Raw genomic sequence first — 113029 nt, 5'->3', positions numbered from 1 at the left:
GTGCGGTTGGCGATGCCCTCGAGCTCACCCCACTCGCTGCCCGGGAAGTTGAACCGGTACTCGATGTCGACGGTGCGCTTGGAGTAGTGGCTCAGCTTCTCCTGGGCGTGCTCGTAGTGGCGCAGGTTGTCGGGGTTGATGCCGAGGTCGGTGTACCACCGGGTGCGCTCGTCGATCCAGTACTGGTGCCACTCCTCGTCCTCACCCGGCTTGACGAAGAACTCCATCTCCATCTGCTCGAACTCGCGGGTGCGGAAGATGAAGTTGCCCGGCGTGATCTCGTTGCGGAAGCTCTTACCGGTCTGCGCGATGCCGAACGGGGGCTTCTGACGGGTCGAGGTGACCACGTTGGCGAAGTTGACGAAGATGCCCTGCGCGGTCTCGGGACGCAGGTAGTGGAGGCCGCTCTCGTCCTCGAGGACACCGAGGTGCGTCTTGAGCATGCCGGAGAACTCGCGCGGCTCGGTCCAGGCGCCGCGGGTGCCGCAGTTGGGGCAGGCGACGACCTCGTTGATGTCGACCGAGTCGGGGTCCGCGATGCCCTTCTTCTCCGCGTACTCCTCCTGGAGGTGGTCGAAGCGGTAGCGCTTGTGGCACGACTGGCACTCGACCAGCGGGTCGTTGAAGGTCTCGACGTGGCCCGAGGCGACCCAGGTCTGGCGCGGCAGGATGATGCTGGAGTCGAGGCCGACGACGTCGTCGCGCTGCTGCACCATCGCCTTCCACCACTGGCGCTTGATGTTCTCCTTGAGCTCGACACCGAGGGGGCCGTAGTCCCAGGCACTCCGGGTGCCGCCGTAGATCTCGCCGCTGGGGAAGACGAATCCGCGCCGCTTGGCGAGGGAGACGACGAGGTCAAGGGTCGATGCTGGCGGCTTTGCCACGATGAATGCTCTCTGCTCGAGGTGAGCCCGGCCGGCTGCCGGGCCCCGGTGTTGAGGGGGATGAGGAAATCGTATCCGTGGCGTCATCTTGTTATGTACGCCGCCCGGTGGGCCAATTCGCCGGAGCAAATCGCTCGGAGTCTCGAGCCGGTGCCGATACCGTCGTCAGCCATGGAACCGAACGCGCGTCGCCTGTGGAAGCTGCTCGAGCCGATCCATGCGGTGGGTTACTTCTCACCCGAGCCGATCGCCCTGCTCAAGGAAGCCGGCTACCGCGGCTACTGGATGGGCTACTTCGCGGCTCGGTCCGCCCCGCTCGGGCCGGTTCCGGCCGAGGTGGTTCATGCGGTGTTCTACAACTTCGCCTTCTCCCACGTCTCCCGCGCGCTGCCCGACGCGTGGGGGTTCGCGCCGCCCGAGGCCGCGCACGAGGCCCGGCGCGTCGGCGCCGTCGCCGCGCTCCGCCGTCAGCTCGGCCCGCTCGCCGACTCCGACGACGTCGCGCGGGCCGCTTCGCTCGCCTCGCGGGCCGCACTCTCGGCCCCACTGGAAGGCCGGCCGCTGTACGCCGCGCTGCGCTCGCTCCCTGTCGCCGAGGACCCGCTGACCCTCCTCTGGGACGCGGCCACGCTGCTCCGGGAGCACCGGGGCGACGGTCACGTCTCCGCCCTGCTCTCGGCCGGAATCGGTGGCCGCGAGTCCCACGTGTTCCACGCCCTCGCCACCGGCCTCTCCCCGTCGGTCTACGCCACCTCCCGCAACATCCACGAGACGGAGTGGACCTCCCTCGTCTCCGGGCTGCGCTCCCGCGGTCTCGTCACCGACGACGGCCGCTCCCTCACCGATGTCGGGCGGGAGACCAAGGCGGGGATCGAGTCGACGACCGATGAGCTCGCTGCCGCTGCGTACGCGTCGTTGGAGGGGGCCGAGGTCGAGGAGCTCATCGGTCTGCTGCGCCCGCTGACCAAGGCCGTCGTCGCCTCCGGCGAGATCCCCGGCCAGTCGCCGATGGGCCTCAACCTCGACGACCTCGACTAACCCCGTTGCCGACCGGAATCCGGGGGATCATGCTGGGCACCATGGCGATGCAAGACCTCGATCCCCGGCTCGCACCGATCCTCGAGTTGGCCGGCGTCGCAGCGGCACGCCCCGAGGTCGACGTCGACGAGGAAACCCTGCGCGAGATCTTCGAGGAGGCCGCGATGCTGCTCGACCTCGGCAACGTCCTCGACGAGCTCGACGACCACGACTCCGCCAGCGTGGTCGCCGGCCTCTGCGCCGACCTGATCGCCGCCGACCCTGCCGAGAGCATCCGCGCCCACGCCGAGGTGGCCCTCGTCGACGATTCGCTGCACGACCCCGAGGCAGCCGCCGTCGCCTACCGGATGGCTGCCCATGCCCTTCGCCTCTGACTGCACACGGTCATGTCGCCGTGCGGGTCGCAGGGGCGTCAGCGGCTCGGGTCGTTGAGGGAGAGGATCTGGCGGCGTTCGGCGTCGGTCAGGTCGGAGACGGCCAGGATCTTCTGGAGGACGTCGGACTTGCGGGCGAGGTAGGTGTCGATGTCCATGTCCGGGTCGGCGGCCAGGGCGAGCTTCACCGCGGCGTACTCGTCGCGGAGATCGTCTCGGCTGCGCAGGACCTCACGGACGGCGAGGTGGTTGCGTACGTTGAGCGTGCCCGCGGCGCAGACGTAGACGTGGCGCACCGGGTCGTCGTCGGGCGCGAAGAAGGCCTCGCGGCCGACGACGCCGAGATCGCCCCGGTGCCGGTAGCCGATGCGTACGAGCGCCTTGACCGCTGCGGGGACGTCCTCCGGCGCGACGATCACGTCGATGTCGAGGATGGGTTTGGCCGCGAGGCCGGGGACCGATGTCGAGCCGACGTGCTCGACCCTCGCCTCCGGTCCGTCGGTCAGGGCCCTCCTCAGGGTCTCGGCGACCTCCTCGAACCGGATCGGCCAACCGGGGTCGTACGCCGTCACCTCGATGCCCACGGACAAGAGTCTGACAGGTCCGGCTCAGGCGTGACCGGCAGAGGCCGGGGTCCGTGCGGGTAGGCGCGTGACCCGGCCGGCGACGGTGTCGGAGAGCGCGAGGATCAGGGCGGCCGGCGCGGAGGCCGCGATCAGGGCGGCGGCGACGGCCCACGGCCGGCCCGCCAGGTCGAACACCAACCACGCGAGCCAGGTGGCGCCTCCTGCGAGAGCGATCAGGACGGCGGCCCCCGCGAGGACGCCCCTGCCGCCGCCCAGGACCCGGGCGGCGATCGCGGCAGGCGCTCCGATCGCGACGCAGACGACGCCGGCGAGCGCACCGAGCAGCACCAGCACCGGACCGGCCAGCGGGCCACCGAGCCCGAGGTCGCCGACCGCGGAGGCGACCAGGAGGCCGACGTAGGCCAACGCGGCGAGCAGCGGATAGGCGAGAGCGCCGAGCGCCATGGTGAGCGCGAAAGACGTGGTGCGGATGACCGCCACAGGAAGGTTCATGGCGGTCAGACCCGCCCGCGGACCATGCCGATGAGGCGGTCCAGGACCTCGTCGGGGGCGACCTGGACGCCGTTGTGGAGATGGGCGTTGGTGATCCACGGGCGCAGGGTGGGGACCAGCTCGGCGGTGGCCAGCGAGTGCTCGCGCAGGACGTAGGGGTCGTCGTAGTAGACCGCCGCGGCGCACGGGACATCGACGGCGGCGAGCGCGCTCGGGTCGTAGAGGCTCGGCCACTCCCGCTCGGCGAGGAGATCCGCCGCCTCGGCGAACGGCGCCAGGAGCGGGTCCTCGGTGAGATGCCACGGGAAGAGGTGCTCGGCGGTGAACAGGGTCGGGTCCTCCTCGTACGCCGCGGGCTGGACCCGCGCGGAGGCCCAGCGGGTCGCCTGGCCGTCGGCGTAGCACGCCTCGTGGATGAGTACGTAGAGCGGCGAGTGGCCGCTGAACGGCAGCAGGGAGGCGACCTCGTGCCCGAACCCCAGGCCCGCCGGGTCGCGCTCGAGGAGGTAGTGGATCTGCTCGGAGCCGCCGGTCATGCCGAGCCGGTTGCCGAGGGACCGCGCCTGGCGGGAGGAGAGCGGGCCACCGTGCGGGAGCCGGATCTCGCCGGCGTCGCAGCGCTCGACCAGCGCGCGCATCCGGTCGCGGTCCCGAGGAAACCTGGCGTAGTGGCGCTCGGTGAGCTCGATCGTGCGGGCGAAGGTCGCCGCGTAGATCTCGTCGACGGGCAGGCCGACCGGCGGCACTCCCCCGGTGAACAGCACCTCGCGCAGCGACTCGGGGTGGGCCGAGAGGTAGCGCAGAGAGCAGAAGCCACCGAAGGACTGTCCCAGCAGCGACCACCGGGAGATGCCCAGGTGGTGCCGGAGGAGCTCGGCGTCCTCGACGATCGAGTCGGCGCGGAAGTGGGACAGGTAGTCAGCCTGCGACTGCGGGCTCATCCCGGTCATCGCGGTGAGGGGCGTAGACCGCCCGGTCCCCCGCTGGTCGAGCAGGATCAGCCGGTAGTCCTTGAGCGCCCGCTCCAGCCATCCCGGCACCATCGGAAGGTCGATCGGGCGCGGGCTCTCCCCGCCCGGGCCGCCCTGGAGGAAGAGCAGCGCGTCGCGGTCGTCGCGATCGCCCGGACGACGCACCTCGCGGGCGAAGAGGGTCAGCGTCTCGGACCCGCCACCGAGATGGTCCAACGGCACCTCGATCTCGTGCTCGATCAGGACCAGTCCGGGGATCGTCTCGATGTGCACGCGCCGATCCTAGACAACGCGCCGCAAGACCCGATCCGGGCACTGGTCTCGACAAGCCCGACCACCGGATCTAACCTGAACACCGTTCAACTGAACGACGTTCAGGTAGCCATCCCGAGGAGACGCCCCGCATGACGACAGCCTTCGACCAGCTAGCCGACCGGATCCTGTCCGGCGGGGCCGCGACCGCCGACGACGCGCTGGCGGTGCTGCGTACGTCCGACACGGAGCTGATGAGCGTCGTCGCCGCGGCGGGGCGACTGCGGCGCGAGCACTTCGGCAACACCGTGAAGGTGAACTACCTGGTCAACCTCAAGTCCGGCCTCTGCCCGGAGAACTGCAACTACTGCAGCCAGGCGCTCGGGTCGCAGGCGCCGGTGCTGAAGTACTCCTGGCTGTCCAAGGACGAGACCCTCGAGCAGGCCGGCGCCGGGCTGCGCGGCGGCGCCACCCGGGTCTGCATGGTCTCCTCGGGCCGCGGGCCCTCGGACCGCGACATCGACAAGGTCGTCGAGATGACCTCGGCCCTGAAGGACGCTCACGAGGGCGTCGAGGTGTGCGCCTGCCTCGGGCTGCTCAAGGGCGGGCAGGCCGAGCGGCTCAAGGCAGCTGGGGTGGATGCGTACAACCACAACATCAACACCGCCGAGTCCAACCACGACAACATCGTCCAGACCCACACCTACGAGGACCGCGTCGACACCATCGGCAAGGCCAAGGAGGCCGGCCTCTCGCCGTGCTCGGGCCTGATCGCGGGTCTGGGCGAGACCGACGAGCAGCTCGTCGAGGCGCTCTTCGCGCTCAAGGAGCTCGACGCAGACTCGATTCCGGTGAACTTCCTGATGCCGTTCGACGGGACGCCGTACGAGAACACCTGGGAGCTCTCCCCCACGCGCTGCGTGAAGATCCTGGCGATGGCGCGGTTCGTCTGCCCGGACAAGGAGATCCGGATCGCCGGCGGCCGCGAGATGCACCTGCGCTCGCTTCAGGCCACCGCACTGCAGGTCGCCAACTCGATCTTCCTCGGCGACTACCTGACCTCCGAGGGTCAGGACGCACTGGCCGACCTGGAGATGCTGCGTGACAACGGCTTCATCATCCTCGGCATGGACGAGACCGCCTTCGGCGAGCTGATCGAGGAGCACCGCGCCAAGGCGGCCGGTCGGGTGTTGACCGGTGGCTGCGGCAGCAGCTGCGGCGACGGCTGCGGCTCGGCCGGGGCCTGCGGCGGTCACGACGAGCAGGACGGCCCGGTGATCCGGCGTCGTGGAGCGGGAACCGATGTCGCTGCCAACGCTTGATCGGAACCTCGGGAGCGCGTCCGACCTGCTCGCGTTCGACCGCGAGCATCTCTGGCACCCGTACACCTCGATGACCGACCCGGCGCCGGTGCGGCTCGTCACCGGCGCCGAGGGGGTACGTCTCCACCTCTCCGACCACGACGGCGAGCGCCTCGAGATCGTCGACGCGATGTCGTCGTGGTGGTCGGCGATCCACGGCTACCGGGTGCCCGAGCTGGACGCCGCGCTCTCCGACCAGGCCGGCCGGATGGCGCACGTGATGTTCGGCGGCCTGACCCACGCCCCCGCGATCGACCTCGCCCGGCGGCTCGTGGAGATCACCCCCGAGCCGCTGCAGCACGTCTTCCTGGCCGACTCGGGCTCGGTGAGCGTCGAGGTCGCGATCAAGATGGCGCTGCAGTCCCAGCGCGGCCGCGGGCGCCCGGACCGTACCCGGCTGTTGACCGTGCGCGGCGGCTACCACGGCGACACCTTCGGCTGCATGAGCACGTGCGACCCGGTCGGCGGGATGCACTCGATGTTCACCGAGGTCCTGGCACCGCAGGTCTTCGCCGAGCGTCCCCCGGCCCCGGGCGGGGACGTGGAAGCGTGGGCAGAAGGCGTACGCCGCCTGGCGGCCGACCATGCCGACGAGCTCGCCGGGATCATCCTCGAGCCACGCCTCCAGGGCGCCGGCGGGATGTGGGTCTACGACGACCGCTGCCTGGTCGTGCTCCGCGAGATCGCCGACGAGCACGGGCTGGTGCTGATCTTCGACGAGATCGCCACCGGATTCGGCCGCACCGGCGATCTCTTCGTGTCCTCGCAGGTCACGCCCGACATCCTCTGCCTCGGCAAGGCGCTGACGGGCGGCTACATGACCCTGGCCGCGGTGGTGACCACCTCCGAGGTCGCGCACGCCATCTCGCGCAGCGAGTCGGGCGTGCTGATGCACGGGCCGACCTTCATGGGCAACCCGCTCGCCTGCTCGGTGGCTCTGGCCTCGCTCGACCTGCTGACCGCACGGGGCTGGCAGCAGGACGTGGCCCGGGTCTCCGGCGCACTCTCGACCGGCCTCTCCCCACTCTCTGACCTGCCGGGTGTGAGCGACGTACGCGTCCTCGGCGCCATCGGCGTGGTCCAGCTCGACCACCCCGTCGATGTCGCGAAGGCGACCGACGCCGCGCTGCGCGAAGGTGTCTGGATCCGGCCGTTCCGCGACCTGATCTACACCATGCCGCCCTACGTCACCGGTGCGGACGACCTCGCCCACATCTGCCGAGCCGTCGCAGCGGCCGCGGAGGTGGCCTGAGATGGGCTGGCAGAGCTGGCTGGACGAGGCGGCCGCCGCTCGGGAGGAGGCCGGGCTGACCCGGCGGCTACGGCCGCGCGGGCCTGACGACAGCGTCGTCGACCTGGCCGGCAACGACTACCTGGGCCTGTCGAGACACCCGGACGTACGTCGCGCCGCGGCCGACGCGGCGATGCTCTGGGGCGGCGGCGCGGGGGCGTCCCGGCTGGTCACGGGCACCTTGACGCTGCACGGAGAGCTCGAGGACGAGCTCGCCGACTGGCTCGGGCAGCCGGGCGCGCTGACCTTCTCGACCGGCTACCACGCCAACCTCTCCGTCGTCGGCGCCCTGGCCGACCGGAACGCCCATGTCGTCTCCGACGCACACATCCACGCCTCGCTGATCGACGCGGTCAGGCTCTCCCGGGCCCAGCTCACGGTCGTGCCGCACAACAACGTGGCCGCGGTACAGGCGGCGCTGGCCGCTCGGCCCGGTGTCCGCAGCCTCGTGCTCGCCGAGTCGGTCTACTCGGTGCTCGGCGACGAGGCACCGCTGGCCGAGCTCGCCGACGTGTGCGCGGCGTACGACGCGCTGCTGGTCGTCGACGAGGCCCACGGGGTCGGCGTGCACGGGCCCGGCCTGGTCCACCGCCACGGTCTCGCCGGTCGCCCCGAGGTGCTGGTCACCGCGACGCTCTCCAAGAGCCTGGGCAGCCAGGGCGGGGCGGTGCTCGGACCACGAGCCGTCCTCGACCACCTGGTCAACACCGCCCGGCCGTTCATCTTCGACACCGGCCTGGCTCCCGCCGCCGCGGCCGCGGCGCTGGCCGCGGCTCGGGTCGCCAGGTTGCGCTTCGACCTGGCCGAGACCATCCGCGCCCGCGTCGCCGGGCTGGCGGCGACGCTCGGCGTGCCGGCGCCCGCCGGCGCGGTGCTGTCGGTGCCGATGCCCTCGCCCGAGGCGGCGGTCGCCGCACAGGCGGACCTGCTCACCGAGGGCGTACGCGTCGGCTGCTTCCGTCCACCGTCGGTCCCCGACGGGGTCTCCCGGCTGCGGGTCACCGCGGGAGCGGGTGTCACCGACGAGGACTGGGACCGGGCGGTCAAGGCCATCGACACGATCGTGGGTGAGGCACGATGACCGAATCGAGCGGCCGGGTCGTGATCGTCACCGGCACCAACACCGGCGTGGGCAAGACGGTCGCGACCGCGACCCTGGCCTCCCGGGCGCGCACGAACGGCGAGAAGGTCACGGTCGTCAAGCCGGTCCAGACCGGCACCGACGACGGCGACTGCGACGCCGCCGAGGTCCACCGGCTCACCGGGATCGAGGTCCACGAGCTGACCCGGCTCGGGGAGCCGCTGGCGCCGGACACCGCGGCCCGCAGGGCCGGGGTCGAGATCCCGGCGGTCGCTGCGTACGCTCCCACGATCGCGGGCCTGACCAGGGAGAACGATCTCGTCCTCGTCGAAGGCGCGGGCGGTCTGCTGGTGCGCCTCGACACCGACGGCGGCACCCTCCTGGACCTGGCCGACGCACTCCTCGCCGAGGGCGTCGCCACCTCGTTCGTGGTCGTCACCGCGGCCGGCCTGGGCACCCTCAACCACACCGAGCTGACCGTGGCCGCAATGCGCGCCCGCGGGCACGAGCCCGACGGGCTGATCATCGGCTCCTGGCCGGACGACCCAGGGCTGGCCGAACGGTGCAACCGCATCGACCTGCCCCGGATGACCGGCGTACCCCTGCTCTTCGGCATCCCGGAAGGAATTGACAACCATTCTCAACTGAGCTGAGAATGGTTCTCATGCCCCCCACTACCCGCTCCGCCGGCCTGCTTGCTGCCGGCGCGCTCCTGCTCACCTCCGGCTGTGCCGCTCTCTCCGACGACTCCGGTTCCTCCGCCTCCGGCTCCGACTCGGGGAAGGTCCAGGTCGCGGCCGCGTTCTACCCGCTGGAGTTCGTCGCGGAGCGGGTGGGGGGTGACCTCGCCGAGGTCAGCGGCCTCACCAAGCCGGGCGTCGAGCCCCACGACCTCGAGCTGAGCATCAACCAGACCGCGGCGCTGCAGAGTGCCGACGTGATCCTCACCGAGCACGGCTTCCAGCCCGCCGTCGACGACGCCATCGAGCAGGACGTCAAGGGCGCCGTGGTCGACGTCGAGAAGACCGTCGACCTCCGTCCCGCCGAGGAGGGCGAGGACGAGCACGGCCACGAGGAGGAGGACGCCCACGCCGAGGAGAGCGCGGACGCCCACGCCGAGGAGGGCGAGGACGCCCACGACCACGGCGAGCTCGACCCCCACTTCTGGCACGACCCGGCGCTCATGGCCGACTACGCCGAGGCCGTACGCGCCGCCCTGGCCAAGGCCGATCCCGACAACGCCGAGACCTACGCGGCCAACGCCAAGGCCCTGACCGAGGACCTCACCAAGGTCGACGAGGAGTTCAAGACCGGCCTGGCGCAGTGCAAGATCAAGGAGGTCGTGGTCTCCCACGACGCCTTCGGCTACCTGGACAAGTACGGTCTGGAGTTCGAGCCGATCGCCGGCCTGACCCCTGACGCCGAGCCCAACCCGGCCCAGCTCGCCGAGATCGGCGAGCACGCCAAGGAGCACGGCGTGACCACGATCTTCTCCGAGCGACTGGTCAGCACCGCGCTCGCCGACACCCTCGCCGACGACCTCGGTCTGAAGAGCGCCGTGCTCGACCCGATCGAGGGTCTCTCGGCAGACACCGAGGGAGAGGACTACCTTTCCCTCATGCGCCAGAACCTCGACGCCCTGAAGGCGGCCAACGGTTGTCAGTGACCAAGTCCGGGACCGGCTCAGGAAACAGCACAGTCCCCGCCGATGTCCCCGTGCAGCTCCTGCGCGGGGATGTCGCGCTGTCCGGACGCCCCGTCCTGCGCGAGGTGGACCTCACCGTCAGGCGCGGTGAGTTCGTCGCGCTGATGGGTGCCAACGGCTCCGGCAAGTCCACGCTCGTACGCACCCTGGTCGGGCTCAACCCGCTCTCGGCCGGTCGCCTGGAGCTGTTCGGCCGCGCCCTGGCCGGCTTCCACGACTGGTCACGGGTCGGCTACGTGCCGCAGCGGAGCACGGCCACCGGCGGCGTACCCGCCTCGGTGTGGGAGGTCGTCGCCTCCGGCAGGCTCACCCACCGCAAGCTGCTGCGCCCGCTGCGCAGCGCCGACCGGGCCGCGATCCGGGCGGCCCTCGAGGTGGTCGGGATGGATGCGTACGCCCAACGCGGAGTCGCCCAGCTCTCCGGCGGCCAGCACCAGCGGGTGCTGATCGCGCGTGCCCTCGCCGGGCGCCCCGAGCTGCTGCTGCTCGACGAGCCCACCGCCGGGGTCGATCTGCCCAACCAGCACGCCCTGGCCGAGGCGCTCGGCCGGCTCAAGGCCGACGGAGCCACGATCGTGCTGGTCGCCCACGAGCTCGGGCCGCTGGCCCCGCTGGTCGACCGCGCCGTCGTCATGCGTGACGGGCGCAAGGCCTACGACGGCCCTCCCCTCTCCGACGCCGACGTCCACGCCCAGGGATTCGACGCCGGGCACGTCCACTGCGACGACGCCTCGGCTCCCAAGCCCAACGCCGCCGTCCCGACCCCGCTGAAGGAGCTCTAGGCCATGACCCTCCTCGAGCTCTTCTCGGTGCCGTTCATGCAGCGGGCGCTGATCGCGGCGTTCCTCGTCGGGATCGCGGCTCCCGCGGTCGGCACCTACATCGTGCAGCGCCGCCTCGCGCTGATGGGCGACGGCATCGGTCACGTCGCCGTCACCGGCGTCGCGATCGGCCTGTGGACCCAGACCTCACCGACCTGGACCGCGGTCGTCGTCGCCATCGCCGGGGCCGTGACCATCGAGGTCGTACGCGAGCGCGGCCACGCCGAAGGTGACGTCGCCCTGGCGATGCTCTTCTACGGCGGGCTCGCCGGCGGCGTCTTCGTCACCGGGCTGGCCGGCACCGGTGCCTCCCGGCTCCAGGAGTTCCTCTTCGGCTCGATCCTGACGATCTCGGTCGACGACCTGTTCGTGACGATGGCGCTCGCGGTCGTCCTGATCGTGATCTGCGTCGGCCTCTCGCCGCAGCTGTTCGCGGTCTCCCAGGACGCCGACTACGCCAAGGTCGCCGGGTTGCCCGTGCGGTTCTACTCGATCCTGGTCGCGGTGCTCGCCGCGCTGAGCGTCGTGATCGCGATGCGCACCGTCGGGCTGCTGCTCGTCTCCGCGCTCATGGTCGTACCGGTGGCGATCGTGCAGCAGCTGACCCGGTCGTTCCGGATGACACTGCTCGGCGCGATGGGCGCCGGGCTGGCCGCCTCGGTCGGCGGCCTGGTGCTGGCGGCCGTGCTGTCGCGCACCGGCGCCAACGTCCAGCCCGGTCCCAGCATCGTGCTGGTCGCGCTGGCCGGGTTCTTCCTGGTGTGGCCGGTCGGCGCCTGGCTGCGCCGCCGCCGGGCGCTCGTGGCTCCGTTCCCGGAGACCTCCCCCGAGGAGAAGCCGGTCGACGAGGCGCACCCGCACCATCACGGCGAGAAGTGCGGCCACGTCGCGGTCGAGCACGGCGACCACGTCGACTACATCCACGACGGGCACCGGCACGCGGCGCACGTCGGCGCGGAGGGAGAGCACTATGACGAACACTGACCCTGTGGCGACTGATCCCCCGAACACCTTGCGCCCCACCAAGCAGCGGCTCGCGGTGGCCGAGGCCCTGGAGACGTACGACGGCTTCCACTCCGCCCAGGAGATCCACTCCCGTCTCGACGGCGCCGTCGGCCTCGCCACCGTCTACCGCACCCTGACCGCGCTGGCCGAGGCCGGTGCGGTCGACGCGATGCGCTCGGAGGACGGCGAGACCATCTACCGCCGCTGCTCCGACACCCACCACCATCACCTGGTCTGCCGCGGGTGCGGCCGCACCGTCGAGGTCGAGGGCCCCGCCGTCGAGCGCTGGACCAAGACCATGGCCGAGGAGAACGGCTTCACCGAGGTCTCTCACACCCTGGAGATCTTCGGCACCTGCACCGACTGCCGCTGATCCCGCGAGTCTGTAGTTCTGGTCGCCGAGTCGGTAGTTGTGACGAACGATTCGGCACTTTCGTCACCCACAACTACCGATTCGGCCCCCTCTTCTACCGTCTCGGCTAGACGGGATTGGGGAGGGCGCCGCCGTAGCGGCGGTCCCGGGAGGCGTACGTCTCGATGGCATGCCACAGGTGGCGGCGGTCGACGTCGGGCCAGAGCACGTCGGTGAAGACGAACTCGGAGTAGGCGGCCTGCCAGAGCATGTAGTTGGACAGCCGCTGCTCGCCGGAGGTGCGCCAGATGAGGTCGGCGTCGGGGAGCTCGGGGACGTAGAGGTACTTCTCGATCGTCTTCTCGGTGATCTTGTCCGCGCGCAGGCGGCCGGCGGCGACGTCCTCCCCCATCCGGCGCATCGCGTCGGTGAGCTCGGCGCGGCCGCCGTAGTTGACGCACATCGTCAGGGTGCACACCGTGTTGTGGCGCGTCATCTCCTCGGCGATCTTGAGCTCGTTGATGACGGACTTCCACAGCCGCGGGGCGCGGCCGGCCCAGCGGACCCGGACCCCGAGCTCGTTCATCTCGTCGCGTCGGCGGCGGATGACGTCGCGGTTGAAGCCCATCAGGAACTTCACCTCGTCGGGCGAGCGCGACCAGTTCTCGGTGGAGAACGCGTAGGCCGAGATGGCCTTCACGCCGATCTCGATGGCCCCCTCGACGACGTCGAAGAGCGAGGACTCACCCTCTTCGTGGCCCCTGGTCCGGGGGAGGCCACGCTCCTTGGCCCATCGGCCGTTGCCGTCCATGATGATCGCCACGTGCTCCGGGACGAGGTCCTTGGGGACCGGGGGCGGGGTAGCCCCGGACGGGTGGGGTGTTGGGGTACGGACCGGCTTGCTCACGAGGTGCAACCCTAGTCGGGCGATACCCAGGAGGCGGCTGCGGCCCGGGCTGGGGCGGCCTGGGCGGGACCATCGGGCGCCGGGGCGCGTCGTACTCCATCTCCGCAGGGTCCCCGGCGGGGCCGGGGACCGTCAGCGCGCCGATGATCGTGGTGATCGGCATGGCGAGCACCACCCCGATGCCCGCGGCCATCGTGGAGACGATCTCACCGGCCATCTGCTCGGTGGTGAGCAGCGAGAGGAACGTGCGGTCGTAGAGCTGGATCACCAGCAGCAGGGTCAGCGCGGTGCCGACGTAGGCGAACACGATCGTGTAGATCGTCGAGGCGACGTGGTCGCGGCCGATCCGCATCGCGCCGCGGAAGATGTCCCACCTCGAGGTCGTCGGCCCCGCGGCGCGCAGCTCCCACACCGCGGACGCCTGGGTGATGGTGACGTCGTTGAGCGCACCCAGGCCGGCGATGATCACCGCGGCGACCAGGAGACTCTGCAGGTCGAGCGCGGCGTCGAGCGAGGAGAGCGTCTGACCGCTCTCCGAGCCCAGACCGCTCAGCCGGCTCCCGCCGATCGCGACGGTGCCGATCAGCGCGGTCACCGCGACCCCGGCCAGTGTGCCGGCGAGCGCCACCGACGTACGCACCGAGAGGCCGTGGGTGGTGTAGAGCACGACGTAGAGGATCAGCACCGAGGAGACCAGCGCGACCCAGGCCGCGGGCTCGCCGGAGAGCAGCGCCGGCAGCAGGAACAGCCACACCACCGCGCCCGCGAAGCCCAGGCCGAGCACGGCCATCAGCCCGCGCAGCCGGGCGACGGCGATGACGCACACGACGAAGAGACCGACGAGGAGGAGCAGCGGCGGTCCGCGCTTGACGTCGAAGAAGGCGTACGTCGCCTCCCCCTCCTTCTCCGTGCGCGAGAGCTCCACCTCGTCACCGGTCTCCAGCCCGGAGCGGGCCATCGGCGTCGATATCTCGACCGCCACCTCGGCGCCGGTGTCGGGTCCACTGGTCAGCTTCACCGAGGCCTTGTTGCAGCCCTCGGGCGTGCCTTCGGCGGTGCACGGCTCGGCGACCGCGGTCACCTCGGCCGTCTCGAAGACGACACCGTCGGCGACGAACTCCTGCGATCCCTGGAGCTTCTCGACCGCGGCCCGGTCGGGCCACCAGACGGCCACACCGACGACGGTGACCACGGCGACGAGCACCAGCGAGACGGTCAGCACCATCCGCGGCAGCGCCTCGACCTCCACCTCGGCGGCGTGCCCGCCGTGGGAGTGGCCGTGGGAGTGGGCCATCGTTTCCTCAGCTCTCGACGTATTCGAGCGAGCGCAGGTTGCGGTCCAGATGCCAGGAGAGGTACGCAGCGACCAGCCCGCTCGCCTGCCTGCTGGTCCGGTCCTCGGCGCGGCCGACGGTATCCCAGTCACCTGAGAGCAGCGCGCCGAGGTGGGTGAGCGTCTCCGGCGAGGGCGTCGCCGAGCCCGGCACCCGGCAGGTCGTGCACAGCGCGCCACCCATGGAGACGTTGAACCACCGGTGCGGACCCTCCAGCCCGCAGCGCGCGCACGCCTCGAAGCTCGGCGCGTAGCCGGCCACGGCCAGGGAGCGGAGCAGGTAGGAGTCGAGCACGTGCCGGGGCAGCCGGTCGCCCTGGGCGAGCACCCGCAACCCACCGACGAGCAGCAGGTACTGCTGCGGCGCCGGCTCGCGCTCCTCGTGCACCAGCCGGTCGGCGGTCTCGAGCATCGCGGTGCCGGCGGTGTAGCGGTCGTAGTCGAGCCCGATGCCGGCGTGGAACAGGGTCAGCGTCTCGGCCTGGGTGATCGTGTCGAGGTTGCGTCCCTCGGCGAACTGCAGATCGACGTGGGTGAACGGCTCCAGCCGCGAACCCCACCGCGAGGTGGTGCGCCGCACGCCCTTCGCCACCGCGCGCACCCGTCCGTGATGGCGGGTGAGCATGGTGATGATCCGATCGGCCTCACCGAGCTTGTGAGTGCGAAGCACGATCGCTTCGTCTCGGTAGAGCGGCATTACTCACCTCCATGCACAGATACAGATGGTGATGACCCGAACGACCCACATGACCCAGCTTGTGGGTGCGAAGCACGATGGCCTCGTCGCGGTAGAGGGGCACGGCACCATTCTGCCGCGCCGCACCGACAACCGTGGCAGCGACAGACCCACATCATGTCAACGACGCGTGTGGCTGACCGGCTCCGGTGGACACGTCTCCTATCGTGCCCACCATGAGCACCACAGGCATCGACCGCCGCCACGACGACCGCCAGCCGGGTGCCTTGCGGACGCCGCCGGTCACGGTGGTCGACTGGCTGATGCTGGCGCTCGCGATCGTCTCGGTCGCCCTGCTGGTGTGGATCACCTTCTGGGACGTACCGCAGGTCTGGGAACGCCGGGTGATCGTCGCCGACTACGTGATCTGCGGGATCTTCTTCGTCGAGTTCTGCGTCCGCTGGGCCAGGTCCGGTCTCGGCTGGAAGTTCCTGGCGCTCTACTGGTACGAGATCCTCGGCATGATCCCGCTCTCGGACCCGGCCTTCCGCGCCTTCCGGCTGCTGCGGGTGGTCGTCATCTTCCTGCGGCTGATGCGTGCGGCCGACCGTGCCTTCGGCGACCGCGTCTCGGCGTACGTGGTGGGGAGGTTCTCCGGGGCGATCGTCAACGCGATCCGCAAGCCGATCACGGTCGCGGTGCTCGACGAGGTGATCGCGGTGATCCAGACCGGCAACTACACCCGGCACATCTCCAGCGCGATCGAGGAGAACCGGGCTGAGATCGACACGCTCATCATCGACCTGATCCGCCAGGACCAGGCGACCGGAAAGCTGAGGTACCTCCCCTTCCACGACGACGTCGTCCGTCTCGTGGCCGACACGGTGCTGCGCCTGGTCGACGAGGGCCTGGCCGACCCACGGGTCCACGAGATCATCTCCGACGCGATCCGGGAGTCCGCCAAGGAGCTGCGGGAGAACATCGGCTCGGACGAGTACGCCGCGGTGAAGCGCGACCAGGAGCGGTTCGGGAAGTAGGTCTCGTTTTCTTTGCGAAACGACCCGAAATAGGTGTCACCGCAGGCCCTCCCCGCGGTTTCAGGGCATGATTCGGGCATGACTGACCGGCACGGCTCTCGGGGACGGGAGCGATGAGCGCGACCTTCCCGACGCATCTCGGGCGGCTGCAGCAGGTCCGCCACATCGGCGCCGGTGCGTTCGCCTCCGTCTGGCTCTACTACGACCCCGATCTCGACTCCCACGTCGCGGTCAAGGCGCTCTCCCCCGGCTGGGTGTCGGACCCGGAGATCCACCAGCGGTTCCTCCAGGAGGCCCGGCTGCTCCGCTCGGTCGACTCACCCCATGTCGTACGTGTCTACGACATCGGCCAGACGTCGACCGGCATCCCCTTCTTCGTGATGTCGTACGCCGACGGCGGCTCGGTCGCCGACCTGCTCAAGGGCTCTCCGGCCGGTCTGGAGGTGCGCGAGGTCGCCGACATCGTCTCGCAGGCCGCCGACGGCCTGATGGCCCTGAAGGCTCGCGGGGTGATCCACCGCGACATCAAGCCCGCCAACCTCCTGCTCACCTCCGAGACCTCCGGCGGCACCGCCGGGGCTCGCCGGGTGATGATCGCCGACCTCGGCGTCGCCCGCTCGCTCGACTCGCTCAACGAGGTCACCCGCGACATCGGCACCCCGTCCTACATGGCGCCCGAGCAGCTCGACCCCGACCTGCCGATCGACCACCGGGCCGACGTACGCGCCCTCGGCGCGGTCGCCTGGGCCCTGCTCGCCGGCCGCTCCCCCGCGCCCGCGCTCGGTCTCACCTCCCGGGTGCCGGAGGCGGGAACCGTACGTCCCCTCCCGGCCTCGATCAGCCAGGCCATCGCCCGGGCGCTGGAGCCGCGGGCCGAGGACCGCTGGCCCGATGCCCGCTCCTTCGGCGACGCCCTTCGCGCCGCCGCCCAGGGCGCTGGTGTCACCGGCGCGCCGCGGGCTCGTGCCGCAGCTCAGCCTCCGCCGCCCAGCTCTCCGTGGCAGAAGTCGGCGGCTCACGTGCCGCCCGTCGGCCCGCCCAGCGGTCCGCCACCCAGCGGGCCGCCCAGCGGGCCACCCACCGGATCACCGTTCGACCAGCCGACCACCGTTCCGACGAGCCCCGGGTCCCAGCAGCGGCCGAAGAGACGTACCGGCCTGCTCGTCGGCGGCGCGATCGCCGCGGTCGTGGTCATCGGCCTGATCGGCGGCCTCATCTATCTCGTGAGCACCGGCGGCAGCGACATCCCCGAGGCCGGCCAGTGCCGTGACCTGGACTTCGACGAGGGCAACACCTTCGTGGACGAGACCGCTCCGGTCGACTGCGCCGACCCGCACACCCTCTACACCTTCCACGTCGCCACCGACGTCAAGGACTACAACGACAACGAGGCCGCCGGCGCCGCCTGCTACAGCCGCATCGAGACCGGTCTCGGGCTTCGCCCCGAGATGATGGCCCGCACGGCCTACCTGGTGAACTGGTACTGGCCCAAGGAGTCGACCTGGAACGACGGCGACCGCTACGTCAGGTGCGACATCGTCGTGACGGTCCTGAAGGCCCCGCTGATCGACCTGCCCGAGGACCCGATCCCGGCCCCGGCGGACCTGCGCGCATGCATCGACAGCACCGTCGACAAGATCGTCCGCTGCGGGACCACCCACGACTACGTCGTCGTCGACACCTTCGAGATGACCGGCGACAGCTACCCCGACCAGGCCGAGACCAACGTCCAGGGTCTGGCGGGCTGCCCGTCGGACGCGACCATGTTCAGGCCGCCGTTCGAGTCGGCCTGGAACTCCGGCAGCCGGATCGGCCTCTGCGCGAAGTACGACGTCGGCTCCTAGAGATCCCTGGGAGACCGTCAGGAGATCAGTGGCGCGAGCCGCCGGACGGCCTCCCGGAGGCGGTCTGGGGTCGTCGCCGCATAGCCGATCACCAGTCCCGGCGACCCCTCCCCCTGACGGTGCCGGGACAGCGGATGGACCGCGATACCGGCCGTGAGCGCGGCCTCGGCGACCGCCGCGTCGTCGACACCGTCGGGAAGGGTCGCCAGTACGTGCAGCCCGGCCGCGACGCCCCCGACCCGAACCGTCGGCAGATGCTCGGCGAGCGCCTCGAGCAGGGCGTCGCGCCTGACCTTGTGTCGCTGCCGCACCAGCCTCAGGTGCCGCTCGAAGGCACCCGAGGTGAGCATCCGCGCCAAGGTGATCTGGGGCAGCGCCGGGCTGGCCAGGTCGAGCCAGTAGCGGGACTCGACCAGCTCCTCGTGCATGCCGGGTGGCGCGATCAGCCAGCCGATCCGCATCGCCGGCGCCAGCGTCTTGGACACGCTGCCGAGATGGACGACCCGGTCGGGAGCGAGCACCTTCACCGCCGAGACCGGCGGCCGGTCGTAGCGGTGCTCCGCGTCGTAGTCGTCCTCGATCACCAGCCGCTCCGGCGCCGCCCGGACCCATTCGACCAGCTCCCGCCGCCGCTGCGGGGAGAGCACGACACCGGTCGGGAACTGGTGGGCGGGCGTGACGACCACAGCATCGGCTTCGCCGGCGTCGAGCGCCGCCACGTCCAGGCCGTCGTCGTCCACCGGCACCGGCACCGTCGTCATCCCCCACCGCTGCAGGTGCACCCGGCCGCCGTAGGACCCCGGCTCCTCGAAGCCGATCCTGGTCCGGCCGCGCTCCTCCAGCCAGCGCGCCATCAGCACGAGACCCTGGGCGACACCGTTGACCACCAGGATCTCGTCGGGCGAGACGGTGATGCCACGCGTACGCCCCAGCCAGACCGCGAGCGCCTCCCGGAGCGCCGGCACGCCGCGCGGATCGCCATAGCCGAGCTCGGCGCTGCCGACCTCGGCGAGCACCTCCCGCGAAGCCTTCGCCCAGGCGGCCCGTGGGAAGGCGGACAGGTCCGGAACTCCCGGGGAGAGGTCCAGCTCGGGCGTCGGCAGGCGCGTGGCGGCACCGAGGCGGCGTACGGCTCCCGGGACCGCGCTCACCCGCGTGCCGCCGCCGCTGCGGGCCGAGAGCAGTCCCTCGTCGGTGAGCCGCTGGTACGCCTCGACGACGACCCCGCGCGAGACGCCGAGCTGCGTGGCGAGGGTGCGCGATGCCGGAACCCGGGCGCCGACCGCGAGCCGGCCGTCGGCCACCGCGTCGCGCAGGGCGCCGGTGAGCCAGGCCGCCAGCCCACCCGGCGGCACCCCGGCCGGATCGAGCTGGAGGAAGTCCGCGCCGGTCACTTGGTCCACTCTGCCATGTCGATCTTGGATCTGTCTGCCAGACCAAGTCAGGGGCGAACCTCGTAGTCATGACCACCGATGCCCTCCCGCGTCCTGAGACCCCCGACATCCCCGCCACCGACCCCGGCGGAGCATCACCCCACCGCGGTGCCCTGCTCGGCATCGCGTTCGCCGCGGCCGGCATGGTCTGCGTGGGCAGCAGCGTCGCGGTCTCGGCGGCGATCACCGATGCCCCGCTCTTCACCCTCCAGTCCGTCCGCTACGCCCTCGCCGCCGTGCTCCTGCTCGTGGTCGCGCGCGTCACCGGCTGGCGGGTGCCGCGTCCACGTGGCCGCGAGTGGCTCTGGCTGGCCGGGGTGGCGACCGTGGGGCTGGTGCTCTTCAACGTCGGGGTCGTCCGGGGCGTCGCCCATGCCGAACCGGCGGTGATCGGGGTGGCCGTCGCCGCGGTCCCGATGCTGCTGGCGGTCGTCCCGGCGATCGCCGCCCGCACCGTCCCGGCGCGGGCGGTGATCATCGGGGCGATGATCGTGACGACGGGAGCGATCCTGGTCCAGGGATTCGGACGGACCGATGCGGTCGGCATCGGCTACGCGCTCCTCGTGCTCGTCTGCGAGGCGGGCTTCACGCTGCTGGCGGTGCCGGTCCTCGCGCGGCTGGGCGCCTTCGGCGTCTCGTTCCACTCGGTGTGGATGGCGGCCGCCGGCATGGCCGTCGTCGGGGTCGCGACGGAGGGGCCGGCCGCCGTCACCACGCTCGACGCCGTCGACCTGCTCGCGGCGCTCCATCTGGCCGTGGTCGTCACCACGCTCGCGTTCCTGCTCTGGTTCACCGCGGTCGGACGCCTCGGTGCCGGGCGCGCCGGCCTGCTGACCGGTGTCGTGCCGGTGGCGGCGGCCGGCCTCGGCGTACCTCTCAACGGGATCGTGCCCGGTCCGATGGTCTGGCTGGGCACGGCCGTCGTCGCGCTGGGCCTGGTGATCGGCCTGCGCGGCGGCGCCGCTGCGGGTGACCCCGCAGCGGCGCCCGGCGTCAGCGCTGCGGGATCGTGATCGCCTGGGCGCGGTTGGCCGCACAGACGACGGCCCGCAGGGAGGCGGTGACGATGTTCTCGTGGATGCCGATGCCCCACACGATCTCGCCGGCGATCTCACACTCGACGTACGCAGCCGCGGCCGCGTCGCCACCGGCTGAGAGAGCGTGCTCGGCGTAGTCGAGGACCCGGATCTCGGCCCCGGCCTCCTTGAGCGCGTCGACGAAGGCGGCCACCGGGCCGTTGCCGACACCCTTGTAGGTGCGCTCCTCGCCGCGTACGCGGAGGGTGACCTGCTGCTCGTCGCCGCCCTCGGCGTCGGTCACCGAGGACCAGCTCTCCAGGGCGTACGGCTCCTCGCGCTCGAGGTACTCCGCCGAGAAGATCGACCAGATCTCCTCGGGGCTGACCTCGCCGCCCTCGGTGTCGGTGTGCTGCTGGACCACGCGCGAGAACTCGATCTGCGCGCGACGCGGCAGGTCCAGGGAGTGCTCGGTCTTGAGCAGGTAGGCGACGCCGCCCTTGCCGGACTGGCTGTTGACCCGGATGACGGCCTCGTAGGTGCGGCCGACGTCCTTGGGGTCGATGGGCAGGTAGGGCGCCTCCCACGGGATCTCGCTGGTCGCCTTGCCGGCCTCGGCGGCGATCCGGTCGAGGTCCTCCAGGCCCTTCTTGATGGCGTCCTGGTGGGAGCCGGAGAAGGCGGTGTAGACCAGGTCGCCGGCGTAGGGGTGGCGCGGGTGGACGTTGATGTTGGTGACGTACTCGACGGTGCGGCGGATCTCGTCGATGCCGCCGCCGACGGTGAAGTCGATCTGCGGGTCGATGCCCTGGGAGAAGAGGTTCATGCCCAGGGTGACCAGGTCGACGTTGCCGGTGCGCTCGCCGTGCCCGAACAGGCAGCCCTCGACGCGGTCGGCGCCGGCCATCAGGCCCAGCTCGGTGGCCGCGACCGCGGTGCCGCGGTCGTTGTGCGGGTGCAGCGAGATGGCGGAGTGCTCGCGGCGGGTCAGGCCGCGGCCGAAGTACTCGATCTGGTCGGCGTAGGTGTTCGGGGTGGACATCTCCACCGTGGCGGGCAGGTTGAGGATGATCTCCCGGCCGGCCTCCGGCTGCCACACGTCGCTCACCCGCTCGCAGACCTCCAGCGCGTAGTCGGTGTCGGTCTGGGTGAAGATCTCCGGGCTGTACTGGTAGCCGAAGTCCTCGGTGCCGATCAGCTCGGGGACGTGCTCCTCGGCGTACTTCATCACCATCTCGGTGCCGCGCACCGCGATCCCGATGCACTCGGCCGGGGTCACGTTGAACACGACCCGGCGGAACAGCTCGGCGGTGGCGTTGTAGAGGTGGATCGTGGCGCGCGGGGCGCCGGCGATCGACTCGGCGGTGCGCGCGATGAGATCCTCGCGCGCCTGGGTCAGGACCGAGATCTGTACGTCATCGGGGATCCGGTCCTCCTCGATCAGCTTGCGCACGAAGTCGAAGTCGGTCTGGCTCGCGCTCGGGAAGCCGACCTCGATCTCCTTGTAGCCCATCGCGACCAGCAGCTCGAACATCCGCAGCTTGCGGGCCGGCGTCATCGGGTCGATCAGGGCCTGGTTGCCGTCACGCAGGTCGGTGGAGAGCCAGCGCGGAGCCTTGGTGATCTTCTTGGCCGGCCAGGTGCGGTCGGGTACGTCGACCGGCACGAACGCACGGTAGCGCTCGAACGGCATCCCCGACGGCTTCTGCTGATTGCGGGAGTTGCTCAGGTTGGTCATGCGGATTCCTCATCAGGTGGGAGCGAGTGCCGGCGCACGTCGAACCTCCGCAGCGAGGGAGTCCGGCTTCTCAGACCCCGCTGCGGCAGCTAAGGAGGAGGCTGCGCATCATGACTCGGTAACAATAACAGAACAGAACTGGCAGACTGGCACCGAACCACTGACACCGACGTGATGGCGAAGAGAGGAACGGGCGTGGCCCAACTGGAAGAGCTCACGGTCGAGGAGTCCTGGCGGCTCGCGACGGACACCCAGATCTCCCGGATCGGCTGGAACGGGCCACGCGGCCCGGTGGTGCTGCCCGTGAACCACGTGGTGCACGAGAAGTCGGTCTGGATCCGCACCTCGGCCCACTCCTCGATGGCCGAGCAGGTCGACGAGAGTGCGGTCGCCCTGCTGGTCGACGACCTCGACCCGGACACCCACGTGGGCTGGTCGGTGCAGTTCAAGGGCCGCGCGGAGATCCTCTACCGCGAGGACCAGATCCCCGACGTCGTCAAGAACCTCCACGCCTGGCCCGCCGGACCTCGTCCGTTGTGGGTGCGGCTGCACCCCAAGGAGGTCACCGGCCGCCGTCTGGCTGCCGGCTGATGCCGCGCCTGCTCGTCGTCCACCACTCCCCCACCCGGTCGCTGCAGCGGCTCACCGACGCGGTGGTCTCCGGCGCCAACGATCCCGAGATCGAGGGCGTCGAGGTCGTCGTACGTCCTGCGCTGGAGGCGACGGCCGAGGACGTCCTGGCCGCCGACGGCTACGTGCTCGGCACGAGCGCCAACTTCGGCTACATGTCGGGTGCCCTCAAGCACTTCTTCGACTCGACCTTCCTGGCCGTCGGTGGCGCGCTCGATCCCTCCGGTGCAGCCGGGGAGTCCGCCGGAGAGACCGCGAAGCGGCCCTACGGCCTCTACGTCCACGGCCGCTACGACACCACCGGCGCGATCCGCTCGGTGCAGTCCATCGTCGGCGCGCTCGGCTGGGCCCAGTCCTTCGACATCCTCGACGTCCTGGGAGACGTCGAGGACGCGCATGTCGAGGCGGCGTACGAGCTCGGAGCGACGCTGGCCGCCGTCCTGGACTGAATCTCTCCTTTCGGCCCGCTCATGGGTTCGCAAGTAGAGTCGATCCCCGTGATCGGCCATACCCCCAGACGTACGACCTCCTTGTCCTTCGTCATCGTGGTGCTCGCCGCCCTCGCGCTCAGCGGGTGCGGCGGGGATCGAGCGGCCGCCAAGGGCGAGGACCCGAAGCAGGTGGACTCGACGGCGCTGCCCGAGGTCGGCAAGTGCCGCAACCTCTCCCACGAGGACGTCGCCGAGGCCTACAACTTCGACAAGTACGTGGCCTGCGACGAGCCGCACAACGCCGAGACCTTCGGCGCCGGACCGCTCCCGGACGAGTTCAAGGACGCCGAGTACGGTGACGAGAAGGTCAACGAGTGGGCCTTCAGCCAGTGCCGCAAGCTGCTGGAGAAGTACGTCGGCACCAACCAGAGCGTGCTGATGCGCTCGATGCTCTCCCACGTCTACTTCGGCCCCTCGGAGAAGGCCTGGGAGGAGGGCGCGCGCTGGATCCGCTGCGACGTGGTCGGCGGCGGACAGCAGGGCGCCGAGTACGTCGACCTGCCGACCACCACTCGCAACCTCCTCAAGGTCAAGAACATCGAGGACATCGAGGACCGTTGGATGGTGTGCGCGCAGGGTAAGTCGGTCACCTCCGCGAAGGTGCCCTGCTCCGACCCGCACCAGATGCGAGCGGTGACGACCATCAAGCTGGGCGAGGACAAGACCCCGTTCCTGGGTGTGGCGGAGTCCAAGAAGAAGGCCGCGCAGTACTGCAAGGGCTCGGTCCAGGCCTGGTTGGGTTACCCGGAAAGCTTCGACTACGGGTACACATGGTTCGGAGAGAAGGAGTGGAAGGCCGGCAACCGCTGGGCCGTCTGCTGGGCGGTGACAGAGGAGTGAGCATGCGACACAAGCTTTGGGGGGCTCTCGTCGTCGTCGGAGCCATGGCTCTGGCCGGATGTGGCGGAGACGAGCCGGAGGCCGCGCCATCGGCACCCTCGGCCCCGCCGTCCCCGTCCGCATCTGCTGCGCCGTCCCCCAAGGAGGGCGCCTGCTACAATCTCAGCTACGAGGAGGCGCTGGCCCCGACCGCCGGTGGCACCGCGGTGTCCTGCAAGGGCAAGCACACCACCCAGACCTACGCCGTGGGCCGGCTGAAGAACGTCGTCGACGGCCACCTGGTCGCGGTGGACTCGGAGCAGGTCGCGGCCCAGGTCGCGGAGGCGTGCCCCAACAAGGTCACCAAGTACCTCGGTGGCAACGCCGACGACCTGCGTCTCTCGATGCTGCGCCCGGTCTGGTTCACGCCGACGATCAAGGAGTCCGAGGCGGGCGCCAACTGGTTCCGCTGCGACGTCATCGGCATCGCCGGCCCGAAGGCCCTGATGACGCTCAAGGGCAACATGAAGGGCGTCCTGGGCGACTCCGACACCGCCGAGCCGTTCCGGATGTGCGGCACCGCCTCGCCGAAGTCCGACTCCTTCAAGCGCGTCCCGTGCTCCCTCAAGCACACCTGGCGCGCGCTGTCGGTCATCGACCTCGGCTCCGGCAAGTACCCCGGCGAGTCGAAGGTCAACAGCGCCGGCGCCGAGGACTGCAAGGCCGCTGCCGCCGAGGTCGCCGACGACCCGCTCAAGTACGAGTGGTCCTGGGAGTTCCCCAGCGCCGAGCAGTGGCAGGGCGGGCAGTCGTACGGGATCTGTTGGGCGCCTAGCTGATCAGGCCGTTGGGATACCCGGTCAACCGGGTATTCCTGCACTTCTCAGGCATTGCAACACCCGAGAAGTGCAGGAAACACCTGAGCGCTGTGACAGGTGAGGCCCCTGGGAGCTAGAACCCCAGCTTGCGCAGCTGACGCGGGTCGCGCTGCCAGTCCTTGGCGATCTTGACGTGCAGGTCGAGGTAGACCGGCATCCCGAGCAGCTCCTTGATCTGCAGGCGGGCGCGCTGGCCGACGTCCTTGAGCCGGGAGCCCTTGTGGCCGATCACGATGCCCTTCTGGGAGTCGCGCTCGACGTAGAGAAAGGCGTGGATGTCCATCAGCGGCTTGTTCTCAGGACGGTCCTCGCGCAGGCGCATCTCCTCGACGACGACGGCGATGGAGTGCGGGAGCTCGTCGCGTACGCCCTCGAGGGCTGCCTCGCGGATGAGCTCGGCGACGATGATCTCCTCGGGAGAGTCGGTGAGCTCGCCGTCGGGGTAGAGCGGCGGTCCCTCGGGGAGCAGCTTGATGAGCAGCTCGGCGAGGAGATCGACCTGGTCGCCGCCGACGCTGGAGACCGGCACGATCTCGGCCCACTCGATGCCCAGCTCCTGGCCCAGCGCCTGAATCGACATCAGGTGCTCGCCGATCTGCTCGGGGGTGGCGAGGTCGGTCTTGGTGGCGACCGCGACCCGCTTGATGCCCTTCTTGAGCTTGTTGGCGTTCTCGGCGATCCGGCGGTCACCGGGGCCGATCTTCTCGTTGCACGGGAAGCAGATCGCGACCACGTCGACCTCGGTCCAGGTCGCCTCGACCAGGTCGTTGAGCCGCTCGCCGAGCAGCGTACGCGGCCGGTGGATGCCGGGGGTGTCGACCAGGATCAGCTGGCCGTCGGGGCGGTGGACGATGCCCTTGACCACGGTGCGGGTCGTCTGCGGCTTGTCGGAGGTGATCGCCACCTTGGTGCCGACCAGTGCGTTGGTCAGGGTCGACTTGCCCGCGTTGGGACGTCCGACGAACGACACGAAGCCGCTCCGGAAAGCTGGCTCGGTCACTGCTGCTCCTGTTGCTCGTCGTATCGCTGCCAGATCTGCTCGTCGGTGAGCCCCTGGGCCTTGCCCTCGCGCCACACCGGTCCGGGATCGACCGCTCGCGGCTGCCGCTTCACGCCGCCTCCGCGCCAGTAGCCCATCACGTCGTAGGCGTGCGAGTCGAGCTTGCGCTCCCGCATCAGATGCTTGCGGATCGCCCGCATCTGGCTCGACTCACCCGCCATCCAGAAGTAGCCGTCGCCGGCCGGCCACTCGATCTTCTCCACGGCCGCGGCCAGGTCGGAGGAGGTCTCCGAGGGCGGCGCCGACCAGGTGACCTCGGCGGAGTCGGGGAGGTAGCCGGGCAGGTCGTCGGGCACCTCGGCCCAGATCCGCGTCGGCAGCGTGGTGGTCTCGGCGATCCGCGCCATCGCCGGCATCGCGGTCAGGTCGCCGACCAGCAGCAGCCATTCGGCGGCCTCCGGCGCGGCGTAGGACCCCTTGGGCTCGGTGATGGTGACGGTCTGTCCCACCGGGTCGAGACGGGTGGCCCACTCGGTCACCAGACCGACGTCGTGGACGACGACGTCGAGGGTCAGCTCGCCCTCCTGCCACGACCGCACCGTGTAGTAGCGCGACTGGAACTGTCCCGGCACGATCAGTCCGACCCACTCGTCCGGGATCCCGGTGGACTCGAACCCGGCCAACCCGGGACCGCCGAGCACCAGGCGTACGAGGTGGGGCGTGATCTGCTCGCGCCGCAGCACCTCCGCGGCGTACTGCTGGGCCTTGACACTCATCACCTCAAGGTTATCCGCGCGGGGCGCCCCCGCCCGCATCAGCGCACTGTCGAATAGGGCGTGACTCGTTCGTGGAGCAGGTGAATAGTCCTGTCCAGTCGAAGGAGACAGCTCATGGAGACCTACAACCTTGCCGAGATGTACGACGCAGCGCCGATGTCCTGGGAGGAGGTGACCAGGCGGCTGGAGGCCGGGTTCAACCAGGGTCCCGGGTCCCAGGAGGGCGAGCCGGGGCGCTACACGACCTGGGTCAGCACCATCAACGCCGACGGTGGCCCGCACGTGAACGCCGTCGGCGCGATCTGGTTCGACGGCTCCTTCCACCTCGTCACCGGACCGAGGACGCGGCGCGGCCGCAACCTGGCTCGCGACCCGCGCGGTGCCATCTCGCTCTCGGTGCGCGAGTTCGACCTGGTGGTCGAGGGCCACGCCATCCGCGTGCTGGGCGAGGAGCTCGCCCGGGTGGCGAAGCGCTACCACGACCACGAGGGCTGGCCGGCCGAGGTCGACGAGTCCGGGGAGGCCCTGACCGCGCCCTTCAACGCGCAGAGCGCCGGCGCCGCGCCGTGGCACGTGCACCGGCTCGAGGCGACCTCGGCGCACGCGGTCCAGTGTGTGGAGCCGTACGGCGCGACCCGGTGGAGGTTCTGACATGGTCGACCTCTTCGCGGGCATCCCGGTGACCAGCATCGCTGCCGCCGTGCCCTGGTACGAGAAGCTGCTCGACGAGGTCGCGTTCCGGCCGAACGAGGTCGAGGCCGTCTTCGAGGCGGCCGAGCACCGCTACGTCTACGTCGAGCAGAAGCCCGAGATCGCCGGCCACGGCTTCGTCACCCTCTTCGTCGACGACCTCGACGCCCGCCTCACCGCGATCGCCGACCGCGGGCTGCGCCCGGAGTCGGAGGAGACGTACGAGAACGGGGTGCGCAAGACCATCTTCCGCGACCCCGACGGCAACGAGATCGGCATCGGCGGCGGCCCCGCGGTCGCCTGAGATGCCGCGGCGGAGCCGGCGGGAGCGACTCACCGCTCCCGCCCGCTCGGCTCGTCAGAAGGTGTGCCGCAGCGGGTAGCCGGAGGCCCCGTCGACGGTCTTGGTGGCGAGCACGTGGTGGAGCTGGATGTTGTTGCGCTCGAAGCCGATCCGGGAACCGGCCATGTAGATCCCCCAGACCTTCGCGGTGCCGAGGCCGACCTCGTCGACGCAGGCGTCCCAGTTGTCGCGGAGGTTGTCGTTCCACGCGGTGAGCGTCTTGGCGTAGTGGACCCGGATGTTCTCGTGGTGCTGCACCTCGAGGCCGGTGTTCTCGATCGCGGAGACGATCGTCCCCGAGCCGATCAGCTCGCCGTCGGGGAAGACGTAGCGGTCGATGAACGCCCCCGCGTTCGCCTTCGAGACGTTGTCCGGACGGGTGATGCAGTGGTTGAGCAGCCGGCCCCCGTCGCGCAGCTTGCCCTTGATGAATCCGAAGTAGGACGGGTAGTTGGCCACGCCGATGTGCTCGGTGAGCCCGATGGAGCTGACCGCGTCGAAGTCCCCCTCGACCACGTCGCGGTAGTCGGAGTAGCGCACCTCGGCGACGTCGTCGAGGCCGTCGGCCTTGATCGCCTGCTGGGCCCAGTTGGCCTGCTCGCGCGACAGGGTGACGCCGAGCGCCTTCACCCCGTAGTGCTTGGCGGCGTGGCGCACCATCCCACCCCAGCCGCAGCCGATGTCGAGCAGCCGCATCCCGGGCTCGAGTCCGAGCTTGCGGCAGATCAGGTCGTACTTGGCCGCCTGCGCCTCCTCGAGGGTGGCGTCGTCGGTCGGATAGAGAGCGCAGGTGTAGGTCATCGACGGGCCGAGGACGTACTCGTAGAAGGTGTTGGAGACGTCGTAGTGGTGGTGGATCGCGTCGGCATCACGCTCCGGCGAGTGCCGCGTCCACGGCAGCGCGCTGAGCGCGCGACCGGAGAGGTGGCGTACGTTCTCGGCCCGCTGCCGCCACGCGGGCAGGTGCTCCTGCGGTGGCGGCTTCGGCGGGACGAAGTTCGTCACGCCGAGGGCGCGGACCAGGTCGATCGTCTCGCGAGGGCTGGGCCGCTTGAAGTCGGTCTTGTCCAGGATCAGGTCCAGGAGCGGGTAGGGGTCGCCCGGATGGATGCCGTGGAGGGCCATGTCGCCGCTGACGTAGGCGCGGGCCAGGCCGAGGTCGCCCGGCGCGGTCAGCAGGAACGCGAGCCCACGTGGGTTGAGGATCTCCATGCCGAACTCGGAGTCCCTGTCGCCGGCCACGCTGCCGTCGTACGCGGTGAGCTTGATCGGCAGCCCACCGTCGAAGAGTTCGTTGATGGTCTCTGCAATGTCGTTCACAGTCTCTTCACCGCCTTGCTGTACAGATCGGTCAACCGGTTGCCAGGGTCATACCTCGCCTTCACGGCCGCGAGGTTGTCCCCGTCGTAGAGAGCGTCGAAGACATCCTTGTCATAGAACGCCTCGGAGTAGAGCGATTTATGCCCGCCGAGCTCGTGCACCTGCGTCTCGATCGCCCGGTTCTTGGGAGCGTTGACGGCGCTGGGGCCGACGTGGACCGTGCCCCAGAAACCGACGTTGACGTACGTCCGGCCCGCCTCGAGCGGGTAGGTCGGCCATTTCCCGCCCGTGCTCGTCCCCGTGGAGACCAACGGGCACAGCCACACCGGCCGCATCCCGATCTCGGCGTCGAACCACTCCAGGAAGGCGGGCAGGTTCTCGACCGGGACCTCGATGTCCTGGATCACCCGCTCCCGCAGCAGCCGTCCGGCGCGCGCGTCGAGCTTGTCGGCGATGCCGAACTTCCGGTCCAGGCCGACCAGCTTCATGTAGACGTCGGAGCGGCGCAGCCGGCGGGGCCACACGCGGCGCAGGTACTTGTTCTGCGCGCCGAAGGCGCCCGAGCACCAGAACCAGTCGGTGTCCCAGCGCCACAGGTAGTCATAGGTGGTCAGGAGGTCGGTGTCTCGCTGCTGGATCGACCGGTAGTAGATCTGCTGGCCGCCGTAGTCGCTGGGCGTCTGCGTCGCACTCTCGGTCCAGGTCGCGAGGGTCAGGTAGTACTCCCCCGGCTCGAAGGCGACACCGTCGAGCCCGTCGACCCGCTCGCCCTCGTACGTCCTGGTCTCGGTGATCTGCGCGATGGTCTTCGTCAGCAGGCCGAGGTCGTCGAAACGTACGTGCCGCAGCGCGACGTATCCCGGCACCTTCTCCAGCTTGATCTTGAGCCGGGTGGCGTAGCCGAGGGAGCCGTAGGAGTTGGGGAAGGTGTCGAAGAGGTCCTCACCGGGACGGGTGGTGACGATCTCCCCCGAGCCGGTGAGGATGTCCATCTCCAGCACCGACTCGTGGGGCATCCCGTTGCGGAAGCTCGTCGACTCGATGCCCATGCCCGTCACCGCGCCGCCCAGCGTGATCGTGCGCAGCTGCGGGACTACGTAGGGGATCATCCCGTGCGCCAGGGTGGCGTCGACGAGGCCCTCGTAGGTGCACATGCCCTGTACGTCGGCGGTGCCCGCCGCGGCGTCGACCTCGATCACGCCGCTCAGGCCGGAGACGTCGAGGCCCGGGGCGCTGGACGCGGCCCGGGCCCGGAAGAGGTTGGTGGTGCGCTTCGACAGCCTGACCGGAGCCCCCTCCGGAATCGCTGCGTAGGAGGTCGTCAGCCGCTCGACGGCTTCGTTGTGTCGTTCCCAGCCAGTCTCACCCGTCACTCGACGCACTTTACTCCCGCGTTCGGATCTCGGGTTTCGATTTCTCGGTTAGTTCGCTTACAGTCGCCAAGCGTCGACTGCTCCCGTCGACTCCCCCATCTCGCGCACCCTGGAGGGTCCCATGTCCAGTGCTGCCCACCGTGACGCTGTGGCAACGCTCGCCGAGAAGGCAACCCCCTACTTCACCGAGAACCAGGTCAAGTGGCGCAACAAGTCCGTGTCCCAGGCACGGCTCGCGCTGGCGATCGACCAGATCGTGGTGCACATGCGCGAGAAGGGCGTCGACATGGCCACGATGAACGGCCTCACCGCCTACCGTGACGAGGACGGGATCCACGTCACGATCGAGCTCGGCACCCTCCCGCTCCTCGCCGAGTCCGGCGGGGCCGGCGGAACGGGCGGGCACCGAGCCGCTCGCTAGGACCTATCGACCGATCGCCGCGGCGACGACGGCTCCGGCCGCGTCCATGCCGCTCTGGTTAGGGTGGTACGGCGCCGCAGCGCTGGTGGGGATGAGGCCCTCGACCCACTTGCTCGCGTAGGGGGCGCAGACGCCGCGGCCGGTGCTCGGCGTGGCGATGTCGATGTAGGTCGCCCCGCTCTCCGCAGCGGCCCGCCGGATCATCGCGTTGGTCCGGTCGAAGACGGACTGCAGCCACTGGGCGTCGACGGTCCAGATCGGGTCGGTCGGATAGCAGCCGGTCGCGTCCCAGTAGCGCAGGTAGCCGACCAGGTGGACGGTGGCCCCGGGCGCCCTGGTGTGGATCCGGTTGACGGCATCGACGATCTTCGGCTGGACGGCCGCGAGCTGGGCGTCGGTGGTGTCCCCGCCTGCCGTCATCCACGACTTGCACGAGACGCCGAACGGCTCGGGCAGCGGCTGGGTGCAGCCGACCACGGTGCCGCCCATGTTGATGTCGTTGGCGCCGATCGCCAGCGTGACGATGTCGGTGTCGGCGGTGACCGCGTCGAGCTGCGGCGCGATGTAGCCGAACCGCCGCCCGGTCAGGTCGGCGGTCGTCGCACCCGAGCAGGTCACGTCGGTGAGCTGTGCGCCGAGGGCCCGGGCGGCGACGGTCGGCCAGTTCGAGGCCGAGCGCAGGCAGTCCAGGCTGTTCTGGGTCCCCACCAGCGGGCCCGCGGCCGAGGAGTCACCGAGGGCGACCATCTTCACCGAACCGGCCGCCGAGGCCGGCGCCGCTCCGCCCGGCCCGATCGCCAGGGCGACCGTCGCCGCAACCGTTCCCAGCAGGGCCGCACCACGCCGTACGTACCGTCTCATGTCTTCCTCCCAGATCGTCGTTGCGGCCGAAGAGCCGTCCTCACGATGCTGGGGCACGATGCCGGTTCTCGGAGATGGGACCGGAGCCAGAGTTTCTCGACGGGGTCTGTGACAGATCACAGCCAGGAGGCCGAGCGCGGTGGGCGTCTGCCACGATGACCTTGTGACAGGTCCCAGCAGCTGGCTCATCGGTGGCCACGAGGTCACCCAGATCCTCTCGACCCGGATCCCCGAGCTGACCGACGAGGTGCTCCGTGTGCTCATGGCGGAGCTGCCCGTCTATGCCCGTCTGCCCACGGACCTGCTCCAAGGAGACGTACGCCGGGTCGTGGTGCGTGCCATCCGGCTCTTCGTGGCGGCGCTCGACACCGGCGGACGGCCTGACGACGCGGCGCTGGCGGACCTGGCCGAGTCGGCCGCACGCCGTGCCGAGGAGGGCGTCCCGTTCGAGATGGTGATCGCCGCCTACCACCGCGGAGTGCAGGTCTGCGCGGACACGGCGCTCTCCGGGGCGCGACCCGAGGAGGTAGAGGCGGTGCACGCCGTGCTGCGCACCGCGATGAGCTTCCTCGAGCACATCGCGGTCGCGGTGGCGGCCGGGTACGCCCAGCACACCAGGACCGCGCTGGCCGAGCAGGCGGCCTCACGGACGCTCCTGGTCAACACCCTGGTGGAGGGTGGGGACATCCACGAGGCAGCCGGACGTGCCGGGATGACGCTGCCCGCCTCCTACCTGGTCGCCACCTTGGCGGCCGGCCCCCATCCCGACGAGTCCGACCCCGGCATCGACCCGCTCGTGGCCGCTCGCTGGAAGCTGCGGCGCATCCACGAGGAGCTGAGCAGGCACTACCGGGAGACGGTGCTCTGGATCCCGGCCACCGACGGTGGTCAGGCTCTGGTCCCGCTCTCGGCGGCCGCCGACGAGAGCTCCTCGACGGACATCGTGCGCCTGGAGCGGATCCTGGCCGACGTACGCCGCGTCGCGGGGGCGGACATCCACGTCGGCGTCACCGTCGCGACACCGTCCGAGGTCCCGGAGGCGGCACGTCTCTCGCGCGAGGTCCTCGAGGTCGCGCTGCGGCTGGGCAAGCCGCCTGGCCTCTACCGGCTGGTCGATGTGGTGCTCGAGCACCAGCTGTCCCGGGCCGGCGCCGGCCGGGACCTGCTCGAGACGTTGCTCGACCCTCTCGACGGCCACGACGACCTCGGCGAGACCTTGCAGATCTTCCTGACGAGCGGGCTCAACCGCCGCCGGACCGCCTCGGCGCTGCACGTCCATCCCAACACCGTCGACAACCGGATCCGGCGGGTGACCGAGCTGACCGGCCTGGACGCGACCCGCGCCGAGGACCTGCCGCTGCTGCACGCAGCCCTCACCGCGCGCCGCACCGGCTCGGGCCTATGACCGCGCGGAGGTGACCAGCGTGCCGCGCGGGTCGCCGAGGAGGACCGGGACGTCCTCACCGGCGAACTCCTTCACGGCCGCCAGGTCGTTCGCGGCCGGCGCCTCGGCCTCGCCGAGCACGACGACGGCCTCGAGGCCCTTGGAGCCGGAGGCCACCGCCATCGCCACGCACACGCCGATCGCGGAGACCTGGAGCGAGGGCAGGTCCACGGTGGCGGCGGCGTAGGTGCGGCCGTCGAGGTCGCGTACGGCTGCTCCTTCGGCCGCGCCGGTGCGGGCACGCGTCGCGCGGGCCAGGGTCACCAGCTTGCGGTCCTCCGCCGACAGCTCACTCTGCTCAGGCATGGGCCTCTTTCGTCCTGTCCGTCTTCACCCGGTCCGCCTTGGACCGGTCCGTCCTGGACCGCTCCGGCTTCGCGCGGTCCGTCTTCTCGCGCTGCTCGTCCTCGTCGTCGGCCTCGGGCTCGTCCGGGACGACGGCGCTGATGCGTACGGTACCGATCCGGTTGCGCCGGCCGGCAGCCTCCTCGGCCACGAAGCGGAGTCCGTGCGCCTCGACCTCGGTGCCGGGGATCGGCACGAGCCCGAGATGCTTGGCCATCAGGCCGCGCACGGAGTCGACGTCGTCCTCCTCGACGGGGAACCCGATGAGCTCCTCGAGGTCGCTGACCAGGAAGCGGGAGGGCACCCGCCAGGAGCCGTCGCCGAGGTGGAGGGGCTCGCGGTCCTCGATGTCGTACTCGTCGGTGATCTCGCCGACGATCTCCTCCAGGATGTCCTCGATGGTGATCAGGCCGGCGGTGCCGCCGTACTCGTCGACGACGACCGCGATGTGCTGCCGGTGCTGCTGCATCTCGGCGAGCAGCTCGTCGACCGGCTTGGAGTCGGGCACCCAGGTCGGCTGCCGCATCAGCGACTCGACCCGCTGCGTGGTCTCCACCTCGGGCGCCTCGAAGTCCCGGGCGACGACGTCCTTGAGATAGACCATCCCGATGATGTCGTCGAGGCTCTCGTCGATCACCGGTATCCGGGAGTAGCCCGAGCGCAGGAAGAGCGACAGCGCCTGGCGCAGGGTCTTGCGGCGCTCCAGGAAGACGATGTCGCCGCGGGGCACCATCACCTCGCGGGCACGGGTGTCGCCGAGCTCGAAGACCGAGTGGATCATCCGGCGCTCGTCGGCCTCGATCAGGTCGCTGGCCTCGGCGATGTCGACCAGCTCGCGCAGCTCGGTCTCCGTCGAGAACGGACCCTTGCGGAAGCCCTTGCCGGGGGTGAGGGCGTTACCGAGCATGATCAGCAGGCTCGGGATCGGGCCGAGGACGGTGGCGATGACGCCGATCGGGCCGGCGACCGCCAGCGCGATGCCCTCGTGGTGCTGGCGTCCGAGCGTACGCGGCCCGACGCCGATGACGACGAAGGAGACCACGGTCATCGTCGCGGTCGTGGTGAGCACCGTCGGCCACCAGCGGCCCTGGTAGAGGTCGTAGGCCCACAGCGCGGCCAGCACGGTGGCACCGATCTCGCACAGCAGCCGCAGCAGCAGCACCGTGTTGAGGTAGCGGGCGGGGTCGCCGACCACCGCCACCAGGCGCTTCGCGCCGGCGCGGCCCTCGGAGACGAGCTCGGCGGCCCGGGCGCGGGAGAAGGCGCTGAGCGCCGCGTCGGCGGCGGAGAAGAGGCCGGCGATCAGGACCAGAACTGCGGCTGCGATCAGCAGCCTCGCATCGTCCATGGGTGTTGGTTCGTGCTCCTACTCGGGTGCTGTGGCCGTCGAGCCCCAGGCCTTGAGCAGCTTGGCCTGCAGCCCGAACATCTCGGCGTGCTCGTCGGGGTCGACATGGTCGTAACCGAGCAGGTGGAGGATGCCGTGGGTGGTCAGCAGCTCGATCTCCGCCACGGTGCCGTGGCCGGCTGCCTCGCCCTGCTTGGCCGCGATCGTCGGGGCGATGATGATATCGCCCAGGTCGCCCTCCTCCGGCTCCTCGTCGAGACGGCCCGGAAGGAGCTCGTCACCGGGGAAGGAGAGCACGTCGGTCGGTCCCTCGGTGTCGAAGTAGCGCTCGTTGAGCTCGGTGATCGTGGCCTCGTCGCCGAACTTGATCCGGAGGTCGGCCTGCGGGTGCACCCGCAGCTGCTCGAGCAGGAACCGGGCGAGCTTGGCGACGTGCTCGACGTCGATCTCCTGCTCGGACTCGTTGATGATCTCGGTGCTCATGCCGCCGCCTCCGTAGCGCAAGCGCCATCATACGGACGCGGCGGCCTGAGTCCTGTGGTCGCTCGCTGCCGCTCGCTCATCGCGGGTCTCCCGAGGCCCGCTCGCGCTTGGCCTGAGTCTGCACGTCGTGCTCCTCGTAGGCGGCCACGATCTTGGCGACCAGTCGGTGGCGTACGACATCGTGGCTGGTCAGGTTGTTGAAGCTGATGTCCTTGACGTCCTCGAGGATGCCCTCGACGACCCGAAGGCCCGACTTCTGCCCCGAGGGCAGGTCGGTCTGGGTGGCGTCACCGGTGACCACGATCTTGGAGCCGAAGCCGAGCCGGGTCAGGAACATCTTCATCTGCTCGGGCGTGGTGTTCTGCGCCTCGTCGAGGATGATGAAGGAGTCGTTGAGGCTGCGTCCGCGGAGGAAGGCGAGCGGGGCCACCTCGATGGTCCCCGAGGCCATCAGCTTGGGGATCATCTCCGGGTCCATCATGTCGTGCAGCGCGTCGTAGAGCGGGCGCAGGTAGGGGTCGATCTTCTCGGTCAGGGTGCCGGGCAGGAAGCCCAGCTTCTCCCCGGCCTCGACCGCCGGCCGGCTCAGGATGATCCGGTTGACCTGCTTGGACTGCAGCGCCTGGACCGCCTTGGCGACCGCGAGATAGGTCTTGCCGGTGCCTGCCGGGCCGATGCCGAAGGTGATCGTGTGCTTGTCGATCGCGTCGACGTAGCGCTTCTGGTTGAGCGTCTTGGGACGGATGCTGCGGCCACGGTTGGAGAGGATGTTGAGGCTCAGCACGTCGGCCGGCTTCTCCGTGGTGTCGGCCTGGAGCATGCTGATCACGCGCTCGACGGTCTCGCCGCTCACGCCCTGGCCGGTGCGGATGATCTGGACCAGCTCCTCCAGGACCCGCTCGATCATCGCGATCTCGCTCGGGGCGCCGTGAAGGGTGATCCGGTTGCCGCGCACGTGCACGTCGGCGTCGAAGTGGGCCTCGATGATCCCGAGGTGCTCATCGGCCGGGCCGAGGACGGTCACCATGTCGACGCTGTTCGGAACGACCACGGTGTGTTTGGTCGTAGCGGTGTCGATCGGTTGCGGACTTGGGTGTCGATCGGTCATGGATGCCCGGAGCGGGCCCTTTCTCGTCACGAGGCTGATGCCTCCATGCTACGCGGGCCGTCCGCCCCGTTCCTACTGGATAGTTCCGGCGTCAGGTCGCGAGCAGCGACTCGACGCGCACGGTCTCCTCGGCGAGCTCGTCACGCTCGTCGGGGGTGAGGTCGCGCAGCAGCTTGAGGACCTCCACCTTGCCGTCGACCGGCTTCCACAGACCGATGAGGTGGCCGCCGGCGATGATGACCGAGCCGCCACCACCGAAGGCCCACTCCTTCCGGGTCCCCTCGGCGGTGATCCGCTCCCGGTTGGCGTGCGAGAGCCAGACGTTGTCGAACTTCCCCAGCAGCCGAACCGGAGCATGCTCCTCGCCAGTGGCGAGCGGCGCGTCCGGCACGTCGTAGAGGGTCTTGCCGGCCTCGTCGCGGTAGGTCACCAGGCCCTCGATCCGCTTGACCACCGGGCCCAGTCGCGTCAACGAGGACCACGCGGTGATGTCGGCGGCGGTCGCGGGCCCGAAGGCGAGCAGGTAGCGGCGTACGATCTCGGGGGCCAGGTCCGGGACGACGTCGTCGGCGACCACCGGGGGCACACCGGTCCAGCGCGGCAGCAGGTCGTAGACCAGCCCGCCCGAGCCCTTCCACAGGCCTCGCGGCGGCAGCTGGACCAGCGGCAGCTCGTTGCGCGCCCGCAGGCCCAGGGCCTTGGCCGGGATGCCCGGGAAGTGCTCGACCAGTCCGGCCTCGAGGGAGGCGTTGGGCAGCGCGCCGAGAGCGAGTACGTCCTCGACCGCCGCCGCGAAGCCCTCCAGCTGCGCCGCCGGCCGCACGATCTCGATCCGCTGGGTGTAGAAGTCGTGGACAGGCTGGGCCCACGCCCTGATCAGCGCGGCGTCGGCGGCGGTGTGCATGTGGATCGTCGAGCGCAGCGTGGAGAGCCGGACCAGCGCGCTCGACTCGAGCTGGGCGCTGACCGCGTACGGATCGAACGACTCCAGGCGGGCGGCCAGCGCCATGAAGGGCGGTAGCTGGTCCTGCGCCTGCAGGCCGATCAGGTGCTCGATCATCTCGGCCGGGGTGAGCGAGACCCGCGAGAGCAGGTGCTGGCGGAGCAGGAGGGTCCGGTTGAGCTGCCGTTCGGTGAGGATCACGGTAGCGATGATGTCCTATTCGACGGTGATCCGGGCACCAACTTCCTCCGAAGGCTTCCCCTCGCCGTCGGAGGTGTCGTCGGTGCGGGCGATGAAGAGGTACGTCCCGGGCTCGAGCTCGGAGACGTCGACCGTCGTCGTCCACGGGTAGAGCTTGTCCATCCAGCCCTCCGCGGTCGCGTGACCCTCGAGCACGGTCTCGCCGGATCCGTCACGGATCTCCCACGGCACGTTCGCCTCGACAGAGTTGGCCTTGCCGGAGGCCTCGAAGCTGCCCGACACCGTCGCGCCCTCGGCGGGCGTCACGAGCGTGATCAGCTCGGCGGTGCGTGGCAGCGCCGACGGCTCCTCGGACGGCTGGGCCGAGGTCGCCGGGTCCTCGGCGACCGCGTCGTCGTCGCCGCACCCGCCGGCCAGCACGGCGCAGAGCGCGAGAGCGATGACGAGACCCACCGGACGAGTGCGTGTGCTCCTCATGTCTCCATACTCACTCGCCACCCCCGAACGAGGAACCCACCACGCCGAGGAGTCGGTGGTCAGTCCCAGCGACGGGTGCGGGCCAGCAGGGCGGCGCAGGCCGCCACGCCGGCGGTGGAGGTGCGCAGGACCTCGCCGCCGAGGCGGATGGTGGTGGCACCGGCCTTCTCGAACAGCGCGATCTCGTCGACCGTCAGGCCGCCCTCGGGGCCGACCACGACGAGAATGCTGCCCTTGTCGATGACCGGAACCGCACCCAGCGGGAGGGTGCCCTCCTCGTGGAGGACGACGGCGACGTCGGCGGCCTCGATCATCGAGACGACGGCATCGGTGGTGGCCAACGGCGCCACCTCGGGATGCCACAGCCGGCGGGACTGCTTGGCGGCCTCGCGGGCGGTGGCCCGCCAGCGGGCGAGCGACTTGACCGCACGCTCGCCCTTCCAGACGGCGACCGAGCGGGCCGCGGCCCACGGGACGATGCGGGCAGCGCCGATCTCGGTGACCATCTCGACGGCGAGCTCGCCGCGGTCGCCCTTGGGCAACGCCTGGACCACCGTCAGCGAGGGCTCGGGCGGTGCGTCGCCGAGGATGATCTCGTCGACGCGCACGGTCATCGACCTCTTGGTGGTCTGCGTGATCGTGCCGGTGACGCCCTCGCCGGCGCCGTCGGTGAGCACGACCTCCTCGCCGACCCGGAGGCGGCGTACGACCACCGCGTGGTGGCCCTCGTCACCGCTCACCTCGACCGCGTCGCCAACGCGGGTGCCGGCGAGCGAGTCGACGAGGTGAACGGGAAGGGTCATGACTCAGTATGCCTGTCTCAGTGCCCGTTGAGGGTGTCCTTGAACCAGGAGAAGACGCCGCCCTTGTGGGCCGCCTTCAGCTGCCCCTGGACGGACTCCTCACCGCGCATCTCGGCGAGCTGGCGCAGCAGCGCCTCCTGCTCGAGGTCGAGCTTGGTGGGGGTCTCCACGTTGATGGTCACGATCAGGTCGCCGCGGCCGCCACGCAGGCCGGGCACACCACGGCCACGTAGGACGTGGTCGGTGCCGGACTGGGTGCCGGGCTTGAGGTCGATCTGGATCGAGGCGTCCTCGGGGTCGATCTGGTCGGCACCGTCACCGACGAGGTCGGCCTCGAGCGTCGGCAGGTTGAGCGTGGTGCCGAGCGCGGCCGCGGTCATCGGCACCTTCGCGGTGCAGTGCAGGTCGTTGCCCCTCCGGGTGAAGGTGGCGTGCTTGGCGACGTGGATCTCGACGTAGAGGTCTCCGGCGGGGCCACCGCCGGGTCCGATCTCGCCCTGCTCGGCGAGCTGCACCCGGGTGCCGTCGTCGACGCCCGGCGGGATCTTGACGGTCAGGGTGCGGTGGGAGCGGACCCGGCCCTCGCCGCTGCAGTCGCGGCACGGGTCGGGGATGACGGTGCCGAAGCCGTTGCAGGCCGAGCAGGGGCGCAGCGTGCGGATCTCGCCCAGGAAGGAGCGCTGCACGACCGCGACCTCGCCCTGACCGTGACAGGTCTCGCACGGGATCGGGTGGGAGCCCTCGGCGGCACCCTCGCCGCCACAGGTGTCACAGACGACCGCGGTGTCGACCTTGAGGTCGCGGGTGACGCCGAAGGCGGCCTCGGCCAGGTCGATGTCGAGCCGGATGAGGGCGTCCTGCCCGCGGCGTACGCGGGGACGGGGGCCACGCCCGGCGCCTCCGGTGCCCGCACCGGCGCCGCCGAAGAAGGCGTCCATGATGTCGGTGAAGGAGAAGCCCGCACCCTGCGCACCGAAACCGCCGCCGAACGGGTCACCGCCGCGGTCGTACGCAGCCCGCTTCTGCGGGTCGCTCAGCACCTCGTAGGCGTGGGAGATCTCCTTGAACTTCTCCTGCGACTCCGCGTCGGGGTTGACGTCAGGGTGATACTGGCGCGCCAGCTTCCGGTACGCCTTCTTGATCGTTGCGTCGTCGGCGTCCTTGTCGACACCGAGGAGCTCATAGGGGTCCAACGTGGGTCTTCCTGCCATCGAAGTTCGCTGATCTTCCTTGAATCGAGTCTGCTGCTCAAGCCTCGTCGAGGATCCGGGAGAGGTAGCGCGCGACCGCGCGCACCGCTGCCATGGATCCGGGGTAGTCCATCCGGGTCGGCCCGACCACGCCGAGCGTGGCCAGCGCCTCGTCGCCAGGTCCGTAGCCGGTCGCGACCACGCTGGTCTGCGAGAGCTCCTGGTAGGGGCCCTCGGCACCGATCCGCACCGTGACCAGCCCGCCCGCGGTCGCCTCGCCCATCAGCTTCAGCAGGACGACGTGCTCCTCGAGAGCCTCCAGCAGCGGGCGTACGGCGGTGTCGAAGCTGTCGCCGAAACGGGCCAGGTTGCTGGTGCCGCCGATGGAGATCCGCTCGTCGGAGCGGTGGTCGTTCATCGCCTCGATCAGGGCCTCCGCCACCGCGGACGCGAGCGGATCCCGCGGGGCGTCGTCGGGCTGGTCCGTCGGCTGGGCGATCGTGCGCAGCGCCTCGCCGGCCGCGGCGATGACGACGCCGGCGACCGCCGAGTTGATCTGGGTGCGCAGCGCGGCGAGGGTCTCCTCGGAGACCTCCTCGGTCACCTCGAGCAGCCGCTGCTCGACGCGACCGGTGCTGAGGATGAGCACGAGCAGGAGTCTGGTCGGGGCCAGGGAGACCAGCTCGACGTGGCGGACGGTCGAGCGGCTCAGCGTCGGGTACTGCACCACCGCGACCTGGCGGGTCAGCTGGGAGAGCAGCCGGGTCGAGCGGGTGACGACGTCGTCGAGGTCGACCGCCCCGTCGAGGAAGCCGGCGATCGCCCGCTTCTCGGCCGCGGTCATCGGCTTGACCGTGGTCAGCCGGTCGACGAAGAGCCGGTAGCCCTTGTCGGTGGGCACCCGTCCGGCGCTGGTGTGGGGGGCGGTGATGTAGCCCTCCTCCTCCAGCGCGGCCATGTCGTTGCGTACCGTCGCCGGCGAGACGCCCAGGCCGTGACGCTCCACGAGCGCCTTGGAGCCGACCGGCTCCTCGGTCTTCACGTAGTCCTCGACGATCGCCCGGAGGACGGAGAGCCTGCGTTCGTTCTGCATCTGCGCTCCTATCGTCCTGGCTGCCTGGCACTCATTCCGTGCGAGTGCCAATCCTACCGGTTCGTATCACAGGAACCAGTTTCCGGTGGCCGCTCCGTTCTGTGGCACGGATTACTTCTCTCGCCATCGAGATAGCCTTAGGTTAGGCTGACCTTAGAGCCATTGCTTCACTGCTTCCGCCCCACTGGAGAGTCCCATGATCGCCGACGATCTGCTGGTCCGCATCACGGCCCACGCCAACGACGAGCACCAGGCCGACCTGTGCCGTTCGCTCTCGGCGCGGCTCGGGCTCCGGCCGCGTCACATCGTGGGCGTACGCCTCTCCCACCTCACCGCGGAGAGCGTCGACGTCTCCTGGATCACCCTCGACGGCGGCCACCACGTGACCTTCCGGTTCCCGCAGACCGCGGCCACGCCGGACGAGGTTCTCGAGCAGCTCGGGCGCGTGCTCACCGGTTCTCGCTGCTGAACCTTGTAGCGTTCCCCGGATGAGCGATCGCTACGGCTCCGACGTCCTGGCCGGCGACTGGAAGAAGCCCAAGCACGGGCGTGCCGTCGAGACTCCCGCCGAGCTGGGTGCGGTGGTGGAGGAGGTCGAGACCGACTTCGTCGGCGAGATCGTGCGGATCGACCGCGACCTGCACACGCTGACCCTGGAGGACCGGCACGGCAAGCGGCGTACGTTCCCACTCGGGCCGGGCTTCTGGCTCGAGGGCAAACCGGTCATCCTCACTCCCCCGGTGACCCGCGCCGCGCCAGCGAAGCCCACCCGCACCGCGTCGGGCTCGGTGGCCGTCTCCGACGTCAAGGCGCGGGTCGCGCGCGAGTCACGGATCTTCGTCGAGGGACGTCACGACGCCGAGCTGGTCGAGAAGATCTGGGGCGACGACCTGCGGATCGAGGGCGTGGTCGTCGAGTATCTCGGTGGCGTCGACGACCTCGCCGACCACCTCGTCTCCTTCCGGCCCAGCCGCGAGCGGCGGGTCGGGGTGCTCGTCGACCACCTCGTCAAGGGCTCGAAGGAGGCCCGGATCGCGGAGTCGATCCGGCGCTCCGCGGTCGGCCAGCACGTGCTGATCGTCGGTCATCCGTTCATCGATGTGTGGCAGGCCGTCAAGCCGGCCCGGCTCGGGCTGGAGGCCTGGCCTTCCGTGCCACGCTCGGTGGAGTGGAAGAAGGGCATCTGCCAGCACATGGGCTGGCCCCACCGTGACCAGGCCGACATCGCCCGAGCCTGGAAGCACATCCTGGGACGGGTCAACTCGTTCGGCGACCTCGAGCCCGACCTGCTCGGGCGGGTCGAGGAACTGATCGACTTCGTCACTGAGCCGGTCTGAGGCTCCGTCAGTAGGACGACTTCTTGGGCATGATGATCCACAGCACGAGGTAGACCACCACCTGCGGTCCGGGAAGCAGGCAGGAGAGGACGAAGGCCAGCCGGATCAGGTTCGAGTTGATACCGAAGCGCTGGCCGAGGCCGCCGCAGACGCCGGCGATCCATTTGTCGTTCTGAGGACGGGAAAGGGTTGTGGTTGCCATGGCTCCACTCTCCCCTGTCGGAGGCTCTTTACCAATCAGGATCACCCCTGATCCTTCGGTCAGGACCAAGGTCCCAGCCTCAGGGCTGCTCAGGGATCCTCAGGGCTGATCAGGGGAGCAGGTCTCGGACGACGGCGTCGGCGAGGAGCCGCCCGGTGTCGGTGAGGACGATCGTGTCGCCGTCGACGGTGATCAGTCCGCGGCGTACCTGCTCGGGGAGGGCGGCGCGGCCCTCGTCGTCGAGCGTCCGGGTCGAGAGCCCGTCGGCGAGCCGCAGCTCCAGGAGAACGCACTCGACCCGGCGGTCCTCCTCGGCGAGGATCTCGCGAGCGTGGGCGGGACTCTGGTTGCTGCCGATGCGGTCCGCGTACGCCTTGGGGTGCTTGACGTTCCACCACCGGGTGCCGCCGACGTGGCTGTGGGCGCCGGGGCCGACACCCCACCAGTCGCCGCCCTGCCAGTAGAGCATGTTGTGGCGGCAGCGCTGGCTCTCGTCGGTGGCCCAGTTGGAGACCTCGTACCAGGTCAGGCCGTGCTTTCGGAGGGTGGCGTCGGCGAGCTCGTACTTGTCGGCCAGGTCGTCCTCGTCGGGCATCTCGAGCTCGCCCCGCCTGACCCGTCGGGCCAGGGCGGTGCCGTCCTCGACGATGAGCGAGTAGGCCGAGATGTGGTCGGGGTTGCTGGCCAGTGCGGTGTCGAGGCTGGTGCGCCAGTCGTCGATCGACTCGCCCGGGGTGCCGTAGATGAGGTCGAGGGAGACCTGCTCGAAGCCCGCCTCGCGGGCCCATTCCACGACCAGCGGGACCCGTTCGGGGTCATGCGTGCGGTCGAGGGTGTGCAGCACGTGCGGGACCGCGGACTGCATACCGAAGCTGAGCCGGGTGAAGCCGCCCTCGCGCAGCGTGCGCAGGTAGTCGAGGTCGACCGAGTCGGGGTTGGCCTCGGTCGTCACCTCGACGTCGCCGGCGAGGCCGAACTCGTCCTTGATCGAGTCGAGGATGCCGGTGAGGTCTTTCGCCGGCAGCAGCGTCGGGGTCCCGCCACCGAAGAAGATGGTGTCGACCGGCTTGTCACGGTCACCGAGCACCCGGCGCGCCAGCCTGACCTCCTCGATGGCCTGGTCGGCGTACGTCTGGCGGCTCACGCCTTCGCCGAGCTCGATCGCGGTGTAGGTGTTGAAGTCGCAGTAGCCGCACCGGACCGTGCAGAACGGGACGTGGACGTAGAAGCCCAGGCCCTTCTCCCCCAGCGTGCTCAGCGAGTCGGCCGGGAGCGACCCGTCGGTGGGGGCGGGATCGCCGGGAGGCAGAGCGGAAGGCACTCCTCCATTATCGGATCCACCTGTCGAAAAGGGTTAACCGCGCCTGATGGGGTGGTGGGAAAATCCTGGGGTGTCCGTCTCGCAGCCAGATCTTCTTCTCGACGATGTTCTCGACAACCCGGTCTGGCACTCGCTGACCGGTGCGCACGCCTCGCTCGCCGAGGGTACGGGGCTCGCTCGTCGCTACCGGCCCGACGTCTCGCCGTTCGCCGCGGTCTCCGACCCGGGTTCGGCTCAGGCATGGCGCGACCTGGCCGCGGCCGTCGGGCCCGGTGGGACCGCGCTGATCACCGGGGCCGCGGGTGTCTGCGGCGAGGGATGGGAGCTGGTCGGCGGCGGCGAAGGGGTCCAGCTCGTCGAGACTGCTCGGGTCACCGCGGCGCCCGATCCCGAGGCGGTCGTGCTCGACGCCGCCGACGTGCCTGAGATGCTCGACCTCGTCGCCCGCACCGAGCCCGGGCCGTTCGAGAAGTCGACCCACACGATGGGTACGTATCTGGGGCTGCGCCACGAGGGCCGCCTCGTCGCCATGGCCGGTCAGCGGATGCACCCGGGCGGCTGGATCGAGATCAGCGCCGTCTGCACCGCCCCCGAGGCCCGTGGGCGCGGCCTCGCAGGCCGCCTCGTCCGCGCAGTCACCGCCGACATCCACGCCCGTGGCGCCCGCGCGCTGATGCACGCCTCGGTCGCCAACACCGGCGCCATCTCGGTCTACCTCGGCCTCGGGTTCGAGGAGCGGCGGCGTACGACCTTCGAGCTGTTCCGCGCGCCCGCCTGACTCTCGCCGAATCGGTAGTTCTGGGGCGCGAGTCTGTAGTTGTGGGCGACGAATCTCTACGTTCGTCGCCCACAACTACAGAATCGGCTCGCCATTTCTGCGGATTCGGGGCGGGGTCAGCGGAAGTCGCGTGAGCGGTGGCGGGAGGCGATGGCTTTGGCGGCCTCGGGGTGAATCTCCTCGAGCGGGGCGAGGCGGTCGGCGACCAGGTTGGTCACGCCGTCGTTGCGCTCGAGGATGCCGCGGATGAGCATGACGGAGGTGGAGACCGCGATCTTGCGGTGCTTCCGCCACAGGCCGGCGGAGCAGACGACGTTGAGCATGCCGGTCTCGTCCTCGAGGTTGATGAAGGTGACGCCGCCCGCGGTCCCGGGACGCTGGCGGTGGGTGACCAGGCCGGCGACGGTGATGCGCCGGCCGGGCTCCGAGGTGGGGAGGTCGCCGATGCTCGGGAGTCCGGCGGCGGTCAGGCCGGCCCGGAGATGGGCGAAGGGGTGGCTGCCGGGGGTCACGCCGGTCGCCCAGAGATCGGCGAGGGTCTCCTCGACCGGGTCCAGACCGGGCAGCGCGGGCGTCTCGGCGGTGAACCGCACCCCTTCGAGCTGGTCCTCGGTCTCGGTCCAGCCCGCCTGCCACAGCGCTTGGCGACGGCTCGATGTGAACACCTCCAAACATCCAGCGGTGGCCAGCGCCTCGAGCTGGGCCCGCTCCAGACCGGCGCGTCTCGACAGGTCCAGGGAGTCCTTGAACGGCGCCTCGGCCCGGGCCTTCACGATCCGCTGGGCGACGTCCTTGCCGATGCCGCGTACGGAGTCCAGACCCAGCCGTACCGCGAAGTTGCCGTCGCGGCGGTGCTCCGGGGTGGGGTCGGGGGTGCCCGGTACCCATTCGGTCTTGGTCCCGTCCAGCCGGCAGTCGTCCTTCCCGGTGGGTGACACCTCGGTGTCGAGCGGCTCCAGGTCGGCGGCGGCCTGACTGCGGATGAGGTCGGGGCGGCGTACCTCCACCCCGTGGCGGCGGGCGTCCTGGGTCAGCGACTGGGGTGAGTAGAAGCCCATCGGCTGGGCACGGAGCAGGCCGGCCAGGAACGCGGCCGGGTAGTGGAGCTTGAACCACGACGAGGCGTAGACGAGCTTGGCGAAGCTGAGCGCGTGGGACTCGGCGAAGCCGAAGTTCGCGAAGGAGAGGATCTGGGTGTAGACCGCCTTGGCGGTCTGCTCGGTCATCCCCTTGGCACGCATGCCCCGGTAGAGCTTTTCCTTGAGCGAGTCGATGCGTTCGACGCCGCGCTTGGAGCCCATCGCCCGGCGCAGCAGGTCGGCGTCGTCGTGCGAGAAGTCCCCGAGCACCCGCCCCATCTCCATGAGCTGCTCCTGGAACAACGGCACCCCACGGGTGCGCTCCAGCACCGGGATCAGCAGCTCGTGGGAGTAGCTGACGGGTTCACGCCCGGTGGCGCGGCGTACATAAGGGTGGACCGCTCCGCCCTGCACCGGCCCGGGCCGGATGAGCGCGATCTCGATGGCCAGATCGTAGAAGCAGCGCGGCTGCAGCCGCGGCAGGGTACCGATCTGCGCGCGCGACTCGACCTGGAAGACCCCGATCGAGTCGGCCCGGCAGAGCATGTCGTAGACCGCCGGCTCCTCCTTGGGGATGGTCGCCAGGGTCCAGCCCTCCCCCAGATGCTCGCGAGCCAGATGCATCATGTGGTCGAGCGCCGCCAGCATCCCGAGCCCGAGCAGGTCGAACTTCACCAGCCCCATGTATTCGGCGGCGTCCTTGTCCCACTGGATCACGGTGCGCTTGTCCATCCGCGCCCGCTCGATCGGGACCACCTCCCCGATCGGCTCCTCGGTCAGCACCATCCCGCCGGAGTGGATGCCGAGGTGGCGTGGCGCTCCGTGGATCTCGGCGGCCAGCGCCAGGACGGGCGCGGGGATGCCCACGTCGTCGGGCGCCTCGACGCGTGAGTAGCCGACATGCTTCGACCAGGCGTCCTGCTGTCCGGGCGAGTGGCCCAGCGCCTTGGCCGCGTCCCGGACCGCCATCTTCGGCCGGTAGCCGACGATGTTGGCGACCTGCGCGGCGTTGCGGCGCCCGTAGCGGTCATAGACCCACTGGATCACCTCCTCACGCCGGTCGGAGTCGAAGTCGACGTCGATGTCGGGCTCCTCCTCACGATGTATGGAGATGAACCGCTCGAACGGAAGCTCGTAGAAGACGGGGTCGATCGCGGTGATCCCGAGCGCGTAGCAGACCGCGGACGCGGCCGCGGAGCCCCGCCCCTGGCAGAGGATCCCCTCTCCCCGAGCGAACTCAACGATGTCGTGCACGATCACGAAGTAGCCCGGGAAGTCCTTGCTCTCGATGACGTCGAGCTCGTGCTCCACGCGCTCACGGGCCTTCTCGACGAACTCCGGGTCGGTGGCGTACGCCTGCGCATAGCGCTCCGCGAAGCCCTCCTCGGTCAGGTGTCGCAGCCGGCTCGCGGCGGTCTCGCCCTCGGGGATCCCGCGCTTGGGCAGCTTCGGGGTGGCCTTGCGCAGGTCGAAGGCACACTCCTCGGCGATCTCGACGCTACGCGCCACCGCCCCCGGGTAGCGCCGGAAGAGCTGCTCCATCTCCGCCCCCGACCTGACGTACGCCACCGGGCCGGCCGGGAGCCAGCCGGCGATCTCGCTCAGGGTGCGCCGGGCGCGGACCGCCGCGAGCGCGTCGGCCACCCGGTGCCGGTCGGGCGTGGCGTAGTGGACGTTGTTGGTGGCGACCGTGGGCAGGCCGGCCTCGCGGGCGATGCCGGCGAGCAGGTCGTTGTCGTAGGCGTCGGTCGGGTGACCGCGGTCGGTCAGCTCGACGACGACGTTGTCGCGACCGAACCTGTCGGTGAGCTCACGCAGCGCCCGGGCGGCGGCGATCGGGCCGGTGCCGGTGAGCGCCTGGCGTACGGCGCCCTTGCGGCAGCCGGTCAGGATCAGCCAGTGGCCGGCTCGAGCCCGGTCGGCGAGCTCGTCGAGGTCGTAGGTCGGCCGGCCCTTCTCGTCGCCGCGTAGCTGCGCCTCGGTGATCGCGCCGGCCAGCTGCCGGTAGCCCTCGACGCCCCTGGCGAGCACCAGGAGATGGCTGCCCTGGGGGTCGGCGATCCCGTTCTGCGGCTTGGTCAGGCCCAGGGACAGCTCGGCGCCGTAGACGGTCAGCAGCCGCTGCTCCCCGTTGGTCGGGCCCAGCTTCTGCGCCGCCTCCGCGAAGGCAGGAGCACCATAGAAACCGTCGTGGTCGGTGATCGCGATCCCGCGCAGCCCCTGCCGGATCGCCTCGGCGACCAGCGCCGACGGCGAACTCGCTCCGTCGAGGAAGGAGAAGTCGGAGTGGGCGTGGAGCTCGGCGTACGGCACCACCGGGCCCTCCGGCCCGCGCACCTCCTCCTCGGTCAGCCGCTTCTTGCGCCGAGAGATCGGGGCGTCACCGTAGGGGTCGCTCGGCGGGCGGCCCGAGAGCCGCCGCTCCAACTCCTTCCAGGGGATCTCGGGGTTGTTCCAGCCCATCAGGCACCCCGGATGTTCATCAAGGTATGCAGGTGAACCGTCACTTCCCGTGCGGAGTTCCGCGAGGGAAGTGACGGTTCGGCTGCATACCTAGACGAACCGCCACACACCAGCTCAGTCATAGGAGGCCTCCGTGAGCCAGTGGTCGGTGTCGAAGGTGGCCAGCCAGGCGCGGCCGTCGACCCCGACGAGCTGGAAGCGGGCGACCCGCCGTCCGCCGCCGGGTTCCCACCACGCCTCGGTGACCGGCCACGGACCCGCCCAAGAGGCGACCCGCTGCCAGGGCTGACCCGCCGAGGGCCGGTAGCGGGCGGGGTCGGCGGAGACACCGCCGCGCGGGAGCACCACGACCGGGCGCCCGGCCTGGTCGCAGACCTCAGCCGGCCACGGGTCGGCCAGCACCCGGGCGGGCGCCGGCGGCGGGATCGAGCCCGGCCACGGCAGCGCGCGGTCGCGCAGCGTGCTGGGGCGGTCGCCCCAGGGGACGTACGCCTGCCGGTCGCGTGGGCTCCGGCCGCCTTGGAGCACCGGGGCGACGACGGCCTCGTGGCCGAGCAGTCCCTGCACCCGGGCGATGCCGCGGTCGACGCGCTCGTCGGTGCCGCCCCAGAGGCCGTCGGCGTGGACCGCCTCGGAGACGGCGACCTCGGGGACGAAGCGGACCCGGGTCACCGCTCCACCGCCTCCCGCAGACACCGCCCCGGCCAGCTGCCAGTGCAGCCGGTCGATGAGATCGACGGCGGAGAACCAGCGCGGATGCGCCCAGGTGCGGCAGGAGTCCGAGACGTCCTCCATCGCGACCTCGATCCGCACCTCGGTGCAGACCTCCTGCCGCGCCGCCAGGCCCTTCACGAACCCCTCCGCCGCCTGCCGGGATGAGAAGCAGACCGCCTCGGCGGAGTCGAGCGGCGGCTCGAAGGCGACCTCGGTGGTGAGCTCGGGCGGTGGCGTACGTCCGGTCACCGGCCGTGCCCCCTCGCCGTGGATCACCCGGCGGACCCAGGCGGCCTGCGCCCCGAAGCGCGCCTTGACGTCGGCGCCGGGGAGGTCGGCGAGGCCGCCGAGCGTGGTCAGACCGAGCCGCTGCAGCAGGCTGACCGCATTGGCGTCCTCGAGGACATGGACCGGCAGGGCGCGCAGGAACGCGGTCGAGCCACCGTCGGCCGGGACCGCGTACGTCTCCTGCAGCCCGGCGCTCCGCGCGGCCTGCTCGGCGGTGAAGAGCTCATCGGCGATGCCGATCCGTACGTCCCAGATCCCGAGCCCGACCACACACTCGGCGATCGCCGCGCCGGCCTCGGCCTCGCCGCCGTAGAAGCGGGCCGGTGAGCGCAGCGCGACCAACCCGGGGCGCAGCGGCATGACGCCCGGGCGCAGCTCCTCCAGGCGCACCAGCACCTCCTCGAACACCCGCGCGTCGCGGGCGTCGTCGGCGGCGAGCACCTGCACCTCGGGGCAGCGCGCCTGCGCGTCCCGGCGCCGCATCCCGCGTTTGATCCCGAACTCCCGCGCCGCCTGGTTGGAGGCCTGGACCCGGTTCTGCGCGAAGACGGCCGCCGGCAGGTGCCGTGGCAGCCCCTGCTCACCCAGCGCCGCGGCGACCGGCCAGTCGGCGCACCAGACCACCAGCGTGCGGCTCATGCCGACTCCTGCTTCCGCAGGTCGGCGATGTCCGTGACGGGTTCGAGAACGCGCCCGAGAGTGCCGTCCTCAGCCGGGAACCAGAGCGCCGTACGTCGTGGCGGAGCCGTCCCGCGCACCGCCTCGACCACCATCCTCCGCGCCCGGAGATGGCCGTCGCCGTTGCCCAGCCCGACCCAGCGTGGCTCGGTCGCCCGGAGGCGTACGTCTGCTCTCGGCCACTCACCCAGCGCGACCAGCGCGGCGCCGCGGGTGCGCAGCCGGGCACCGATCTTCTCGGCGACGCTCGGGGTCACCCGCCCGGTCGGCCGGACCAGCACCAGCGTGGTCACATCGACCAGCGCCGCGGTCGCCTCCAGCCAGGAGTCCTTGGGCCGCGGCACCAGGATGGTCCGCTCCAGGTCGACCCCGGCCTCGGCCGCCGCCTCGACCCCGAAGTCATCGACCCCGACGACGGCGGTCCACTCCCCCGCCCCCGACGGTCCCGCCAGCAGCAGCATCGCCAGCGACAGCGAGTCGGCCGCGTACGTCCCACCGGCCCGCAGCTGCACCACCCCACCGAGCGCCTCGTGCGTGGCCAGCTCGGCACCGAGGCCCGGCTTCTGCTCCAGCCGTCGCACCTTGGACCGAAGCTGCTCGATCTGAGCCAGCTTCTGGTGTCGTTCGATCCCCGCTACCACTCCCACTCAATGAGTATCGAACATTTGTTCGAACACATCAAGGTCGAGTCTTCACTTCTGGCGTGCCGAGTCCTCACTTACGGCGGGCGAGTCCGTAGTTGTGACGAACGAGACTGCCGACTCGTCACCCACAACTACCGACTCATCACCCACAACTACAGATTCGGCCGCCACAACTACCGATTCGGCGGGAACGAGGTCACCCGCGGAGCGCAGAGGCGAGGTAGGTGAGACGGGGGTGGTCGACGGTGGGGAGGGCGGTGACGGTGGTCTTCTTGGCGACCGCGACCTTCCAGTAGGTGGCACCGGCGACGACGAGGAAGTCGGCCTTGGCCGAGCCGTCACCGGACAGCGGGGTGGTGATCAGCTCGGGCTCGCCGAAGGCACGCATCGCGGCGATGACCGGGCAGTCCTCCTCCAGAGCGGCGCGGGCGGCGGCGATGATGCCTCCGTGGGCGTCGGGGACGGCGTTGAGGCGCAGGGTCTGGATGCGCGGCTCGGCCTCCGGCGAGAGCATGACCTCGATGTCGTAGCGGCCCCGCTCGGCAGGCACGACGGCCAGCGCGACACCCATGCCACGGGAGAAGTAGCCGTAGGGCGCACCACCCAGGGGCAGCCCGACCTTGGCGCGGGCCTGGGTGATCTGGACGCGCCGGCCGGCGTCGGGGGCGTCGAGCTCGACGTTGTCGGCGAACAGCGACGGCAGCGCGAACACCTCAGCACCCGAAGGATCGAAGGTACGCAGCCGCTCGACCGCGGCCTCCAGCGCCGAGTCGAGTCGCGGCCGCAGGCCCTTGACCGCCGCCGAGAACCGGTGCGGCCCTCCCCCGGAGAGCTCCTCGGAGACCAGCGAGCGCAGCGCGGTCATCGCGGTCGGGTAGGCGCCGGCGTAGGTGCTGTTGGACAGGGTGATCACGCCGAGACCGGTCGGGGGGTGCCAGACCATCCGGGAGCCGTAGCCGGGGTAGCCGCCGGAGTGGTGGACGAACTGCCCGAGCCGGCTGTCGTGGTCGACCATCAGGCCGTAGCCGTAGCCGGCAGCGAGCGCCCCGACCCCTGCATCGGGGCCGTCGAACCCGAGCGAGGCCGACACCGAGCCGAACCGGTGCAGCTGTTGCATCTCGCGCCGGGATGCCTTCGACAGCGGATGCCCGTCGGCGGCGGAGGAGAAGGCGCCCAGGAACCCGCCGACCCAGCGCGCCAGGTCGGCCACCGAGGAGTGCAGACCACCCATCGCCGCGAACGACCCGGACGGCACCGGCGCGGTCGGCGCCCACGTCGGCGGACCCTCGAGCCGGTCGCCGGCCCAGGCCGGGTGCAGCGGCGGCACATGACCGGGCACACGATTCGGGACCGCATCAGGCGAGTAGGCCGAGGAGGTCATCCCCAGCGGCGCCAGCAGCTCGTGCTCGACGAAGTCCCGGTTCGCGCCTTCCGGAGACGAGCCGCCCACGACGTTCTCGATCGCGCGGCCGAGCAGCGCGTAGCCGAGGTTGGAGTACTCGAACCCGATCCCGGGCTCCTGCCCGGTCGAGAAGCCGCCGTCGAGGAACGTCCCGAAGGCGTCGTAGGACAGCGACTCCTGCCGGTCGCCCCACGGGTCGTCGGTCGGCAGCCCGGCCGACATCGAGAGCAGCAGCCGCAACGTCACCGCCGGGGAGTCGGCGGAGTAGGGAGCCTGGTCGACGAGCTCGGGCACGTACTGCGCGATCGCCTCGTCCAGATCGACCAGACCGCGGTCGCGCAGCAGCAGCACCGCGGCCGCCGTGAACGACTTCGACATCGACGCGATCCGGAAGACACTCTCCGCGGTCGGCGCCGGGCCACCCTCGGTCGTCGCTCCGAACGCGCCGGAGTGGAGCAGCTCGGAGCCACGTACGACTCCGTAGGCCAGGCCCGGGGTCAGGTTCTCCTCGAAACGTTCCTGAAAGAGCGAGTCGACGACGGAGGTGTTCAGGCTCATGCGCGCGTTCCTTCGGAGACAAAGTTGCTCGACGCACTGCAGCCTAGAGGCCACAGTTGCACCGTCAGCGCAACACCCACGCCGTGCCGCCGCATCGAAGAGGCAGAGGCCCCCGACAGGGGGCCGAGACGGAGGACAGCATGGACACAGACTTCGATGAGTACGTGGTGACGCGCAGCGGCGCGCTGCTACGGCTCGCCTACCTGCTGACAGGTGACGGTCACCGCGCCGAAGACCTGGTCCAGGACACCCTGGAGCGGTTGTGCCGACGCCGATATCGCCGACGCCCTCGGCATGGCCCCCGTCACCGTACGCAGCACCGCCATGCGCGCTCTCTCCAAGCTGTGCAGCCACCCCGACCTGAGCCGACCGGCTCGTCCTCGACGCGCCGGGGTGGGAGGTCCCCGAGTTCGACGGGGCCGTCACCAACGGGGCCGACGGCGGAGAGGTGATCTACGAGCCCGCCTCGGCCGACGGCAGGTCGAAGCCCCGCCTCGGCGTCGGGTGGTACGCCGCCAAGACCCGCGACGAGGCCCTTCGCTTCGGCGGTACGTTCAACACGGCCGACGGGAACGGGACGGGCGACGGCGTCGACGAGCTGCCGATCGAGGTGCTCGGCCAGGAGGCGATCTACTGGAGCCACCGGGGCGGCAAGGACGTCGGCGATCGCGACGTGGAGACCGGCGCCCGACGCCCTCCACGTTCTCGACGAACCGTCGACGAGCGAGGACACCTTCACCGGACCCGAGATCTACCGCTGCGGCTGACTCACCCCGGCCGGCACGCTGTCGTCCTGGTCCACCCGTTTCAGCCGCCACACCGACGGCACGGCGAGGGTGGCCAGGGCGACGGCCACATAGAGAACCCCACTGACCAGGAACACCGGGCGCTCGCCGAACCACCCACCGAGCGGCCCGTAGAGCAGCTGCCCCACCGGCATCGCGACGAACGAACCGAGGGCGTCGTAGGAATAGGCCCGCGAGAGCATCTCCTCGGGGACGTTCTCCTGCATCGCGAGCTGCCATCCGAGGCTGAAGATCTCGACTCCAGCGCCCGCCACCGCCATCACGACCACGAATGGAACCGTCTCGGGCCACAGCGCGAGCGCGAAGAACGGCAGCCCGTACGCCGCGATCCCGAACATTCCCGCCCGCAGCGGACGCCGGATGGTGGCGCGCATCAGCACGATCGTCATGAGGAGCATCCCGGCCGCGAGCGCGGAGTTGCCCAGGCCCCAGCCCTCGACGCCGAGCGCGGACGACTTGGCGTACGCCGGGCCGAGCACCTGCAGGCCGCCGGACTGCATCGCGTTGAGGACCATGAAGGCGACCACGACGACCCACAGCCAGGTGGTGCTGCGGAAGTAGGTCCACCCGGCGCGCAGGTCCTCGAGCGCCGAGGTCTTCTCTGCGTCCTCCGGACGCGGTGGGATCCGCACCGGGAGCAGGAAGATCGCGGCGAGCAGCCAGGTCAGCGCGTCGACCGCGAGCGCCCAGCCGGCTCCGACGCCGACCACGAGCGCCGCCGCGACGGAGGGGCCCAGGATCGTCAGGGTGCCGCGCGACATCGAGAGCAGCAGGTTGGCCGGCTGCAGGTCCTTCTTCGCCACCAGCTGCGGCACCATCCCCTGCATCGCCGGGAACGCCATCGCCATCGTGGTGCCGTTGATCGCCTCCAGGACGACCAGGTGCCAGATCTCGGCCTGTCCGGTGATGATCAGCGCCGCTGCCGCCGCCTGCGTCGCGGCCGAGGCGACGTTGCTCAGCTGCAGGACCAGCCGCCGCGGGAACCGGTCGGCGATCACCCCTCCGACCAGCAGGAAGATCACCATCGGGATGGTGTGCGCGGCGACCACATAGCCCAGCGCCGAGGCCGAGTCGGTCACCTCCAGCACCGCGAACGCGACCGCCACGTGCGACATCGACGAGCCGGCGAGGTTCACGAACCGCGAGGCGAAGAACCACCCGAAGTCGCGCTCCTTGAGGACGAAGAGGCTCTCCCGGATGCTCACCGGCGCAGTCTGTCGCGCGCTCGCGTCGACGTCCAACGGGTTTTCCGGCCGGTTCAGGTCTCACCTAAACCGATCATGGCGCTCGTGCGTCAACCAGGCGTGAGCCGAGAAGAATTCGCCGACTTCTACGTCGGCGCCAAGGACCGCTGCCTGCGTGCGGCGATCGCGACCGGGATGGATCCCGGCCGGGCGGAGGAAGCGACCGCCGAGGCCTTCGCCCGCGCCTGGTCGCGCTGGCCGACGGTCAGACTGGCCAGCTCGCCGGCGGCATGGGTAGTTCGCACCGCGATCAACGTCGACATCTCCTGGTGGCGAAAGCGCCGCCGCGAGCTGACCGTTCCCGAGACCCCCGAACAGCTTCCTCGCGACGACGCGAGCTTCGACCACGACCTGCTGCAGGCCGTACGCCGGCTGCCACCGCGTCAACGCCAGGTGGTCGCACTTCGCTACTTCCTCGACCTCGACGCCGAGACGACCGCACACGAGCTCGGCATCGCACGCGGCACCGTCTCCGCCTCGCTTCACCATGCGCTCAAGACTCTGCGACTGCAGCTGACCGACCCCGAGGGGATGCTGTCATGAACGACATCGAGACCCGGCTGCGCAACAGCAGCCACCAGACCCTGGACGTCCCCGCCGCCGAGATCCTGCGACGGGGCGACCGGATGCGTCGCCTCCGTCGCGGCTCGAAGGCGGTCGCAGCGGTCGCCGCCTTCTCGCTCGCCGGGGTCATGGCGTACATCGCGATCCCTGACCGACTGATCGACTCGAACATCGCCACTCCGGAACCGTCGACAACGGCCGCACCCGGGCAGAAGACCCCGGTCGACTGGTCGGGCGACCCGACGAACCTGACGTCAGAGGAGCTCGACACGCTGAGCAAGCGGTGCCTGGAGACGGCCTGGGCTGACGTGGAGTCGCTGTACGCCGACGCGCCCGAGGCGAACAATGCCATCGACCCCGATGAAGTCGAGCGGATCCCGTCAGACACCTGGCCGATCCTCGCCGAGAAGCGTGGCTCGACGGCGATGGCGATCTTCGACGGCCCCGACTATGAGGTGACCTGCTCGACGCCGCAGAGCATCGAGCAGGACGCCGACCGCGAGCCCGATCTCGCGGGGGCATTCGGCCTACCCCAGGTCTGGGGCGCCTTCGCGGAGACCGGGCCGTGGGAAGACTTCTACCGTGGAGGCACCGAGGACGGCACGGAGTTCTTGCTTCCTCTCCCGGAGAAGATGAACGTCACCGAGGTGGTCTTCACCTCGAGCGGGGAGGACATCCCGGCAACCATCGTCAACGGCCTGGCGGTCGCCTGGACCGACCACCATGTCGACGTCGAGTCGGCGAGCTTCCGCGCCTACGACGCCGACGGCGACCTGGTTCATGGCGAGGCACCCGAACCGCCGACCGTCGAGTGGACCGAGACCGCCGAAGGGATCCGGGTGACCCGATCGCTCGGCAACGAGACGCTGGAGTCCGCCTGGTTCTGGGTCGGCAAGCAGCGGTTCGACGCGACCATCACCGAGGACAACGTCGCAGTCGCGCTGATCCCGACCGGGACGCTCACCACGGACCAGCTGAACAAGCTGCAGATACAGGGCCTCTCCCCCGAGGGCCTCTCTCTGATGGGCTGCACCGGAGGGCCGTGCGGTCCCTAGCGCGGCCGGGCCGCGACGTACCTCTCCGCCGCGGCACGCGGCTTGTCCCCGAGCCCCTCGATGCCGATCAGCCCCGATAGCAAGGAGCGGTCGGTGGTGAGGGCCTTGAAGAGGGTCGAGACGGTGATGTCGTGGTCGGGGCGGTGGACGACGACGATCTCGTCACCGGCCTGCAGCTGCCCCTCCTCGAGGACACGGAGGTAGGGCCCGGGCCGGGCGTCCTGGGTGAACCTCTTGACCCAGCGGGCGTTGTCGTAGCCCGAGACGCCCATCCAGTTCTTGAAGTCGTTGCAGGGCGTACGCACGCTGCAGATCTGCAGCAGCACCGTCCCGATCCGCCACTGCTCCCCCACGAGGGCGGCGTTGACGTCGATCCCCTCGGTGGTGAGGTTCTCGGCGAACTGGCCGTCTCGAAGCGTCACGCCGAGGCGGGAGCCCCACGCGTCGAGGTCCTCACGGGCGAAGGCGTAGACCGCCTGCTCCTCGCCGCCGTGGTGGCGGCGGTCGGTCTGGGTGTCGGTGAGGATGCCCTCCGGGCCGACCGTTACCGGATCGGGCGTCGCGAGCTTCTCGATCGAGGTGGCGCCCACCTCTGCCCACTCGGCGGGCTTGGACTGACCGACGTTGACGCTTCGCACGATGGGCATGGCGCCGATTGTCCCGGGCGCGCCGGGATCAGGCACGCGAGTTTCTCAGTCCTGGACCGCCTTGACGAGCGAGATCATCGCGGTGATCCAGTCTCTGTCCGCCCCCTGCTCGTCCTCCATCTCGTACTTGACGTTGACCAGGAGGCGCAGCACCACCCAGGCCCGGGCGCGGTCCTCGTCGAGCTCGGCGGCGTCGACGAGGGCGAAGAACCGATCGCGCACACCCGCACGGAGCCTCCCTGCGTACTCCTCGAAGCGGTTCCAGAGCATCGGCGCGAGCTCGTAGTGCGGGTCACCGGAGAGCGGCTTCGGGTCGATCACGAGCCACTCCTCGCGGTCGCCGCGGAGGACGTTCTCGTAGTGCAGATCCGTGTGGATCAGCGTCCCGTCGGTCTCCTCGTCGCGCGCGAAGTCGCGCGCGATCGATCGGGCCTGCTCGACCATCCGCGGCGGCACCGGAAGCCGCCGGCTCTTCTCCCCCAGCTCGGCTTCCCAGCGCGCGGCCTGCGCCGACAACGTACGCAGCTGCGGCGGAGCCGCGACGTGCAGCCGCCGGTAGAAGCCGCCCACGATCTCGCACGCCTGCACGTCCCAGAGCTCCGAGAGATCCTCCTCGGGATGCAGCCGTTCGAGCAGCAGCGCGAACCGCTTCGGGTCGGCCCGGAGGAGGCGTACGGCACCCCGACCGCCCCACACCTGCAGCGCCAGCGCCTCGTGCTCGGCCTCCCAGTGGGGCCAGCCGACCTTCAGCACCGCCGACTCACCCTCGGCGGTGCGCACCGGGAGCACGACGGCACAGTTGCCGTGGGTGGAGGGACCGTCGACGGTCAGCGACCACTCCTCGACCAGGTCGCGGAGCAGCGCCGGGAGCTCGTCGAGCCACGTGGCCCAGGACGGCCCGTTGGCCGCGAGCGCCAGGAAGGAGTCCGGGACGAGCGTCACGGCGGCAACCCTACTGGCGCAATTTCTAATCGGCTTCCCAACCCTCGACGGATCGGGCAGGTTGGGCGCATGTCACTTCCAGAGTCGATGGGGACCAAAGGCGTTCCCTACCCGCCCGAGCGCTACGACGGCGAGGCCGGTGAGGTCTCGGCGTTCTACCGTCCCGACAAGTCCGCGCCCGATCTGACCTATCCCAACGGCGTGAAGGTCGACTATCTCGCCACCGGCGCGACCACCGCGGGCGACTACGGGCTCTACCGCTGGCACTTCGGTCCGAACGAGACCGGCCCGGGCCCGCACTTCCATCGCGCGGTGGCCGAGTCGTTCTACGTGCTGACCGGGACGGTGCGGATCTACAACGGCGAGGAGTGGATCCCGGCCGGCGCGGGCGACTTCGTGCACGTGCCGGTCGGTGGCCTGCACGGATTCCGCAACACGACGGACGAGCCTGCCTCGATGCTGCTGCACTTCACCCCGGGCGCGCCGCGGGAGGGCTACTTCGAGGGGCTGCGCGAGCTGGCCGAGGGCACCGAGCTCAGCCCGGACGACATGGCCGAGTTCTACAAGCTCCACGACAGCTACTGGGTGGACTGAGCCCTCCAGGCCTCGATCCCGAGGCGAACGATGTCGGCGGCCGACTCGGGCACCTGGGCCGCCTCCTCGAGCGAGACCCACTCGGCGAAGTCGGTGGTTCCGTCGACCTCCAGCGTGCCCAGCTCACCCCCGATGATCCTCGCCTCGAAGATCACCCGGGTGGACTGGTAGGGCCGGCGCCCCGGCTCGAACGGCACCACATACACGTTGGTCGTCAGCGGAGCCCCGACCTCGACGTCGTACCCGGTCTCCTCCTTCACCTCGCGCGCGACCGCGGCGGGCATCTGCTCGCCGTAGTCGACGCCACCACCCGGGAGCGTCCAACCGGGCTCGGTGCGGTGGTTGCCGTTGAACCAGCTCAGCAGGATCCGCCCTGCGTCGATGATGACGGCGTACGCGGCGACCCGGGTGTCGTACTCGGTGAAATGCATCCCCGGGAGACTACAACGGGTCGCCCAGGGTTCAGTCGAAGACGAAGGCGGTCGCGTCCTTGGGGAACGCCGTCCACGCCCGGATCCGGCGTGGATGCACGACCGGAGCCCCGTCGGTGTAGTGCTTCGCCTCGAAGACGTTCTCGCCGTACTCGGGATACTTCGCGTTCAGCAGCCCCGCGATCTCCTCGGCGGCCTCCGGAGCGAAGCCCGTCTCCCGCACCTCGCCCTCGATGACGACCAGCTTCCACGGGTCCGGCAGGTTCACAGTCACCTTCGGATGCGCGGCCGCCAGCCTCCGGTGCAGCGTCTCCGGGCTCCCGCCGTAGACCAGCTTGTCCTCGAACCAGATCCCGTCCAGCGGCGTCACGTGCGGACTCCGCCCCGGCCTCTCGAACGCGAACCAGAACTGCTTCGCCTCGATCAGCTGCCGGCGTACGTCCTCCCACGCCAGCAGCTCGCTCGGCGTGCCATAGCCCTTGGGGAACCGAACCTGTTCTGTACGCATGTCCTCACTCAACCACCGGGCGCACCCGGCCGACCCGACCGTTCTTGCGCGACCTGGAGGGCGAGCGGCTCAGCTGCTGGCCCATTCCGGTCACTCCACCACGCGCAGCGCGGCTGGAATGTCCATCCGCCGCTCGCGGCGGATGCCGAACACGGGCGCCACCGCGACGACGAGGACACCGAGGGTGAGTGTGCTCAGCACGGTCACGGTCGAGAGCGTGGGTACGACGAGCAACTCGGGGGTCACGTCGTCGAACCCGGAGACGACGTAGTTGAGGGCGGCATAGCCACCTGCGAGCCCCACCACCGTCCCCAGCAGCCCGATGATGGCGCTCTCGACGATCGCCATGACCATCACGAGTCGCGTGGGAACGCCGAATGCGTACATGGTGGCGTGCTCACGAGTGCGTTCGTCGGCGCTGATGCTCGCTGAGTTGAAGGCGATCAGCATCGCAAGCAGCAGCGTGGCCACCTCGATGACGCTCAGGATCCCGGTGAACTGCCCCAAGGCGTTGTCGAGCACCTCCGCGAAGCTCGACGCCGGCTCGACGGCAGTGACCCCGGGCAGACGGAACAGGTTGCGGGTGACCTGGTCGGCATCCCCTGCAGGTACGACGACGATCTGATTGACCACCCCGGTGAGACCGAATCTGGCCGCACCCTGCGCATCGAGATAGGCGAAGGTACGCCACGGGTCGGGGTGGAGCGCCCGCACCGGGATCTGGCTGGTCACGATCCGTGGCCCGGCCGCGTCCGGCACCGGATGGCGTACGGCGAGCACGTCGCCGGGCGCCACCTCGAGGTCATCGGCCGCCTTCTCCGACAGCACGATGCCGTCCCGTGGGCCGCTGTCCTCGACCAGCGTCGGCGTCCAGATCTCGTTCGCGAAGTCCACCACCTGAACGACCGCCTCCAGGTCGCCGTCGCCGTGGCGGAGCGTCGCGGGGACGACGAGCTGGGCCTGCGACTCGGCGACGCCGTCGGTCTCGCTGACCGCGCGCGGCAGGTCCGAGCCGGTGGGATGGTACGTATCGAGAGTGACCACCACTCGCCCGGGGCTGCTGTGCTCCAGCTCTGCGGCGTTCGCGTCACCGGCAGCGCTGAACGTGTCCAGCAGGCCCAGCACTGCCACCAGGGACGTCATGGCGGCCGCGACCCCGAGCATGGTCAGCACGGTGCGTCGGGGTGCGCGCAGCACGTTGCGCAGGGACATCGACACGTAGGTCCTGCCCGGCAGACGCACCCTGGTGATGAGCCTCAGCAGACGTCCACCCGATCGCGCGGAGCCGAAGGCACCCGACCGGATGGCATCGACCGGCGCCATCCGTAGCGCCTGGACGATCGGCAGGATCGTGGCGAGCACGGGGATGGCCAGGCCGAGCGCAGCACCTTCGGCGAAACGACCGAACTGGAACGGCGTCTCCCAGACCGGCAACGGAAGCAGGTCGGTCATCACCCCGCGCATCGCGTTCCCCGTCAGCCAGCCCACCCCGATTCCGGCCACGACTCCGAGCACCGAGATCTGCAGTCCGACGAGCATCGGACGGATCGCCAGGACCGCAGGCGAGACACCCAGGGCAATCCCGACCCCGATCTCACGGCGTTGCGCCTCGATCATCCTCGTCACCAGGTTGAACGCCGCGAACGCCGCACCGAAGAGGATCAGGAAGGCGAACACGTTCCACGTCGTCTGGTCGTTGCGGGCGTCCTCGTACAACGCCCGATGGACCGGATCTTCCGCCTTGGACGTGACCGTCCCGCCGTACGGTTCCACCGCAGCGGTCAGCTGTTCACGTACCCGGTCCTCGTCGGCACCCTGCCGCAGCCGCAGGACCAGGTCGTTCACCTGACCCGGGCGGCCATTGATCTCCTGGGCAGTGGCCAGCGGCATGAAGACGACGGCGAAGCCGGTCTCCCCCAGCACCATCCCACTTCGACCGGTGACCTGGAAGTACTCCGGCGTGTAGCCGGTGCCAACATACTCGACCGGTTTCCCGGCGCTGATCAGCAGCCTGCCCTGCGAGGGAAGCCCGTGCTCGTCGGCGAACTTGGACTCGAGCACGGCGACGCCCTGTCCGTCATCACCAGCACGCAGACCTCGACCATGGGCGATGTGGAGATCGTCGACCCGAGATTCTCCCGTCGACATGCCGACCACTTCGCCCGGAACGAGCAGGTCCTCGCTCGGGGTCGAAGCATCCACCAGCGTCGGCACCACGAGTCGCTCAACCGCCGCTTCGATCGAGGAGGCGTCCTCGATTCCGCTGACCGCATGCTCCAGGGTCCCTCCGGCCACGAACCCGCCTTCCGGGAGTTCCACGCGCAGGTCGTGCATCCGCAGGCTGCTGTAGCTGCGATCGTTGGACTGGATCCGCCACGCGCTGGTGGCACCCAGGCCCGCGTAGACGCCCGTCCCCACCGCGATCACCAGCGCCAGGGCCGTCACCAGCAGCCAACGCCGACGGAGGTCCCGCCACGACCAGCGGACCCAGAGTCGAACGGACCACGTGCTCATGGCGGCTACCAACGCACGTTCTCTGTGCGGCTCTTTCCACCGACGGGTGGCCCGTCACTCACGATGCGCCCGCTGGACAGCTCGATGACGCGGTCGCCCACCTTCGAGATCTCGCGGTTGTGGGTCACCACGAGCACCGTCTTGCCGGACTCGGCCTGCTGCTGGAGCAGCTCCAGGATCTGCACGCCCGTACGGAAGTCGAGCTCGCCGGTCGGCTCGTCGGCGAGCAGGATCGGGTTGTCGGTGGCGAGCGCCCGGGCGATCGCGACGCGTTGCTGCTCCCCGCCCGAGAGCTGGTGCGGGAAGTGGTCCGTCCGGTCGGCGAGGCCGACCCGTTCGAGCATCTCCTGGGCCACCTCCGGCGCGCCGGGACGGCCGGCGACGTCGGCACCGAACTGGACGTTCTCCGCCGCGGTCAGCCCTGGAAACAGATTGAAGGTCTGGAAGACGAAGCTCACGGTCTGCCGCCGCAGAGCGAACCGGTCACGCCGCGACGCGCCGGACACGTCCCGGCCGTTGAGGGCGACCCTGCCCTCGGTGGGACTGTCGAGAAGCCCGATCATGTTCAGCAACGTCGTCTTGCCGCTTCCCGATGGCCCGAGAACCACGACGAACGCGTTTTCGTCGACGTGGAGGTTCACCTCGGAAAGAGCGGTGACCGTCGACTCGCCGACGACGTACCGCTTCGCGAGGTCGTCGAGATCGATGCGGGTGCCCGCCGACGAGTCGGGTGACGACAAGCGGAGGTGGGTGGGGAGGCTCTGGCTCACTCCTCCAGGCTTTCCGGACGCGCTGGCACCCGGGAGAGCCGAAAGCCCCCGGAGGTCGGGACCACCGTCCACGACGCGGGGAGGCCGGGTCAGTTCATCGCTGTTCGCGCCAGACGAGACCGAGCAGGCCGTCGGGCGGTACGTCGCCGATGATCTGCAGCCTCACCGTGTGCACCTCCCCCGCGGCCAGGACGAGGCCAGGCCCTCCCTCGCCGAGGCGAAGACTGGTCTCCGGGCGCCCGTCGACGTACACCTGTACGTTCGGGCTGGCCGAGCCGGAGGTGTACCAATCGACCTCCACCGGGATGTCGCCGGCCCGGTACGTCGAGAAGAGCTCCCGTGATCCCGGGGCGGACTCATCGTGACGGACCATGCGGAACTCGCTCCCGCCGTCCATCTCGAGCTCCTGCACCTGGTGGCCGGCGACCGTGGCCGCGGGTTCGGGGATGCGGTAGACGGCGGCACCGATCTGCCCGTCCGCCGGTGCCGCCCTCTCACCACCGGATCCCTTGGTGAGCCAGATCCGGAGCGTGTGCTCGCCCTCCAGCGGATACTCCGGCCCGAGCTGGTAGGCGATCCAGCGGCCCGAGAGCAGCTCGACGTCGCACGGCAGCTCTCCCGGCTCTCCGTCGTCCATCGCGACGTGCAGGGTGTACCCGCTGCCCACGCCCTCGCAGACGGCCCGCCACTCGGTGTTGCGCGAGGCCACGGCGGTGAACACGATCTCGCTTCGTCCGGTGGCGACCTCGGCGTCGATGAGGGTTCGGCCGGCGAACGTCTCGACGAACAGGTCGCTCGTCGGACCGGGTGGCGTCACGACCGGCGCGGTGCGGTCGAACGGGTTCACTCCCAGAGCCGCCAACCCGGCCGCGGGCAGCACGATCGCCCCCACCGCCGCCACGACCAGTGCACGGCGAGCCCGGATCCTGGCCGCACGTCGCCGGACCGCCGCGCCCCGGCTGACGGCCTCGGTGTCCTCGACGGCGTCGGCATGCGCGCGCAACGTGTCCTGAAGCTGCTGGATGCTCATCGCGCCGCCTCCCCGTGCGTCTCCTGGACCGAAGCGTCGTCGAGGCGCAGCTTGGCCAGTGCCTTCACCCGCTGGCTCTTCACGGTGCCCACCGAGCAGCCGAGCAACCGAGCCGTCTCCGCTTCGCTGAGGTCCTCGGCGTACCGCAGCACGATCACCGCCCGCTGCCTCCTCGGCAGCCTGCCCAACGCCGTCCACAGGTCATGCGTCGCCGCACGGTCCGCGTCGTTCCGCCTGCGCCGCCACCAGGTCGCGTAGGTGTTGACCAGGATCTTGCTCACGTACGCCGCCGGGTCGCCGTCGATCCGCGACCAGGACCGCCACGCCTTCACCAGCGCCGTCTGCAGCAGATCCTCGGCGCGCTCCCGATCGTGGGTCAGCAGGTAGGCGGTCCGCAGCAGCCGCGTGGAGCAGGCCTCGACGAAGTCGTCGAACTCCCGCGCAGCTTCCGCTCCGCTCCGCTTCCCCGAGACCTGGGTCGCGTCCACGTCCCCTCCCCGCTCGCCGCCCCCGACGAGGCGCCGCTGTCAAGGACGACCAGTTCGACCCCGGGAAAGGCTGTCCCCTCCGAGGGTAGGACGTCGCGAGTCACGCCGCGAGGGTCTGGTCCAGGAGTACGTCGCGCAGCGTGAACTCCGCCCGGGACAGGGGCGGTGGATCTTGTCCCCAGGTGTCAGGTGGTGGGCTGGTGTAGACGTGGCCCGTCGGTGTGATCGTGGTGATGCTGCCGTCGGGGCCGGGTCGGGCTTGCCAGCCGAGGGCTTCTTTGGCTTGGTTGCATCGTTCGCACAACCCCTGCAGATTCTGGGCGCTGGTTTCTCCGCCATCGGCGTGACGCTCGATGTGGTCGATGTTGCGGATCGGGGCGTCACAGCCGTTGGTGCGGCAGATCCCGCTGTCGCGGGTGGTGATGAACTCGGCGAGTCCGTCGGGGGCTTTGCGGGAGCGTGATTCCATCGCGACCAGTTGCCCGGCGGGGTCGGTGAACAGGCGGCGCACGAAGACCTCGGCATCGGCCAGCGCCTCCCGCGCCCAGCTGGCGGGGACCGGGCCGTAGCCCTCCACCAACGCGGGCTGGTCGCTGGTGTTAGCAAGTGAGTCGGCGGTCATGACGATCTTGACCTCGATCCGCGGCTTCGCCCCGGTCTCGCGGCCGGTGACCCGGTCGACCAGGGTGTCGGCCATGACCTGACCCCGGGACCGTTCATCACCGGCGGCACGGGCGGCATTGGCGGCCTGATCCAAGGCGGCGAACACGGCGACGCCGTCCTTGACCGGGAGCAGGGCGCCGAGCCAGGTCATCGTGTCCGGCGCCGGCCGCACACTCACCCGGCGGTCTTTCTCGGCGTTGGCGGCTCGGGCGACCACGGAGGCTTGGTCGAGGGTGATGGCGAGCTTCTTGGCGGCGTTCTCGAGCTGCCGCAGTCCCATCGACATCGCCTTCGCGGGCTTCCCGTTCGACCCGGTGGCACAGAGTTCGTGGTCGATGACCCGACGGTCATCGAGCGAGAGGCAGGCGGTTTCGCGGGCCAGGATGGTGGCCTGCCACTGCGAGAACAGCCCGGCCTTCATCAGAGCGAGCGTGTGCGGCATCTCGGTGAGGAGGATCTTCGCCAGTCCGAGCAGCTTCGCACCCCGAGCCGGTGAGACCCGCCGGGCGAGCGCGACCTGCGAGGCCACCCCTTCGCCAAGCTTCCGGGCCGGCACGCCGGCCTTGGTCTGCCGTGCCCGGGCGGCTTCCTCGAGACGCACCGAAGCCTCTGCCTGCACCGCCTCCGCGCGGCACTTGACCGCTTCGAGGCGAGAGATCCAGTCGACCAGCTCGCGCTCGGGCGCACCGGGAGGTGGCCCGTCAAGGAGGCGGTCGAGGGTCTCGTACATAATGCTTATTATATGCGATCGATCATCATGGCACCACCTATTTTTGCTGGTCAGACCCACATTACACAGTTAGCGAACAAGACACGTGAGTGCTGCGCCACACTCTCGCCGCCGCCCCGATACAGCGAAATCTTTCTCGATCGGGTGCCGAGTCAAGGACCGCGAAGCGGCCGGCGAAGCCGGCGCCCGAAGGGCGTCCTTGACGCGGTGCACGATTGAGAAACACTCAAAGCAAGGGTCGGCGGCGAACCCTGAAACGAAAACACAGTCGCTGAACCGAGGTTTCCTCACGGGTGGTCTCGACAAGCTCGACCACCGGTGCACCGGGTCCCGACACGCCTCCGCCCAGCGGAAAACTACTTCTTGTCGCCGGAAGTCTGAGTGGTGGAGAGAGCAGCGACGAAGGCCTCCTGAGGCACCTCGACGCGACCGACCATCTTCATCCGCTTCTTGCCCTCCTTCTGCTTCTCGAGCAGCTTGCGCTTACGCGAGATGTCACCGCCGTAGCACTTGGCGAGGACGTCCTTGCGGATGGCGCGGATGTTCTCACGAGCGATGACACGGGCGCCGATGGCGGCCTGGATGGGCACCTCGAACTGCTGCCTAGGGATGAGCTCCTTGAGCTTGCCGGCCATCATGACGCCGTAGTTGTAGGCGGCGTCGCGGTGGACGATGGCGGAGAAGGCGTCGACGGGCTCGCCCTGGAGCAGGATGTCGACCTTGACCAGGTCGGCGGCCTGGTCGCCGGAGAACTCGTAGTTGAGCGAGGCGTACCCCTTGGTCTTCGACTTGAGCTGGTCGAAGAAGTCGAAGGCGATCTCGCCCATCGGCAGGACGTAGCGCATCTCGACGCGGTCCTCGGAGAGGTAGTCCATCCCCTGCAGGGTGCCGCGCTTGTTCTGGCACAGCTCCATGATGGTGCCGATGTAGTCGGACGGCGCCAGGATCGTGGCGTTGACGACCGGCTCGCGGACCTCGTTGATCTTGCCCTCGGGGAACTCCGAGGGGTTGGTCACGATGTGCTCGGTGCCGTCCTCCATGACCACGTCGTAGACCACGTTGGGCGCGGTCGAGATCAGGTCGAGGTTGAACTCGCGCTCGAGCCGGTCGCGGGTGATCTCCATGTGGAGCAGGCCCAGGAAGCCGCAGCGGAAGCCGAAGCCGAGAGCGCCGGAGGTCTCCGGTTCGTACGTCAGCGCAGCATCGTTGAGCTGAAGCTTGTCGAGCGCCTCGCGCAGGTCGGGGTACTGGTCGCCGTCGATGGGGTAGAGCCCGGCGAAGACCATCGGGTTGGGGTGGGAGTAGCCACCAAGCATCTCCTCGGCGGGCCGGCCGTTGTTGGTGACGGTGTCACCGACGCGCGACTGGCGCACGTCCTTCACGCCGGTGATCAGATAGCCGGTCTCGCCCACGCCGATGTGGTCGGCCTTCACCGGCTCCGGCGAGATCACGCCGAGCTCGAGCATCTCGTGGACGGCTCCGGTCGACATCATCTTGATCTTGTCGCGGTGCTTCAGCGAGCCGTCGAAGACCCGGACGTACGTCACGACGCCCCGGTAGGTGTCGTAGACCGAGTCGAAGATCAGCGCCCGCGCGGGCGCGTCCGGGTCACCCACCGGCGGCGGGGTCTGCGCCACGATCTCGTTGAGCAGCGCCTCGACGCCGAGCCCGGTCTTGGCGCTCACCTGGAGCACGTCCTCGGGCTCGCAGCCGACGAGGTTGGCCAGCTCCAGGGCGTACTTCTCCGGGTTGGCCGAGGGCAGGTCGATCTTGTTGAGCACCGGGATGATGTGCAGGTCGGCACCCATCGCCAGGTAGAGGTTGGCCAGGGTCTGCGCCTCGATGCCCTGGGCCGCGTCGACGAGCAGGATCGCCGCCTCGCAGGCCTGCAGGGACCGGGAGACCTCGTAGGTGAAGTCGACGTGGCCGGGGGTGTCGATCATGTTGAGGACGTACGTCTCGCCCTCGACGGCGTTCTCCTGGCCCTCGGTGACCGTCCACGGCATCCGCACGGCCTGGGACTTGATCGTGATCCCGCGCTCGCGCTCGATGTCCATGCGGTCGAGGTACTGCGCCCGCGCGGCGCGCTCGTCGACCACACCGGTCAGCTGCAGCATCCGGTCGGCCAACGTCGACTTGCCGTGGTCGATGTGGGCGATGATGCAGAAGTTGCGGATGATCGCCGGGGGCGTGGAGCCGGGCTTCGGGGCAGCACTCATGATGGGGGCCATCCTCCCACGCTCAGTACTGATGGAACCAAAGCGGCAGCTGCACCGACTCGCCCGGGCACGTCACGTTGCGGTCGCGACCACCCTCGAGCCACTGCACCATCACCGCGGCACCGCCCTGGAACATCCACTCCCCGTCGCAGCGCTCCAGCGCCGCGGCCCGCGACGTCTCGCCCGCCGGGCGCCACTCGGGCAGCTGCAGCTGGAGGTCTCCGACGATCGGTGTCCACAGCCCCTCGATCGAGTAGACCCCGACCCGCTTCCCGGCGTCTCGGTAGCCGGCCACGGCACCCTGGACGACCGCCTGGTTGGCCGCGACGTCGTCGGACCACTCCCACACCGCGACCGGCTCGACGTCGAGCCACACCGAGGGAGACTCCAGCCCGGCACGCTTCATCTGGTCGAGGTTCCACCGAGCCTGCTGGTAGCCCACGTTGGTCAGCCGGCCGATCTTCGTCTCCGGGTCTCCGGGGCCCTCCTCGCCACGCTCGCGGAGGGTGGCGGCCGTGGGATAGGAGACGACCGCGTAGGCCGAGGTCATCACCTTGTTCTTCTTGGCCCACTCGGCCTGTGAGGCCAAGCAGGGGTTGGGGGTGAACGCCGGGCCGTTGGTGAGCCCGATGATCACGTACTCCGCCGACTCGAGCGGCATCGGCAGCCCCAGCGTCCGGCGCTCCTTGATGCCCATCCCCTCAGGGCACTGCGGCCAGCTCAGGTCACCGCCCTCGACGATCCCACGGTCCTGAGCGGGTGCGACGGACGGGATATCGAGCGACTCAGGCGCGCGTGGCGCCGGGCTGGCCTGCTTTCCGGTCTCGGTCTCGGGCTCCGCAGGCGCCGACGGCGAAGCCGACTCCGCCTCGGTCCTCGGCTCGGCGGCGCAGCCGAACACCGCCGGCGCCACCAGGAGCAGTAGCGCGGCGACGTACGTCTTCCTTCTTGCCCACATCACCGCAGATACTGCCAGCCGTATCCCAGCAGGTCACACCTGCGCGAAGTCGTCTCCCATCACGGGACGGATCTCGATGGGCTCACCGAGGACCGCGACGATCCGCGACACGATGTCGATGGCGCGCTGCTGGCTGGCCACGTCGATGACCGCGAAGCTGGCCAGCACCTCCTTCAGCTCGGCGAACGGACCGTCGGTGGCGACGGGGCCGTCCTCACCTGGCCGGACCGTGACGGAGACCGCGGGGTGCCCAAGCCCCTCGGTGCTGACCAGCTCGCCGTTGGCGACCAGCTCCTCCTCGAACTTCTGGTACTCCGCGAAGGCCGCGAGCGCTTCCTCGGAGGCGGTGTCCGAAGCTTCCCACGCGTCGGCGGGCGTGTATCCCAGCAACAGGTATTTCATGCCCTCGAAACTAGTCTCTGTGGACATGGCCGGACCAGCGGTTCTCGAGGACCTTCTTCGTACGGAGGCGCCGTACGTCCTCGGCGCCCTGGTCCGCCGCTTCGGACGGTTCGAGGCGGCCGAGGACGCGGTCCAGGAAGCGCTGCTGGACGCCAGCGTCCAGTGGGCGCGCGACGGGGTGCCGGAGAACCCGCGCTCGTGGCTGACCCGGATCGGATACCGGCGGATGGTGGACCTGCTCCGCACCGAGCAGGCGGCCCACCGTCGCGAGCTGCAGGTCGGGATCGCCGAGGTGGTCACTCCGGCAGGCCCAGCGGCGGCGAGCGACGACAGCTTGACGCTGTTGCTGCTGTGCTGCCATCCAGCGCTGTCGCGGACCTCCCAGGTCGCCCTCACGCTGCGCGCCGTCGGGGGACTGACGACGACCGAGATCGCCCATGCGTACGGCGTCTCGGAGACCACCATGGGCACCCGGATCAGCCGGGCGAAGCAGACGCTGCGCAAGGCAGACGCCCGGTTCACGCCTCCCGGAGAGGGGGAACGCGAGGAGCGGGTCGGTGCGGTGCTCGACGTGCTCTATCTCGTCTTCAACGAGGGCTACACCGCCACCGCCGGGGCCGAGCTGGGCCGGGTCGACCTGGCGCACGAGGCGATCCGGCTGACCCGGATGCTCCGCCGGATCGCTCCCGATCAGCCCGAGGTCGCCGGACTGCTGGCGCTGATGCTGCTCACCGAGACACGCCGGCCCGCACGCACCGCCCCGGACCTCGGCCTGGTGCCGCTGGCCGAGCAGGACCGGACGCGGTGGGACCGGGCTCTGCTCGACGAGGGCGTGGCAGTGCTGGAGGAGGTGTGGGGCGCCGGCGAGCCGGGGCCCTTCCTGCTCCAGGCGGCGATCGCAGCCGTCCACGCGCGAGCGGAGTCCCCAGCAGACACCGACTGGCGCGAGATCCTCGGCCTCTACCTGCTGCTGGAACGTACGCTGCCCACCGCACCGGTGCGCCTGGGCCGGGTGGTCGCGGCGGCCCAGGCGTTCGGCCCGGTGGTCGGTCTGCGGCTGCTCGACGAGCTCGACGCCGAGCACGGCCTCGCCGGCGATCCGTTGACCGCGCAGCGGTTCCTGGCGGTGCGGGCGCACCTGCTCGACCAACGGCGCGACCCGTCCGCAGCCGCCCAGTTCCGGGCGGCTGCGGAGCTGACCGCCAACGAGGCCGAGCGCGACTATCTGCTGCGGCGCGCGGATCAGGCCCGGGTCATCGTCGACTCGTAGCCGCCCTGGCCGGCGTAGTCCCACTCGCCGGTCATGACGTCGCCGGTCTCGTCGAAGACGCCGACGAACTTGACTGGCGATCCCTTCTCCCCGCCCCAGATGGTGAGCGTGTCGCCGTCGAGCTCGTAGACGTAGTCGAGGGTGGCGCCGGTGTTGTCGTAGTAGCGCGAGTGCACGTCGGCGCTCGGCTCCTCACCGAAAGGACGCAGGTTGCCGATCACCTCGATCCCGGTCGTGACCTGCCCGAACTGCTCCAGGCGAACGTCCTGGAGCAGGAAGTAGCCACCGTCCATCCAGCGGTAGGTGACCTCGCCCTCCGCTCCGCCGGTGACCTTCCAGGTGCCGATCAGCCGATCCAGGGCGCGGACCGCCGGGCTCGGGGCGGGCGCTGCGGGCGTGGCGTACTCGTCGTTCATGATGTCGCTCCTCAGGTACGGCCGGCGTCTCCGGCCTTCACCCCTCTCTCGGAGCCCGCCCGGCGATCTCGACATCATGGTGAAAAGAATTTTCTTCACCCGCTGCAGACACCTTCCGCGTACGTGTTCACCGACACGACCCGCGGAACTCACCAGTAGTTCCGCGGGCATCGGCAGGTTTTGCTCATGACCCCACTCAACCGCCGCTCCGTCCTCGGCCTCGGTGCCGCCGCCGGTGCCGGACTCGTCATCCCCACGACCGCAGCAGCCGCGCACGCCGCCCGCACCGCCCCCGCCTCCGCCCCCGCCTTCGTCCGCGGCAACCGCCCGACCCTCACCCACGGCGTCCAGTCGGGCGACGTCGGCGCCCGGGGCGGGGTCCTGTGGAGCCGAGCGGACAAGACCTCCCGCCTGGTAGCCGAGATCTCCACCGACGAGTCGTTCCGCCGGGCGCGCCCGGTCGGCGGACCGGTCGTGACCGCGACGAGCGACTTCACCGGCGAGCTGAAGGTCGACGGCCTCGAGGCGGGGCGCGACTACTTCTACCGGGTCCGCGCCGTCGACCCCCACGACCCGCGGCGCGGTAGCGCCTGGGAGCTGGGCCGTCTCCGCACGGCGCCGAGCAAGCGCCAGGACATCCGGTTCCTGTGGTCCGGCGACATCGCCGGCCAGGGCTGGGGAGCCAACCCCGACTTCGGTGGCTTCCGGATCGCGCCCGCGATGGCGGCGCGCGAGGCCGACTTCTTCCTGAGCTCCGGTGACAACGTCTACGCCGACGGCCCGCTCACCTCGACCGTGACCCTCCCCGACGGGCGGGTCTGGAACAACATCGTCACCGAGGAGAAGCACAAGGTCGCCGAGACGCTGGCCGAGTTCCGCGGCCAGTACGCCTACAACCTGCTCGCCGACAACTGGCGGGCCTTCCTCGCCCAGACCCCGATCGTGGCGCAGTGGGACGACCACGAGGTCACCAACAACTGGTACCCGGGCGAGATCCTCCCCGACGACGGCCGCTACACCGAGCGCCGCGTGGACGTCCTGGCGGCCCGCGCGAAGCAGGCCTTCCACGAGTACATCCCGGTCAGCGACGCCTCCCCCGACCCCGACGGCCGCATCTACCGCAAGCTGTCCTACGGCCCGCTGATGGACCTGTTCGTCCTCGACATGCGCACCCACAAGGACGCCAACACGACCGACGCGGAGACGAGCGCCGACGGCGGCGTGCTCGGCGAGCGCCAGACCCGCTGGCTCCTGCGCGAGCTGGCCGCCTCCCGCGCCACCTGGAAGGTCATCGCCGCCGACCTGCCGATCGGCCTGATCGTTCCCGACGGTCCCCTGCAGGAGGGCATCTCCCAGGGCGACGGCGGTGCCCCGCTGGGCCGCGAGCTCGACATCGCCAAGGTGCTCACCGGGCTCAAGCGCCTCGGCATCCGCAACCACGTCTGGCTGACGGCCGACGTCCACTACACGGCCGCGCACTCCTACCACCCCGACCGCGCGGCCTACCAGGACTTCGACCCGTTCTGGGAGTTCGTCTCCGGACCGCTCAACGCCGGTGCCTTCGGCCCCAACAAGCTCGACGCCACCTTCGGTCCGGCCGCCGAGTTCGTGGCCGCTCCCCCGGCCGCGAACACCTCACCCGCCGACGGCTTCCAGTTCTTCGGCGAGGTCGAGATCGACGGACGTACGCAGCAGCTCACCGTCACTCTCCGCGACGTCGACGGCGGTGCTCTTTTTACGAAGACGCTGGACCCGAGTTTCCGTTAGGGTCTGCGGGCCAGGGCGTGTCTGTTGTGAGGACACGCCCTAGCCGTCTCCCGTTCGGGCCCAGGAGGACCAGCAGACCATGAGTGAAATTCATGTCGTCCCCAAGGACATGAAGACATCCATCGGCATCGCCACCGACGCCGAGAGCGCCGTACGCAAAGCCGACTCCGCCGGCTATCTGAGCAAGGCGGGCGCGGCGATCCCCGGGGCGGAGTCGGTCGGCTACATGTCCGAGCTCGGCACCCGCTGGACCGACGAGACCAAGGCCGCGGCCGACAGCTCTCAGAAGCTCGCCGCGGAGATGCAGAAGGCCCTCGACGAGTTCGAGGCCGCCGACAAGGCCGCCGGCGAGAAGGGCGGAAAGGTCATGGGCCCGAACTGATGGCGATCACGTTCGGCCAGGTCAAGACCTGGAAGGCGGCACCCCTGGGCGACGCCGGCGACGGGCTCAAGGTCGACCTCCGCAAGCTGGAGACCAGCCGCGACGAGCTCGAGGCCAACGGCGTGGCCAAGTCCTGGACCGGTGCCGCCGCCGATGCGGCCCGCGGCCACCGTGACGCCCTCGTCGCCCAGCTGAGCACCCACATCACCGGCAAACAGCAGATGCAGAAGGCGCTCTACGCCGCCGAGCCCGAGGTCGAGGCCATCGAGCGTCTCGTGCAGGGGATCCTGGACCGGGCCAAGACGAACGAGTTCACTGTCGGCGACGACGGCTCGGTGACCAGCACCGCTACGCCGCCCACCTTCAAGAGCCGCTACGAGGCCGAGGAGTGGGGCAACAGCCGCCAGAACATCGCCCAGGAGCTCGCCGACGACATCACCGACGCCCTCGCCAAGGCAGCCGGCGTGGACCAGCTCCTCACCGACGGCATCCCCACCGGCACCGACCAAGGTCTCGACCAGACCCGCGACCAGCGCGGGATGGCTTCCCCCGAGACCGCCGAGCGGTGGGCCCAGCTCACCGATGACGAGAAGCGGGCGATCATCGACCAGAAGATCGAGGAGCTGGCCGACGAGTACGGGCTCGAGGTCGACGACATCATCTGGGACGGCTCGCTCGGCAGCACCAACGGCTCCTGGAGCGAGGGTGAGCGCACCGTACGCCTCAACCCGAACAACCTCGACAACCCCGACATCCTGCACACCGTGGCCCACGAGCTGCGCCACGCGCGCCAGCACGAGGCGATCAGGGACAACAACGACTTCCAGTTCTGGTGGGAGGACGACCCCTTCGACATGCATGAAGAGGACGGCATCACCGAGGAGCAGGCCGAGGAGTGGGAGGACAACTTCGACGACTACAAGCCCTCCGACCAGGACTTCGACGCCTACTACAACCAGCCCGTCGAAGCCGACGCCCGCAAGTCCGGCCGCGAATATCTCGACAACCTGACGCCCGCTGAGCTCGACCGCCTCCTGAAGGAGTCGAAATGACGACGTACGCCGACCTGGTCACCGCCTACCTCGACGACCCCGGCCCCGAGACGCTGGCGCCGCTGCGCCGCGCGATCCGCAACTCCGCCAACTTCACCGTCGACCTCGACCTGGCCCCGATCGACAGGCTGCTCGCCGACGGCGCGTACGCCGAGGCCGCGACCGCGCTGCGCGCCCTGATGCCCGGGGCGATCTTCAGCCCCTCGGCCCACCTGCGCCTGGCGACCGCGCTGGAGCGCTCCGGCGAGGAACGCTCCGCCGCCCGCGAGCGGCAGGTGGCCAGCGCCGCCCTGCGGAGCATCCGGGCGAGCGGCGACGGTAGCGAGGAGCACCCCTGGACGGTGCTGCGGATCAACGACGAGTACGACCTGCTCCGCGCCCTCGGCAAGGTGCCCGGGCGCCAGGATCTCCTGGAGGCCGGCGGGAGGCGGATCGACCGCCACACCTGCACCGACGGCACCCTGGTCCACTTCGACGCGACGGCGCTCGTCTGATGGCGATCACGTTCGGCGACGTCAAGAACTGGAAGGCCGCGCCGCTCGGCGACGCCGGTGACGGCCTCAAGGCCGATCTCCGCAACCTGGAGACCAGCCGCGACGAGCTCGAGGCCAACGGTGTGGCCAAGTCCTGGACCGGCGTCGCCGCCGACGCCGCCCGCGGCCACCGCGACAGCCTCGTCAAGGATCTCAGCAGCCACATCACCGGCAAGCAGGAGATGCAGAAGGCCCTCTACACCGCCGAGGGCGAGGTCGAGGTGATCGAGCGCCTCGTCCAGGGCATCCTCGATCGCGCCAAGACGAACGAGTTCACCGTCGGCGACGACGGCTCGGTGACCAGCACCGCCACCCCACCGACGTTCAAGAGCCGGTTCGAGGCCGAGGAGTGGGGCAACAGTCGCCAGAACATCGCCGAGGAGCTAGCCGACGAGATCGAGAAGGCACTGGCCAAGGCGGTCGGCGTCGACGCCATCCTCGCCCGCGGTCTGCCGACCGGAATCGACGAGGAGGGCGACGAGTACGGCAACATCGACCCGGCGATCGCGGAGAAGTGGGAGACGCTCACCATCGAGGAGCGCAAGGCCGTGCTCGAGGAGATGACCAGGAAGATCGCCGAGGAGAGCGGCGTCGACATGCCCACCATCGACTGGGACGACCTGGGCAACGACACCTGGGACGACGGCAGCATCACCTACGGCTACTGGAACGACGAAGAGCCCACCATGGCGCTCAACCCCAACGTGCTCGACGATCCCGGCCAGCTGATCAACACCGTCGCCCACGAGGTCCGCCACGGTCGCCAGCACGAGGCCATCGACGACATGAACGACTGGCAGTTCTGGTGGGAGGACGACCCCTTCGACGAGCACAAGGCAGACGGGATCACCGAGCAGCAGGCCGAGGAGTGGGAGGACAACTTCGACGACTACAAGAGCACCGACAACGGCGCCACGTTCGACGAGTACTACAACCAGCCGGTCGAGGTCGACGCCCGCAACTCCGGCCGCGACTACCTGAACAACCTCACCGAGGAGGAGTTCAACCGGATCCTGGAGGAGTCGCGATGACCACGTACGCCGACCTGGTCACCGCCTACCTCGACGACCCCGGCCCCGAGACCCTCGGATCGCTTCGGCGCGCCGTGCGCGGCTCCGCCGGCTTCACCCCCGACCTCGACCTCGACGACGTCGACCGGCTGCTCGCCGACGGCGCGTACGCCGAGGCCGTGACCGCGCTGCAGCGGGTCATGCCCGGGGCGATCTTCAGCCCCTCGGCACATCTGCGGATGGCGACCGCGCTGGCGGGATCCGGCGAGGAGCGGGCCGCGGCGCGGGAGCGGCAGGTCGCGCGGGCGGCGCTGCGCAGCATCCGCTCCACCGGCGACGGCAGCGAGCAACATCCGTGGTCGGTGCTGCGTATCAACGACGAGTACGACATGCTCCGAGCACTCCACAAGGTCCGGGACCGCCAGGACCTCGTCGAGACCGGCGGCCGTCGTCTCGACCGCCTCACCTGCACCGACGGCACCGTCGCCTACTTCGACGTGACCTCGATCGCCTGACAGACCCGAGAAGGACCGATGAAAGCCCCAACGTACGTCCTCAGCGTCCCGCTCATCGGCGCGCTCACCGCCGCGCTCCTGGCCGGGTGCGCCGGCGACCCCGACCGGGACGGCTGCGACATCTCGGCGCTGGGGACGGCCGGCGACTCGATCAGCCTGGCTGCCGCGGTGGCGCCCTCGCGGCTGGTGGCCGGCTCGCTGACCGCAGGCGCCGACGGGACGTACGTCGTGGCGAGCTGCACCGACGGCACCTGTCGCTGGAACGCCGGCGGCGGTGCGTACGAACCGATCTCCGAGACCGGCTACGGCGCCATCAGCCCCGACCTCACGCTGGTGGCGCGGAAGGTCGGCTGCTCGGACATCGCGCTGGTCGAGGTGGACCGCGACGAAGAGGTCCAGCGGCTCGAGGGCCTGCCGAACCCGAAGGTCACCGATGCGAGCCCCGTGGGCGAGATCGCGTTCAGCCCCGACGGTGAGCTCGTGGCCGGTGCCGGGCTCGAAGGCGACCTGATCGTCTGGTCGGTCGAGGACGGCGAGGAGGTGGCGAGCGCCGACCTCGGCAACGGCATCGGGTCGATCTCGTTCAGCCCGGACGGCACGCTGGTGGCGGTCGCCTCCGGCGACCGCGTCTCGATCCTCGAGGCCGACTCGGGCGACGAGGTGGACACTCTCGCAGCTGCGCGCGGCGCCGACCCGGCCTGGAGTCCCGACGGGCGCTGGATCGCCGGGGTCACCACCGAGGGCTACCCCACGGTCTGGGACGCCAAGACGTTCGAGGCCGTCGAGTCGCTTCCGGGTCAGCCGGCCACGGCGGTCGCGTTCTCGCCGGACTCCCGGTCGCTGGCCGTCACCGCTGACCCCGGCGACGTCCGGCTGATGCTGTGGGCGCCCGCCGCGCTGGGTGGTTCGGGTGGGGCCCGCGAGGTCGCACAGGCACCGGCGATGACCTCGAACGTGATCTTCAGTCCTGACGGCAAGACCCTCTACACCGCGTCAGCCAGGGAGGGCCTCGCCGCCTGGGACGTCGCCACCGGGAGGCCCGCCGGGAAGTTCGACCAGCCGCCGATGCCCGAGTAACGCTCCGCTGGCGCATCACCACCGGCGTACACAAGGATGTGAGGGTGAGCGCGATCCCGACGAACATCCCGCACGGGCAGACCGCCCGCCGCCTGGAGTGGCCCCACCTGCCCCCGTTCCTGCGGGCCTCGATCGAGAAGCGGCTCGGTGGCGGTCCGGTGGTCTCGGCGCAGTCGCACGGCGCCGGCTTCACGCCGGGGTTCGCCTCGGTGCTGACCTGTCAGGACGGGTCCCAGCACTTCGTGAAGGCCGCCTCCGCCAAGGCGCAGCGCGACTCCGCGGCACTCCACCGCGAGGAGGCGGCGAAGCTGAAGAAGCTCGCCGGCTGGGTGCCGAGCCCGAAGCTGAAGTGGTTCGACGACGGCGAGTGGGTGGTCCTGGCCTTCGAGTACGTCGAGTCACGGCTGCCGTCGCGGCCGTGGACGTCCTCGGACCTGGAGGTCGTGTCAGGGGCACTGGTCGAGACCGCCGCTGCGCTCACCCCGGCCCCGGGCATCGGCTGGCCGACCTTCGCCGAGGAGCACGCCTCCTACCCTGCGTTGTGGGACCGGGTCGCCGGCTACCCGCACGCCGACCGGGCGGCCTCGCTCGCGGCCGGCTTCGCGGAGCACACGGCCGGGGAGACGCTGGTCCACCTGGACGTACGCGACGACACCATCCTCATCCGCCCCGACGGCGGCGTGCTGCTGGTCGAGTGGACCTGGCCGGTGATCGGTGCCGACTGGATCGACTCGCTCCTGCTGCTGGTGGGGCCGCGCGGCGACGGTCTCGACGCCGAGTCGTTCCTGGCCGCGCATCCCTTGCTGTCCAAGGCGGACCCGGAGGCCATCGACTCGGTCCTCGCGCTGTTCGCCGGCTACTTCCTGGCCGCCGCCGACCAGCCGGTGAAGACGACCTCGCCCCACCTCCGCAGGATGCAGCGGTGGCAGGGCGAGGTGTGTCTGGACTGGCTGGCGGAGCGTCGGGGCTGGAGGTCGTGCGGGTAGGGACTGCCGACGCGCAGCAGGCAGAACCTGCCCGCGCGACCTCCAGGTCAGGACCCGGCGTAGAAGGCGTCGATGCGCGCCTTCTCCCGCTCCTCGACGACGTTGCGCTTCACCTTGAGAGACGGGGTCAGCTCACCGCGCTCGACGGTCAGGTCGTGCTCGAGGATCTCCCACTTCTTGATGGTCTCCCAGCGGTTGAGGCCGGCGTTGAGCTCGTCGACGTAGCCGCCGATCAGCTCACGCACCTGCGGCGAGGTGACGATCTCCTCGTAGGACTTACCCTCCAGCCCGTTGGCGGCGCCCCAGGCGGTGATCGACTCGGGGTCGAGGGCGATCAGCGCGCTGACGAAGTTGCGGTTGGCACCGAAGACGAGGAACTGGCTGGTGTAGGGGCACAGCGCGGCGAACTTCGACTCGATCGCCGGCGGCGCGACGTACTTCCCGCCCGAGGTCTTGAACAGCTCCTTGATCCGGCCGGTGATGGTGATGTAGCCCTCCTCGTCGATCGAGGCCTTGTCACCGGTGTGGTACCAGCCCTCGGCGTCGAGCGCCTTGGCGGTCTCCTCGGGCAGGTTGTGGTAGCCCGGCATCACGTGCGGGCCGCGGATGAGCAGCTCGTCGTTCTCGCCGATCTTCACCTCGCTGCCCGGGAACGCCTTGCCGACCGTGCCGAGCTTGTTCTCCTGCAGGGTGCCGACGGACGCGCCCGCGGCGTTCTCGGTCGAGCCGTAGCCCTCCATGATCAGGATCCCCGCGGCCCGGAACCACTCGGCGATGTCGCGGTTGAGCGGCGCGGAGCCGGAGATGAAGAAACGTACGCGGCCACCGAAGCGGTCACGGACCTTGCTGAGCACGAGCTTGTCGAGCACGGCGTGCTTCAGGGCGATGCTGGCCGGGACCGACTTGCCCTCGCGCAGCAGCCGGTCGCGGGCGATGCCGTTGGCGAAGGCCGCGTCGAAGAGCTTCTTCTTCACGCCACCGTCGTTCTCGACCATCATCGTGATCTTGGCGTGGACCTTCTCGAAGATGCGCGGGGCGGCACCCATGAAGGTCGGCTTCACGATCGCCAGGTTGTCGACGATCTTGTCCATCCGGCCGTCGATCGCGGTCGGGAACCCGCAGGCGATCTGGATCGAGAGCAGCACCTTGCCGAAGACGTGCGACATCGGCAGCCACAGGAACTGCAGGTCGTCAGGGCCGAGGACATCGCCCTGGACCCGGACGGCCTCGCCCTCGTAGACCCAGGCGCGGTGGAGCAGGCGCACGCCCTTCGGCCGGCCGGTGGTGCCGGAGGTGTAGACCAGGGTGGCCAGGTGGTCCGGGGTGATCTTGGCTGCGATCTCCTCGATCAGGTCCGGGTGGTCGGCGAGGTACTTGTCACCGATGGCCGCCAGGTCGTCCAGGCCGATGACCCGGTCGCCGTCGGTCTCACCGTCGAAGGTGATGACCTTGACGATCTCGGGCAGGTCGGCGGCCCTCTCGGCGATCTTGGCGAGCTGGCTGTCGTCCTCGGCGAAGACGAAGCGGCACTCGGCGTCGCCGAGGATGTAGGCGGTGTCGTCGACGTTGGTCGTCGGGTAGACCGTCGTGGTGGCGCCGCCGGCGAGCATCACCGCGAGGTCGGCGATGATCCACTCGTAGCGCGTGGTCGAGGCGATGCCGACCCGCTGCTCGAGCTCGAGACCGAGCGACACGAGGCCCGCAGCGAGGCGGCTGGCCTGGTCGCTGGCCTCCTTCCAGGTCAGCGACTTCCACTCCTCCCCGCCTGCCTCGGTCGTCGAGCCGACCACCGGATAGCGGAACGCCTCCGCGTCAGGGGTCGCCTTGACGCGGTTGAGGAAATGAAGGGCGAAGTTCGCCGGCATCTCGTCGAGAAATGCAAGATCGATCGCGGACTGGGTCGGCATGATTCTCCTGGCCTGCAGTATTTGCGTGGGGGTGGCAATGGGCGGTGTGCACGAGAGGCGCCGCGCGGGGGACCTTAGACGCTCGAGTCGCGTCGCAACAGGGGTCCCGCCCGGAAATCTCGTGACCGAGATCACCACATCCTACCCCCGAGTAGCTACTGAGGGTACGGCGATTTGAGGCCACACGACGCGTGTCTGTAATCTTGACCGTAAGCGTGTTCGCGTAGGCCTCTCCCCTCTCACTTTCCCCGAGGGGCCGGATTGAGAGCTCGCACCACCACACGTCGAAGCACTGGAGATCACTAACCCATGGCGAACATCAAGTCGCAGATCAAGCGCAACAAGCAGAACGAGAAGGCGCACGAGCGCAACAAGGCCGTCAAGAGCGAGCTCAAGACCGTCATCCGCAAGTTCCACGCCGCCGCCGAGGCCGGCGAGAAGGACGCTGCGGTCGAGAGCGCCAAGGTCGCCACCAAGAAGCTCGACAAGGCCGTCTCCAAGGGCGTCATCCACAAGAACCAGGCCGCCAACCGCAAGTCGGCGATCGCCAAGAAGGCTGCCTCCCTCTGAGGTAAGCCAACCCGAAGCCCCCGTCCTGCGTGGCGGGGGCTTTCGCATTTGCCGAGACGTCGGCCGAGTCGGCAGTTGTGGCGGCCGAGTCGGCAGTTGTGGCGGCCGAGTCGGCAGTTGTGGCGGCCGAGTCGGCAGTTGTGGCGGCCGAGTCGGCAGTTGTGGCGGCCGAGTCGGCAGTTGTGGCGGACGAAACTCGAGTTTCGTCCGCCACAAGTGCAGTTTCGGCCCCCAGAAGTGCAGACTCGGCGTGGTTGTGGTCAGCGCTGCCGGAGGGCAGCGATGGTGAGGACGAGGCGCTCGAGCGTGTACGCAGGGTCGCTGGCGGCGCCCTTGAGGTCGGCGTCGGCCCGGGCGACCGAGCGGAGGGCCTCGCCGATGGCTTCGCGCGACCAGCCGCGGGCGAGAGCGGCGATGGACTTCTGTTTCCAGGGCGGGGTGCCGCTGTCGCGGATGCCGGCGACGTGGTTGGCGACGGTGCGCAGCTGACCGGCCACGGCGGAGAGGACGTAGACCGGGGACGAGCCGGTGTCGAGGGCCCAGCGGATCTCCTCGAGCGCCTTGACCCGGTCGCCGGAGATGATCGCGTCAGCGATCACATAGTTCTTCACCTCGGCGCGGCCGCCGAAGTATTGCTTCACGTGCTCCAGGCCGAGTCGCTTCGCCTCGTTGTCGCCGGCGAGCTGGCTCGCCGCGGCCGCCAGAGCGCGAAGATCCTGGCCAACCGCCTGGATCAGGAACTCGGCGCCCTCCTCGTCGAGGCTCGCTCCGTGGAGTCGCATCTCTGCCTTCACGAAGCTGCCGAACTCACGCGCCTTCAGCTCGACGGACTTGTGCTCGGTCACCTTCGGGAGCTTGCGAAGCTTGGCGAGCGTGCCGCTGCCCTTCTGCCCTCCGCCGTGGACCAGGACGAGCCCGACCTCCTCCGACGGCATCCCGGCGTAGTCCACCAGACCTGCCACGGACTCGTCGGGCAGATTCTCCAGGTTGCGGACCACGACGCAGCGGATGCTCGAGAAGAGCGACGGGGCGCTCAGCTCACCGAGCGTGGCCAGGGTCAGATCGGCGGCGGTCGCCTCGGAGATCTCCGCCTCGGCGTCATACTCCTTCACCGCGGCCTTCGCCGCCGCAACCGTGCGCTCCCCCAGGAACTCCTCCTTGCCCGTCACCAGCGTCACCCGGCCGAGGACATCGGCGGCCGACAGATTTCCGGTGGGGCTCGGGGCGGAGGCGGTGCGTGCCATGGTCAAACCCTCCCACACGGCACCGACACTTATCGTGTCACCACGGCGGCCTCCCCTCCCGACTCGACGACCGCGACCGAGCCGTCGCGGTCGGTGCGGTAGACCTCGGTGCCGCTCTCCTCGAGCCCTTGGACCGTGACCGTGGCGGGGTGCCCGTAGTCGTTGCCGGCACCGACCGAGGTGAGCGCGACCTGCGCGTGCAACGTACGCAGCCAGCCGAGGTCCTGGTAGCGCGAGCCGTGGTGGGGCACCTTGAGCACGTCGATGTCGAGCTCGGCCAGGTCGTCGGCGAGCTGGTCCTGTCCGTCCGGCTCGATGTCGCCGGTCAGCAGGAGGCGCAGACCGTGGGACTCGACGAGGAGGACCACGCTCGCGTCGTTGGCGGTGGAGCCGTCCCCGGGTCCGCGGGTGTCGGAGCCGGCCGTCGGCCAGAGCACCTGGATCCGCGCCTCACCGATGGTCACCGTGGCTCCATAGGGAGCCGGAACCGGCACCACCCCGGCCGCGCCGGCAGTCTCGCCGAGGATCCGCACGCCCGCGGGCGGGTCCTGGAGGCGCGAGGTCCACAGCTCACCCACCCGGCGTCCCGTGAATACACCTTCGACGCCGTTGACGTGGTCGGCGTGGAAGTGGGTGATCACCGCGAGCGGGACGTCGGCGACCTCAAGTCGGTCGAGGCAGTCGTCGACGAGGTCCGGGTCGGGGCCGGCATCGACGACGACCGCGCTCCCCGGCCCCGTACGCACCGCCAGCGCGTCTCCTTGACCGACGTCGCACATCACCAGGACCCACCCCGCCGGCGGCCAGCCCGGGCTCGGCAGCCGCACCAGCGCGACGGCCAGCAGCAGGAGACATCCGGCGACTCCGGTGACCGGATGCCGAAGGACCCGCGGCGCCAGGAACGCGATCGCGGCGCAGACGACCACCAGCACCGTCAGTGCGAGCGGCCCGGTCGCCCAGCCGACCTCGGCGGTCGGTAGCCCGGCGCCGAAGCGGGCGACGGCGATGATCCAGGCGACGCACCAGGTCGCGATCGTGCCTGCGACCATGCCGAGCGGGTCCCACACCAGTCCGAGCACACCTCCCAGCAGGCCGAGCACCGTTGCGGGTGCGACGGCGGGCTCGACGAGCAGGTTGGCGAGCACAGCGACCAGGCTGACCTGGCCGGAGATGGCGGCCACCACCGGCGTGCATGCCAGCTGGGCCGCGGCCGGGACCGCGATCGCCTCCGCACACCACTGCGGCATCCACCGCCGCAGCGCATCACGCCAGGGCGGACCGAAGAGCAGGATGCCGGCGGTGGCCAGCACGGAGAGGGTGAACCCGACCGAGTTCGCCAGCCCCGGGTCGATCAGCAGGAGCCCGATCACCGCGGCACCGAGTCCGCGCAGCGCCCGTTGGCGTCCGTTGTGCGTCATCGCCAGGAGTCCGACCGCTCCCATCGCGGCGGCGCGCACGACGCTCGGCTCGGTGCGCGCAAGCACGACGAAGCCGAGGATGCCGAGCACGCCGACGGCGTACAGACCCCTCCCCCGCACCCCCGCCCAGCGAGCGACGATCAGCAGGAATCCGACCACGAGGGTCAGGTTGGTGCCCGAGACCGCAAGCAGGTGGGTGAGCCCGGTGGTGCGGAAGTCGTCGGCGAGGTCGTCGGAGAGACCGGTGTCATCACCGTCGACCAGGGCCGGGACCAGCGCGGCCTGGTCGGGCGGCCGATGTGCCACCGCGTCCCGGATCGAGCCACGCAGCGCGTCGGAGGCCCGCCACCAGATCCCCGGGCCGGCGACGATCTGTGGTTCACCGGCGATGAGCAACGCGGACTCCTCGTGCGAGTCGCTCTTCCCCAGGCGCCCGGTCGTCGAGACCGTCGTCCCCAGCGGGACATCGGCCCACTCCTCCTCACCGAGCAGCACCACCGGCGTACGCAGCCGGTAGACCACGCCACGTCCCCTGATCTCCCGCACGCTGGCGCGTCGGAGCTGGTAGGTCGCATGCTGGCCGGCCACCTCCTTCGGGTCGCTGGTGACCGTGGCGACCACGCGCACCTGCGCCCTTCGCTCCGCCAGATCCGCGACCGGGTTGTCGCTGACGCGGGCGGCGTGCAGGCCGGCGACGATCGCGGTCCCGGCGATCATCAGAACCAGCGCCAGCACGGTCGGGCGGCGCGTGCGGATCGCCCATCCCCCTCCGATGCCGACGACGGCGGCGAGCAGCACCAGCAGAACCGTGCCGGATCGTCCGCCGGCCAGGGCGACCGGCGCCGCCAACGCCCCCGCCCAGGCACCGGCCCCGAGAAGCGGCAGTCGCAGGTCGCTCACAACGTGACCAGCGGTTCCAAGGAATCGAAGGTCTTCGGTCCGATCCCGTCGACCTCGAGCAGCTCGTCGACCGAGGTGAACGCGCCGTTGGTGGTCCTCCAGTCGATGATCGCCTGCGCCGTCACCGGCCCCACCCCTGGCAGCGTCTCCAGCTCCTCCATGGAGGCGGCGTTGAGACTCACCCCCGCCCCGGGCGGCGCCCCAGCCGCCGGCCCCCTGGAGCCGGGCGCCACAGCGCCCGCTCCCCCGGCGGGCATCCCGACCACGATCTGCTGGCCGTCGCTGAGCAGCGCAGCGAGGTTCAGACCGGCGAGGTGTTTGTGGGAAGCCCCGCCGGCAGCCTCGACGGCATCCACCACTCGCGAGCCGACCGGCAGCACGACGATCCCTGGTTTGAGCACCTTGCCTTCGACGTCGACCGTCACCGTCCCGGCCGACGCCCCGCCCGAGGGCACGGCGGCGACGCTCCCGGGCTCGGCCGAGCCGGTCGGCAGCGACACCAGCGGGGAGGCCGACGGCGATGCCCGGGCGGCCGGCGCCACCTCGGGATCGGCTCGGATCATCCACCAGCAGGCCACCGCCAACCCGGCGACCAGCACCAGCGAGACCACCACCAGATGCCACGGGCCGAGGCTCACCCGCCCGCGCAACGGCTCCGGCAGCATCGCGTCGGGCGAGATCACGACCTGTCGCCGAGACGCGTGACGCCCCGGGACCGGCACCAACGGATCGAGCTCCGCGGTGTCGGTGGCAGCCGGCCCGTCCCACCACGGCGGCTGCCAGTCGTCCTCACCCTCGTCCGCCTCCGTCGGCGGGTCGAGCTCGGCACGCAGCTGCTCGAGTCGTCGCGCGACGGCGTCGGCATGATCGGTGGTCGGTCGGGTGCGCATGCGGCCGAAACTATGCGCCCGCGCCGACGGTTCCGAGCGCGATTTCAGCGCCTGTGGAGAACCCGGTCCTCAACCGTCCCTGTGGACAGCAACCGGCCCACAACAGCGCCAGGAATCAAAGCTGGGGCGCCACGACGACCGCGACACACCCCGGCCCCACGTGCGCCCCGAGCACCGCACCCAGCTCTCCGACACGTACGTCTCCGTCGATCTTGCCGTCCAGCTCGGCGCACAGCCCCTCGGTCATCGCCGCTGCCCGGTCCGGGCTGCCCAGGTGGGCGACCACGACCTCGACGGCATCGGCGTCCTCAGCCGCCTCGATCCCGAGCGCCTGCAGCCGGGCGATCGCCCGCTCGGCCGTACGCACCCGCTCGTGCGGCACGACGCGCCCCTCCTCGATCGTGAGCAGCGGCTTGACCGCCAGCGCCGTCCCGAGCAGCGCCGCGGCAGCGCCGATCCGCCCGCCACGGCGCAGGTACTCGAGCGTGTCCACGTAGAAGTAGGAGCGCGTCGCCGCGACCCGCGACAGCGCGGCCTCCCGCGCCTCGGCAGCACTCCCGCCACGACCCGCGACGGCCGCGGCCGCCATCACCGCGAACCCGACCCCCGGCCCGACCTGCCGCGTGTCCACGGTGATGACCGGAACCGGAGCCTCCCGCGCGGCCAGCATCGAGGACTCACAGGTCGCGCTCAGCTCCGCGGACAGGTGGATGGAGACGATCTCGTCGAAGCCCTCGGCCGCGAGCTTCGCGTAGGCCTCCCCCAGGAGCGCCGGCGAGGGCCGAGAGGTCGTCACCGTCTTGTGCGCGGCCAACGCCGTCAGCAGCGCCTCCGGCGACGTCTCCTCCACCCCGTCGTCGTACGACGTCCCATCCACGATCACCTGCAACGGGACCGATGTGATCAGCTCCGTGGCATCCCCGAGATCGGATGGAAGCATCGCGGTCGAGTCGGTCACGATCGCTACCCGGGCCATGTCCGAAGCCTATCGGGCCTCCCTACGCGGCCAGAACCAAGCGTTTCGCCGCGCGAGCCCGGTCACCACCGATTTAACCCGGACACATGCATCCGCCTGTGAGAATCGCGCACGTGTACGGAAGTCACCGCGCGCGCCCGACGATGCAACGACAGAACCCCGCGCATGTGCGTTCCTGCGAGACGACACCTACGGCCGTTGACCCGGAATCCGGCGGTACGCCGCTTGCAGCTCGGCGATCACAGGATCTCTGACATCGAAGCCATCGTCATCGACCGGACTGATCGGAGTTAAACACTAGGACAACGCGCTCGTGTCCGCCGGGGTTCGACACATCGGCGGATGAGCCTTACCTAATGAAGGTCAGGCCAGGTGCATCGACACACACCTGAAGCCTGTGTCGTCGTCGTGCATCGAGATGTCTGCATCGTTGAACCGGCTCGGCTCGGCCGTGAACAATGGGCTGGTCCACGCGCCGCCTTTCAATTCGTATCGCCCTTGTGCTGACGCTGTGCTGGTCCACTCCCAGACATTTCCGACCATATCGAAGGCGTAGAACGGTGAGAGGCCGGACTGAAACCTCGACACCTTCGAGGTCGAGCCAATGCCCGTCTCCTTGACGTTGCACTTCGCGGGCGATATCGCAGGTCCCCAGGGCCATACAGAACCGTGGAATCCGCGGGCCGCCTTCTCCCACTGCGTCGTCGTCGGGAGCTGCTTGTCCGCCCAGGAGGCATAGGCGTTCGCGTCATCCCAGGTCACATGCACGACTGGATGCGCATACAGCTCTGCTCTGCAGCGATCGTCATCCCAGTGTTCAGGAATTCGATGGCCCGTGGCGGCGATGAACCGGCTGTAATCGGCATTCGTTACCGGGTGAGCGTCAATCCAGAACGTCTCTTCCCACAGCGGTTCATCATCCGAACCTGACAGGAAGACGCCAGCTGGCACCTCAGCCATGAGGCGTCCGTCTACCGGGTGCTTCACATACCAGTCCTCCGGGATCTGCGCAGTTTCAGCCTCAGTGACGACCGGATAGCTCGACTGGCCGTCTCGGGTCAGAAGGGTTACAAGACGCGCATGTACGTCGGCGGGTGCCTTCCGGAGGAGGTCATCGAGCGTCGCCTGAGTCACCGGACGGAGGCTGTGCGAAGAACCCGCCGCCTCCGCCTTTGCGATGCCGCGTTCCGACACCTGTAGTAGGTCGGCCAGGTCAGCTTGGCTCCATCGAGAGGCGACGCGGAAGGCGCGGAGCTCGACGCCTGACCACTCCGGGATGATCGCCATGGCTCACCTAGGGTCGCTGGGCAGGGATCTCTCGGTACGTCTTTTGCAGTGCGACAACGACAGGATCTTCGACATCGAACTCGTGACCATCGATGAGCTCGATCGGACGCACTCCGATGCTCGCGTTCGTCGCGAATGCCGCTCGCATCCGAGATGCGTCGGCCACGGAAACGGCGCGAGTCACGTGAGATGCGTCCGCCGCTGTCAGCAAGGCCATCGTGACCCCGGGAAGGACGGCGGCCTCCGGCCAGACGACCTGCCCACCGTCAGTTACGAATCCGATGTTCCAGGTACTTCCTTCGCTCACACGACCCGAGGCGGGGTCGACGAAGAGAACATCATCGAAGCCGGAACGCTTGGCTGCAACTCGATGATGGAGCTGGCTGAAGAGTCCGACGTGCTTGACCTCGGGAGTGTCCCGCTGGAACGCCACTGTCTTCGCACGGAGTGGCTGCAGTCCCCCAGGTGCGCTGGCCCGAGTCGTGATCAGGGAGACCGGGCGCGCTTCGACCGTGCCGACGTTACCCAGCGTGATCTGGGGGTCGAAGACGGTCACCCGGAGCGTGTAGTCGCCCGGCTCGGCGGTGACAGCTTCCCTGATCTGGGCCAGCAGATGAGAGCGATCCAGGTCCGCGTCGAAGACGGCCTTGCAGTCCCGCGTAAGCCGGTCGAGGTGAAGGTCCAATCCCCTGACGGCACCGCTCTCGACATGCATCGAGGTGAAGTGCCCGAAGCCAGTCAGTGCGAGTGCACCCAGCTCAGCGGCGGTCGCGTCCCGGCCATCAACTGTCGCCATGGCGCAACCTTCTCACGAAGTGCAGAAAAGTTCAGGGCAGTGTCGAGGTCGGATCATTCCGACCGCAACTGACTGTCGGAAGCATAGAGATCGCTGTCGGGCGCCGATCAGGTTCATGGCCAGTCGACGCTCGGCGGCATCAAGGCTCACACGACTCCGTGAGCCGTACACCCGACACGAGGAGCTGAAGATGTCCAACAACGCAATGATCGCCCGCTTCGTCGACAACCAGAGCAACAACAACTGGGTCCCGGTTGAGTCACAGGACCTCACGCCGAGTGGCCCCGGTCGCGTGACGCCGAACGACAGCTGGGATGCCCGCTGCGGGTGCAAGTGACCGAAGGAGTTGTGGGCCAGCGCCGAACGGCGCTGGCCCGCTTCACCATCATGAATGTCGTCGAAACGATTCTTGAGTCCTGGGTCAGCGACCGCTCGGCCAACCTTGCCGACGAAGCCTGCCGCATGGGCCTCGCAGGCTCCATGGAGCTGCAACACTCCTTCACCCGCTGGCTTGTCAACGACCTGAGCTTCCTCGTCGGAGACGCACTGACCGCGGCACAGCGCGGCCTTGCAGAGGCTCACGGCCCGACCACAGCAGCAAGACTTCTGCTGGACGAAGCAGCGGCCGGGCCGACATGCGACCTGTTGACGCAGGTGTTTCCGGCCGCTGCTTCTCTGTTCCGAGAACGGGTCGACGCGAGCATCCGAGCCATCCAGGAACTCCTCAAGCGCTTCGCGGACGACAGCGACAGACTTCTGGCGCTTGACTGCCATGGACCGATCAGCAGCATCACGGTCGGCCTCGGCGACAGCCACGACGGCGCCCGCCAGGTGGCGATGATCGAAACTTCCTATGGCTCGCGCGTCCTCTACAAGCCAAGATCACACCGCGCTGACGTCGCCTGGAATCGGTTGGCACGCACGCTGAACGGACTCGCCGGCGGGATCCTCATCGACACGGTTTCGGTGATCGACCGCGGCTCGTACGGATGGCAGGAGTACTGCCCGGCTCTCTCATCCCCTGAGTTCACGGACGAACGGGGCGAGCAGATGGGCGCCATACTCGCCGTGCTGCACCGACTCGGGTCGACCGACATGCACCGAGACAACCTCGTCTTTACCACGGACGGACCCGTGGTGCTCGACACCGAGACGATTGCCACTTGGCCCATCGGTCGGTTGATCCCAGGTGACCCAGAAACGACGGTCGACAGCGTGCTCGAGACCTCAGCGGTCGCATCCTGGACGGTCGACCTCGACGGTGAATGGACATCGATCGCCCCGATCCACGACCTTGTGCACGTCGGCGATCCCGAATGCACTGAGACCAATCGCAGAGTCGAAGTGATCTGCGATGGCTACCGACTGGGAAGCGCCCTCTTGGCCAGCCCAGCGATGGCTGCGTCCGTCGCAGACATCGCCAGTTCGGAAGCGCGGCTGATTATTCGTCGGACGTCCGTCTATGCCCGCCTCCTGCAGGAGTCTGTCCTTTCACAGAGCCTGCGCTCCGAGCACGCACGATCCTCCAGCATCGCGAAGTTGGAACCGTGGCCAGCTGATCTCGACGCCGTGGTCGATGCAATCGTCAGCGACGAGCGCGAATGTCTCAGCCGCGGCGACATCCCCCGGTTCGTCTCCACGCCCGCAGGAGAGATCCGGAGTCCTCGTCGGATCCTCGGAAACCTCACGTGCGACGAGCCACGGAAGGTAGGCCGACCCGCGGATGGGATACGCCAAGCCGAGCGCCAGATACGAGTGCTGTCCGCGTCCCTCAGACCAATAGCTGAGTACGATGCGAGCGGAACCAGTGACACCGCACTCACGGAAGCAGCAAGAAGGCTGAAGGACGACCTTCTGACGCGGATTGTCGACGTCGATGACCGGACGGTGGCCATCGGGGGCGTTCTCGATCCGCTCAAGTTCGCCGCTGGAATCGGCCCCCTCGGGCATGGCATCTATGGCGGCCGGAGCGGCGTCTCGCTGGCACTGGCCGCCACGTCTCTCCAGGCCGATCGGACGAACGATCACAACGTTGCAATGCGCCTGTTCCCAGACCCCAACACCGAAGCAAGCGATCAGCACGGATTGACCGGCCAGACCTCGGACATCTACGCCCGCATGATCATCGCGGGACGCGAAGGCACTCATGCGAGTCCTCGTTGGTCGCTGGCCAGCAACGCGAAGACTCTCGACGTCGTCGACGGGTTGGCTGGAGAATCGATGCTCAGCCTCGCCATCGGCGCCCTTGACGCCGACATCGCGCGATCCTTCTTGGCCCGATTCAACGATCAGTGGACCGACTCGGAAACGTCCGACCTCGGCGCTTTGGGCATCGCACACGGCACATCAGGCATCGCCTTCGCTTCCGTCCGACTCGCACGCGCTCTGCAGGACGACGCCCTGCTGGACATGTGGCTCGGTCGGTTCCATATGTCCAGTAGAGCAACTGTTGCCGCCAGCATCCAGACGAAGAACCACGAAAGCGTCTCTTGGTGCCGCGGCGCGGCCGGGGTCGTCTCCACCCAGCTCCACCTTTCCGAGCTTGGCCTAGCCAGCCCAGACCTTCCCTCGTGGATCGACTGGCTTTTCGAGAACCATGCCTTGGCCGTGGGGAATGCTCTCTGCTGTGGTGCCGGCTCGATCGCCGACATCATCGCGACCTTGCGACACCTCGGACACCCCGAACCGTCCCAGACGGAGCTGGCGCTCGAGCACTGGCTCCGCCAACCGCAGAACCCGCGCCTGCCGGCGACACAACCCCACATCGGGTTCATGCAGGGCACCGCTGGCGCGATCTACACCATGATCCGACTCACTGAGGCCGGCCGGTCGCTGCCGAGCGTCCTCTCCTTCGACCAGGTGGTCTGACCGAGAGACGCTCAGCAGCGACCAAGGACGTCACACGACGATGTTGACCAGCTTGGGCGCGCGAACGATGACCTTGCGTACGGTCTGACCCTCGATCGCCTTGGCGATGCCGGGGTCCGCCAGCGCGACCGCCTCCAGGTCTGCCTCGGAGATCGAAGGCGAGACCTCCAGGCGGGCGCGCACCTTGCCCTTGATCTGGACGACCGCTGTCACGGAGTCCTCCACGAGCAGGCGGGGCTCGACCGTCGGCCACGCGGCTCGCGCAACCGTCGGCTCGTGCCCCAGGATCTCCCACATCTCTTCGGCGGTATACGGAGCGACCAGCGACAGCAGGATGGCGACCACCTCGGCCGCCTCACGCACCGCCGCGTCCTTCGGGCCACAACCGGAGTCGATGGCCTTGCGGGTGGCGTTGACCAGCTCCATGGTCCGCGCTACGACGACGTTGAACTTCCTGCTTTCCAGGAGTTCCTCAGCCTCGGCGACGGTCTTGTGCGTCACCCGTCGCAGGGACACGTCGCCGGCCGAAAAGTCGATGCCCGGCTCGGAGTCAACGTCACCGGCCAGCCTCCAGGCGCGCTGCAGGAACTTCAGCGAGCCACCGGGAGACAGGTCGGCCCAGTCGATGTCGGCCTCAGGCGGACCGGCGAAGACCATCGTCACGCGGGTGGCATCGACACCGAACTCGTCGATGGTCTCGCCCAGATCGACACCGTTGCCCAGGGACTTCGACATCCCCTTGCCCTCGTTGATGACCTCACCCTGCGTCAGCAGCTCCTTGAACGGCTCGTTGAAGTCGATCAGGCCGATGTCGTTCAGCGCCTTGACGAAGAAGCGCGCGTACAGCAGGTGCATGACCGCGTGCTCCTTGCCACCGACGTAATGGTCGACGGCACCCCAGGCCTTGATCGCCTCGGGGTCGAACGCTGCCTTGTCGTAGTGCGGCGAGGTGTAGCGCAGGAAGTACCACGACGAGTCCACGAACGTGTCCATGGTGTCCGAGTCCCGCTTCGCGGGGGCACCACACTTCGGGCAGTCGACGTTCGCCCAGTCCTCCGCCGCGGCCAGCGGCGAGACGCCCTTGGGCTTCAGGTCGGCGCCCTTCAGGTCGGGCAGCACGACCGGCAACTGGTCCTCGGGAACGGGCACCGGGCCACACGACTCGCAGTGGATGATCGGGATCGGGGCGCCCCAGTAACGCTGACGGCTCAGCAGCCAGTCGCGCAGCCGGTAGTTGATCGTGCCCTTGCCGTGGCCCTCGGCCTCGAGCTTCTCAATGATCTTGTGGATCCCGCTCGCCTTGTCTGCCACGCCCTCCAGCTCGGGAGAGTTCACGTACGCACCGTCACCTGCGGTGGCAACGTACGTCTCCTCGGGGTTGTCGGTGTCAGGAACGTCGACGACCCGGCGAACCGGCAGTGAGAAGGCCTTCGCGAAGTCCAGGTCGCGCTGGTCATGCGCGGGCACCGCCATGATCGCGCCGGTGCCGTACTCCGCCAGCACATAGTCCGACGCCCACACCGGGATCTGCTCACCGTTGACCGGGTTGATCGCGGTGACCCCCAGGTCGACGCCCGTCTTGGGACGGTCGGTCGACATGCGGTCGATCTCGGAGGACTTGCGGACCTCGACGATGTAGTCCTCCAGAGCCTGCTTCTGCTCGGGAGCGACGATCTCCGAGGCCAAGGTGGCATCGGCCGCGACGACCATGAAGGTGGCGCCGTACAGCGTGTCGGGTCGCGTGGTGAACACGGTGACCTTTTTGGATCCACCATCGGCCAGGGTGATGTCGAAGTCGACGTGCGCGCCCTCGGAACGACCGATCCAGTTGCGCTGCATGGCCAGGACCTCTTCGGGCCACTTGATCTGGTCCATGTCGTCCAGCAGCCGCTGGGCGTAGTCGGTGATCTTGAAGTACCACTGGTTCAGGTCACGCTTGGTGACCGTGGCGCCGCACCGCTCGCACTGCCCGTTGACAACCTGCTCGTTCGCCAGAACCGTCTGGTCGTTCGGGCACCAGTTGACCGGACTCTTCTTGCGATAGGCCAACCCCGCCTCGTACAGCTTGATGAACAGCCACTGGGTCCAGTGGTAGTACTCCGGGTCGGAGGTGTGCAGACGGCGCGACCAGTCGAAGGAGATGCCGTAGCGCTTGAACGACTCCGCCTGGGTCTCGATGTTGGCGTAGGTCCAGCCGGCGGGGTTCTCGTTGCGCTTGATCGCGGCGTTCTCGGCGGGCAGGCCGAAGGAGTCCCAGCCGATCGGGTTCAGGACGTCGAAGCCCTTCAGCCACCAGTAGCGGGCCAGCACGTCGTGGAGCGCGGTGACCTCGGCGTGACCCATGTGCAGGTCGCCCGAGGGGTAGGGGAACATCGTGAGCGCGTAGCGCTTCTCAGCGCCCTCGCGCTGGCCCGCCTTGAACGGCTCCAGCTTCTCCCAGATGGGGCGCCACTTGTCCTGCAGCTCCACGACGTCGTACGTCGCCTGCTCGGCCTGCTCCTGCGTCATTGGTCTTTCGTCCTTGTCGAGTGTCGTGCGTCGAGACTGCTTCCGGAACAAAGCTCCGTAGAACTAAAAAGGCCCCTCACATGGAGGGGTAGCCGCGTGACCGGGGTGTGTCCCTCAGGGTCAGCGCGGCTGCCTAAGAAGCAGGACAGACATCTGCATGTGTCCAGGGTAGCCGACCACCGCCGCCAGCGTCATTCGCAGCCCCGCCATACTCCCGCGCCCGGGGCCGACGGCAGGGTCGAAGGCCTCTAGAAAGACACTTTCGATACTCCATGAGTTCTGCCCTGCGGATCGACCGACAGAAAATAGGGCCGGAGGGGCCTTCACCTATTGCGACGGCCAGTTCGAGCGTGCCAAACTGGCGACGCTCCGCTGCTCGTGATGTCGGTCGTGAATGAGGACCCCCCCATCTCATCCAAGGAACGCTCCGAGCAGCGGAGTCCAAATCTTTTGGGCCCGGCGACGAAGTCGCCAGGCCCAAAAACGATTTGGAGATCGCGCGAGCGCAGCGGCTGAGCCTGCGAAGCCGCGAAGCGGGCCGAGATCCAGTCGTGTCCGTGGAGTGAGCTCCACGCCTACGGCACCCGGTTGATCCACTCCCGTGTCGCGTGCTTGCCGACAACCAGCGCTGCCGCCTCGTCCATCGTCGCCTGATCGAGCTCGACGTACGCAGACCCGAAGCTCTGTTCGAACTCGGCGAGCAGAGCGCCGATGACCTTGTCCCGGGGCAGCCCGGTCTGGGAACGGATCGGGTCGACGCGCTTGGCCGCGCTCCTGGTGCCCTTGTCGGACATCTTCTCCCGGCCGATCCGGAGCACCTCGAGCATCTTGTCGGCATCGATGTCGTAGGCCATCGTGACGTGGTGGAGGACGCCGCCGGGGATCCGCTTCTGCGCGGCGCCGGCGATCTTGCCGACCGGCGAGGCGATGTCGTTCAGGCCGGCGTACGCGGCCTCGATGCCGACGCTGCGCAGGCCGCGGAGCACCCACTCGTCGAGGAAGGCGTAGGACTCCTGGAAGGACATGCCGGCCACGAGCGTGTCGGGCACGGCGAGGCTGTAGGTGATCGTGTTGCCCGGCTCGATGAACATCGCGCCGCCACCGGAGACGCGGCGTACGACCTCGATGCCGTGACGCTCGGCGGCGGCCGCGTCGACCTCGTTGGAGAGCGACTGGTAGCTGCCGATCACGACCGCGCTGCTGGCCCAGTCCCAGAACCTCAGGTTGGGGGCGCGGCGACCCTCGGCGACCTGGCGGACGATGACCTCGTCGAGGGCCATCTGCATCGTCGGCGACAGCGGTCCGGTCTCGACGATCTCGAGGTCGAGGTCGTCCCAGGTCGTGGCCCGGCCGAGCGCGCGCAGCACCGTCAGGGCGATGTCGCGGGTGCCGAAGCCGACCAGCTCGGCGTCACGCGCGGCAGCGTCCAGCGAGGCCGTCAGCCGGTCGAGGGACGCGTCGGCCGGCTGTCCCTCCAGCGCCGCGGTCAGCCACCCCAGCGCCTCGTCGGGTTCCAGGAAGAAGTCGCCCGAGAGGACGACGTCGATGATCGTGTCGGCGGAGACCGTCGCGTCGACGACGACGAGCTTGCCGCCGCGTACCTTCCGCTCGCCATGCACTCGTTCACTCACAGTTCCTCAACACCGTGAGCGCCTGGATTCATCCCCGCACTACACCGCCGCGCCGCACGACCCGGCGGTGTCGGCGAGGCGGGTGAGACCGACCGGTCCGACCAACGGCCGCGGGTCCTCGGCGAGCGTCCAGGCGCCGTCGAGGAGGATGTAGTCGCCTCGGACGTCACCGTCGAGAAGAGCACGTACGCCGGCCACCAGCCGGTCCACGTCGGCGACCGAGGTCCCGATGCCGATGCTCGCGCGGACCGCGCCGCCGGCGAGCCCGAGGCGCTTGAGGAGCGGCTGGGCGCAGAAGCGGCCGTCGCGTACGCCCAGGCCGTGCTCGGCCGAGAGGTAGGCAGCCACCCGGCCGGGCTCGATGCCGTCGACGGTGAACGTGACGACCCCGACCGGCTCCTCGGAATCGGCCCACAGGCGGACGACGTCGACGCCCTCCAGCGCGGACAGGCCGGCCACGAGGCGCCCCCTCAGCGACGCCTCGTGGCGGTCCAGCTCGGCGGCCGAGACGCCGCCGAGGGTCGTGCACGCCGCGGCCAGCGCAGCCGCGCCGACGACGTTGGGCGAGCCGCCCTCGTGGCGTGCGGGGGCGGGCTGCCACGTGGTCTCGCCCACCTCCACGTCGTCGACCGCCCCTCCCCCGGCGAGGTAGGGGGTGCCGACGTCGAGCCAGTCGCGGCGCCCGACGAGAGCACCGGCACCGTAGGGCGCGTAGAGCTTGTGACCGGAGAAGGCGACGTAGTCGGCGCCGGTCGCGGCCAGCGAGAAGTGCCGGTGGGCGAGCAGCTGGGCGCCGTCGACGAGGACCCGGGCGCCGTGGGCGTGGGCCAGGGTGACGATCTCGCCCACCGGCAGCGCCTCGCCGGTGACGTTGGAGGCTCCGGTGACGGCCACCAGGGCGTAGTCACCTCGGGCCAGCTCGCCGGCCAGAGCGTCGATGGTGCCGGCAAGGGTGTCCCGGCCGGCGACGGCGGTGACGCCCGCCTCGACCCGGTGCCACGGGAGCAGGTTGGCGTGGTGCTCGATGTCCAGGACGAGGACCCGCCCGGGTACGCAGCCGGCCAGCAGGTTCACCGCGTCGGTCGTGTTGCGGGTGATGACGGTGACATCGTCCTCACGGGCCCCGACGTACCCGCCGATCGTCGCACGCGACTCCTCGTAGAGGGCGGTCGAGACCTGGGACAGATAGCCGGCGCCACGGTGCACCGAGGCGTACCACGGCAGCACCTCGGCCACCCGGTCGGCCACGGCCTGCAGGGCCGGCGCCGACGCGGCGACATCGAGGTTGGCGTACGTCACGGTCGTTCCGTCCAGCAGCGGGACCTGGGTCTTCGAGCCGACGAGCGGGAGCAGGGACATGGGGGCACCCTTCGGGGGTCATGGCTCCCCAGGGCTGCACGAGGCTGCCCGGCGAAGCACGCGCTTGCCCACGCCACCTCGGCGCGGGCCTGGTCGTCACCCGGAGCACCCCACCGCGTGGGAGGGTTGCCCGCCAGCAAGCCGGGGCTTCGCGCTGGCAGTCGTGACCTTCGGCGAAGATGCTGCCCGAGACGGGGTGCGCCCACCAACTCGTCATCTCGATACGTGGGCACGTATCTCAGATCACGGACGACCTTCCCAGGGATTGCCGTTGCCGTTGCCGTCGCCCTCACAGGCGCCGAAGAACTCCGCGATCGGGTCGCACTCCTCGCCGTCGTCCTCCTCGGGAGGTGGTGGCGGCGGCGCGATCAGCTGCTTCTCGTGGCCGGGCTCCGGGTCCTGGCCGTCGACATAGACCGGCTCCGGGAAGCTCTCGATCTCCTTGCCCTCCATGGCCTTCGCCATGATGGCGGCCCAGGTCTCGGTGGGATAGTCGGCACCGAAGTAGGACGGCATCCAGCCTCCGTCGAGCTTCCCCTCGCCGTTGCCGCGCGAGTAGCGCACGGCGGTCGCGATCTGCGGGGTGAACCCGACGAACCAGGACGAGCAGACGTACTGCTCGTTCGTGCAGGTGCCGGTGCCGGTCTTGCCGGCGACCGGCCGGCCGATGCTCTGGGCCTTCTGGCCCGAGCCGCTCTGCACCACGCCCTGCATCGCGTACGTCACGTCGGCGGCGATGTCCTCCGAGATCGCGTGCCGGGCGTTCTTGCGGCCGTTCCAGCTGTAGAGGACGTTGCCGGCGCGGTCGCGGACCTTCTTCACCACATGCACGTCGTGGCGGTAGCCGCCGTTGGCGATCGTGGCGTAGGCGTTGGCCATGTTGATCGGGCTGACGTTGGCGCCGCCCAGCGCGATCCGGTCGTCCTGGTCGGTGAGGTAGCCGGACGTGCTCGGGATGCCGGGATACCTCGGGTCAGCCTTCTCCGGCGTCAGCCCCGCGTCGAGCGCGGTCTGGTAGACGGCCTTGCGCCCCTCCTCGGCCCCACCCATCGACTCGGTCATGTCGATGTAGGCCGTGTTCACCGACTGCTCCAGCGCCTTGAGCATGGTGATGTACTGGCCGTAGTCCATGCCGGCGGCGACGCCGGCCTGCTCGCCCTCGTTGACGACCTGTGAGCCGGTGTACGTGGTGAACGGCGAGTCGCCCGCCCAGGTCGACTCCAGCGAGTAGCCCTTCGCGATCGCCGCAGCGGTGGCGAAGACCTTCATCGTCGACCCCGCGTGGCCGCCGGTCGCGGCCCAGTTGTGCTGGCTGTCGAGGTAGTCCTGGCCACCGTAGAAGCCGAGCAGCGCTCCGGAGGCGACGTCGACCGAGGCGGTCGCCACGTGCAGGGCGTTCTTCTGCTCCGGGTCGTTCTTGACGTACGCCTTGCGGTTCTTCGGCTTCACCGTCTTGGCCGCGGTGGCCGATGCCTTCATCACCTTCGGGGAGAGGGTCGCGGTGATCCGCAGGCCACCGCTGTCGATCTTCTCCTCGGTGAACAGCGGCTTGCCGTCGGCGCCCTTCAGGCCGAGCAGCTCGGCCTTGATCATGGTGAGCGCGTGGCCACGCTGGCCGCCGAGCCGGCTGGGCACCGTCTTCGCCGGGAACTTCGGCAGCGCGTCCTTCACCTTGTCGGCCTCGGCCTGTTTCAGGTAGCCGAGGTCGACCATGCCGGAGAGGACGTACTGGTAGCGGCCGAGCAGCTTCTCCTTGCCGCGGAAGGTGCTGCTGGCCGGGTCGAAACCGGCCGGGTTGTTGAGGATCGCCGCGAGCGCGGCGGTCTCCTGCAGCGACAGGTCCTTGGTCGACTTCGCGAAGTAGGCCTTCGCGGCGGCCTCGATGCCGTAGGCGCCGCGGTTGAAGTAGATCGTGTTGAGGTAGTCGGTGAGGATCTGGTCCTTGCTCTTCTGCCGGGTCAGCTTCAGGGCGATGACCGCTTCCTTCAGCTTGCGCGAGTAGGACCGCTCGGAGTTGAGGTAGTAGTTCTTGACGTACTGCTGAGTGATCGTGGAAGCGCCCCCGGCAGTGCCCTCGGTGGTGTTGGAGAAGGCCGCGCGCACGATGCCCTTCACGTCGACGCCGCTGTTCTCGTAGAAGGTGCGGTCCTCGGCGGCGACCACGGCGTGCTTGACCATCTCCGGGATCTCGTCGGCCTCCAGCTTGATCCGGTTCTGGTCGCCCTCCTGGTAGCGGCCGAGCTCGGTCTTGCCGTTGCTGTAGTAGACGAACGAGGTCTCGACCTCGAACTCGGCGTTGGGGTCGGGCACAGTGATTCGGTTGTACGCCACGATCGCCGTCATCGAGCCGATCAGAGCGATCGCCAGGAAGCCGACCAGGGCCACCTTCGCGGTGAGCTTCCCCCAGCGCCGCCAGCTCGGCGGCGCGGAGCGCCGGTTCCCCGAGCCCCCCGTCGCCGACGTCTTGGTCGCGGTCCTGGCCGCGGCCCACTTCTCGGTCACCCAGACCTTGGCCGGCTCGGCCCGGGCGAGCAACGCCTGGGCGGCCGACGGAGTCGGCGCGGCGCGGCGGGCGCCGGGTCGGCTGGGCGTGGTCCTCGGCGGCTCGGGCGCGATCCGAGGAGCGGGCGGAGAGGCGGGCGGAGGAGGCGGCCGCCACGACGGCGGCGGACCGGTCGGACCCTTCGGAGGCTCGGCGCTCCGGTGTTCCATTGCTCCACCTGACCTAGGCGACTGATTGCGGCGGCCGTTGATCCTACCCGGGTGGGTATGACGACGGAGGCCGACCCCGAAAGGGGCCGGCCTCCGTGTCGGTCGTACGTCGCGGCGTACGACCTCAGCAGATCACTTCTTCAGGTCGAAGCGGTCGTTCTCCATGACCTTGACCCACGCCTTGACGAAGTCCTTGACGAACTTCTCCTTGGCGTCGTCACCGGCGTAGAGCTCGGCGATGGCGCGGAGCTCGGAGTTGGCGCCGAAGACCAGGTCGACGCGCGAACCGGTCCAGCCGTTGGTGCTGGAGTAGGTCGTCTCGTCGGCGGACGGGGTCCACTGCTGGTCGTAGTCGAGCAGGTTGACGAAGAAGTCGTTCGTCAGCGCGCCCGGGGTCTTGGTGAAGACACCGAGGTCCGAGCCGTCCCAGTTGTTGCCGATCACGCGCAGACCGCCGGTGAGGACGGTCGCCTCGGGGGCGGAGAGGCCCAGGAGGTTGGCGCGGTCGATGAACAGGAACTCGGAGGGCAGGTTGAGGAACCCGGAGTCGTAGTTGCGGAAGCCGTCGGCCACCGGCTCGAGCCAGCCGAAGTTCTCCACGTCGGTCTGCTCCTGGGTGGCGTCGACGCGGCCGGCCGTGAACGGCACGGTCACCTCGTAGCCGGCAGCCTTCGCGGCCTGCTCGACACCCACGCCACCGGCGAGGACGAGTACGTCGGCGAAGGAGACCCCGGTCGAGGCCGCGATCTGCTCGTAGGCGGCGATGACCGGCTTGAGCTCGTCGGGCTGGTTGACCTTCCAGGACACCTGCGGCTCGAGGCGGATGCGACCGCCGTTGGCGCCACCGCGCTTGTCGGAGTTGCGGTAGGTGGCCGCAGCCTTCCAGGCGGTGGAGACGAGCTGCTGCGCGGTCAGGCCGGACTCGGCGATCGCCTTCTTGGCGGCGGCGATCGAGGCGTCGTCGGTGGCGGCCGAACCGGTCGGGAGCGGGTCCTGCCAGGGCAGGTCCTCGGCCGGGACCTCGGCGCCGGCGTAGCGGCTCTTCGGGCCCATGTCGCGGTGGGTCAGCTTGAACCAGGCGCGGGCGAAGGCGTCGGAGAAGGCGTCCTGGTCGTCCTTGAAGCGGCGCGAGATCGCGTCGAACTCAGGGTCCATGCGCAGGGCGAGGTCGGAGGTGAGCATGCGCGGCTCGCGCTTGCCGTCACCGAACGCCTCGGGCACCAGGTCGGCACCGCCGTTGTTCTTCGGCTTCCACTGCTTGGCGCCGGCCGGGGACTCAGTGAGCTCCCAGTCGTAGGCGTAGAGGATGTGGAAGAACTCGTTGTCCCAGCGGGTCGGGTGGTAGGTCCAGGTGACCTCCAGGCCCGAGGTGACCGCGTCGGGGCCGACGCCGGTGCCGTGACCGTTCTTCCAGCCGAGGCCCTGGTTCTCCAGGGGCGCGGCCTCCGGGTCCGGACCGATCAGGTCGTCGGGGTGGGCACCGTGGGTCTTGCCGAAGGTGTGGCCACCGGCGATGAGGGCGACGGTCTCCTCGGAGTCCATCCCCATGCGGCGGAAGGTCTCCTTGATGTCGACCGCGGACTTCATCGGGTCGGGCTCACCGTTGGGGCCTTCCGGGTTGACGTAGATCAGACCCATCTGGACGGCGGCCAGCGGCGCCTGCAGGTCGCGGTCGCCGGAGTAGCGCTCGTCATCGAGCCAGACCTTCTCCGGGCCCCAGTAGACGTCGTCGTCGGCCTCCCACACGTCCTCACGACCACCGGAGAAGCCGAAGGTCTTCAGACCCATGGTCTCCAGCGCGACGTTGCCGACCAGCACGAACAGGTCGGCCCAGGAGAGCGCCTGGCCGTACTTGGCCTTGACCGGCCACAGCAGGCGGCGGCCCTTGTCGAGCGAGACGTTGTCGGGCCAGGAGTTGAGCGGCGCGAAGCGCTGCTGACCGCTGCCGGCGCCACCGCGGCCGTCGTGGCTGCGGTAGGTGCCCGCGGCGTGCCACGCCAGGCGGATCATGAACGGGCCGTAGTTGCCGAAGTCGGCGGGCCACCAGTCCTTGGAGTCGGTCAGGACCGCGGCGATGTCAGCCTTGACGGCGGCGAGGTCGAGCGCCTCGAAGGCCGTCTTGTAGTCGAAGTCGGGGTCGACCGGGTTGGCCGCAGGGTGGTGCTTGGCCAGGATCTTCAGGTTGAGCTTGTTGGGCCACCATTCCTGGTTGGCGCTGCCGACGGTCGGGTGAACGCGGCCGGCGTTCATGACCGGGCACTTGCTCACGGACTCTTCAGACATCAGGTTCCAGTCCTTCTTGTTCGGATCATTTGCTGCGCTGCTCAGTTCTTGCCCTGGGCGGCCTGGCACTGCGGACAGGTGCCCCAGTAGATGACCTCGGCCTCGTCGACGACGAAGCCGTTGTCGTCCGATGCCGTCAAGCAGGGCGCATGGCCGACGGCGCAATCGACGTCGGCGATGCTCCCGCAGGAGCGGCAGACCACGTGGTGGTGGTTGTCCCCGACCCGGGTCTCGTAACGAGCCACCGAGCCGGACGGCTGGATGCGGCGTACGATCCCGGCCGCCGAGAGGGCGGCGAGGGAGTCGTAGACGGCTTGGTGGGAGACGTCCGGAAGCCGCTCGCGCACCGCTCCGAGGATGGTCTCGGTGTCGGCGTGCGCGTTCTCGGTGACGGCCCCCAGAACGGCCACTCGCGGGCGAGTGACGCGCAGGGAGGCACCTCTCAGCAGCTGTTCGTAGTCCGCGTTCCCCACGCGTCAGAGACTACGCGAAATCTTGAATGAGTCAAGAAACGGAACGGAAATTTTCGCCCCTGATCAGCCGAGCTTCACGGCCTCCGACGCGGGGCGGGTGGCGAAGCGGCTGGCCATCAGCGGGACCAGGACGGAGATCGCCAGCGGGATGACGAACATCGAGCGCTCGCCGAAGATCTCGGCGACGGCGGCGATCAGGGAGGCGGCGGCGAGGTAGCCGGCGTAGTTGGCGAGGTTGACCCGGGCGATCGCCTCCTCGGCGTTGTCCGGGGAGATGTGGGCGGCGGCGACGAACGACTGCGGCGGGACCATCGCCAGGCTGCCGCCGAGAACGGCGAAACCGACCGCCGCGACGCTCCAGTGCGGGGCGGCGACGATCAGCACCAGGGCGCCGACGCCGACGATGCCGCCGGTCCGGATCACCCGCTCCGGACCGAAGTGGGCGACGAGGCGGTCGCCGGGGAGACGTACGGCCAGGAGCACCAGTTGGTAGGCGGCGTAGATCGCGGGTCCGACCGCGGCGGCGGCGCCGAGGCCGTCGACGACGTAGATCCCGCCCCAGGCCGAGGCCGCGGAGTCGATGAACCACATCGCGAAGGTCGGCACCGCGACCAGGAGGAGGGGCAGCCACGGCAGCCGGGGCTTGGGTCGCTGCGTACTGCTGGTCCGGTGCTCGGCCGCGTCGACCGCCTCCGGCGGCAGCAGGAGCCGGAACGTCGCGGCGTTGGCCGCCAGGCCGATGATCGCGATGGGGATCATGTCCAGGCCCAGAGGTACGCCGAGGGCGATCGTCACGGTCGCGTAGACGGCGCCGAGGACGGCCGCCGCGCTCCACATCGCGTGGAAGCCGTTCATCAACGGGCGGGCGTACGCGTCCTGGGTGGCCGTCCCCTGCATGTTCATGGAGGCGTCGACGCCGCCGAGGAAGAAGCCGTAGACGCCGTTGAGCACCAGCAGGGTCGCCATCGTCGGCGCGAAGGCGGGCGCGACGGCGGCCAGGGACGCACCCGCGAGCATCAGCGACAGGGTCGCGGCGCTGCCGATCCTGGTCGCGAGGTGGCCCGCGACGACGCTGCCCAGCGCCCCGACCGCGGTGGTGACGCCGAGCACGACGAAGACGTCGCCGGCGCTGAGGTCGAGCTTGGTCGCGATCGACTCGAGCCGGGTGATCAGCGACGCGAAGGTCAGTCCCTGGATCGCGAAGGCGACGAAGACCGCCGTCCGGGCCAGCTGGAGTCGGGTCATGGACGCGAAGTCTGCACCCTCACCCCCGGGTCGCGCACCCGTTTCCTGAGGTCAGTTGCCCTTGAGCAGCCCGTCGAGGATCTTCTCGCCGTTCTGGCCCTCGCCCTCGCGGATGCTCTTGAACTCGTCGCGGAGCTGCTCCATCTCGCGCTTGGCGCTCTCGCCCTTCTCGACGAGGTCGCGAATGTCCTGGATCTGGTCCTCCCACTCCTGGGACTGGCCCTCGTCGATGACGTTCCAGCTCTCCAGGTTCTCGCGCCAGCGGTCCAGCCGGTCGAGGCGGTTGAGGGTCTTGTTGTCCGACGCCTCGGTGTTCTCGTCGGCGGAGCTGTCGGAGCCGTCGGAGTTGCTGCCGGTGTTGCTGTCGGTGTTGTCGGAGCCGCCCGAGTTGTCGGAGCTCTGGGACGGCTGGTCGGCCTCGGCGGGAGCCGGCTCGTACGCCGCCAGCCAGGAGGCGGCGAAGAGACATGCGATCACGATCGCCGCCGCACCGAGAAGACGGCCGGCCGGGAACTTCCGCAAGGACCCCGGGCGCGGCCCGCGTACGGGCGGCGGGGCGTCGGGGCGGGGCATGACGCCGGTGCGGGAGTTGGGCAGCGCCATCGGCTCGTCGAGCGGCCGTTGCGGCCGCTGCGGCATCGCCTGGGTCGGTCGCGGAGCCTGCCCGGAGGCCAGCAGATCGGTGGCGTCGGGGTCGGCACCGCTGAGCACGTAGCCGAGCTCGTGCCCGACCTGGTCCATCGAGGGCCGGGCGGCCGGGTTCTTGTCGAGCATCCGCGTGACCAGCCGAGCCAGCGGCGCGGGCACGGAGCGGACGTCGGTGATGCGCGGCACCGGGTCGCTCAGGTGCATGTGCAGGATCTTGACCGGGTGCGGCGCGGAGTAGGGCACCTTGCCGGTGAGCATCTCGAAGAGCACGCAGCCGAGCGAGTAGACGTCGGCGGGCGGTCCGACCGGGTCACCGGCGGCCTGCTCGGGCGAGAGGTAGGACGGGCTGCCGATCACGTGGCCGGTCTGCGTCAGTCCGGCGTCGACCCCCGTCATGGCGTACGCGATCCCGAAGTCGAGCACCGTCAGCCGGCCGTCACCGTCGAACATGAGGTTGGCCGGCTTGATGTCGCGGTGCACCACGCCGACGCGGTGAGCGGCACCGAGGGCACCGGCGACCTGGCGGGTGTATTCGACCGCCGTGTCGACCGGCATCGCGCCGTGCTGCCGGATCGGCTCGGCCAGGGTCGGGCCGGGCAGCAGCTCCATCACCAGGAAGACGTCGTTGTCGTCGCTGCCCGCGTCGAAGATCTTGACCACGTCGTCATGGACCACCCGAGCCGTCGAGAGGGACTCCCGACGGAACCGCTCGGCCATCGTCGGGTCGTCCACGTCGCGCAGCAGCTTCACCGCCACATCGCGGTCGAGGACGGTGTCACGGGCCCGCCAGACCTCCCCCATGCCGCCGGCTCCGAGCAGGGAGAGGAGCCGGTAACGGCCGGCGATCGGGGGGTGCGCGTCCATGGCGGAAATTATGCCGGGGTCACCCACGAGCTGAAGAGCGGGATGCCCTCCCAGGCTCCACCGCGCGCGATCGCCACGACCGTGTGCGGCCGATCGAACCTCAGATCGATCTGCCGCACCTTCGTCTCCCGCGGCGCGGCGGCCGCCCTGACCATCATCCCGGTCACCGCGGCCGCCTCGAAACCCTCGCGGTCGTAGGACGCCACGGCCTTCTGTACGCAGGCGGCCTCCGACTCCTCCTCGACCGCGGCCATCACGCCGCGGGCGATCTCGCCGACCCCCGGCGCGGCCGAGAGGTCGTGCCGGTCCTCCGCACTCCACTCGGGTAGATGGCTGCGCCAGCGGTCTGATGCCGCGCCACCGAAGACCGTGATCTCCTCGACCGTCCAGGCGTGGCCGTCATCGCCCTCGGGTTCGAAGGTGTGGTTGTGCACCTCGCCCGCGTCGATCCTCCGGACGACCTCGTCGGCGGCCCGCCACACCTCGGCAGCAGCCACATCCGGCGCGGCGATCACGGAGTAGACCGAGATGCCGTCCTCGCTCGACGGGCAGGCCACCGCGACCGGGCCGGCCGCCTCGGTCTCCACCACCGCCTGGAAGCCGCCCTCGAGCAGGAGCAGCCCGTCGCCGCCGTCATCGAGCGGCTCGCTCCAGCGCGGCGTCACCACCAGCGCCGAGGCGAGCACGAGCAGCGTCCGGGCGTCGATCTCGAGCGGGAACTCCTTGATCAGGCCGCGGGTGTGCTCCGCGGCCCACGCGTCGAGCCCGGCCTGCTCCGGGAGCGGGTCGAGCAGGACCGGCAGGCCCTTCGTGAGCTCGATCCCGGGACGCAGCCAGCCGGCGACCGCGGCTCCGATCGTGGGGTGCGGCGCCTCCAGCAGCGTCAGCGCGGCAGCCCGGGCGTCGGCGCGGTTCAGCCCCAGGACGTCGTCGGTCTCGGTCTCGGACGCAGGCGCCAGCGAGGCGAGGAGCAGCCACAGACCTGCGTACGAGATCACCGGGGACTCGGCGGTGCCGAGAGCGGAGCGGGTGGTGGCGGCGTACGTTCTGACCGCCTCGGCGGCGGCGAGGGACAGGGGCGACTGCGTTCCCGACTTCTCCATGCCGAAGACACTACGGGGAGAGCCACGACAAGTGACCCAGATCACGATACAGTTATGTATCGAGCGAGGAGGCACGATGGCCAAGCTGAATTGTCAGAGGCAGGCGCGCACGGCCGGGTTGGACCCGGAGACCGAGTTCCAGGAGATCTCGAGGCGTCTGGGGCTCTACGAGTTTCCGTGGGACACGACTCAGGCGCTCAGCTTCGCGCTGTTCCGCACCTATGCGGTGCCGTCGATCGGCCGGCTGCTGGCCGAGACCCACCAGTTCACCGAGCACACCCAGAAGCGCTACGACGACACCGCACTCCTGCTGGAGGACGCGGCGATCGAGGACCTGGACAGTCCTCGCGGCCGGGCGGCGGTGCGGCGGATCAACCAGATGCACCGGATGTACGACATCTCCAACGACGACATGCGCTACGTCCTCTCGACGTTCGTGGTGATCCCCCGGCGCTGGAACCAGGAGTTCGGCTGGCGGCAGTCCACCCCCGACGAGCAGCTCGCCGCGCTGCGCTACTACCAGGCGCTCGGGAAGCGGATGGGGATCAAGGACATCCCGGCGACCTACGAGGAGTTCGAGCAGCTTCTGGACTCCTACGAGGCCGAGCACTTCGGGTACGACGAGGGCGGCCGTGCCGTCGCCGACTCGACCCTCGAGCTGCTGACCACCTTCTACCCGCGCCCGCTGGCGCCGCTCATCCGGATCTTCTCGCGGTCGCTGATGGAGCCGCACCTGCTCGAGGCGTTCGGCTACCCCGAGCCCGGGCGTCTCCCGCGGGCGCTGTCGCGTGGGGCGCTGAAGGCACGGGCCCGCTTCGTCGCCCTGCTGCCGGCGCGGCGGAAGCCGGCGTACGTCCGGGACATGCCGCGCATCCGCAGCTATCCGAACGGGTACGACACCGAGGCCCTCGGCACCTTCGCGCCGGGGTGTCCGGTGCACCGTTCCGCTGACCAGATCTCCGAGCCCGTCGAGGGCACCAAGCCGTAGCCCATCCCTCCCCCACACTTCACGGGGCCTTCACCGGGCACCGCTTCGCTGATGTCGATAACCCCCATATCGACAGGAGCACGTCCGTGCCTGCACCCAGCAACACTCCTGATCTCCGCGGTGCCCTTCGCGGCCTCGACCGCCGCCGCTTCCTGACCGTCTCGGCCGCCGCGACCGCGCTGGCGTTCACCACCGGCCTGCCGCGTACGGGCGCCTTCGCCGCCCCGGCCGGCTCTCCGTCGGCCATCACCTCGGACCCGTTCACGCTCGCGGTCGCCTCGGGCGACCCGCTGCCCGACTCGGTGCTGCTGTGGACCCGGCTCGCCCCGCTCCCGCTGGAGCCCACCGGCGGGATGCCGCCCTCGCGCTTCGAGGTCGGCTGGGAGGTGGCCCGCGACGCCGCCTTCACCCGAGTCGTACGCCGCGGCACCGCTGCCGCGCACACGGAGTTCAACCACTCCGTGCACGCCGAGGTCCGCGGCCTGGACGCCGCGACCGAGTACTTCTACCGCTTCCGGGTCGGCCAGTGGATCAGCCCGGTCGGCCGGACCCGGACCGCCCCGGCCGTCGGTGCCGCGGTGTCGTCCCTGACCTTCGCCCTCGCCTCGTGCCAGCGCTACGACCAGGGCTACTACACCGCGTACAAGCATCTTGCGGGTGAGGACGTGGACGCGGTCCTCCACCTGGGCGACTACCTCTACGAGTACGCCGTGAACGCCTCGGCCGGGACGCGCGCCTACACCCAGCCACTGCCGGCGCACCTCAACCACGAGACCGTGACACTGGACGACTACCGTGCGCGCTACGGGCTCTACAAGTCCGACCCGGACCAGATCGCCGCCCACCTGGCGCACCCGTTCATCGTCACCTGGGACGACCACGAGACCGAGAACAACTACGCCGCCGACACCCCGGAGAACTCGGTGCCGCCCGAGGAGTTCCTGGTACGCCGCGCCGCCGCCTACCGGGCCTACTGGGAGAACCAGCCGCTGCGTCTCCCGCAGCAGCCGTCGGGGCCGGACCTGAGGCTCTACCGGCGGCTGCAGTGGGGCCGGCTGGCGCAGTTCGACATCCTCGACACCCGCCAGTACCGCACCAACCAGGCCAACGGCGACGGCTGGAAGGTGCCCTCGCCGGAGTCCGAGGCGGAGTCGATGACGCTGCCGGGGAACGAGCAGGAGCAGTGGCTGATCAACGGCTGGCGCCGCTCCTCGGCGCTGTGGAACGTCGTCCCGCAGCAGGTCACCTTCTCGCGTCGCGACCACCCGTCCGGCGACGGCACCCGCTCGATGGACTCATGGGACGGCTACCCCGCTTCGCGGCGCCGGATCCTCGAGGGCTGGAAGGCGTCCGAGCAGTCGAACCTGATGGTGCTGACCGGTGACGTGCACGTCCACTACGGGCTGAACATCCACGACGACTTCGACGACCCGTCCTCGCGGATCATGGGCACCGAGATCGTCACCAGCTCGATCACCTCCGGCGGCAACGGCGCCGAGCACCCGGCCAACTGGGCCGCGTACCTGGAGCGCAACCCGCACATGAAGTTCTACAACGGCCTCCGCGGCTACACGACGGTCTCGCTCGACGCCGCCGGCGCGGAGATCACCTACAAGAACGTCTCGCATGTGAGCACGCCCGGCGCCCCGCTGAGCGTTGGTGGTCGCTTCTTCACCGAGTCCGGCAGGCCCGGGCTCGTTCCGGCCTGAGGACCGGGTACGACGGGGAGTTCCGCATGGGTTACTAGCGGGTAACCCATGCGGAACTCCCCGTCGTACCTTGTGGCCACCCACGGCTCGTACGGGAGCGTGCTCTTCACCCTGACGTCAGTTGGCGCGACCTGTATGTCCTGATCGTGGCCTCGGCCTCTTCGGCGCTGATGTCTCCGATGAGGACCCGCAGGGTGAGACCGTCGGAGAGTGCGAGCAGCTCGATGGCGCGGGCACGTGCCTCGGCCTCATCGACGCCGTCCGCCTCCTGGATGTGGCGAGTGCACTCCTCGACACCGACCCTGGTCGCCTGGGCGAGGATCTGGCGTACGGCGGCATGGGTCATCGCCTTGGCGACGTAGGCGTACCAGACGGTGACCCCGATGCGGCCCGCCTCGGTGACGGGAATCTGCTGGAGCAGGATGTGGAGGAGACGGTCCTGGGGCGGACGGCCGGCGGTCGCCTCGTACTCGATGACGGCACGCTTCACGAGCAGGTCGACGCCGGCGACGACCAGCGCATCCTTGGTGCCGAAATAGTGCTGTACGCGGCCCATCGACACGCCGGCCCGAGCCGCGACGGTCCGCAGGCTGATGCCCTCGATCCCCTGCTCGGCGACGAGCTGCCAGAGTCCGGCGACGATCTCGAACCGGCGCTGTTCGTGGTCGACGGCTCTTGGCATGACGCCCAGGTTAGCAATACAGTCGCATCGCAACGGTTTCAATGCGATCGCATCGTTATCGGGAACGAGGGGACGACATGGACGCAGACATCGAGAATGAGGACGTCGCACCGCGCAGGAGGCGCCGACGCTGGCCGGTCGTCCTCCTCACGGCCATCGCGGTCATCTCGACGGGGTGCCTGGTGATGGTTCTCAGTACGAGCGGCCCCGGCGTCGGACACTTCCGCACACCAGCGGGACGCCAGGCCTACATCGAGGCGTACGACGCCGCCTTCGCCGCGCTGCCTCAGCCGACCGAGACACGCGACGTGGAGACCACCTTCGGCACGGTCCGGACGTACGCCTGGGTCAACCCGGACCCGGTCGACGACATCCCCGTCGTGCTGGTGCCGGGACGGGCCAGCGGCGTACCGATGTGGGGAGAGAACCTGCGCGATTTCGTCGAACATCGCACCGTCTACGCCTTCGACGCGATCGGCGACAGCGGGCTCTCCGAGCAGACCCTTCCGCTGCGTGGCATGGACGACAACGCCCGCTGGGTCGAGGAGGCGCTGGACGGTCTCGAGCTCGACCGGATCCACCTGGTCGGTCACTCCCAAGGCGGAGGGCTCGCCGCGGCCGTCGCCGTGCGCCACCCTGATCGGCTGGCCAGCCTGACGCTGCTCGAGCCGATCATGACGTTCGGCATGCTGCCTGCCTGGGCGATCGGCTGGTCAGCGGTGGCCGCACTCCCGTTCCTCCCCGACTCCTGGCGTGACCACGCCCTGAACCGGATCGGGGGTGTCGAGGACGACGAGGTCGACCCGGACGACCCGATGGCTCGAATGATCGCGGCCGGCACGGCGCACTTCGACTCCGGCAGCCTGCCAACCCCTTCGCGGCTCACCGACGACCAGATGCGTGCGCTGCAGATGCCTGTCTACGTCGCGATCGCGAGCGACAAGTCGCTGGCCGGCGGCGAGGACGCGGCCGAACGGGCCAAGAAGCTCCCGCTCGGGACCGTCAAGGTCTGGCCGAAAACCACCCACTCCCTGCCCATGCAGGTCGCGGCCGAGCTCGACGCCGAGCTGAAGAGGTTCTGGGCCGAGGTACGTTGACGGCGCCGCCGTCAGCGCGGCCCGGTCGTCGTGGACTCGTGCGGCGACGGCAGCTTGGAGATCGCGATGCTCAGCAGAACGACTGGGGCGATCATGACCAACGTGATCACGAGCCAGAACCAACCGCTGCTGAACAGCCCGTCCTCGTCCGCCTCGAACGCCATCACCGTGATCCCGATGCCGACGAAGACACCGACCCCGAGCCCGATCACCACCAAGGTCAGCGCCCAGATCCGGCGTTGAAGACCGCGAAGGATGCAGAAGATCCCGAACACGGTGACCGCGATCCCCGTGCAGGCGACAGCCAGCCCCGACTGCTCACCGCTGCTCAGGCGGGTGCCCTCGTCCTCGAGAACCATGCCGATGACCCGCAGACAGATGATCAGCGAGCCGACCGCGTACAGCAACGCCAGCACCGACCCGATCACCAGGGTCGGCGGCCGCGCTTCCCGAGACTGAACCGCCACGTCAGGCCCACAGCCCGACGTACTCGATGAACATCCGCAACCCGCCGTTGAGCTCGGCGGCGTTCGTGATCGCGTTGACGATTCGTACGACCCAGAAGACGGCCAGCGTGTAGCCGATCCCGAGCGCGATCCCCGAGATAGTCGCGCTGGCGCCCGCCGCCTTCGCCTGACCCAGGCCGACGTGGCCGAGGACGACCGCGATGCCGATCGGGACGATCGAGGCGATCATCAGCAGCCCGAGAATGACCCAGATGACCGGGCGGTCCTCGAACCGGTAGAGGGAGTTGTAGTAGCCCTGGCTGACCTTCGGCATGCCGACGATCACCCGCACCAGGGCGACGACCCCCAGCACTCCCACTCCGAGCCCCAGCCCGGCCGGCCCGACCCATCGGCCGCTTCGCGGACTGCCAGCGACTGCCGCCTCGTTCAGTTGTGACATCGCGCCCTTCTTCACTCAGGTCGGATCGAGTTCGCCCCCAAGATCGACGGGCGCCGTCGTACGACGCGACACGCTATCTCAGACGGCGGCTGACGCCGGTGAGATCCGAGCGGACGTGCGGACACGGCGCCCAGCCGGTGCGTACAAGATTTTTCGACTATTTGTGTTTGAAACCCGGAATTTGGGGTAGGAGAGAGTTACCAATCGCTCCGAATGTCTTGGGGGATCCTTTCGTGAACGTCGAAATCGTGGCGCCGCAGGTCAAGACCGCGGCCAACTCCATCGGGACCGCGGCCGAGGCCGTCGCCGGTCTCGATCTCGAAGGCCCGATGGGCAAGGTCGCCTCCGCGCTTCCGGGAAGCACGTCCGCAGGCGCCGCGAACGGCCTCAAGACCGAGTGGAAGAGCGACAAGGACAAGTGGGTCAAGGACGCGCGTGATCACAAGACGACCACCGTCGCCGACGCCGACGCCATCGTGGAAGCAGACACCATCACGGCGCAGCAGGCGCGCTACCGCGAAGCAATGATCGGAAGAGACTGATGGCCGTCACCTACGAGCAGCTGCAGAGCTGGAAGCCCGAAGAGCTCGACACCGCCGCGGACCAGCTCAACACCGCCCGCAAGAGCTTCCAGGACCAGCAGGACGAGATGGACGCGGGCAAGGTTCCCAGTACCTGGATCGGAGAGGCGGCGACACGTGCTGAGAACCGCCACCGCCGCCTGGTCGCCGACCTCAACGACATCGCCGCGCCGCTGTCCCAGGTCATCAACGCCCTCGACGAGGCCGCCGCCTCCATCAAGAAGGCCAAGGACAACGCCAAGCACGCCTACGACGACGCGATCGGCCGCGGCTGGAAGGTCACCTTCTCCGGCGGCGTACAGATCACCGATCCGACCCCGGACGAGAAGGACCCGGACAAGGACAAAGGCACGATGCAGCAGCTCGCTCAGAACATCCAGGATGCGCTGACCGACGCGGAATCTGCTGATGCCGACCTCACGGCGGTCCTCAACCACGCGACCAAGGGCGACTACGACGGCGGCGACGGCACGATCGAGCAGGCCAGCCTTCCGCCCGAGCTGCGCAACCTGCCCGAAGAAGAGCTCATCAACAAGATGCTCAGCGAGCCGGGCAAGTACGACGGTTACATCGACGCACTTCCGCCGGCCGCTCAGGAGCGGCTCGGCAAGGAGATCAGCGACCGGCTCGACAGCACGCTGAACGACGACGACTACAAGCTCAGCAAGGATGAGGCCGACCGCCTCAACGCCATGCTGAGCGCCTACACCGACGACTCGACCGTCGCCGCCGGGCTCTACAAGGACCTCGGGGCGGACGGCACCGTCGCCAGCATGTCGAGGATCGAGGAATACCTGCGGATGCACTCGCCGGATTCCGGCTCTCTCAACACACTCGCCTCCAACCTCCGAAGCGGTCTCGCATCGGCCTCGAACGACCCCGGTTTCCCGGCTGAGAAGTTCGGCCACGACATCGTGAAATACGCCGGCCCGTCAGGGGTCTACCTCTCCGATGACGAGCAGGACGCCCTTCGGGATCGCTACCCGAACTGGGGCGGCACCGGCGGTGCCTCGGTCCTCACCTACCTGATGAAGGACCACGGTCTCAACGGCGACCTCGTGCTCGGGGCTGCCGAGGAGCTGGACCGCTTCGAGCGGGCGGACGGCCCGATG

The 113029-nt window shown here is 69.6% G+C and carries 106 protein-coding genes, 1 pseudogene and 1 riboswitch (2 of these 108 cut by a window edge); of the genes and pseudogenes, 45 read left to right on the top strand and 62 right to left on the bottom strand.

Going from position 1 to position 113029, the window contains the following annotated elements; all coding sequences use genetic code 11:
- A protein-coding gene (locus tag OG984_RS29000; protein WP_008363819.1) for a glycine--tRNA ligase crosses the window boundary here: on the bottom strand, window positions 1-884 show its 5' portion. The gene continues 517 nt to the left of window position 1, outside the view; 884 of the gene's 1401 nt are visible here — the first part of the coding sequence; the start codon lies at window positions 882-884; the stop codon falls past the left edge of the window.
- 171 nt (window positions 885-1055) lie between these two features.
- Between OG984_RS29000 and OG984_RS28995 the strand changes: the two genes are divergently transcribed.
- On the top strand, window positions 1056-1922 hold the full coding sequence (locus OG984_RS28995; protein WP_328529548.1) for an SCO6745 family protein: 867 nt from the start codon (window positions 1056-1058) through the stop codon (window positions 1920-1922).
- 41 nt (window positions 1923-1963) lie between these two features.
- Complete coding sequence (locus OG984_RS28990) at window positions 1964-2296, top strand: hypothetical protein (protein WP_328529547.1); 333 nt, start codon at window positions 1964-1966, stop codon at window positions 2294-2296.
- Window positions 2297-2334: 38 nt separating this feature from the next.
- On the opposite strand, the gene OG984_RS28985 is transcribed toward OG984_RS28990, so the two are convergent.
- Genes OG984_RS28985 through OG984_RS28975 form a run of 3 tightly spaced genes read right to left on the bottom strand, consistent with a single transcriptional unit; the run spans window position 2335 to window position 4619 of the window.
- Window positions 2335-2880, bottom strand: coding sequence for a GrpB family protein (locus tag OG984_RS28985; protein WP_328529546.1), 546 nt, complete (start codon window positions 2878-2880; stop codon window positions 2335-2337).
- Between the two features lie 24 nt (window positions 2881-2904).
- Window positions 2905-3375 (bottom strand): hypothetical protein, encoded by a 471-nt coding sequence (locus OG984_RS28980; protein WP_328529545.1) that lies wholly within the window; start codon window positions 3373-3375, stop codon window positions 2905-2907.
- Window positions 3376-3380: 5 nt separating this feature from the next.
- The gene (locus tag OG984_RS28975) at window positions 3381-4619 is read right to left on the bottom strand and encodes an alpha/beta fold hydrolase (RefSeq protein WP_328529544.1); all 1239 of its coding nucleotides are present in this window, start codon (window positions 4617-4619) and stop codon (window positions 3381-3383) included.
- Window positions 4620-4750: 131 nt separating this feature from the next.
- Here OG984_RS28975 and bioB point away from each other — a divergent pair, with 131 nt between their 5' ends.
- From bioB to OG984_RS28935, 8 genes are read left to right on the top strand one after another with little or no spacing between them, the layout of a single operon-like run.
- Window positions 4751-5920 (top strand): biotin synthase BioB, encoded by a 1170-nt coding sequence (gene bioB / locus OG984_RS28970; RefSeq protein ID WP_328529543.1) that lies wholly within the window; start codon window positions 4751-4753, stop codon window positions 5918-5920.
- A complete protein-coding gene (locus OG984_RS28965) occupies window positions 5901-7211 on the top strand; it encodes an adenosylmethionine--8-amino-7-oxononanoate transaminase (protein ID WP_328529542.1) in 1311 nt (436 codons plus the stop codon). The genes bioB and OG984_RS28965 overlap by 20 nt, the downstream gene beginning before the upstream one ends.
- Window position 7212: 1 nt before the next feature.
- Entirely contained in the window at window positions 7213-8331 is a 1119-nt protein-coding gene (locus tag OG984_RS28960) for an 8-amino-7-oxononanoate synthase (protein ID WP_328529541.1), read from the top strand.
- Complete coding sequence (bioD, locus tag OG984_RS28955; RefSeq protein ID WP_328529540.1) at window positions 8328-8984, top strand: dethiobiotin synthase; 657 nt, start codon at window positions 8328-8330, stop codon at window positions 8982-8984. The genes OG984_RS28960 and bioD overlap by 4 nt, the downstream gene beginning before the upstream one ends.
- Before the next feature lie 11 nt (window positions 8985-8995).
- Entirely contained in the window at window positions 8996-9997 is a 1002-nt protein-coding gene (locus tag OG984_RS28950; RefSeq protein WP_328529539.1) for a metal ABC transporter substrate-binding protein, read from the top strand.
- Window positions 9994-10818 carry a metal ABC transporter ATP-binding protein gene (locus OG984_RS28945; protein WP_328529538.1) on the top strand — a complete coding sequence of 275 codons (825 nt, stop codon included), beginning with the start codon at window positions 9994-9996 and terminating at the stop codon, window positions 10816-10818. The genes OG984_RS28950 and OG984_RS28945 overlap by 4 nt, the downstream gene beginning before the upstream one ends.
- Window positions 10819-10821: 3 nt before the next feature.
- The gene (locus OG984_RS28940; protein WP_328529537.1) at window positions 10822-11841 is read left to right on the top strand and encodes a metal ABC transporter permease; all 1020 of its coding nucleotides are present in this window, start codon (window positions 10822-10824) and stop codon (window positions 11839-11841) included.
- Window positions 11828-12235 carry a Fur family transcriptional regulator gene (locus OG984_RS28935; protein WP_328529536.1) on the top strand — a complete coding sequence of 136 codons (408 nt, stop codon included), beginning with the start codon at window positions 11828-11830 and terminating at the stop codon, window positions 12233-12235. The genes OG984_RS28940 and OG984_RS28935 overlap by 14 nt, the downstream gene beginning before the upstream one ends.
- Window positions 12236-12341: 106 nt before the next feature.
- On the opposite strand, the gene OG984_RS28930 is transcribed toward OG984_RS28935, so the two are convergent.
- The 3 genes and pseudogenes from OG984_RS28930 to recO all read right to left on the bottom strand — a co-directional run bounded on the left by OG984_RS28930 (window position 12342) and on the right by recO (window position 15151).
- Window positions 12342-13130, bottom strand: coding sequence for an isoprenyl transferase (locus OG984_RS28930; protein WP_328529535.1), 789 nt, complete (start codon window positions 13128-13130; stop codon window positions 12342-12344).
- Between the two features lie 139 nt (window positions 13131-13269).
- Window positions 13270-14079 (bottom strand): annotated as a pseudogene (locus tag OG984_RS28925) (YibE/F family protein); the annotation flags it as partial.
- 343 nt (window positions 14080-14422) lie between these two features.
- A complete protein-coding gene (gene recO, locus OG984_RS28920; protein ID WP_328529534.1) occupies window positions 14423-15151 on the bottom strand; it encodes a DNA repair protein RecO in 729 nt (242 codons plus the stop codon).
- 215 nt (window positions 15152-15366) lie between these two features.
- Between recO and OG984_RS28915 the strand changes: the two genes are divergently transcribed.
- Together OG984_RS28915 and OG984_RS28910 are read left to right on the top strand one after the other, a co-directional pair.
- Window positions 15367-16167 carry an ion transporter gene (locus OG984_RS28915; RefSeq protein WP_328529533.1) on the top strand — a complete coding sequence of 267 codons (801 nt, stop codon included), beginning with the start codon at window positions 15367-15369 and terminating at the stop codon, window positions 16165-16167.
- 113 nt (window positions 16168-16280) lie between these two features.
- Window positions 16281-18011, top strand: a complete 1731-nt coding sequence (locus OG984_RS28910) for a serine/threonine-protein kinase (protein WP_328529532.1) — start codon at window positions 16281-16283, stop codon at window positions 18009-18011.
- A 17-nt stretch (window positions 18012-18028) separates the two neighbouring features.
- On the opposite strand, the gene pdxR is transcribed toward OG984_RS28910, so the two are convergent.
- Window positions 18029-19405 carry a MocR-like pyridoxine biosynthesis transcription factor PdxR gene (pdxR, locus tag OG984_RS28905; protein ID WP_328529531.1) on the bottom strand — a complete coding sequence of 459 codons (1377 nt, stop codon included), beginning with the start codon at window positions 19403-19405 and terminating at the stop codon, window positions 18029-18031.
- Window positions 19406-19473: 68 nt separating this feature from the next.
- Here pdxR and OG984_RS28900 point away from each other — a divergent pair, with 68 nt between their 5' ends.
- Complete coding sequence (locus OG984_RS28900) at window positions 19474-20457, top strand: DMT family transporter (RefSeq protein WP_328529530.1); 984 nt, start codon at window positions 19474-19476, stop codon at window positions 20455-20457.
- On the opposite strand, the gene leuA is transcribed toward OG984_RS28900, so the two are convergent.
- On the bottom strand, window positions 20438-22198 hold the full coding sequence (leuA, locus tag OG984_RS28895) for a 2-isopropylmalate synthase (RefSeq protein WP_328529529.1): 1761 nt from the start codon (window positions 22196-22198) through the stop codon (window positions 20438-20440). The genes OG984_RS28900 and leuA overlap by 20 nt on opposite strands.
- A gap of 195 nt (window positions 22199-22393) precedes the next feature.
- Between leuA and OG984_RS28890 the strand changes: the two genes are divergently transcribed.
- From OG984_RS28890 to OG984_RS28875, 4 genes are read left to right on the top strand one after another with little or no spacing between them, the layout of a single operon-like run.
- Window positions 22394-22789: a pyridoxamine 5'-phosphate oxidase family protein gene (locus OG984_RS28890; protein ID WP_328529528.1), complete on the top strand. Its 396-nt coding sequence runs from the start codon at window positions 22394-22396 to the stop codon at window positions 22787-22789.
- The gene (locus OG984_RS28885) at window positions 22789-23277 is read left to right on the top strand and encodes a flavodoxin family protein (RefSeq protein WP_328529527.1); all 489 of its coding nucleotides are present in this window, start codon (window positions 22789-22791) and stop codon (window positions 23275-23277) included. Before OG984_RS28890 ends, OG984_RS28885 begins: the two co-directional genes overlap by 1 nt.
- A 48-nt stretch (window positions 23278-23325) precedes the next feature.
- Window positions 23326-24159, top strand: a complete 834-nt coding sequence (locus OG984_RS28880; protein WP_328529526.1) for a septum formation family protein — start codon at window positions 23326-23328, stop codon at window positions 24157-24159.
- A gap of 2 nt (window positions 24160-24161) precedes the next feature.
- Complete coding sequence (locus tag OG984_RS28875) at window positions 24162-24977, top strand: septum formation family protein (RefSeq protein WP_328529525.1); 816 nt, start codon at window positions 24162-24164, stop codon at window positions 24975-24977.
- Between the two features lie 112 nt (window positions 24978-25089).
- On the opposite strand, the gene era is transcribed toward OG984_RS28875, so the two are convergent.
- Together era and OG984_RS28865 are read right to left on the bottom strand one after the other, a co-directional pair.
- Window positions 25090-26016 carry a GTPase Era gene (gene era / locus OG984_RS28870; protein WP_328529524.1) on the bottom strand — a complete coding sequence of 309 codons (927 nt, stop codon included), beginning with the start codon at window positions 26014-26016 and terminating at the stop codon, window positions 25090-25092.
- Window positions 26013-26792 carry a siderophore-interacting protein gene (locus tag OG984_RS28865; protein ID WP_328529523.1) on the bottom strand — a complete coding sequence of 260 codons (780 nt, stop codon included), beginning with the start codon at window positions 26790-26792 and terminating at the stop codon, window positions 26013-26015. Before OG984_RS28865 ends, era begins: the two co-directional genes overlap by 4 nt.
- Before the next feature lie 114 nt (window positions 26793-26906).
- Between OG984_RS28865 and OG984_RS28860 the strand changes: the two genes are divergently transcribed.
- The gene (locus OG984_RS28860; protein ID WP_328529522.1) at window positions 26907-27443 is read left to right on the top strand and encodes a pyridoxamine 5'-phosphate oxidase family protein; all 537 of its coding nucleotides are present in this window, start codon (window positions 26907-26909) and stop codon (window positions 27441-27443) included.
- A gap of 1 nt (window position 27444) precedes the next feature.
- Entirely contained in the window at window positions 27445-27786 is a 342-nt protein-coding gene (locus tag OG984_RS28855; protein WP_328529521.1) for a VOC family protein, read from the top strand.
- 54 nt (window positions 27787-27840) lie between these two features.
- On the opposite strand, the gene OG984_RS28850 is transcribed toward OG984_RS28855, so the two are convergent.
- Together OG984_RS28850 and OG984_RS28845 are read right to left on the bottom strand one after the other, a co-directional pair.
- Window positions 27841-29145: a class I SAM-dependent methyltransferase gene (locus OG984_RS28850; protein ID WP_328529520.1), complete on the bottom strand. Its 1305-nt coding sequence runs from the start codon at window positions 29143-29145 to the stop codon at window positions 27841-27843.
- Window positions 29142-30518 (bottom strand): FAD-binding oxidoreductase, encoded by a 1377-nt coding sequence (locus OG984_RS28845; protein ID WP_328529519.1) that lies wholly within the window; start codon window positions 30516-30518, stop codon window positions 29142-29144. The genes OG984_RS28850 and OG984_RS28845 overlap by 4 nt, the downstream gene beginning before the upstream one ends.
- A gap of 121 nt (window positions 30519-30639) precedes the next feature.
- Between OG984_RS28845 and OG984_RS28840 the strand changes: the two genes are divergently transcribed.
- Window positions 30640-30939: a hypothetical protein gene (locus OG984_RS28840; protein WP_328529518.1), complete on the top strand. Its 300-nt coding sequence runs from the start codon at window positions 30640-30642 to the stop codon at window positions 30937-30939.
- 3 nt (window positions 30940-30942) lie between these two features.
- Here OG984_RS28840 and OG984_RS28835 read toward each other — a convergent pair whose 3' ends face one another.
- Entirely contained in the window at window positions 30943-31800 is an 858-nt protein-coding gene (locus tag OG984_RS28835; RefSeq protein ID WP_328529517.1) for an SGNH/GDSL hydrolase family protein, read from the bottom strand.
- Between the two features lie 163 nt (window positions 31801-31963).
- Between OG984_RS28835 and OG984_RS28830 the strand changes: the two genes are divergently transcribed.
- Complete coding sequence (locus tag OG984_RS28830) at window positions 31964-33205, top strand: PucR family transcriptional regulator (protein ID WP_328529516.1); 1242 nt, start codon at window positions 31964-31966, stop codon at window positions 33203-33205.
- Here OG984_RS28830 and OG984_RS28825 read toward each other — a convergent pair.
- From OG984_RS28825 to hrcA, 9 genes are all read right to left on the bottom strand, one after another.
- Window positions 33200-33550: a cytidine deaminase gene (locus OG984_RS28825; RefSeq protein WP_328529515.1), complete on the bottom strand. Its 351-nt coding sequence runs from the start codon at window positions 33548-33550 to the stop codon at window positions 33200-33202. The two genes, OG984_RS28830 and OG984_RS28825, sit on opposite strands and share 6 nt — an antisense overlap.
- Window positions 33543-34937: a hemolysin family protein gene (locus tag OG984_RS28820; protein WP_328529514.1), complete on the bottom strand. Its 1395-nt coding sequence runs from the start codon at window positions 34935-34937 to the stop codon at window positions 33543-33545. Before OG984_RS28820 ends, OG984_RS28825 begins: the two co-directional genes overlap by 8 nt.
- Window positions 34938-34955: 18 nt before the next feature.
- Window positions 34956-35420 carry an rRNA maturation RNase YbeY gene (gene ybeY, locus OG984_RS28815; protein ID WP_328529513.1) on the bottom strand — a complete coding sequence of 155 codons (465 nt, stop codon included), beginning with the start codon at window positions 35418-35420 and terminating at the stop codon, window positions 34956-34958.
- A gap of 76 nt (window positions 35421-35496) precedes the next feature.
- Window positions 35497-36528 carry a PhoH family protein gene (locus tag OG984_RS28810; RefSeq protein WP_328529512.1) on the bottom strand — a complete coding sequence of 344 codons (1032 nt, stop codon included), beginning with the start codon at window positions 36526-36528 and terminating at the stop codon, window positions 35497-35499.
- Between the two features lie 91 nt (window positions 36529-36619).
- A complete protein-coding gene (locus OG984_RS28805) occupies window positions 36620-37672 on the bottom strand; it encodes a winged helix DNA-binding domain-containing protein (protein ID WP_328529511.1) in 1053 nt (350 codons plus the stop codon).
- A 15-nt stretch (window positions 37673-37687) separates the two neighbouring features.
- Window positions 37688-38149 carry a Gmad2 immunoglobulin-like domain-containing protein gene (locus tag OG984_RS28800; RefSeq protein ID WP_328529510.1) on the bottom strand — a complete coding sequence of 154 codons (462 nt, stop codon included), beginning with the start codon at window positions 38147-38149 and terminating at the stop codon, window positions 37688-37690.
- Window positions 38150-38208: 59 nt separating this feature from the next.
- Window positions 38209-38952 carry a 16S rRNA (uracil(1498)-N(3))-methyltransferase gene (locus OG984_RS28795; RefSeq protein WP_328529509.1) on the bottom strand — a complete coding sequence of 248 codons (744 nt, stop codon included), beginning with the start codon at window positions 38950-38952 and terminating at the stop codon, window positions 38209-38211.
- Window positions 38953-38969: 17 nt separating this feature from the next.
- Window positions 38970-40163: a molecular chaperone DnaJ gene (gene dnaJ / locus OG984_RS28790; protein WP_328529508.1), complete on the bottom strand. Its 1194-nt coding sequence runs from the start codon at window positions 40161-40163 to the stop codon at window positions 38970-38972.
- A gap of 37 nt (window positions 40164-40200) precedes the next feature.
- Window positions 40201-41235, bottom strand: a complete 1035-nt coding sequence (hrcA, locus tag OG984_RS28785) for a heat-inducible transcriptional repressor HrcA (RefSeq protein WP_328529507.1) — start codon at window positions 41233-41235, stop codon at window positions 40201-40203.
- A gap of 196 nt (window positions 41236-41431) precedes the next feature.
- Here hrcA and OG984_RS28780 point away from each other — a divergent pair, with 196 nt between their 5' ends.
- Both OG984_RS28780 and OG984_RS28775 read left to right on the top strand, forming a co-directional pair.
- A complete protein-coding gene (locus tag OG984_RS28780) occupies window positions 41432-41704 on the top strand; it encodes a hypothetical protein (protein ID WP_328529506.1) in 273 nt (90 codons plus the stop codon).
- Between the two features lie 19 nt (window positions 41705-41723).
- Entirely contained in the window at window positions 41724-42572 is an 849-nt protein-coding gene (locus OG984_RS28775; protein WP_328529505.1) for a DUF3097 domain-containing protein, read from the top strand.
- Window positions 42573-42579: 7 nt separating this feature from the next.
- On the opposite strand, the gene OG984_RS28770 is transcribed toward OG984_RS28775, so the two are convergent.
- Window positions 42580-42774, bottom strand: coding sequence for a PspC domain-containing protein (locus OG984_RS28770; RefSeq protein ID WP_040757357.1), 195 nt, complete (start codon window positions 42772-42774; stop codon window positions 42580-42582).
- 109 nt (window positions 42775-42883) lie between these two features.
- A complete protein-coding gene (gene hemW, locus OG984_RS28765) occupies window positions 42884-44095 on the bottom strand; it encodes a radical SAM family heme chaperone HemW (protein WP_328529504.1) in 1212 nt (403 codons plus the stop codon).
- Window positions 44096-44165: 70 nt separating this feature from the next.
- On the opposite strand from hemW, the gene OG984_RS28760 reads away from it, so the two are divergent.
- The gene (locus OG984_RS28760; RefSeq protein WP_328529503.1) at window positions 44166-44873 is read left to right on the top strand and encodes a GNAT family N-acetyltransferase; all 708 of its coding nucleotides are present in this window, start codon (window positions 44166-44168) and stop codon (window positions 44871-44873) included.
- 116 nt (window positions 44874-44989) lie between these two features.
- Here the strand turns inward: OG984_RS28760 and OG984_RS28755 are convergent, their stop codons facing one another.
- The 4 genes from OG984_RS28755 to OG984_RS28740 form a co-directional block, all read right to left on the bottom strand.
- Window positions 44990-48415, bottom strand: coding sequence for an error-prone DNA polymerase (locus OG984_RS28755; protein WP_328529502.1), 3426 nt, complete (start codon window positions 48413-48415; stop codon window positions 44990-44992).
- A 114-nt stretch (window positions 48416-48529) separates the two neighbouring features.
- The gene (locus OG984_RS28750; RefSeq protein ID WP_328529501.1) at window positions 48530-50056 is read right to left on the bottom strand and encodes a DNA polymerase Y family protein; all 1527 of its coding nucleotides are present in this window, start codon (window positions 50054-50056) and stop codon (window positions 48530-48532) included.
- Window positions 50053-50742 carry a hypothetical protein gene (locus OG984_RS28745; protein ID WP_328529500.1) on the bottom strand — a complete coding sequence of 230 codons (690 nt, stop codon included), beginning with the start codon at window positions 50740-50742 and terminating at the stop codon, window positions 50053-50055. Before OG984_RS28745 ends, OG984_RS28750 begins: the two co-directional genes overlap by 4 nt.
- A gap of 193 nt (window positions 50743-50935) precedes the next feature.
- Window positions 50936-52699, bottom strand: coding sequence for a serine hydrolase domain-containing protein (locus OG984_RS28740; RefSeq protein ID WP_328529499.1), 1764 nt, complete (start codon window positions 52697-52699; stop codon window positions 50936-50938).
- 140 nt (window positions 52700-52839) lie between these two features.
- Here OG984_RS28740 and OG984_RS29565 point away from each other — a divergent pair, with 140 nt between their 5' ends.
- Window positions 52840-53151, top strand: coding sequence for a sigma factor (locus OG984_RS29565; RefSeq protein WP_442940933.1), 312 nt, complete (start codon window positions 52840-52842; stop codon window positions 53149-53151).
- Between the two features lie 299 nt (window positions 53152-53450).
- Here OG984_RS29565 and OG984_RS28735 read toward each other — a convergent pair whose 3' ends face one another.
- Complete coding sequence (locus OG984_RS28735) at window positions 53451-54710, bottom strand: MFS transporter (RefSeq protein ID WP_328529498.1); 1260 nt, start codon at window positions 54708-54710, stop codon at window positions 53451-53453.
- A 99-nt stretch (window positions 54711-54809) separates the two neighbouring features.
- Here OG984_RS28735 and OG984_RS28730 point away from each other — a divergent pair, with 99 nt between their 5' ends.
- The gene (locus tag OG984_RS28730) at window positions 54810-55292 is read left to right on the top strand and encodes a sigma-70 family RNA polymerase sigma factor (protein ID WP_328529497.1); all 483 of its coding nucleotides are present in this window, start codon (window positions 54810-54812) and stop codon (window positions 55290-55292) included.
- Window positions 55289-56368, top strand: a complete 1080-nt coding sequence (locus tag OG984_RS28725; protein ID WP_328529496.1) for a hypothetical protein — start codon at window positions 55289-55291, stop codon at window positions 56366-56368. The genes OG984_RS28730 and OG984_RS28725 overlap by 4 nt, the downstream gene beginning before the upstream one ends.
- On the opposite strand, the gene OG984_RS28720 is transcribed toward OG984_RS28725, so the two are convergent.
- Together OG984_RS28720 and OG984_RS28715 are read right to left on the bottom strand one after the other, a co-directional pair.
- Entirely contained in the window at window positions 56365-57015 is a 651-nt protein-coding gene (locus tag OG984_RS28720) for an MOSC domain-containing protein (RefSeq protein ID WP_328529495.1), read from the bottom strand. The genes OG984_RS28725 and OG984_RS28720 overlap by 4 nt on opposite strands.
- Window positions 57016-57060: 45 nt before the next feature.
- Window positions 57061-57957, bottom strand: coding sequence for an aminoglycoside phosphotransferase family protein (locus OG984_RS28715; RefSeq protein WP_328529494.1), 897 nt, complete (start codon window positions 57955-57957; stop codon window positions 57061-57063).
- 69 nt (window positions 57958-58026) lie between these two features.
- Between OG984_RS28715 and OG984_RS28710 the strand changes: the two genes are divergently transcribed.
- On the top strand, window positions 58027-58551 hold the full coding sequence (locus OG984_RS28710; RefSeq protein WP_328529493.1) for a cupin domain-containing protein: 525 nt from the start codon (window positions 58027-58029) through the stop codon (window positions 58549-58551).
- On the opposite strand, the gene OG984_RS28705 is transcribed toward OG984_RS28710, so the two are convergent.
- The 10 genes from OG984_RS28705 to OG984_RS28660 form a co-directional block, all read right to left on the bottom strand.
- Window positions 58536-58982 carry an NUDIX hydrolase gene (locus tag OG984_RS28705; protein WP_328529492.1) on the bottom strand — a complete coding sequence of 149 codons (447 nt, stop codon included), beginning with the start codon at window positions 58980-58982 and terminating at the stop codon, window positions 58536-58538. The genes OG984_RS28710 and OG984_RS28705 overlap by 16 nt on opposite strands.
- 31 nt (window positions 58983-59013) lie before the next feature.
- Window positions 59014-59490: a pyridoxamine 5'-phosphate oxidase family protein gene (locus OG984_RS28700; RefSeq protein WP_328529491.1), complete on the bottom strand. Its 477-nt coding sequence runs from the start codon at window positions 59488-59490 to the stop codon at window positions 59014-59016.
- A 90-nt stretch (window positions 59491-59580) separates the two neighbouring features.
- The gene (locus OG984_RS28695; protein WP_328529490.1) at window positions 59581-62004 is read right to left on the bottom strand and encodes an ABC transporter permease; all 2424 of its coding nucleotides are present in this window, start codon (window positions 62002-62004) and stop codon (window positions 59581-59583) included.
- 5 nt (window positions 62005-62009) lie between these two features.
- Window positions 62010-62774 carry an ABC transporter ATP-binding protein gene (locus OG984_RS28690; RefSeq protein ID WP_328529489.1) on the bottom strand — a complete coding sequence of 255 codons (765 nt, stop codon included), beginning with the start codon at window positions 62772-62774 and terminating at the stop codon, window positions 62010-62012.
- Window positions 62775-62868: 94 nt separating this feature from the next.
- Window positions 62869-63804 carry a hypothetical protein gene (locus OG984_RS28685; protein ID WP_328529488.1) on the bottom strand — a complete coding sequence of 312 codons (936 nt, stop codon included), beginning with the start codon at window positions 63802-63804 and terminating at the stop codon, window positions 62869-62871.
- Window positions 63801-64292: a SigE family RNA polymerase sigma factor gene (locus tag OG984_RS28680; RefSeq protein ID WP_328529487.1), complete on the bottom strand. Its 492-nt coding sequence runs from the start codon at window positions 64290-64292 to the stop codon at window positions 63801-63803. Before OG984_RS28680 ends, OG984_RS28685 begins: the two co-directional genes overlap by 4 nt.
- 100 nt (window positions 64293-64392) lie before the next feature.
- Window positions 64393-65685: an HNH endonuclease gene (locus tag OG984_RS28675; RefSeq protein WP_328529486.1), complete on the bottom strand. Its 1293-nt coding sequence runs from the start codon at window positions 65683-65685 to the stop codon at window positions 64393-64395.
- A 356-nt stretch (window positions 65686-66041) separates the two neighbouring features.
- Window positions 66042-67904 (bottom strand): translation elongation factor 4, encoded by a 1863-nt coding sequence (gene lepA, locus OG984_RS28670; RefSeq protein WP_328529485.1) that lies wholly within the window; start codon window positions 67902-67904, stop codon window positions 66042-66044.
- A 22-nt stretch (window positions 67905-67926) separates the two neighbouring features.
- The gene (locus OG984_RS28665) at window positions 67927-68862 is read right to left on the bottom strand and encodes a hypothetical protein (protein WP_328529484.1); all 936 of its coding nucleotides are present in this window, start codon (window positions 68860-68862) and stop codon (window positions 67927-67929) included.
- Window positions 68863-68895: 33 nt separating this feature from the next.
- Window positions 68896-69264 (bottom strand): YciI family protein, encoded by a 369-nt coding sequence (locus OG984_RS28660; protein WP_328529483.1) that lies wholly within the window; start codon window positions 69262-69264, stop codon window positions 68896-68898.
- 25 nt (window positions 69265-69289) lie between these two features.
- Between OG984_RS28660 and OG984_RS28655 the strand changes: the two genes are divergently transcribed.
- On the top strand, window positions 69290-70534 hold the full coding sequence (locus OG984_RS28655) for an RNA polymerase sigma factor (RefSeq protein ID WP_328529482.1): 1245 nt from the start codon (window positions 69290-69292) through the stop codon (window positions 70532-70534).
- On the opposite strand, the gene OG984_RS28650 is transcribed toward OG984_RS28655, so the two are convergent.
- Window positions 70507-70950 carry a hypothetical protein gene (locus OG984_RS28650; RefSeq protein ID WP_328529481.1) on the bottom strand — a complete coding sequence of 148 codons (444 nt, stop codon included), beginning with the start codon at window positions 70948-70950 and terminating at the stop codon, window positions 70507-70509. The genes OG984_RS28655 and OG984_RS28650 overlap by 28 nt on opposite strands.
- A gap of 186 nt (window positions 70951-71136) precedes the next feature.
- Between OG984_RS28650 and OG984_RS28645 the strand changes: the two genes are divergently transcribed.
- From OG984_RS28645 to OG984_RS28610, 8 genes are all read left to right on the top strand, one after another.
- Complete coding sequence (locus OG984_RS28645) at window positions 71137-72717, top strand: alkaline phosphatase D family protein (RefSeq protein WP_328529480.1); 1581 nt, start codon at window positions 71137-71139, stop codon at window positions 72715-72717.
- 79 nt (window positions 72718-72796) lie between these two features.
- Window positions 72797-73099, top strand: coding sequence for a hypothetical protein (locus OG984_RS28640; protein WP_328529479.1), 303 nt, complete (start codon window positions 72797-72799; stop codon window positions 73097-73099).
- Window positions 73099-74151, top strand: coding sequence for a hypothetical protein (locus OG984_RS28635; protein ID WP_328529478.1), 1053 nt, complete (start codon window positions 73099-73101; stop codon window positions 74149-74151). Before OG984_RS28640 ends, OG984_RS28635 begins: the two co-directional genes overlap by 1 nt.
- On the top strand, window positions 74148-74645 hold the full coding sequence (locus OG984_RS28630) for a DUF4919 domain-containing protein (RefSeq protein WP_328529477.1): 498 nt from the start codon (window positions 74148-74150) through the stop codon (window positions 74643-74645). The genes OG984_RS28635 and OG984_RS28630 overlap by 4 nt, the downstream gene beginning before the upstream one ends.
- Entirely contained in the window at window positions 74645-75715 is a 1071-nt protein-coding gene (locus OG984_RS28625; protein ID WP_328529476.1) for a hypothetical protein, read from the top strand. The genes OG984_RS28630 and OG984_RS28625 overlap by 1 nt, the downstream gene beginning before the upstream one ends.
- Window positions 75712-76209, top strand: coding sequence for a DUF4919 domain-containing protein (locus OG984_RS28620; protein ID WP_328529475.1), 498 nt, complete (start codon window positions 75712-75714; stop codon window positions 76207-76209). The genes OG984_RS28625 and OG984_RS28620 overlap by 4 nt, the downstream gene beginning before the upstream one ends.
- A gap of 18 nt (window positions 76210-76227) precedes the next feature.
- Window positions 76228-77286, top strand: coding sequence for a WD40 repeat domain-containing protein (locus OG984_RS28615; protein ID WP_328529474.1), 1059 nt, complete (start codon window positions 76228-76230; stop codon window positions 77284-77286).
- A 44-nt stretch (window positions 77287-77330) separates the two neighbouring features.
- The gene (locus tag OG984_RS28610) at window positions 77331-78272 is read left to right on the top strand and encodes a hypothetical protein (protein WP_328529473.1); all 942 of its coding nucleotides are present in this window, start codon (window positions 77331-77333) and stop codon (window positions 78270-78272) included.
- Between the two features lie 47 nt (window positions 78273-78319).
- On the opposite strand, the gene OG984_RS28605 is transcribed toward OG984_RS28610, so the two are convergent.
- Window positions 78320-80179: an AMP-dependent synthetase/ligase gene (locus OG984_RS28605; RefSeq protein ID WP_328529472.1), complete on the bottom strand. Its 1860-nt coding sequence runs from the start codon at window positions 80177-80179 to the stop codon at window positions 78320-78322.
- Window positions 80180-80488: 309 nt separating this feature from the next.
- On the opposite strand from OG984_RS28605, the gene rpsT reads away from it, so the two are divergent.
- Entirely contained in the window at window positions 80489-80749 is a 261-nt protein-coding gene (rpsT, locus tag OG984_RS28600) for a 30S ribosomal protein S20 (protein WP_328529471.1), read from the top strand.
- Between the two features lie 260 nt (window positions 80750-81009).
- Here the strand turns inward: rpsT and holA are convergent, their stop codons facing one another.
- The 6 genes from holA to OG984_RS28570 all read right to left on the bottom strand — a co-directional run bounded on the left by holA (window position 81010) and on the right by OG984_RS28570 (window position 88260).
- Window positions 81010-81993 (bottom strand): DNA polymerase III subunit delta, encoded by a 984-nt coding sequence (gene holA / locus OG984_RS28595; protein WP_328529470.1) that lies wholly within the window; start codon window positions 81991-81993, stop codon window positions 81010-81012.
- 29 nt (window positions 81994-82022) lie between these two features.
- Window positions 82023-84311, bottom strand: coding sequence for a ComEC/Rec2 family competence protein (locus OG984_RS28590; RefSeq protein ID WP_328529469.1), 2289 nt, complete (start codon window positions 84309-84311; stop codon window positions 82023-82025).
- Window positions 84308-85201 carry a helix-hairpin-helix domain-containing protein gene (locus OG984_RS28585; RefSeq protein WP_328529468.1) on the bottom strand — a complete coding sequence of 298 codons (894 nt, stop codon included), beginning with the start codon at window positions 85199-85201 and terminating at the stop codon, window positions 84308-84310. Before OG984_RS28585 ends, OG984_RS28590 begins: the two co-directional genes overlap by 4 nt.
- A gap of 115 nt (window positions 85202-85316) precedes the next feature.
- Complete coding sequence (locus tag OG984_RS28580) at window positions 85317-86177, bottom strand: DegV family protein (protein WP_328529467.1); 861 nt, start codon at window positions 86175-86177, stop codon at window positions 85317-85319.
- Between the two features lie 363 nt (window positions 86178-86540).
- Entirely contained in the window at window positions 86541-87464 is a 924-nt protein-coding gene (locus OG984_RS28575; RefSeq protein WP_328529466.1) for an SUMF1/EgtB/PvdO family nonheme iron enzyme, read from the bottom strand.
- Window positions 87465-87471: 7 nt separating this feature from the next.
- On the bottom strand, window positions 87472-88260 hold the full coding sequence (locus tag OG984_RS28570; RefSeq protein WP_328529465.1) for an aminotransferase class IV: 789 nt from the start codon (window positions 88258-88260) through the stop codon (window positions 87472-87474).
- A 190-nt stretch (window positions 88261-88450) separates the two neighbouring features.
- Between OG984_RS28570 and OG984_RS28565 the strand changes: the two genes are divergently transcribed.
- Together OG984_RS28565 and OG984_RS28560 are read left to right on the top strand one after the other, a co-directional pair.
- The gene (locus tag OG984_RS28565) at window positions 88451-88597 is read left to right on the top strand and encodes a hypothetical protein (protein WP_328529464.1); all 147 of its coding nucleotides are present in this window, start codon (window positions 88451-88453) and stop codon (window positions 88595-88597) included.
- Entirely contained in the window at window positions 88588-91128 is a 2541-nt protein-coding gene (locus OG984_RS28560; RefSeq protein ID WP_328529463.1) for a DUF4135 domain-containing protein, read from the top strand. Before OG984_RS28565 ends, OG984_RS28560 begins: the two co-directional genes overlap by 10 nt.
- A gap of 30 nt (window positions 91129-91158) precedes the next feature.
- Here the strand turns inward: OG984_RS28560 and leuS are convergent, their stop codons facing one another.
- The 9 genes from leuS to OG984_RS28515 all read right to left on the bottom strand — a co-directional run bounded on the left by leuS (window position 91159) and on the right by OG984_RS28515 (window position 105954).
- Window positions 91159-93636: a leucine--tRNA ligase gene (gene leuS / locus OG984_RS28555; protein ID WP_328529462.1), complete on the bottom strand. Its 2478-nt coding sequence runs from the start codon at window positions 93634-93636 to the stop codon at window positions 91159-91161.
- Window positions 93637-94211: 575 nt separating this feature from the next.
- Window positions 94212-95267 (bottom strand): lipoate--protein ligase family protein, encoded by a 1056-nt coding sequence (locus OG984_RS28550; RefSeq protein ID WP_328529461.1) that lies wholly within the window; start codon window positions 95265-95267, stop codon window positions 94212-94214.
- 39 nt (window positions 95268-95306) lie between these two features.
- Complete coding sequence (locus OG984_RS28545; RefSeq protein WP_328529460.1) at window positions 95307-96626, bottom strand: aminotransferase class V-fold PLP-dependent enzyme; 1320 nt, start codon at window positions 96624-96626, stop codon at window positions 95307-95309.
- Between the two features lie 55 nt (window positions 96627-96681).
- Window positions 96682-96795, bottom strand: a riboswitch (SAM riboswitch).
- A 74-nt stretch (window positions 96796-96869) separates the two neighbouring features.
- Window positions 96870-99338 (bottom strand): transglycosylase domain-containing protein, encoded by a 2469-nt coding sequence (locus OG984_RS28540; RefSeq protein WP_328529459.1) that lies wholly within the window; start codon window positions 99336-99338, stop codon window positions 96870-96872.
- A 132-nt stretch (window positions 99339-99470) separates the two neighbouring features.
- Complete coding sequence (gene katG, locus OG984_RS28535; RefSeq protein WP_328529458.1) at window positions 99471-101621, bottom strand: catalase/peroxidase HPI; 2151 nt, start codon at window positions 101619-101621, stop codon at window positions 99471-99473.
- 41 nt (window positions 101622-101662) lie between these two features.
- The gene (locus OG984_RS28530; RefSeq protein WP_328529457.1) at window positions 101663-102094 is read right to left on the bottom strand and encodes a Fur family transcriptional regulator; all 432 of its coding nucleotides are present in this window, start codon (window positions 102092-102094) and stop codon (window positions 101663-101665) included.
- A gap of 63 nt (window positions 102095-102157) precedes the next feature.
- On the bottom strand, window positions 102158-103339 hold the full coding sequence (locus OG984_RS28525) for an MFS transporter (protein ID WP_328529456.1): 1182 nt from the start codon (window positions 103337-103339) through the stop codon (window positions 102158-102160).
- Window positions 103340-103390: 51 nt separating this feature from the next.
- Entirely contained in the window at window positions 103391-104851 is a 1461-nt protein-coding gene (locus tag OG984_RS28520; protein WP_328529455.1) for a protein kinase domain-containing protein, read from the bottom strand.
- An 8-nt stretch (window positions 104852-104859) separates the two neighbouring features.
- Entirely contained in the window at window positions 104860-105954 is a 1095-nt protein-coding gene (locus OG984_RS28515; RefSeq protein WP_328529454.1) for a hypothetical protein, read from the bottom strand.
- A gap of 76 nt (window positions 105955-106030) precedes the next feature.
- Here OG984_RS28515 and OG984_RS28510 point away from each other — a divergent pair, with 76 nt between their 5' ends.
- Both OG984_RS28510 and OG984_RS28505 read left to right on the top strand, forming a co-directional pair.
- Window positions 106031-106942, top strand: a complete 912-nt coding sequence (locus OG984_RS28510; RefSeq protein WP_328529453.1) for an oxygenase MpaB family protein — start codon at window positions 106031-106033, stop codon at window positions 106940-106942.
- An 86-nt stretch (window positions 106943-107028) separates the two neighbouring features.
- Complete coding sequence (locus OG984_RS28505) at window positions 107029-108651, top strand: alkaline phosphatase D family protein (protein ID WP_328529452.1); 1623 nt, start codon at window positions 107029-107031, stop codon at window positions 108649-108651.
- Window positions 108652-108757: 106 nt separating this feature from the next.
- On the opposite strand, the gene OG984_RS28500 is transcribed toward OG984_RS28505, so the two are convergent.
- Window positions 108758-109333 carry a TetR/AcrR family transcriptional regulator gene (locus OG984_RS28500; protein WP_328529451.1) on the bottom strand — a complete coding sequence of 192 codons (576 nt, stop codon included), beginning with the start codon at window positions 109331-109333 and terminating at the stop codon, window positions 108758-108760.
- A gap of 77 nt (window positions 109334-109410) precedes the next feature.
- On the opposite strand from OG984_RS28500, the gene OG984_RS28495 reads away from it, so the two are divergent.
- Window positions 109411-110430: an alpha/beta fold hydrolase gene (locus OG984_RS28495; RefSeq protein WP_328529450.1), complete on the top strand. Its 1020-nt coding sequence runs from the start codon at window positions 109411-109413 to the stop codon at window positions 110428-110430.
- Between the two features lie 11 nt (window positions 110431-110441).
- Here the strand turns inward: OG984_RS28495 and OG984_RS28490 are convergent, their stop codons facing one another.
- Window positions 110442-110897, bottom strand: a complete 456-nt coding sequence (locus OG984_RS28490) for a hypothetical protein (RefSeq protein ID WP_328529449.1) — start codon at window positions 110895-110897, stop codon at window positions 110442-110444.
- 1 nt (window position 110898) lies between these two features.
- The gene (locus tag OG984_RS28485) at window positions 110899-111336 is read right to left on the bottom strand and encodes a hypothetical protein (protein ID WP_328529448.1); all 438 of its coding nucleotides are present in this window, start codon (window positions 111334-111336) and stop codon (window positions 110899-110901) included.
- Window positions 111337-111569: 233 nt separating this feature from the next.
- Here OG984_RS28485 and OG984_RS28480 point away from each other — a divergent pair, with 233 nt between their 5' ends.
- Both OG984_RS28480 and OG984_RS28475 read left to right on the top strand, forming a co-directional pair.
- Window positions 111570-111878, top strand: coding sequence for a hypothetical protein (locus tag OG984_RS28480; RefSeq protein ID WP_328529447.1), 309 nt, complete (start codon window positions 111570-111572; stop codon window positions 111876-111878).
- Window positions 111878-113029: the 5' end (the start) of a WXG100 family type VII secretion target gene (locus OG984_RS28475; protein WP_328529446.1), read on the top strand. Its footprint extends 1194 nt past the window's final position; 1152 of the gene's 2346 nt are visible here — the first part of the coding sequence; the start codon lies at window positions 111878-111880; its stop codon lies beyond the right edge, outside the window. Before OG984_RS28480 ends, OG984_RS28475 begins: the two co-directional genes overlap by 1 nt.

Origin of the sequence: Nocardioides sp. NBC_00368 (assembly GCF_036090055.1) — a bacterium.
In the GTDB taxonomy this organism is placed as follows: Bacteria; Actinomycetota; Actinomycetes; order Propionibacteriales; family Nocardioidaceae; genus Nocardioides.
This window is presented reverse-complemented; position numbering and strand designations above follow the sequence as displayed.

Bases quoted from the DNA above. Each gene is read 5' to 3' on its own strand.
- OG984_RS28910 (WP_328529532.1), top strand. From the start codon at position 16,281: ATGAGCGCGACCTTCCCGACGCATCTCGGGCGGCTGCAGCAGGTCCGC.
- OG984_RS28605 (WP_328529472.1), bottom strand. From the start codon at position 80,179: ATGCCGACCCAGTCCGCGATCGATCTTGCATTTCTCGACGAGATGCCG.
- OG984_RS28860 (WP_328529522.1), top strand. From the start codon at position 26,907: ATGGAGACCTACAACCTTGCCGAGATGTACGACGCAGCGCCGATGTCC.
- OG984_RS28700 (WP_328529491.1), bottom strand. From the start codon at position 59,490: ATGCGTACAGAACAGGTTCGGTTCCCCAAGGGCTATGGCACGCCGAGC.
- OG984_RS28725 (WP_328529496.1), top strand. From the start codon at position 55,289: ATGAACGACATCGAGACCCGGCTGCGCAACAGCAGCCACCAGACCCTG.
- OG984_RS28780 (WP_328529506.1), top strand. From the start codon at position 41,432: ATGATCGCCGACGATCTGCTGGTCCGCATCACGGCCCACGCCAACGAC.
- OG984_RS28915 (WP_328529533.1), top strand. From the start codon at position 15,367: ATGAGCACCACAGGCATCGACCGCCGCCACGACGACCGCCAGCCGGGT.
- OG984_RS28810 (WP_328529512.1), bottom strand. From the start codon at position 36,528: ATGACCGATCGACACCCAAGTCCGCAACCGATCGACACCGCTACGACC.
- OG984_RS28665 (WP_328529484.1), bottom strand. From the start codon at position 68,862: ATGTGGGCAAGAAGGAAGACGTACGTCGCCGCGCTACTGCTCCTGGTG.
- OG984_RS28795 (WP_328529509.1), bottom strand. From the start codon at position 38,952: ATGACCCTTCCCGTTCACCTCGTCGACTCGCTCGCCGGCACCCGCGTT.
- OG984_RS28630 (WP_328529477.1), top strand. From the start codon at position 74,148: ATGACGACGTACGCCGACCTGGTCACCGCCTACCTCGACGACCCCGGC.
- OG984_RS28705 (WP_328529492.1), bottom strand. From the start codon at position 58,982: ATGCATTTCACCGAGTACGACACCCGGGTCGCCGCGTACGCCGTCATC.
- OG984_RS28995 (WP_328529548.1), top strand. From the start codon at position 1,056: ATGGAACCGAACGCGCGTCGCCTGTGGAAGCTGCTCGAGCCGATCCAT.
- OG984_RS28625 (WP_328529476.1), top strand. From the start codon at position 74,645: ATGGCGATCACGTTCGGCGACGTCAAGAACTGGAAGGCCGCGCCGCTC.
- OG984_RS28545 (WP_328529460.1), bottom strand. From the start codon at position 96,626: ATGTCCCTGCTCCCGCTCGTCGGCTCGAAGACCCAGGTCCCGCTGCTG.
- bioD (WP_328529540.1), top strand. From the start codon at position 8,328: ATGACCGAATCGAGCGGCCGGGTCGTGATCGTCACCGGCACCAACACC.
- OG984_RS28865 (WP_328529523.1), bottom strand. From the start codon at position 26,792: ATGAGTGTCAAGGCCCAGCAGTACGCCGCGGAGGTGCTGCGGCGCGAG.
- OG984_RS28655 (WP_328529482.1), top strand. From the start codon at position 69,290: ATGGCCGGACCAGCGGTTCTCGAGGACCTTCTTCGTACGGAGGCGCCG.
- OG984_RS28685 (WP_328529488.1), bottom strand. From the start codon at position 63,804: ATGAGCATCCAGCAGCTTCAGGACACGTTGCGCGCGCATGCCGACGCC.
- OG984_RS28770 (WP_040757357.1), bottom strand. From the start codon at position 42,774: ATGGCAACCACAACCCTTTCCCGTCCTCAGAACGACAAATGGATCGCC.
- OG984_RS28775 (WP_328529505.1), top strand. From the start codon at position 41,724: ATGAGCGATCGCTACGGCTCCGACGTCCTGGCCGGCGACTGGAAGAAG.
- holA (WP_328529470.1), bottom strand. From the start codon at position 81,993: ATGGCACGCACCGCCTCCGCCCCGAGCCCCACCGGAAATCTGTCGGCC.
- OG984_RS28740 (WP_328529499.1), bottom strand. From the start codon at position 52,699: ATGAGCCTGAACACCTCCGTCGTCGACTCGCTCTTTCAGGAACGTTTC.
- OG984_RS28950 (WP_328529539.1), top strand. From the start codon at position 8,996: ATGCCCCCCACTACCCGCTCCGCCGGCCTGCTTGCTGCCGGCGCGCTC.
- OG984_RS28990 (WP_328529547.1), top strand. From the start codon at position 1,964: ATGGCGATGCAAGACCTCGATCCCCGGCTCGCACCGATCCTCGAGTTG.
- OG984_RS28495 (WP_328529450.1), top strand. From the start codon at position 109,411: ATGGACGCAGACATCGAGAATGAGGACGTCGCACCGCGCAGGAGGCGC.
- leuA (WP_328529529.1), bottom strand. From the start codon at position 22,198: ATGACCAACCTGAGCAACTCCCGCAATCAGCAGAAGCCGTCGGGGATG.
- OG984_RS28640 (WP_328529479.1), top strand. From the start codon at position 72,797: ATGAGTGAAATTCATGTCGTCCCCAAGGACATGAAGACATCCATCGGC.
- OG984_RS28580 (WP_328529467.1), bottom strand. From the start codon at position 86,177: ATGGCCCGGGTAGCGATCGTGACCGACTCGACCGCGATGCTTCCATCC.
- OG984_RS28565 (WP_328529464.1), top strand. From the start codon at position 88,451: ATGTCCAACAACGCAATGATCGCCCGCTTCGTCGACAACCAGAGCAAC.
- OG984_RS28935 (WP_328529536.1), top strand. From the start codon at position 11,828: ATGACGAACACTGACCCTGTGGCGACTGATCCCCCGAACACCTTGCGC.
- hrcA (WP_328529507.1), bottom strand. From the start codon at position 41,235: ATGCAGAACGAACGCAGGCTCTCCGTCCTCCGGGCGATCGTCGAGGAC.
- OG984_RS28960 (WP_328529541.1), top strand. From the start codon at position 7,213: ATGGGCTGGCAGAGCTGGCTGGACGAGGCGGCCGCCGCTCGGGAGGAG.
- OG984_RS28660 (WP_328529483.1), bottom strand. From the start codon at position 69,264: ATGAAATACCTGTTGCTGGGATACACGCCCGCCGACGCGTGGGAAGCT.
- dnaJ (WP_328529508.1), bottom strand. From the start codon at position 40,163: ATGGCAGGAAGACCCACGTTGGACCCCTATGAGCTCCTCGGTGTCGAC.
- OG984_RS28940 (WP_328529537.1), top strand. From the start codon at position 10,822: ATGACCCTCCTCGAGCTCTTCTCGGTGCCGTTCATGCAGCGGGCGCTG.
- OG984_RS28645 (WP_328529480.1), top strand. From the start codon at position 71,137: ATGACCCCACTCAACCGCCGCTCCGTCCTCGGCCTCGGTGCCGCCGCC.
- OG984_RS28485 (WP_328529448.1), bottom strand. From the start codon at position 111,336: ATGTCACAACTGAACGAGGCGGCAGTCGCTGGCAGTCCGCGAAGCGGC.
- leuS (WP_328529462.1), bottom strand. From the start codon at position 93,636: ATGACGCAGGAGCAGGCCGAGCAGGCGACGTACGACGTCGTGGAGCTG.
- OG984_RS28820 (WP_328529514.1), bottom strand. From the start codon at position 34,937: ATGGACGATGCGAGGCTGCTGATCGCAGCCGCAGTTCTGGTCCTGATC.
- ybeY (WP_328529513.1), bottom strand. From the start codon at position 35,420: ATGAGCACCGAGATCATCAACGAGTCCGAGCAGGAGATCGACGTCGAG.
- OG984_RS28800 (WP_328529510.1), bottom strand. From the start codon at position 38,149: ATGAGGAGCACACGCACTCGTCCGGTGGGTCTCGTCATCGCTCTCGCG.
- OG984_RS28855 (WP_328529521.1), top strand. From the start codon at position 27,445: ATGGTCGACCTCTTCGCGGGCATCCCGGTGACCAGCATCGCTGCCGCC.
- OG984_RS28900 (WP_328529530.1), top strand. From the start codon at position 19,474: ATGACCACCGATGCCCTCCCGCGTCCTGAGACCCCCGACATCCCCGCC.
- OG984_RS28755 (WP_328529502.1), bottom strand. From the start codon at position 48,415: ATGGGCTGGAACAACCCCGAGATCCCCTGGAAGGAGTTGGAGCGGCGG.
- bioB (WP_328529543.1), top strand. From the start codon at position 4,751: ATGACGACAGCCTTCGACCAGCTAGCCGACCGGATCCTGTCCGGCGGG.
- lepA (WP_328529485.1), bottom strand. From the start codon at position 67,904: ATGAGTGCTGCCCCGAAGCCCGGCTCCACGCCCCCGGCGATCATCCGC.
- OG984_RS28620 (WP_328529475.1), top strand. From the start codon at position 75,712: ATGACCACGTACGCCGACCTGGTCACCGCCTACCTCGACGACCCCGGC.
- OG984_RS28695 (WP_328529490.1), bottom strand. From the start codon at position 62,004: ATGAGCACGTGGTCCGTTCGACTCTGGGTCCGCTGGTCGTGGCGGGAC.
- OG984_RS28840 (WP_328529518.1), top strand. From the start codon at position 30,640: ATGTCCAGTGCTGCCCACCGTGACGCTGTGGCAACGCTCGCCGAGAAG.
- OG984_RS28570 (WP_328529465.1), bottom strand. From the start codon at position 88,260: ATGGCGACAGTTGATGGCCGGGACGCGACCGCCGCTGAGCTGGGTGCA.
- OG984_RS28650 (WP_328529481.1), bottom strand. From the start codon at position 70,950: ATGAACGACGAGTACGCCACGCCCGCAGCGCCCGCCCCGAGCCCGGCG.
- OG984_RS28965 (WP_328529542.1), top strand. From the start codon at position 5,901: ATGTCGCTGCCAACGCTTGATCGGAACCTCGGGAGCGCGTCCGACCTG.
- OG984_RS28635 (WP_328529478.1), top strand. From the start codon at position 73,099: ATGGCGATCACGTTCGGCCAGGTCAAGACCTGGAAGGCGGCACCCCTG.
- OG984_RS28575 (WP_328529466.1), bottom strand. From the start codon at position 87,464: ATGGCGATCATCCCGGAGTGGTCAGGCGTCGAGCTCCGCGCCTTCCGC.
- OG984_RS28515 (WP_328529454.1), bottom strand. From the start codon at position 105,954: ATGGAGAAGTCGGGAACGCAGTCGCCCCTGTCCCTCGCCGCCGCCGAG.
- OG984_RS28585 (WP_328529468.1), bottom strand. From the start codon at position 85,201: ATGCGCACCCGACCGACCACCGATCATGCCGACGCCGTCGCGCGACGA.
- recO (WP_328529534.1), bottom strand. From the start codon at position 15,151: ATGCCGCTCTACCGAGACGAAGCGATCGTGCTTCGCACTCACAAGCTC.
- OG984_RS28710 (WP_328529493.1), top strand. From the start codon at position 58,027: ATGTCACTTCCAGAGTCGATGGGGACCAAAGGCGTTCCCTACCCGCCC.
- OG984_RS28525 (WP_328529456.1), bottom strand. From the start codon at position 103,339: ATGACCCGACTCCAGCTGGCCCGGACGGCGGTCTTCGTCGCCTTCGCG.
- rpsT (WP_328529471.1), top strand. From the start codon at position 80,489: ATGGCGAACATCAAGTCGCAGATCAAGCGCAACAAGCAGAACGAGAAG.
- OG984_RS28675 (WP_328529486.1), bottom strand. From the start codon at position 65,685: ATGTACGAGACCCTCGACCGCCTCCTTGACGGGCCACCTCCCGGTGCG.
- OG984_RS28510 (WP_328529453.1), top strand. From the start codon at position 106,031: ATGGCCAAGCTGAATTGTCAGAGGCAGGCGCGCACGGCCGGGTTGGAC.
- OG984_RS28615 (WP_328529474.1), top strand. From the start codon at position 76,228: ATGAAAGCCCCAACGTACGTCCTCAGCGTCCCGCTCATCGGCGCGCTC.
- OG984_RS28980 (WP_328529545.1), bottom strand. From the start codon at position 3,375: ATGAACCTTCCTGTGGCGGTCATCCGCACCACGTCTTTCGCGCTCACC.
- OG984_RS29565 (WP_442940933.1), top strand. From the start codon at position 52,840: ATGGACACAGACTTCGATGAGTACGTGGTGACGCGCAGCGGCGCGCTG.
- OG984_RS28520 (WP_328529455.1), bottom strand. From the start codon at position 104,851: ATGGACGCGCACCCCCCGATCGCCGGCCGTTACCGGCTCCTCTCCCTG.
- OG984_RS28885 (WP_328529527.1), top strand. From the start codon at position 22,789: ATGCCGCGCCTGCTCGTCGTCCACCACTCCCCCACCCGGTCGCTGCAG.
- OG984_RS28750 (WP_328529501.1), bottom strand. From the start codon at position 50,056: ATGAGCCGCACGCTGGTGGTCTGGTGCGCCGACTGGCCGGTCGCCGCG.
- OG984_RS28825 (WP_328529515.1), bottom strand. From the start codon at position 33,550: ATGCCTGAGCAGAGTGAGCTGTCGGCGGAGGACCGCAAGCTGGTGACC.
- OG984_RS28720 (WP_328529495.1), bottom strand. From the start codon at position 57,015: ATGCCCATCGTGCGAAGCGTCAACGTCGGTCAGTCCAAGCCCGCCGAG.
- OG984_RS28875 (WP_328529525.1), top strand. From the start codon at position 24,162: ATGCGACACAAGCTTTGGGGGGCTCTCGTCGTCGTCGGAGCCATGGCT.
- OG984_RS28500 (WP_328529451.1), bottom strand. From the start codon at position 109,333: ATGCCAAGAGCCGTCGACCACGAACAGCGCCGGTTCGAGATCGTCGCC.
- katG (WP_328529458.1), bottom strand. From the start codon at position 101,621: ATGTCTGAAGAGTCCGTGAGCAAGTGCCCGGTCATGAACGCCGGCCGC.
- OG984_RS28540 (WP_328529459.1), bottom strand. From the start codon at position 99,338: ATGGAACACCGGAGCGCCGAGCCTCCGAAGGGTCCGACCGGTCCGCCG.
- OG984_RS28835 (WP_328529517.1), bottom strand. From the start codon at position 31,800: ATGAGACGGTACGTACGGCGTGGTGCGGCCCTGCTGGGAACGGTTGCG.